The sequence below is a fragment of the Burkholderia sp. BCC1972 genome, assembly GCF_905339605.1.
Classification (GTDB): domain Bacteria; phylum Pseudomonadota; class Gammaproteobacteria; order Burkholderiales; family Burkholderiaceae; genus Burkholderia.
Genome location: NZ_CAJPGH010000002.1, coordinates 114,473 through 228,223 on the forward strand (window position 1 = coordinate 114,473; position 113,751 = coordinate 228,223).

At 68.1% G+C, this 113,751-nt stretch carries 101 protein-coding genes (2 of these 101 only partly in view); 61 read left to right on the forward strand and 40 right to left on the reverse strand.

What is annotated here, in order from left to right; all coding sequences use genetic code 11:
- The 3 genes from U5798_RS04015 to U5798_RS04025 form a co-directional block, all read left to right on the forward strand.
- Positions 1–798: the 3' portion of an FAD-binding oxidoreductase gene (locus tag U5798_RS04015; RefSeq protein ID WP_322081273.1), read on the forward strand. It extends 492 nt beyond the left edge of the window; the window shows 798 of its 1,290 coding nt (coding positions 493–1,290); its start codon lies off the left edge, out of view; the stop codon is at positions 796–798.
- A gap of 16 nt (positions 799–814) precedes the next feature.
- On the forward strand, positions 815–1,372 hold the full coding sequence (locus U5798_RS04020) for an XRE family transcriptional regulator (protein ID WP_322081274.1): 558 nt from the start codon (positions 815–817) through the stop codon (positions 1,370–1,372).
- Between the two features lie 153 nt (positions 1,373–1,525).
- Positions 1,526–2,872, forward strand: a complete 1,347-nt coding sequence (locus U5798_RS04025; protein ID WP_322081275.1) for a glutamine synthetase family protein — start codon at positions 1,526–1,528, stop codon at positions 2,870–2,872.
- Between the two features lie 25 nt (positions 2,873–2,897).
- On the opposite strand, the gene U5798_RS04030 is transcribed toward U5798_RS04025, so the two are convergent.
- The 6 genes from U5798_RS04030 to U5798_RS04055 all read right to left on the reverse strand — a co-directional run bounded on the left by U5798_RS04030 (position 2,898) and on the right by U5798_RS04055 (position 8,586).
- Positions 2,898–3,425 (reverse strand): GNAT family N-acetyltransferase, encoded by a 528-nt coding sequence (locus U5798_RS04030; protein WP_124449577.1) that lies wholly within the window; start codon positions 3,423–3,425, stop codon positions 2,898–2,900.
- Positions 3,426–3,475: 50 nt separating this feature from the next.
- Positions 3,476–4,054, reverse strand: coding sequence for a hypothetical protein (locus tag U5798_RS04035; protein WP_322081276.1), 579 nt, complete (start codon positions 4,052–4,054; stop codon positions 3,476–3,478).
- Positions 4,055–4,116: 62 nt separating this feature from the next.
- Entirely contained in the window at positions 4,117–4,506 is a 390-nt protein-coding gene (locus tag U5798_RS04040; RefSeq protein ID WP_124449581.1) for a lysozyme inhibitor LprI family protein, read from the reverse strand.
- A gap of 54 nt (positions 4,507–4,560) precedes the next feature.
- Positions 4,561–5,331 (reverse strand): N-acetylmuramoyl-L-alanine amidase family protein, encoded by a 771-nt coding sequence (locus tag U5798_RS04045; RefSeq protein ID WP_124449583.1) that lies wholly within the window; start codon positions 5,329–5,331, stop codon positions 4,561–4,563.
- 121 nt (positions 5,332–5,452) lie between these two features.
- Complete coding sequence (locus U5798_RS04050; protein WP_322081277.1) at positions 5,453–7,072, reverse strand: FAD-dependent oxidoreductase; 1,620 nt, start codon at positions 7,070–7,072, stop codon at positions 5,453–5,455.
- Positions 7,072–8,586, reverse strand: coding sequence for a polyamine aminopropyltransferase (locus U5798_RS04055; RefSeq protein ID WP_322081278.1), 1,515 nt, complete (start codon positions 8,584–8,586; stop codon positions 7,072–7,074). Before U5798_RS04055 ends, U5798_RS04050 begins: the two co-directional genes overlap by 1 nt.
- A 121-nt stretch (positions 8,587–8,707) precedes the next feature.
- On the opposite strand from U5798_RS04055, the gene U5798_RS04060 reads away from it, so the two are divergent.
- The 5 genes from U5798_RS04060 to speD are packed head-to-tail and all read left to right on the forward strand — an operon-like array spanning position 8,708 to position 12,200.
- The gene (locus U5798_RS04060) at positions 8,708–9,094 is read left to right on the forward strand and encodes a DUF350 domain-containing protein (protein ID WP_059239663.1); all 387 of its coding nucleotides are present in this window, start codon (positions 8,708–8,710) and stop codon (positions 9,092–9,094) included.
- 27 nt (positions 9,095–9,121) lie between these two features.
- Positions 9,122–10,162 carry an SPFH domain-containing protein gene (locus U5798_RS04065; RefSeq protein ID WP_322081279.1) on the forward strand — a complete coding sequence of 347 codons (1,041 nt, stop codon included), beginning with the start codon at positions 9,122–9,124 and terminating at the stop codon, positions 10,160–10,162.
- Between the two features lie 9 nt (positions 10,163–10,171).
- Entirely contained in the window at positions 10,172–11,674 is a 1,503-nt protein-coding gene (locus U5798_RS04070; RefSeq protein ID WP_322081280.1) for a DUF4178 domain-containing protein, read from the forward strand.
- The gene (locus U5798_RS04075) at positions 11,671–11,820 is read left to right on the forward strand and encodes a hypothetical protein (RefSeq protein ID WP_185658142.1); all 150 of its coding nucleotides are present in this window, start codon (positions 11,671–11,673) and stop codon (positions 11,818–11,820) included. Before U5798_RS04070 ends, U5798_RS04075 begins: the two co-directional genes overlap by 4 nt.
- Complete coding sequence (gene speD / locus U5798_RS04080) at positions 11,817–12,200, forward strand: adenosylmethionine decarboxylase (RefSeq protein WP_322081281.1); 384 nt, start codon at positions 11,817–11,819, stop codon at positions 12,198–12,200. Before U5798_RS04075 ends, speD begins: the two co-directional genes overlap by 4 nt.
- A 78-nt stretch (positions 12,201–12,278) precedes the next feature.
- Here speD and U5798_RS04085 read toward each other — a convergent pair whose 3' ends face one another.
- The 3 genes from U5798_RS04085 to U5798_RS04095 all read right to left on the reverse strand — a co-directional run bounded on the left by U5798_RS04085 (position 12,279) and on the right by U5798_RS04095 (position 14,665).
- Complete coding sequence (locus tag U5798_RS04085) at positions 12,279–13,067, reverse strand: lysozyme inhibitor LprI family protein (protein WP_322081282.1); 789 nt, start codon at positions 13,065–13,067, stop codon at positions 12,279–12,281.
- 110 nt (positions 13,068–13,177) lie between these two features.
- The gene (locus U5798_RS04090) at positions 13,178–14,065 is read right to left on the reverse strand and encodes a DUF4261 domain-containing protein (RefSeq protein ID WP_322081283.1); all 888 of its coding nucleotides are present in this window, start codon (positions 14,063–14,065) and stop codon (positions 13,178–13,180) included.
- Between the two features lie 147 nt (positions 14,066–14,212).
- A complete protein-coding gene (locus U5798_RS04095) occupies positions 14,213–14,665 on the reverse strand; it encodes an SRPBCC family protein (protein WP_322081284.1) in 453 nt (150 codons plus the stop codon).
- Between the two features lie 189 nt (positions 14,666–14,854).
- Here U5798_RS04095 and U5798_RS04100 point away from each other — a divergent pair, with 189 nt between their 5' ends.
- Together U5798_RS04100 and U5798_RS04105 are read left to right on the forward strand one after the other, a co-directional pair.
- Positions 14,855–15,895, forward strand: coding sequence for a bifunctional nicotinamide-nucleotide adenylyltransferase/Nudix hydroxylase (locus tag U5798_RS04100; protein WP_124449599.1), 1,041 nt, complete (start codon positions 14,855–14,857; stop codon positions 15,893–15,895).
- 73 nt (positions 15,896–15,968) lie between these two features.
- Complete coding sequence (locus tag U5798_RS04105; RefSeq protein ID WP_322081285.1) at positions 15,969–17,402, forward strand: nicotinate phosphoribosyltransferase; 1,434 nt, start codon at positions 15,969–15,971, stop codon at positions 17,400–17,402.
- Between the two features lie 68 nt (positions 17,403–17,470).
- Here the strand turns inward: U5798_RS04105 and U5798_RS04110 are convergent, their stop codons facing one another.
- Positions 17,471–18,931 carry a PLP-dependent aminotransferase family protein gene (locus tag U5798_RS04110; protein WP_322081286.1) on the reverse strand — a complete coding sequence of 487 codons (1,461 nt, stop codon included), beginning with the start codon at positions 18,929–18,931 and terminating at the stop codon, positions 17,471–17,473.
- A gap of 123 nt (positions 18,932–19,054) precedes the next feature.
- On the opposite strand from U5798_RS04110, the gene U5798_RS04115 reads away from it, so the two are divergent.
- On the forward strand, positions 19,055–19,942 hold the full coding sequence (locus U5798_RS04115; RefSeq protein ID WP_322081287.1) for a DMT family transporter: 888 nt from the start codon (positions 19,055–19,057) through the stop codon (positions 19,940–19,942).
- A gap of 26 nt (positions 19,943–19,968) precedes the next feature.
- On the opposite strand, the gene lysA is transcribed toward U5798_RS04115, so the two are convergent.
- Positions 19,969–21,207: a diaminopimelate decarboxylase gene (lysA, locus tag U5798_RS04120; protein WP_322081288.1), complete on the reverse strand. Its 1,239-nt coding sequence runs from the start codon at positions 21,205–21,207 to the stop codon at positions 19,969–19,971.
- Between the two features lie 109 nt (positions 21,208–21,316).
- Between lysA and U5798_RS04125 the strand changes: the two genes are divergently transcribed.
- Both U5798_RS04125 and U5798_RS04130 read left to right on the forward strand, forming a co-directional pair.
- On the forward strand, positions 21,317–22,231 hold the full coding sequence (locus U5798_RS04125; protein WP_322081289.1) for a LysR family transcriptional regulator: 915 nt from the start codon (positions 21,317–21,319) through the stop codon (positions 22,229–22,231).
- Positions 22,232–22,287: 56 nt separating this feature from the next.
- Complete coding sequence (locus U5798_RS04130; protein WP_322081290.1) at positions 22,288–22,887, forward strand: GNAT family protein; 600 nt, start codon at positions 22,288–22,290, stop codon at positions 22,885–22,887.
- 93 nt (positions 22,888–22,980) lie between these two features.
- Here the strand turns inward: U5798_RS04130 and U5798_RS04135 are convergent, their stop codons facing one another.
- Together U5798_RS04135 and U5798_RS04140 are read right to left on the reverse strand one after the other, a co-directional pair.
- Complete coding sequence (locus tag U5798_RS04135) at positions 22,981–23,556, reverse strand: DUF4142 domain-containing protein (RefSeq protein ID WP_124449613.1); 576 nt, start codon at positions 23,554–23,556, stop codon at positions 22,981–22,983.
- 399 nt (positions 23,557–23,955) lie between these two features.
- The gene (locus U5798_RS04140; RefSeq protein WP_124449615.1) at positions 23,956–24,579 is read right to left on the reverse strand and encodes an HAD hydrolase-like protein; all 624 of its coding nucleotides are present in this window, start codon (positions 24,577–24,579) and stop codon (positions 23,956–23,958) included.
- On the opposite strand from U5798_RS04140, the gene U5798_RS04145 reads away from it, so the two are divergent.
- The 3 genes from U5798_RS04145 to U5798_RS04155 all read left to right on the forward strand — a co-directional run bounded on the left by U5798_RS04145 (position 24,578) and on the right by U5798_RS04155 (position 26,156).
- Positions 24,578–25,252, forward strand: coding sequence for a DUF4087 domain-containing protein (locus tag U5798_RS04145; protein WP_322081291.1), 675 nt, complete (start codon positions 24,578–24,580; stop codon positions 25,250–25,252). The two genes, U5798_RS04140 and U5798_RS04145, sit on opposite strands and share 2 nt — an antisense overlap.
- 184 nt (positions 25,253–25,436) lie before the next feature.
- The gene (locus U5798_RS04150; protein WP_322081292.1) at positions 25,437–25,880 is read left to right on the forward strand and encodes a GNAT family N-acetyltransferase; all 444 of its coding nucleotides are present in this window, start codon (positions 25,437–25,439) and stop codon (positions 25,878–25,880) included.
- Positions 25,881–25,937: 57 nt separating this feature from the next.
- Positions 25,938–26,156 carry a DUF1653 domain-containing protein gene (locus tag U5798_RS04155; protein WP_006480837.1) on the forward strand — a complete coding sequence of 73 codons (219 nt, stop codon included), beginning with the start codon at positions 25,938–25,940 and terminating at the stop codon, positions 26,154–26,156.
- A gap of 57 nt (positions 26,157–26,213) precedes the next feature.
- On the opposite strand, the gene U5798_RS04160 is transcribed toward U5798_RS04155, so the two are convergent.
- Positions 26,214–27,425: a winged helix-turn-helix domain-containing protein gene (locus U5798_RS04160; RefSeq protein ID WP_124449621.1), complete on the reverse strand. Its 1,212-nt coding sequence runs from the start codon at positions 27,423–27,425 to the stop codon at positions 26,214–26,216.
- Between the two features lie 361 nt (positions 27,426–27,786).
- Positions 27,787–29,175, reverse strand: coding sequence for an MFS transporter (locus U5798_RS04165; RefSeq protein WP_124449623.1), 1,389 nt, complete (start codon positions 29,173–29,175; stop codon positions 27,787–27,789).
- 451 nt (positions 29,176–29,626) lie between these two features.
- Between U5798_RS04165 and U5798_RS04170 the strand changes: the two genes are divergently transcribed.
- The gene (locus U5798_RS04170; protein WP_322081293.1) at positions 29,627–30,256 is read left to right on the forward strand and encodes a TetR/AcrR family transcriptional regulator; all 630 of its coding nucleotides are present in this window, start codon (positions 29,627–29,629) and stop codon (positions 30,254–30,256) included.
- A gap of 136 nt (positions 30,257–30,392) precedes the next feature.
- Positions 30,393–32,120: an alpha,alpha-trehalase TreA gene (gene treA / locus U5798_RS04175; RefSeq protein ID WP_322081294.1), complete on the forward strand. Its 1,728-nt coding sequence runs from the start codon at positions 30,393–30,395 to the stop codon at positions 32,118–32,120.
- A 96-nt stretch (positions 32,121–32,216) separates the two neighbouring features.
- Here the strand turns inward: treA and U5798_RS04180 are convergent, their stop codons facing one another.
- Together U5798_RS04180 and U5798_RS04185 are read right to left on the reverse strand one after the other, a co-directional pair.
- The gene (locus U5798_RS04180; RefSeq protein WP_322081295.1) at positions 32,217–33,704 is read right to left on the reverse strand and encodes a carbohydrate porin; all 1,488 of its coding nucleotides are present in this window, start codon (positions 33,702–33,704) and stop codon (positions 32,217–32,219) included.
- Between the two features lie 120 nt (positions 33,705–33,824).
- Entirely contained in the window at positions 33,825–34,094 is a 270-nt protein-coding gene (locus U5798_RS04185; RefSeq protein WP_124449631.1) for a hypothetical protein, read from the reverse strand.
- 1,081 nt (positions 34,095–35,175) lie between these two features.
- On the opposite strand from U5798_RS04185, the gene U5798_RS04190 reads away from it, so the two are divergent.
- Both U5798_RS04190 and U5798_RS04195 read left to right on the forward strand, forming a co-directional pair.
- Positions 35,176–35,313: a hypothetical protein gene (locus U5798_RS04190; RefSeq protein WP_165765561.1), complete on the forward strand. Its 138-nt coding sequence runs from the start codon at positions 35,176–35,178 to the stop codon at positions 35,311–35,313.
- A 121-nt stretch (positions 35,314–35,434) separates the two neighbouring features.
- On the forward strand, positions 35,435–37,081 hold the full coding sequence (locus U5798_RS04195; RefSeq protein WP_322081296.1) for an Nramp family divalent metal transporter: 1,647 nt from the start codon (positions 35,435–35,437) through the stop codon (positions 37,079–37,081).
- Positions 37,082–37,204: 123 nt separating this feature from the next.
- On the opposite strand, the gene U5798_RS04200 is transcribed toward U5798_RS04195, so the two are convergent.
- Positions 37,205–38,110: a helix-turn-helix transcriptional regulator gene (locus U5798_RS04200; RefSeq protein WP_124449635.1), complete on the reverse strand. Its 906-nt coding sequence runs from the start codon at positions 38,108–38,110 to the stop codon at positions 37,205–37,207.
- Between the two features lie 284 nt (positions 38,111–38,394).
- Between U5798_RS04200 and U5798_RS04205 the strand changes: the two genes are divergently transcribed.
- The 15 genes from U5798_RS04205 to asnB all read left to right on the forward strand — a co-directional run bounded on the left by U5798_RS04205 (position 38,395) and on the right by asnB (position 54,705).
- Complete coding sequence (locus tag U5798_RS04205) at positions 38,395–39,222, forward strand: helix-turn-helix transcriptional regulator (RefSeq protein ID WP_124449637.1); 828 nt, start codon at positions 38,395–38,397, stop codon at positions 39,220–39,222.
- Between the two features lie 258 nt (positions 39,223–39,480).
- Complete coding sequence (gene sctV, locus U5798_RS04210; protein WP_124449639.1) at positions 39,481–41,679, forward strand: type III secretion system export apparatus subunit SctV; 2,199 nt, start codon at positions 39,481–39,483, stop codon at positions 41,677–41,679.
- The gene (gene sctS / locus U5798_RS04215; RefSeq protein ID WP_124449641.1) at positions 41,676–41,954 is read left to right on the forward strand and encodes a type III secretion system export apparatus subunit SctS; all 279 of its coding nucleotides are present in this window, start codon (positions 41,676–41,678) and stop codon (positions 41,952–41,954) included. The genes sctV and sctS overlap by 4 nt, the downstream gene beginning before the upstream one ends.
- Complete coding sequence (gene sctC, locus U5798_RS04220; RefSeq protein WP_322081297.1) at positions 41,954–43,990, forward strand: type III secretion system outer membrane ring subunit SctC; 2,037 nt, start codon at positions 41,954–41,956, stop codon at positions 43,988–43,990. Before sctS ends, sctC begins: the two co-directional genes overlap by 1 nt.
- Entirely contained in the window at positions 43,971–45,314 is a 1,344-nt protein-coding gene (gene sctD, locus U5798_RS04225; RefSeq protein WP_322081298.1) for a type III secretion system inner membrane ring subunit SctD, read from the forward strand. Before sctC ends, sctD begins: the two co-directional genes overlap by 20 nt.
- A gap of 141 nt (positions 45,315–45,455) precedes the next feature.
- Complete coding sequence (locus U5798_RS04230; RefSeq protein WP_034180511.1) at positions 45,456–45,668, forward strand: hypothetical protein; 213 nt, start codon at positions 45,456–45,458, stop codon at positions 45,666–45,668.
- Positions 45,669–45,816: 148 nt separating this feature from the next.
- Positions 45,817–46,296 carry a hypothetical protein gene (locus U5798_RS04235; protein WP_322081299.1) on the forward strand — a complete coding sequence of 160 codons (480 nt, stop codon included), beginning with the start codon at positions 45,817–45,819 and terminating at the stop codon, positions 46,294–46,296.
- Positions 46,297–46,348: 52 nt separating this feature from the next.
- Positions 46,349–47,230, forward strand: a complete 882-nt coding sequence (gene sctJ / locus U5798_RS04240; RefSeq protein ID WP_322081300.1) for a type III secretion system inner membrane ring lipoprotein SctJ — start codon at positions 46,349–46,351, stop codon at positions 47,228–47,230.
- Complete coding sequence (locus U5798_RS04245) at positions 47,227–47,976, forward strand: SctK family type III secretion system sorting platform protein (RefSeq protein WP_322081301.1); 750 nt, start codon at positions 47,227–47,229, stop codon at positions 47,974–47,976. The genes sctJ and U5798_RS04245 overlap by 4 nt, the downstream gene beginning before the upstream one ends.
- Positions 47,958–48,587: a type III secretion system stator protein SctL gene (gene sctL, locus U5798_RS04250; RefSeq protein WP_322081302.1), complete on the forward strand. Its 630-nt coding sequence runs from the start codon at positions 47,958–47,960 to the stop codon at positions 48,585–48,587. Before U5798_RS04245 ends, sctL begins: the two co-directional genes overlap by 19 nt.
- Positions 48,584–49,960: a type III secretion system ATPase SctN gene (sctN, locus tag U5798_RS04255; RefSeq protein ID WP_124449657.1), complete on the forward strand. Its 1,377-nt coding sequence runs from the start codon at positions 48,584–48,586 to the stop codon at positions 49,958–49,960. Before sctL ends, sctN begins: the two co-directional genes overlap by 4 nt.
- Positions 49,953–50,609, forward strand: a complete 657-nt coding sequence (locus U5798_RS04260; protein ID WP_322081303.1) for a hypothetical protein — start codon at positions 49,953–49,955, stop codon at positions 50,607–50,609. Before sctN ends, U5798_RS04260 begins: the two co-directional genes overlap by 8 nt.
- Positions 50,603–51,412: a type III secretion system export apparatus subunit SctT gene (gene sctT, locus U5798_RS04265; protein WP_124449661.1), complete on the forward strand. Its 810-nt coding sequence runs from the start codon at positions 50,603–50,605 to the stop codon at positions 51,410–51,412. Before U5798_RS04260 ends, sctT begins: the two co-directional genes overlap by 7 nt.
- Before the next feature lie 16 nt (positions 51,413–51,428).
- The gene (locus tag U5798_RS04270; protein WP_322081304.1) at positions 51,429–52,460 is read left to right on the forward strand and encodes an EscU/YscU/HrcU family type III secretion system export apparatus switch protein; all 1,032 of its coding nucleotides are present in this window, start codon (positions 51,429–51,431) and stop codon (positions 52,458–52,460) included.
- Positions 52,461–52,737: 277 nt separating this feature from the next.
- A complete protein-coding gene (asnB, locus tag U5798_RS04275; RefSeq protein ID WP_322081305.1) occupies positions 52,738–54,705 on the forward strand; it encodes an asparagine synthase (glutamine-hydrolyzing) in 1,968 nt (655 codons plus the stop codon).
- Positions 54,706–54,744: 39 nt separating this feature from the next.
- On the opposite strand, the gene U5798_RS04280 is transcribed toward asnB, so the two are convergent.
- The 7 genes from U5798_RS04280 to U5798_RS04310 form a co-directional block, all read right to left on the reverse strand.
- Positions 54,745–66,588 (reverse strand): LWXIA domain-containing protein, encoded by an 11,844-nt coding sequence (locus U5798_RS04280; RefSeq protein ID WP_322081306.1) that lies wholly within the window; start codon positions 66,586–66,588, stop codon positions 54,745–54,747.
- 196 nt (positions 66,589–66,784) lie between these two features.
- A complete protein-coding gene (locus tag U5798_RS04285) occupies positions 66,785–67,573 on the reverse strand; it encodes a lytic transglycosylase domain-containing protein (protein ID WP_322081307.1) in 789 nt (262 codons plus the stop codon).
- Entirely contained in the window at positions 67,570–68,244 is a 675-nt protein-coding gene (gene sctR / locus U5798_RS04290) for a type III secretion system export apparatus subunit SctR (RefSeq protein WP_124449673.1), read from the reverse strand. The genes U5798_RS04285 and sctR overlap by 4 nt, the downstream gene beginning before the upstream one ends.
- Positions 68,245–68,247: 3 nt before the next feature.
- Positions 68,248–69,402 carry a type III secretion system cytoplasmic ring protein SctQ gene (sctQ, locus tag U5798_RS04295; protein WP_322081308.1) on the reverse strand — a complete coding sequence of 385 codons (1,155 nt, stop codon included), beginning with the start codon at positions 69,400–69,402 and terminating at the stop codon, positions 68,248–68,250.
- A gap of 372 nt (positions 69,403–69,774) precedes the next feature.
- Positions 69,775–70,173 (reverse strand): winged helix-turn-helix domain-containing protein, encoded by a 399-nt coding sequence (locus U5798_RS04300; RefSeq protein ID WP_124449677.1) that lies wholly within the window; start codon positions 70,171–70,173, stop codon positions 69,775–69,777.
- Between the two features lie 446 nt (positions 70,174–70,619).
- The gene (locus U5798_RS04305; RefSeq protein ID WP_322081309.1) at positions 70,620–72,830 is read right to left on the reverse strand and encodes a xanthine dehydrogenase family protein molybdopterin-binding subunit; all 2,211 of its coding nucleotides are present in this window, start codon (positions 72,828–72,830) and stop codon (positions 70,620–70,622) included.
- 2 nt (positions 72,831–72,832) lie between these two features.
- The gene (locus U5798_RS04310; RefSeq protein WP_069252121.1) at positions 72,833–73,294 is read right to left on the reverse strand and encodes a (2Fe-2S)-binding protein; all 462 of its coding nucleotides are present in this window, start codon (positions 73,292–73,294) and stop codon (positions 72,833–72,835) included.
- 180 nt (positions 73,295–73,474) lie between these two features.
- On the opposite strand from U5798_RS04310, the gene U5798_RS04315 reads away from it, so the two are divergent.
- From U5798_RS04315 to U5798_RS04350, 8 genes are all read left to right on the forward strand, one after another.
- Positions 73,475–74,398 carry an AraC family transcriptional regulator gene (locus U5798_RS04315; RefSeq protein ID WP_124449681.1) on the forward strand — a complete coding sequence of 308 codons (924 nt, stop codon included), beginning with the start codon at positions 73,475–73,477 and terminating at the stop codon, positions 74,396–74,398.
- A 1,926-nt stretch (positions 74,399–76,324) separates the two neighbouring features.
- On the forward strand, positions 76,325–76,648 hold the full coding sequence (locus tag U5798_RS04320) for a hypothetical protein (RefSeq protein ID WP_322081310.1): 324 nt from the start codon (positions 76,325–76,327) through the stop codon (positions 76,646–76,648).
- Between the two features lie 111 nt (positions 76,649–76,759).
- Positions 76,760–77,353, forward strand: a complete 594-nt coding sequence (locus U5798_RS04325) for a hypothetical protein (RefSeq protein WP_322081311.1) — start codon at positions 76,760–76,762, stop codon at positions 77,351–77,353.
- 75 nt (positions 77,354–77,428) lie between these two features.
- Positions 77,429–77,710 carry a hypothetical protein gene (locus U5798_RS04330; protein ID WP_322081312.1) on the forward strand — a complete coding sequence of 94 codons (282 nt, stop codon included), beginning with the start codon at positions 77,429–77,431 and terminating at the stop codon, positions 77,708–77,710.
- 44 nt (positions 77,711–77,754) lie between these two features.
- Entirely contained in the window at positions 77,755–79,371 is a 1,617-nt protein-coding gene (locus tag U5798_RS04335; RefSeq protein ID WP_322081313.1) for a chemotaxis protein CheA, read from the forward strand.
- 155 nt (positions 79,372–79,526) lie between these two features.
- Positions 79,527–80,111 carry a hypothetical protein gene (locus tag U5798_RS04340; protein ID WP_124449691.1) on the forward strand — a complete coding sequence of 195 codons (585 nt, stop codon included), beginning with the start codon at positions 79,527–79,529 and terminating at the stop codon, positions 80,109–80,111.
- A 175-nt stretch (positions 80,112–80,286) separates the two neighbouring features.
- Positions 80,287–81,645, forward strand: a complete 1,359-nt coding sequence (locus U5798_RS04345; RefSeq protein ID WP_415859488.1) for a sigma 54-interacting transcriptional regulator — start codon at positions 80,287–80,289, stop codon at positions 81,643–81,645.
- Between the two features lie 132 nt (positions 81,646–81,777).
- A complete protein-coding gene (locus U5798_RS04350) occupies positions 81,778–82,284 on the forward strand; it encodes a hypothetical protein (protein WP_124449695.1) in 507 nt (168 codons plus the stop codon).
- A 27-nt stretch (positions 82,285–82,311) separates the two neighbouring features.
- On the opposite strand, the gene U5798_RS04355 is transcribed toward U5798_RS04350, so the two are convergent.
- Positions 82,312–82,803, reverse strand: coding sequence for a hypothetical protein (locus tag U5798_RS04355; protein ID WP_124449697.1), 492 nt, complete (start codon positions 82,801–82,803; stop codon positions 82,312–82,314).
- A 377-nt stretch (positions 82,804–83,180) separates the two neighbouring features.
- Here U5798_RS04355 and U5798_RS04360 point away from each other — a divergent pair, with 377 nt between their 5' ends.
- A complete protein-coding gene (locus tag U5798_RS04360; protein WP_322081315.1) occupies positions 83,181–83,858 on the forward strand; it encodes a LuxR C-terminal-related transcriptional regulator in 678 nt (225 codons plus the stop codon).
- Between the two features lie 25 nt (positions 83,859–83,883).
- On the opposite strand, the gene U5798_RS04365 is transcribed toward U5798_RS04360, so the two are convergent.
- A complete protein-coding gene (locus U5798_RS04365; RefSeq protein ID WP_322081316.1) occupies positions 83,884–85,437 on the reverse strand; it encodes a methyl-accepting chemotaxis protein in 1,554 nt (517 codons plus the stop codon).
- Between the two features lie 246 nt (positions 85,438–85,683).
- Here U5798_RS04365 and panE point away from each other — a divergent pair, with 246 nt between their 5' ends.
- The 8 genes from panE (at position 85,684) to U5798_RS04405 (ending at position 94,952) form a co-directional block, all read left to right on the forward strand.
- A complete protein-coding gene (panE, locus tag U5798_RS04370; protein WP_322081317.1) occupies positions 85,684–86,631 on the forward strand; it encodes a 2-dehydropantoate 2-reductase in 948 nt (315 codons plus the stop codon).
- Between the two features lie 246 nt (positions 86,632–86,877).
- Complete coding sequence (locus U5798_RS04375) at positions 86,878–87,837, forward strand: AraC family transcriptional regulator (protein WP_124449705.1); 960 nt, start codon at positions 86,878–86,880, stop codon at positions 87,835–87,837.
- 120 nt (positions 87,838–87,957) lie between these two features.
- Entirely contained in the window at positions 87,958–88,899 is a 942-nt protein-coding gene (locus U5798_RS04380) for a substrate-binding domain-containing protein (RefSeq protein ID WP_124449707.1), read from the forward strand.
- Between the two features lie 62 nt (positions 88,900–88,961).
- Positions 88,962–90,482 (forward strand): sugar ABC transporter ATP-binding protein, encoded by a 1,521-nt coding sequence (locus U5798_RS04385; protein WP_322081318.1) that lies wholly within the window; start codon positions 88,962–88,964, stop codon positions 90,480–90,482.
- Entirely contained in the window at positions 90,469–91,482 is a 1,014-nt protein-coding gene (locus U5798_RS04390; RefSeq protein WP_124449711.1) for an ABC transporter permease, read from the forward strand. The genes U5798_RS04385 and U5798_RS04390 overlap by 14 nt, the downstream gene beginning before the upstream one ends.
- Before the next feature lie 47 nt (positions 91,483–91,529).
- The gene (locus tag U5798_RS04395) at positions 91,530–92,618 is read left to right on the forward strand and encodes an alcohol dehydrogenase catalytic domain-containing protein (protein ID WP_322081319.1); all 1,089 of its coding nucleotides are present in this window, start codon (positions 91,530–91,532) and stop codon (positions 92,616–92,618) included.
- A gap of 31 nt (positions 92,619–92,649) precedes the next feature.
- A complete protein-coding gene (locus U5798_RS04400) occupies positions 92,650–94,197 on the forward strand; it encodes an FGGY-family carbohydrate kinase (RefSeq protein WP_322081320.1) in 1,548 nt (515 codons plus the stop codon).
- A complete protein-coding gene (locus tag U5798_RS04405; RefSeq protein WP_322081321.1) occupies positions 94,194–94,952 on the forward strand; it encodes an SDR family oxidoreductase in 759 nt (252 codons plus the stop codon). The genes U5798_RS04400 and U5798_RS04405 overlap by 4 nt, the downstream gene beginning before the upstream one ends.
- A gap of 67 nt (positions 94,953–95,019) precedes the next feature.
- Here U5798_RS04405 and U5798_RS04410 read toward each other — a convergent pair whose 3' ends face one another.
- The 8 genes from U5798_RS04410 to U5798_RS04445 all read right to left on the reverse strand — a co-directional run bounded on the left by U5798_RS04410 (position 95,020) and on the right by U5798_RS04445 (position 101,287).
- Complete coding sequence (locus U5798_RS04410) at positions 95,020–95,160, reverse strand: hypothetical protein (RefSeq protein ID WP_174972170.1); 141 nt, start codon at positions 95,158–95,160, stop codon at positions 95,020–95,022.
- 180 nt (positions 95,161–95,340) lie between these two features.
- A complete protein-coding gene (locus tag U5798_RS04415) occupies positions 95,341–95,925 on the reverse strand; it encodes a nucleotidyltransferase family protein (protein ID WP_322081322.1) in 585 nt (194 codons plus the stop codon).
- 105 nt (positions 95,926–96,030) lie between these two features.
- Positions 96,031–96,708 (reverse strand): M15 family metallopeptidase, encoded by a 678-nt coding sequence (locus U5798_RS04420; protein WP_322081323.1) that lies wholly within the window; start codon positions 96,706–96,708, stop codon positions 96,031–96,033.
- A 144-nt stretch (positions 96,709–96,852) separates the two neighbouring features.
- Positions 96,853–97,248, reverse strand: a complete 396-nt coding sequence (locus U5798_RS04425; protein WP_124449723.1) for a type II toxin-antitoxin system VapC family toxin — start codon at positions 97,246–97,248, stop codon at positions 96,853–96,855.
- On the reverse strand, positions 97,245–97,484 hold the full coding sequence (locus tag U5798_RS04430; RefSeq protein ID WP_011659184.1) for a type II toxin-antitoxin system Phd/YefM family antitoxin: 240 nt from the start codon (positions 97,482–97,484) through the stop codon (positions 97,245–97,247). Before U5798_RS04430 ends, U5798_RS04425 begins: the two co-directional genes overlap by 4 nt.
- Positions 97,485–97,604: 120 nt before the next feature.
- Complete coding sequence (locus tag U5798_RS04435) at positions 97,605–98,288, reverse strand: Fe2+-dependent dioxygenase (RefSeq protein WP_124449725.1); 684 nt, start codon at positions 98,286–98,288, stop codon at positions 97,605–97,607.
- Positions 98,285–99,040, reverse strand: a complete 756-nt coding sequence (locus U5798_RS04440) for a tetratricopeptide repeat protein (RefSeq protein ID WP_322081324.1) — start codon at positions 99,038–99,040, stop codon at positions 98,285–98,287. Before U5798_RS04440 ends, U5798_RS04435 begins: the two co-directional genes overlap by 4 nt.
- A gap of 3 nt (positions 99,041–99,043) precedes the next feature.
- Positions 99,044–101,287: a TonB-dependent siderophore receptor gene (locus U5798_RS04445; RefSeq protein ID WP_322081325.1), complete on the reverse strand. Its 2,244-nt coding sequence runs from the start codon at positions 101,285–101,287 to the stop codon at positions 99,044–99,046.
- Positions 101,288–101,609: 322 nt separating this feature from the next.
- Here U5798_RS04445 and U5798_RS04450 point away from each other — a divergent pair, with 322 nt between their 5' ends.
- Together U5798_RS04450 and U5798_RS04455 are read left to right on the forward strand one after the other, a co-directional pair.
- Positions 101,610–101,849 carry a FitA-like ribbon-helix-helix domain-containing protein gene (locus tag U5798_RS04450; protein WP_124450175.1) on the forward strand — a complete coding sequence of 80 codons (240 nt, stop codon included), beginning with the start codon at positions 101,610–101,612 and terminating at the stop codon, positions 101,847–101,849.
- Entirely contained in the window at positions 101,846–102,265 is a 420-nt protein-coding gene (locus U5798_RS04455) for a type II toxin-antitoxin system VapC family toxin (protein WP_322081326.1), read from the forward strand. The genes U5798_RS04450 and U5798_RS04455 overlap by 4 nt, the downstream gene beginning before the upstream one ends.
- A 140-nt stretch (positions 102,266–102,405) precedes the next feature.
- On the opposite strand, the gene U5798_RS04460 is transcribed toward U5798_RS04455, so the two are convergent.
- Entirely contained in the window at positions 102,406–103,701 is a 1,296-nt protein-coding gene (locus U5798_RS04460; protein WP_124449733.1) for an aspartate carbamoyltransferase, read from the reverse strand.
- Positions 103,702–103,934: 233 nt separating this feature from the next.
- Between U5798_RS04460 and U5798_RS04465 the strand changes: the two genes are divergently transcribed.
- Positions 103,935–104,069, forward strand: a complete 135-nt coding sequence (locus tag U5798_RS04465; protein ID WP_034204471.1) for an entericidin A/B family lipoprotein — start codon at positions 103,935–103,937, stop codon at positions 104,067–104,069.
- A 93-nt stretch (positions 104,070–104,162) separates the two neighbouring features.
- Here the strand turns inward: U5798_RS04465 and U5798_RS04470 are convergent, their stop codons facing one another.
- The 3 genes from U5798_RS04470 to U5798_RS04480 form a co-directional block, all read right to left on the reverse strand.
- Positions 104,163–104,711: a permease gene (locus U5798_RS04470; protein ID WP_124449735.1), complete on the reverse strand. Its 549-nt coding sequence runs from the start codon at positions 104,709–104,711 to the stop codon at positions 104,163–104,165.
- Positions 104,712–104,898: 187 nt separating this feature from the next.
- On the reverse strand, positions 104,899–105,852 hold the full coding sequence (locus tag U5798_RS04475) for a DMT family transporter (RefSeq protein ID WP_322081327.1): 954 nt from the start codon (positions 105,850–105,852) through the stop codon (positions 104,899–104,901).
- A gap of 176 nt (positions 105,853–106,028) precedes the next feature.
- Positions 106,029–106,823, reverse strand: coding sequence for an AraC family transcriptional regulator (locus tag U5798_RS04480; RefSeq protein ID WP_124449739.1), 795 nt, complete (start codon positions 106,821–106,823; stop codon positions 106,029–106,031).
- Between the two features lie 170 nt (positions 106,824–106,993).
- On the opposite strand from U5798_RS04480, the gene U5798_RS04485 reads away from it, so the two are divergent.
- Positions 106,994–107,827 (forward strand): molybdenum cofactor biosynthesis F family protein, encoded by an 834-nt coding sequence (locus U5798_RS04485; protein ID WP_322081328.1) that lies wholly within the window; start codon positions 106,994–106,996, stop codon positions 107,825–107,827.
- Positions 107,824–108,633 carry an SDR family oxidoreductase gene (locus U5798_RS04490; protein WP_322081329.1) on the forward strand — a complete coding sequence of 270 codons (810 nt, stop codon included), beginning with the start codon at positions 107,824–107,826 and terminating at the stop codon, positions 108,631–108,633. Before U5798_RS04485 ends, U5798_RS04490 begins: the two co-directional genes overlap by 4 nt.
- A gap of 96 nt (positions 108,634–108,729) precedes the next feature.
- Here the strand turns inward: U5798_RS04490 and U5798_RS04495 are convergent, their stop codons facing one another.
- Positions 108,730–109,422, reverse strand: a complete 693-nt coding sequence (locus U5798_RS04495; RefSeq protein WP_322081330.1) for a dihydrodipicolinate reductase — start codon at positions 109,420–109,422, stop codon at positions 108,730–108,732.
- Positions 109,423–109,836: 414 nt separating this feature from the next.
- On the opposite strand from U5798_RS04495, the gene U5798_RS04500 reads away from it, so the two are divergent.
- The 4 genes from U5798_RS04500 to creD form a co-directional block, all read left to right on the forward strand.
- A complete protein-coding gene (locus tag U5798_RS04500; RefSeq protein ID WP_322081331.1) occupies positions 109,837–110,550 on the forward strand; it encodes an SDR family NAD(P)-dependent oxidoreductase in 714 nt (237 codons plus the stop codon).
- Between the two features lie 76 nt (positions 110,551–110,626).
- Positions 110,627–111,343 carry a two-component system response regulator CreB gene (creB, locus tag U5798_RS04505; protein ID WP_322081332.1) on the forward strand — a complete coding sequence of 239 codons (717 nt, stop codon included), beginning with the start codon at positions 110,627–110,629 and terminating at the stop codon, positions 111,341–111,343.
- 15 nt (positions 111,344–111,358) lie between these two features.
- Positions 111,359–112,810 carry a two-component system sensor histidine kinase CreC gene (gene creC, locus U5798_RS04510; protein ID WP_322081333.1) on the forward strand — a complete coding sequence of 484 codons (1,452 nt, stop codon included), beginning with the start codon at positions 111,359–111,361 and terminating at the stop codon, positions 112,808–112,810.
- 103 nt (positions 112,811–112,913) lie between these two features.
- Positions 112,914–113,751 carry the 5' portion of a cell envelope integrity protein CreD gene (creD, locus tag U5798_RS04515; protein ID WP_322081334.1) on the forward strand. 551 nt of this gene lie beyond the right edge of the window, so only the first 838 of its 1,389 coding nucleotides appear in the window; its start codon is at positions 112,914–112,916; its stop codon lies off the right edge, out of view.

Below are 113,751 nucleotides of genomic sequence, written 5' to 3' on the forward strand. Positions count from 1 at the left end.
GAGATGCCCGAATGGATCGGCGGCACGCGCTATCTCGCGGCGCTCCACGATCCGGAGGCCGGCCACCTGAATCCGCTGAAGCTCGCGCTCGGCCTTGCGCAGACGATCGAGCGCGCGGGCGGCCGCATCTACGAACAGAGCCGCGTGCTCGACTGCCGCGAGACGGCCGGCGGCCACGTCGCGCGTACGGCGCACGGCGAAGTGCGTGCGGACGTGCTCGTGCTGGCGTGCAACGCATACGTCGACCGGCTCGATCGCGATCTCGCGCGCCGGCTGCTGCCGGTCGGCACGTACCAGGTCGCGACCGCACCGCTTGCGCCGGACGTCGCGCGGGCGCTGCTGCCGCAGAACAGTTGCGTGATCGACAACCAGTTCGTGCCCGACTACTTCCGCCTGAGCCCCGACAACCGGCTGCTGTTCGGCGGCGGCTGCACGTACCTCGGCGGCATTCCCGCCGATATCGCGGCGGCGACGCGACCGCATCTCGAACGCGTGTTCCCGCAGCTGGCCGGCGTGCCGCTCGACTACGCGTGGGGCGGCCATATCGACATCAGCATGCGGCGCACGCCGGATATCGGCCGCCACGGGCAGCGCTTCTGGCTGCAGGGCTTCTCGGGGCACGGCGTGCTCCCGACGCTCGCCGGCGCGCGCGCGGTGGCCGACGCCGTGCTCGGCGACGAACGCCTGCTCGCGCAGTACCAGCGCATCCGCAATCCGCGCTTCCCTGGCGGCGACCGGCTCGCCGCGCCGCTGGAAGCGATCGGCAAGGCCTGGTACCGTCTGCGCGATACCGTCTGATCCACCGGAACCCGTCATGAACGAACAGGAAGAGATAGAAAGTCTGGCGATCCTGATCCGCGACCTGCGCAAGCATCGCAAGGTCACGCTCAACGATCTGGCCGAACGGATCGGCCGCTCGGTCGGCTTTCTGTCGCAGGTCGAGCGCGGGCTGTCGCGCCCGACGGTCGCGGATCTCACCGCGATCGGCGAGGCGCTCGGCGTGCCGACCACGTATTTCTACAGCCTGAGCAAGCCGCGCAGCGTGCCGTGGGTCACGCGGCCCGACGAGCGGCGCACCGTGTATTACGCGGCCGGCATTACCGACATGCTCGTGTCGCCGAACATGCGTTCGCGCTTCTCGATCCTCGAAAGCCATCTCGCGCCGGGCGCGAGCAGCGGCGAGCGGCCGGTCGACGACAGCGACGAGCAGGGCGGCTTCGTGCTCGAAGGCGAACTGACGATCTGGGTCGACGGTGACGACACGCCCGTCACGCTCGGGCCGAACGATGCATTCCAGCTTCCCGCGCACAAGCGCTTCCGTTACGCCAACCTGACCGAAGCGCCGACGCGCGTGATCTGGGTATTCACCTGAGTTGTCCGCGGGGCGCGCAGTGTTGCAAGCGGTCGCGCCACGCAGCCTGTTTGCAGTACTGATTGAAATGCGGCTCACAGGGTCACGTGTGCCGCATGAATCCGGTTCGCCGCGTCGCGGCACCGCCATACCAAGACATGGAAAGGATGAGACATGGCTGACGTCGTTCCCGCGCTGGTCGATGAAGTCCGCGCATTCCGGCAGGCGCACCCTGAAATTCGATATGTCGACCTGATCTGCCTCGACCTGCCCGGACACTTCTACGGCAAGCGCTATCCGATCGATGCGCTGGAAAAGGTCGCGGCCGGTTCGCTGCTGAAACTGCCGCAGAACTGTATCCTGCTCGGCACGCAGGGCGGGCTCTACAAGATCGGCGATTACTGTTTCAACGACGGCGACCCGGACGCCGTGCGTCGGCTGATCCCCGGCACGCTGAAGCCGGTGACCTGGGAGAAGCAGCCGCTCGGCCAGATGCTGATCACGACCGACGGCACCGATTCGCCGGTCGAGTTCGAGCCGCGCGAGGTGCTCGCACGCGTGCTGAAGCGGTTCGCACGGCGCGGCATCCGGCCGGTCGTCGCGTTCGAGCTCGAGTTCTACCTGTTCGACGCGCAGCTCGCGGAAGGGATGCCGCAGTATCCGCGCGACCGTTTGAGCGACGATCGCGACGATCAGCCGAACATGCATATCGAGCGGCTGTCGCGCTTCTCCGACGTGCTGCACGAGATGGTCGACGTCGCGTGCGAGCAGGGGGTGGACGCGACGGTGATCACCGCCGAGCTCGGGCCCGGCCAGTTCGAGATCAATTTCGGCCACACCGACGATGCGCTGCGCGCGGCCGACTGGTCGGCGATGTTCTGCCGCAGCACGCGCGGCGTCGCGTTGCGGCACGGCTATCGCGCGAGTTTCATGGGCAAGCCGTACCTGCATGCGCCGGGCAGCGGGATGCACGTGCACGTGAGCCTGTACGACGACGCGGGCCGCAACCTGCTCGCGGCGGACGGGCAGCGTCCATTGCGGCACGCGGTGGCCGGCTGCCTTGCGCTGCTGCCGCACTGCATGCCGGTGTTCGCGCCGAATCACAACGCGTTCCGGCGCTATGGGTCGATGGTGAACGCGGCAAGCCGTGCGAGCTGGGGCTTCGAGGATCGCGACGCGTGCATCCGGATTCCGGAGTCGGATGCACGCAACCTGCGCATCGAGCACCGGCTCGCGAGCGCGGATGCGAATCCGTATCTGGTGCTCGCGGCGATCCTGTCGGGGATGGAGCACGGGCTCGATGCGAAGCGCGAGCCGATTGCGCCGCTCAACGAGGATCGCGGCAGCGGCATCGACTTCCCGAAGGAAATGCTGTCGTCGGTTGCCGCGATGCAGGATCATCCGGCCGTGCGCGAAGGGCTCGGCAGCGAGTTCGTGATGGTGTATTGCGAGAACAAGCGGCAGGAGGAACTGGATTTCCGCAACGAGATCGGCGCGCGGGAGTATCGGTGGTTCCTTTGATGGCCGCGCCGGTCGATGAAGCCGATCAGGGAAGTGCGCGCCAGTAGCGCACTTCTTCGATCGGCGTCCCGTCGATTTCGAACGTCTTGATGTCGTCCTCGGCGACGAAGCCTTCTCGTTCGTAGAACGCCCTGGCGCGTCGATTCTTGATCAGGACCCAGAGCGATACCCATGCATGGCCGGCATCATGCAACGACCGGCATGCGTGATCGACCAGCGCCGCGCCGATGCCCCGGCCGCAATGCGAAGGATGCAGATAGATCGCTTCGATTTCTCCCCATGCGCGATCCTTGTCGGTGTCGCGCGTCGGACCGTAGGCGATCCAGCCGGCAGGCAGGTCGTTCGTCATCGCGAGCGCGACGCGCGGCCGTCCGGCGTCGAGCGCGTAACGCCACGCGGCCGTGCGCTTTTCGACCGACAGGCCGGCGAGGAACGCGGCCGGCATGATGTCCGTGTAGGTGGCTTGCCACGACGCAACGTGAATATCGGCGATGGCCGGTGCGTCGGCGGAGGTGGCGGCGCGGATGTCGATCGTCGTGGTGTTCGGTGCCATGCGTGCCTCGCCTGACCGGTTGCCATGCGCCGCGTTGCAGCGCGCGGGTTTCAATCCGCCGGATCCAGACTGGCGGCGATTGCGAAACTGTAGCCGAGATCCAGTTGCGATGCGTCGGCGGGCATCTCGGTTTTCTTCAGCACGAACTCGAACGCGGGCTCGAACCAGCCGTTGCGCGGTGCTTCGCCGCCGAGGATTTCGACGTCGTACCAGCCGTTGTCGAGTTCGATCACGGGCCCGCCGGGTTCGCGATAACGCGTGAGCAATGCGTTCACCGTGTCGTCGGTGAGGCGTTCGAGAATGCGCCACGTGTAAAGCATCACCGAACGATGCTCGACGCGCAGTACGTATCCGCCGCGGCGATGCTGCAGGCGGCTGCCGGCCTTCAGCAATTCGGGTGTGTCGTTATCCAGCGTGAAGATGATCGTGTACGGATGATTCTCGATGCCGGCCAGCGGAATGACGATACCTTCGACCACGGCATGGTCGCCGCTGTCGCCGGTCGTGAACTCGGACGCGACGTTGTCCGACAGCCGATGGGTTTCCTTGTAGCGCTTCAGCAGCAGAAGATCGCCGACGAGGAAACAGTCGATCAGGTCGTTGAGGACTTCGGAGAATTCATGCCGCATCGTCGTTCCTTTCGAGCGTGCCATGCCGCGAAGCGCATCGCGGCACGGCATGTGCGACGACCTTACTCGCCGAGCTTCGACGTCACGCACCCGGTGCTCGAGCATTCGCGCTCACGCTCGCGCAGGAACGACAGCCGCGACTGCGTCATGTCGTTCGCGCACTGGATATCCACGAGATAGCTGCTGCCGCGCGTCTCGCTGCACTGCGCGTCGCGTTGCTTCAGCCACGCGAGCTGGCCGGCCTTCAGCGTCGCCTGCTGGTCGCCGCTCAGCTGCTTGCGCAGGCGGCCGTATTCGTCATTCAGATCGCGGTCGGATTGCGAGAACTGCGTACTGGTGCAGTACACCTGGTCGAACGCGCTGCGCGGCTTCCCGCAGCCGGCCGCGTGAGCGGCGAACGGAACGGTGAGCGCGAGCAGCGCGCAGGATGCGAACAGATTCTTCTTTTTCATTGTGATGCTCCTGACTGGGTGAAAACCGTTGAGACCGACGGGCGATATCGTCATTCATTGCGGCGTCGTGCATGCGTCGATCCCGCCCGCTATCGCGGTGGACAGGCGCTGGATCGTCTCGCGCCGCGCGAGTCGTGCTTCTTCGTCCGGATTGACGATCACGCCGGCTTCGACGAGCACGGCCGGAATCGGCGCGGTGCGCAGCACGACGAGATCGTCGAAGCGGTGGATGCCGAGTTGCGGGTCGATCAGCGGGCGGTTCTCGCCGCGGATCGGCTGCGCGTGATACAGCGACGGCCGTTCGCCAGCCGCGACCAGCCGCTCGGCGATGGCCTTCGCGCAGCGCAGGCTTTCCGCATAGTGCGGATTGCGCTCCGACACGAACACCGAAAAGCCGCGGAATTCGCGTTGCCGGCCCGCGTCGATGAACTGCTGCTGCATCGAGTCGTGATGGATCGACACGAACAGGTTTGCGTCGGGCGCCTGCGTCGAGCGTTGATCGAGCTTGATCTCGCGGCCGTCGGCCGACGTGCGCAGCACGCGGTCGCCGTGCGAGGCGAGCTTTTCGGCGACCGCGCCGGACAGGTCGAGGTTGTACAGGTATTCGACGCGGCCGCTCGCACCGGTGGAACCGGGGTGCGCCGGCGTATGGCCGGTGTCGACGACGATGTAACGGCCGGCGGCCGGCTCAATGCCGGAGGCGGCGGTGCTGGCCGTGTCGGCCGCATGCAGCGCCGGCGGCGCGCCGAGCAGCGGGGCGCATGCGAGCACGCGCGCGGCGGCGCGCACGAGCGGGTGAAGGCGTCGAAGGGTACGGTTCGTCATTGTTGTTGTCGCGGAGGGCATGCGGCGCGTCGCACGGTGCGGCGCCGTCGGCCTGCTCGATGCAGTCGGAATGTCGCGCGATTATAGCGGGTGGCGGCGCCGCAATGACGAACGTCGGCCGTCAGGCGAGCACGCGCCGGGCCGCGAGCGTGCCCCAGTACGACGCTTCCTCGAACAGCGACAGCCCGGACAGGTCGGCGTGCGCGAACACGACGGGGCCGTCGGCATCACGTAGCGCGAGCAGGCCGGGCCGGCTCAGGAAGCCGACGTCGGGCGTCGCCATCGCGTGGCCGCGCACGGTGATCTCGAGTGCCGTCGCGTGTTTCCACAGTTCGCGCCCGTAGACGGCCTGCAGGTCGATCGCCGCCTGCTCGCGCAACGCGTCGGGCTGCGCCTGCGCGAGCCAGCGGCGCGTATCGTCAGGCGTCTGAGTACTCAACGCCTGATACGCGGAGAAGACCGAGCGCGTCGGTGGCGACATCCGGATCAACTGGTGTGTGGACACCACATAGCCGAGCGCCGCGCCGTCGTAGACGACGTTGTCCCATGCGAGCGGCACGCCTGCTGCTTCGGCCGGCATCCCTTCGAGCAGGAAATTGGACACGAGCCACGGCGCGCGCGGCGGCAGGTCGCGCGCAGGTTCGAAGCCATACGCGGCAAGCTGCGGAAACACGCGCGCCGCGACGAACAGCGGCATCGCGCTCACGACTCGACGCGCCTTCAGCGTGAACGTCGACAGCGTGCCGTCGTCGCCGATGCGTGCGCACAGCACGTCGACGCCGCCTGCGCGTTCGGTCGCGCGCACCGCGAAGCCGTCCCGCGACCACGCGTTCGAGCCGGTGCGCGCGGTGATCGAATCGCCCAGCTTCGTCACCATCGTGTGCAGCCCGTCGGGCCAGGTCAGCACCGCGCCGTCGCTCGCATCGCCTGCATGGCCGCCGCGCGAAGAGAAATAGTGCAGGCCGGCCCAGGCGGAGACGTGCTCGTAGCCCGCGCCGTAGTCGTCGCGGCAGCAGTAGTTCAGGTACCAGTGCAGCGCCTTCGCGGTGTAGCCCTCGTCGAGCAGCCACTGGCGGAACGAGCGCCGGTCGAGCGCGCGCCATTGCGGGTCGCGCGACGATTCGGCGATCGGGATGCAGAACACCTTGCGGCCGTCGGTGCCGCGCGCGGCGCGCAGTCCGTCCGTGTACGCGAAGAACTTCGCCTGCTGCGCGAGCTCGTCGGCGCCGAGGCCGGCGGTCGGCACGATGCCGTCCTGCCACTGGCCGGCGATGAAGAGCCGTTCGTCGGGCGCGTGCACGAGCGCGCGCTCGTCGTACACGGGGCGCATGGAGAACGGCGCGGATTCGATCACGCCGAGATCGGCGAGCATGTCGCGCAGATGCGCGGATTCGAGCGAAGGCAGCGGCAGGTAGTGCGCGCCTTTCGGATAGCCGAGCTCGCCGAAGCGCCCGCCGGCCGCATTGCCGCCGAATTCGGGGCCCGCGAGCACGGTGAAGCGCTTGTGGCCTGCGCGCGCGAGCTGCCAGGCGCACGACAGTCCGGCCGCGCCGGCGCCGAGGATCGCGACATCCGTCTCGATCGTGCCCGACGGCGGCGGCAGCCTGGCATGGTCGCGCAGCGCGTGGCCTTCGCGCATGCCGGGGTAGCCGACGCGCGGCGTCGTCTCGATCCAGCCGGTGCGGCCGCATGCGGCGAGCGACGCGGCCGCGGACGCGACGAGGAACGTGCGGCGGTCCATCAGCGCAGCACGTGTTTCCAGTCGTCGTCGAAGCGGCGCACGAGCGGCTGGTCGTTGAGTTCGTTCGGCGACATCGGCAGCGCCGGCATGTCGGCCGGGAAGTGGAACATCTCGGCGGCCGTCTGCGCATCGAGCCAGCGCGTCGGCACCGAGTAGTGCGTCGGCACCGTGAAGTCGCGGCGCTTGCCGGCGATCACGAAGCCCCAGTCGCCGAACGACGGCACGTAGCAGTGATACGGCCAGGTGTTGAGCCCGGCTTCGTGCAGCGTCGCGATGATGGTCCAGTACGCGTGCGGCGCGAAGTACGGCGACGTCGACTGGATCACCACATAACCGTTCTCCGACAGGTGGCGCGCGAGCAGCCGGAACACCGGCACCGAATACAGCCGGCCGAGCCCGAAGTTGGTCGGATCGGGGAAGTCGACGACGATCGCGTCGTACACGTCGGCATTCGATTCGAGCCAGCGTACGGCGTCATCGTTGATCACGTGCACGCGCGGGTCCTTCAGCGACCCCTGGTTCAGCTTGACGAGCGGCACGGACGTCGAGAACAGCTTCGTCATCGCGGGATCGAGGTCCACGAGCGTGATCTGTTCGAGATTGCGGTGCTTGAGCAGTTCGCGCACCGCCAGGCCGTCGCCGCCGCCGAGCACGAGCACGCGCTTCGCCCACGGCAGCGCCCCGATCGCCGGATGGATCAGCGCCTCGTGATAGCGATGCTCGTCGCGCGACGAGAACTGCAGGTTGCCGTTCAGGTACAGCCGCATGTCGTCGTGCCACTGCGTGAGCACGATGCGCTGGTACGGCGTCGTTTCCGAATAGATCGTCTCGTCGCCATACACGCCGTGCTCGGCCCAGTGCGTGATGCGGTCCGCCAGCGCGAACCCGGCGACCAGCAGCCCGATCACGAGCGCCGCGCGCATCAGCTTGCCGCGTACGTTGCGGATCTCGTCGCGGAACAGGTGCGTCGTCCACAGTGCGACGAACGCGTTCAGGAGACCGAACAGGAAGCTCGTGCGCAGCAGGCCGAGACGCGGCGCGAGCACGAGCGGGAAGATCAGCGACACGGCGAGCGAGCCGAGATAGTCGAAGGTCAGCACTTCGCTGACGGTGTGGCGGAAGGCCTGGCGCCGTTGCTGGAACGCGCGCATCACGAGCGGGATCTCCATCCCGATCAGCAGGCCGAGCGCGAGCACGAGCGCGTAGAGCGCCGCGCGGAACGGCGCCGCGAGCCATGCGAACACCGCGAACAGCAGCGCGGCCGACACGCCGCCGAGCAGGCCGACGAGCAGCTCGATGTCGACGAAGCGGTCGAGCACGTCGTCGTCCTCGACGAACTTCGCGAGCCACGAGCCGATCCCCATCGCGAACAGGTAGGTGCCGATCACCGACGAGAACTGCAGGATCGAATCGCCGAGCAGGTAGCTCGACAGCGCGCTGCTGATCAGTTCGTAGCCGAGCCCGCACGACGCGAGCACGAGAATCGACAGGACGAGCGCACGCCTATGCAGCATGGCGCATCCGTTGTGCAGTGTTCGGCAATGTGGATATACTGGCGCGGATTTTTGTCAGCTGGGCCCGTGCGGGCCGGCCGGCGACGGGGCGGCGAACCGAGCACAAAATCCGAGGAAAAGAATGAATAGTGCCTATCTTTATGCGGTTCATTTACTGTCGGCGTTCGTGCTGCTTCTTGTGTTCGCGGCAGTGTACCTGAAGGTCACCCCGTTCGACGAACTGGCGCTGATCCGCGACGGCAACGCGGCCGCGACGCTGTCGTTCGGCGGCGCGCTGATCGGTTTCTGCCTGACGCTCGCGTCCAGCATCGCGCACAACTCGACGCTCGGCGAAGTCGTGATCTGGGCCGTCGGCGCGATGATCGTGCAACTGATCACCTATGCGGCGCTGACGCGCCTGATGCCCGGCATGAATCATGCAATCGAGGATCGCAACGTCGCGATGGGCGGCCTGATGGGCACCGCGTCGCTCGTCGTCGGCATCATCAATGCCGCCTGCCTGACCTGACGCGCCACGCGTTTCGAGGAGACCGACATGAGTCTGGGTTCATTCATCCGCAAGCAGTTCATCGACGTCCTGCAATGGACGGAAGACACCGACGGCGTGCTGGCCTGGCGCTATCCGATGGAAGACCAGGAGATCCAGTACGGCGGCAAGCTGACCGTGCGCGAAACCCAGGTCGCGATCTTCGTCAACGAAGGCAAGGTGGCCGACGTGTTCCAGCCGGGGCTGTACACGCTGGAAACGAATACGCTGCCGGTACTCACGTACCTGAAGAACTGGGATAAATTCTTTCAATCACCTTTCAAGTCGGACGTCTACTTCTTCAGCACGCGGCTGCAGCTCGGCCGGCGCTGGGGCACCGCGCAGCCGGTGACGATCCGCGATCGTGAATTCGGCTTCGTGCAGGTGCGCGCGTTCGGCATCTACTCGTACCGGATCGTCGATGCGGCCGCGTTCCACCGCGAGGTCAGCGGCACGCGCGCGGCGTACACGGTCGACGATCTCGAGCAGCAGTTGCGCAACCTGGTCGTCACCGCGATGAGCACGACGTTCGGCTCGGCCGACGTACCGTTCGTCGACATGGCCGCGAACCAGTCGCTGCTGTCGCAGCGCGTCGCCGAGGCGCTGGTGCCGGTATTCACGCGCTACGGGCTCGCGCTCGACGCGTTCGCGGTTGAAAGCGTGTCGCTGCCGGCCGAGTTGCAGAAGGCGCTCGACCTGCGGATCGGCGCGGGGATGGCCGGCGATCTCGCACGCGCCACGCAATACCAGACTGCGCAGGCGATTCCGCTCGCCGCGCAGAACCCGGGCGGCATCGCCGGGGTCGGCGCGGGGCTCGCAGCCGGTGCGGCGATCGGGCAGGCGATGGCCGGCCAGATCGCGGGCGCCGCGCAACCGGCGCCGCCCGCACCGCCCGCGCCCGCCGCGGCGCCCGTCGCTGCCGCGCCGGCCGAGGGCACCGATTACGTGCAGCGGCTCGAACAGCTGAAGGCGCTGTTCGACAAGGGGCTCGTGACCGAAGACGAATATTCGCGCGCGAAGGCCGAGATCCTCGCGAAGCTCACCCGGTAAACGTCGCGCATGTTCAGCACCTCGTGCCCCCAGTGCGGCGCGCCGGTCGAGTTTCGCTCGGCGGCGGCCGTGATGGCCGTCTGCGCGTTCTGCCGCAGCACGCTGCTCAAGCGCGGCGCCGACGTCGAACGGATCGGCGAGCTGGCCACGGTGCTCGACGATGCGTCGCCGATCCAGATCGGCACGGCTGGCCGCTACGGCAAGCGCGCGTTCACGGTGCTCGGGCGCATCCAGATGACCTACGACGCCGGCGCGTGGAGCGAGTGGTACGTCGTGTTCGACGACGGCGCGTTCGGCTGGCTGTCGGATGCGTCGGGCCAGTACGCGGTCACGGTGCGCGAGCCCGACGATGCGTCCGGCGGCGCATGGCCCGCGTTCGGCACGCTCGAGCCGGGCATGCGGATCGACCACGGCGGCCGCGCGTATCTCGTGTCCGACGTGCGTACCGCGCGGTGCACGGGCGGCGACGGCGAGTTGCCGTTCCGCGTCGATACGGGTTGGGAGGCGCGTGTCGTCGACCTGCGGACCGGCAACGCATTCGCGACCTACGATTATTCCGACGCCGACTCGAACGGCGGCAGCCCGGCCGTCTACACAGGTGAGGCACTGGAGTTCGACGCGCTCGCGTTCACCGGGCTGCGCGACACCGAACACGACACGCGCGAGAAGCGCGGCTCGGAGATGGTGCCGTTCGCGTGCCCGAGCTGCGGCGCGCCGCTGTCGTATCTGCCGAACGTGGCCGACTACGTCGTATGCGGAAGCTGCCACGCGGGCGTGCAGTGCACGGCCGAGCAGCAGACCGTGTTCGCGGCGCAGCGCAAGCTCGACGCGGTGAAGGGTGCGCTGGAACTCGGTGCGATCGGCACGTTCGACGGCGTGAAGTACACGGTGATCGGGATGATGCGCTGCCGCGTGCCGGGCGACGACGAGACCTGGGACGAATACCTGCTGCTGAACCCGAAGCGCGGCTTCCTGTGGCTGGTGCAGAGCGAGGGGCGCTGGGAGCGCGTGAAGGTGCTCGACCAATGGCCGACGATCGGCAGCGATTCCGACGTGACCGACGGTGGCAAGACCTACCGGCTGCGCGAGGAATATGACTCGGAGGTCGTCTACGTGGTCGGTGCGTTCAACTGGCGCGTGCAGGTGGGCGATCGCACGTCGATCGTCGATTACGGCTGGCAGAAGGACAAGCTGACGCGCGAGCGCAGCGATGCGGAAATCGTCTGGTCGCGCGCCCGGCCGCTGTCGGGCAGCGCGCTTGCCGAACGTTTCAGCGCGCCGGCGCTTGCTGCTGCTTCGGGGGCGGCAGCGTCGACGGGCCTGTTCGGGGGGAAAAGTCCGCACAGTTTCGCGCCGCTGCCGTGGGTGTTCAGCGCGTTGCTCGTGATCTTCAACATGGGAACGCTGTTCTCGTTCAGCGGCCGCACCGTCTACGTGCTGGTCGGCCTGCTGGTGCTGTGGCTGCCGGAATGGCTGTGGAAGGGCTTTGCGTCGGACGGGGGCAAGTCGTGATCCGGTACATCCTCTACGGCCTCTACGGCCTGTTCGTCGTCACGCTGTTCAGCTGCGCGTCGATCGGCGGCAGCGGTTCGGGCGGCAGCGGCTGGGGCAGTTCGTCGGCCCGCAGCGGCTACTCGTCGTACGGGTCGCACAAATGACCGCACGCGATGGGATCGAGCCGCCACGCGCGACGCTCGGCTCGCACGTGCTGGCCGATCTGGCCGGCATCGATGCGGCGCTGTTGCGCGACGCCGCGCGGCTGGAAGCGATCCTCACCGGCGCCGCGCGACAGGCCGGCGCGCGCGTGATCGGCGCGCACTTCCATCACTTCGGCGGCGAGCACGGCGTAACGGGTGTCGTGCTGCTCGCCGAGTCGCACATCACGATCCACACGTGGCCCGAGCATTGCTTCGCGGCCGTCGACGCATTCATGTGCGGCGCGGCGCGCGCGGCCGAAGCGGTCGATGCGATTGCCGCCGCGCTCGGCACGCACGCGCAGGTTCGGCAGCAGGTGGCGCGTGGCGGCGTGTCGGCTTGAACACGCATTTCGCACCTTGTTCGCCATCACGGAAGCGATGTTGCGCCGCGAATCGGGCGCGGATACGTTCGTGACGCGCTAGCGTTCGAACCGGAACGTCGACACGCTGTGCAGCGTCGCATCGTCGGTGCCGACGATGCCTTGCGTGCCCGCGACGGCCGAGCGCTTGCCGTTGCTCAGCACGGCCCAGTAGCATTCGCCGCCGGCAGCATGGAAGCCGGTTTCCGGATCGCTGATACCGCACGTGATCGTCGCGCGCATGCCGCGCCAGCCGGGGCCCGAGAAGCGCTCGACTTCCTGCGGAATGCCGGGGCCGTACGACGTCACCCACTTGCCGTCGTCGTCCTTCACGAAGCCCGCTTCTTTCTCCGCGACCGGTTCCAGCGCGCCGTCGACGATCTCGAACGAGATGAAGCTGCTGCTGTAGGTCATGTTCCGGCCGACGATCGCGACGCAATGGTCGCTGCCGCCTTCCGGGCACGGCTTTTTCACCTGCCGGTTCGCGAGGTATTCGAACGAAATGCCGAGCGCGGGATCGCGGTAGGTTTTCCAGCCCGCGTGTTTCACCTGCTTCAGCGCAGCCGTGCGGTCGCGGTACGCGGTGGCGATGCACGCGGCGTCGGCGCACGCATCGCGCTGCGCGAGCCATGCACGTTGCGACCGGACGACGGCCTGCTGGTCGGCCGCGATGCCGATCGCATCGTAGTACGCGTTCGACAGGGTGGTGTCTGCCGAGACGAGCGCCTTGTCGCCGCAGATCAGGCGATCGGTGCGTGTCTTCGCACGCGAGCAGTCGATGCTGTCTGCATGGGCCGACAACGAAAGGCCGATCGCGGCCAGCGTGAGAGCGACGCGAATGCCGAACACGGACATCTCCTCATCGGGTGGACGACTGTCACGCAGCCGTCATTTGGCGTGGCGGCGCGCGGTTCGTTTCGAGAACGTTCGCCCCCGCGCGCCGCGCATCGACGTGCGTTTCAGCGATTGATTTCGTCGGCCGAGATCAGTTCGGCCACCAGCACCTGCGCAGGACCCCGCAGGTAATACTCGTGTTCGAGCGGTTCGCGCAGCTTCATGTACGTTTCCGAGCCGATCTGCATCGTCTCGCCCGCGTGCATCCGTGCGCCGCTGTCCAGCAGGTAGTGCATCACGTTGTTGAAGATGCCCGAATAGCGTTCGCCTTCGTGATGGCCAGCCGCGAGCGCGGCGAAATCGGGGAGGCCGAACACGTCGGCGCCATAGGTGCGCATCCACACGCCTTCGACGCCTTCGACCTCGTATTTCACGAAGCCGCAGAAGAACAGGTTCAGCGGGATGTCGCGCAGCACCTCGAGGCTTTCTTCGCCGAGTTCCTTCGCGTTGAAGACGCCGGCGGGCAACGACGTGTGCGCATGCTCGTTCGGCACCGCGACGCCGTTCTGCTCGGCCAGCGCGCCGGCGACCGCCGCCAGCGCGACATACTGGTCGAGCGGATTCGCTTCGTGCCCGGCGTAGTAGAGGATCACGTGGCTGCGGCTCGCGCGTACCTGCTGCTTCAGGTCCTGCCCGTAGTGGGCGGGTGCGACGCACGTCTCCAGCGCGTCGGACGGATAGGGCGCATCGAATCCGACCAGCCGGACGACATGGTCGCCCCAGCCGGCGAGCCCGAATACCTGCTCCAGCGTCGGCTCGGTTTCGACGCGCGCCTGTTTCATGCTCGGGTGATAGGCACGCAGCGCGGCCGTCAGCGCGGCAATGTCGACCTGCAGCGGGCCGTCGAAGACGACCGCCACGCTCAATGGATTCTCGACGTCGGGGGCCGCGACCAGCGCGACGGGGTTTTCGGGCGCTTCCTTGCGGCCAAAGAATCGGGATATCAGGCTCATCGGATTGTGTTTGTGTCGATGCCGTTACAGGGAGCGCGCCCTGTTCTCTCGGGCAGGGCATGCCGTCGGGATGACGGTGGCCCGTAGTTTCCCCGGGTTCGGCGAATCTGGCAAATGTCCGATGGCGCGGCCGGCGGCGCGCACCGGTCAGTGCGGCAGCGCTTCGGCCTCGGCCCAGCGCTTGAACGAATCGAGACGCCGGCGCGTCTGGACGAGATAGAACGCGCCGATCAGCGGTTCGAGCAGCCAGCGCAGCCAGGACGGCTGGGCGCGGAAGTTGTACGTGAACTTCACCTCGGTCGACCCGGGCGTGTGTTCGGTGAAATTCCAGCTGCCGCTGAAGCGTTCGAGCACCTTGGGCCCTTCGACCATTTCGACGGCGGCGACCTGCGGCGGCCGGTACGAGATGTAGCGCGACACCATCGTCGCGCCCGACTGGCTGCGGCAGAACGCGTCGACGCCGACGTCGGGCGTCGTTCCGTCGAGCAGATAGGCGTCGGTGAGGAAACTGTCCCACACGAGCCGCCGCGCGTAATCCTGCGACCACGTGAAGAGGCGCCTGCGATCGACGCCGACGGTCCGGCTGACTGAGATCCTCATGATGGCGGGCAAGGGCGCGGATTAGGATGAAATCGAGTGTAACCCGCCAAAAACGCGCGTTTCGTCAGACTTCGTCAAGTCGAGCGTGTGCTCGAACGGGCGCGATTGACGCACCTCGGGATTTCACCTAGGATTCGATACAACCCTTCGGGACAGACCCGGAGCGTTTCAATCTCTTGAGGGAGCCTCATGAGTACGCAACAGAACCGGCGCTTCGACGCGCTCGTTTTCATTGGTCGTTTCCAGCCTCCGCATCGTGGTCACCTGAACGTGCTGAAGTCGGCACTGAGCCGGGCCGAGCGCGTGTGCGTGCTGATCGGATCGACCGACAAGCCCCGCACCATCAAGGATCCGTTCTCGTTCGACGAGCGCCGCCAGATGCTGGCTTCGCTGCTCGACGCGTCCGAGCGCGACCGCGTGACGATCGCGCCGCTGCAGGATTCGACGTACAACGACGGCGACTGGGTGCGCTGGGTGCAGGACGCCGTCGCATCCACGCTCGGCGACATCGCACAGCGCAAGGTCGGGCTGATCGGCCACGAGAAGGACGCCACGTCGTATTACCTGCGGATGTTCCCGCAATGGGAGCTCGTCGACGTCGACGCGACGGAAGACATTTCCGCCACCGAGATCCGCGACCAGTATTTCGCCGAACGCACCAACAGTTTCGTGCAGTGGGCCGTACCGGAACCCGTGTTCGGCTGGCTCGAGCGTTTTCGCACGCAGCCGGAATTCGCGCAGCTGAAGTCGGAGGCCGAATTCATTGCCGCGTATCGCAAGGCGTGGGCGGCCGCACCGTATCCCGTCACGTTCGTGACGGTCGACGCGGTGGTCGTGCACTCGGGCCACATCCTGCTCGTGCGTCGCCGCAGCGAGCCGGGCCGCGGCCTGTGGGCACTGCCGGGCGGGTTCGTGAACCAGGACGAGCGGCTCGATGCGGCCTGCATCCGCGAACTGCGCGAGGAAACCGGCCTCAAGCTGCCGGAGCCCGTGCTGCGCGGCTCGATCAAGGATCGCCAGGTGTTCGATCACCCGACGCGTTCGCTGCGCGGCCGCACGATCACGCACGCGTGCCTGTTCAACTTCCCGACCGGCGAGCTGCCGCGCGTGAAGGGCAGCGACGACGCCGACAAGGCGCGCTGGGTGCCGCTCAACGAATTCGCGCAGATGCGCAACGTGATGTTCGAGGATCACTTCGACATCGCGTATCACTTCCTGGGGAAGCTGTGATCCGCTGATTCCCCGCATTCCGTCCGCCGCGACAGACGCGGCGGCACTTCAACGGCCTAGAGGAGCTCTAGCCATGCAAAACGATCTCGGCGGCCTTGCCGCGGTTCTCGCCAATCCGATCCTCAATACGGATTCCTACAAGGCTTCGCACTTCCTGCAATATCCGCCCGACGCGTCGGCGATGTTCTCGTATGTCGAATCGCGCGGCGGCCGCTACGACCGCACGGTGTTCTTCGGCCTGCAGATGTTGCTGAAGGAATATCTGTGCAAGCCGGTCACGCACGCGATGATCGACGACGCACGCGATTTCTTCGCGGTGCACGGCGTGCCGTTCAACGAAGCGGGATGGCGCTACATCGTCGAACGCTACGACGGCTACCTGCCGGTGAAGATCCGCGCGGTGCCCGAGGGTTCGGTCGTGCCGGTGCACAACGTGCTGATGACTGTCGAATGCGACGATCCGCAGGTGTTCTGGCTCGCGTCGTATCTCGAGACGATGCTGCTGCGCATCTGGTATCCGGTGACGGTCGCGACCCGCAGCTGGCATCTGCGGCAGACGATCCGCCGCTTCCTCGAAAAGACCGACGACGATCTCGCGCAACTGCCGTTCAAGCTGCACGACTTCGGCGCGCGCGGCGTGTCGAGCGCGGAGTCGGCCGCGATCGGCGGCGCCGCGCACCTCGTGAACTTCATGGGCTCGGACACGGTGCTCGGCGTGCTGGCCGCGAACCGTTTCTATCGCGAGCCGATGGCCGCGTACTCGGTGCCGGCGGCCGAGCACAGCACGATCACGTCGTGGGGCCGCGAAGGCGAGGCCGATGCGTACCGGAACATGATCAATCGATTCGGCTTGCCGGGTGCGATCGTATCGGTCGTATCGGACTCCTACGATCTGTTCGCCGCACTCGATCTGTGGGGCGGCGAGCTTCGGCAGGCCGTGCTCGAATCGGGTGCGACGCTCGTCGTGCGTCCCGATTCGGGCGACCCCGTGACGATCGTGCTGCAGACCGTGCGTGCGCTCGATGCATCGTTCGGTTCGACCGTCAATGGAAAAGGGCGGCGGGTGCTGAACCGTGTGCGCGTGATCCAGGGCGACGGTGTCGACGAGGCGTCGATCGAAGCGATTCTCTCCGCGCTCGACGAGGCGGGCTACGCGGCCGGCAACCTCGTGTTCGGCATGGGCGGTGCGCTGTTGCAGCGGGTCAACCGCGATACGCAGCGTTTCGCGATGAAGTGCTCGGCGATCCGGCGCGGCGGCGCGTGGCACGACGTCCGCAAGGATCCGGTCACCGATCAGGGCAAGCGTTCGAAGAAGGGGCGGCTCACGTTGCTGCGCAATCGCCGCACCGGCGAATATCGGACTGTGACGCTGCCCGTTGCGTGGGACGACCGTGCACTGGAAGGCGAATGGGACGACGCGCTCGAGACCGTGTTCGATACCGGGCGCTTGCTCGTCGATACGTCGTTTGCCGAGGTGCGGGCGAGGGCGCACGCGGGGGAGGTGTGAGGCTGGTGGGGGAGGTGTGAGGCGGGTGGGGGAGGTATGAAACCTCCCCCGATGCCAGCTTCGGGCATTTACCTTCCGCCTGCCCCCAGCGGCACGCCGCTGCGATCACCCGCCCGCACCGCATCCATCGCCCGCGCGAGCGCATCGAACACCGCGGGCCCCTTGCAGCGCGAAACGTTGAAGCGCATGTACGACGTCGCGCCATGCGACGGACTGAACACATTGCCGGGCGCCAGCACGACGTCATGATCCAGCGCATGTCGCGCGACGCGCGCGGCATCGAGCCCGTCGGGCAATTCCGCCCACACGAACAGGCCGCCGCGCGGCTCCGTCCAGATGCCGAGCCCGGCGCGCGTCAGGCGCCGGATCGTTTCGCCCATCGCGTCCGCAAGACGTGCGTGCAGGCTGTCGAGATGGCGCCGGTACGTGCCGTCGATCAACAGCCGGTGCACGACGTTCGCGCCGATCTGCGCGTTGCCGAACGACGTCGCGAGCTTCAGGTCGACGAGCGCGTCGATCCATTCCGGGCGCGCGGCGACGAAGCCGCAGCGGATCGCGGCCGACAGTGTCTTCGAGAAGCTGCCGATCGACACGACGCGCGACAGCCCGTCGAAGGCCGCGAGGCGCGGCGCGGGAGCGTTCTCGAAATCCGCGAAGATGTCGTCCTCGACGATCAGCAGCCCGTGCTCGGCCGCAAGCGTCAGCAGCCGGTGCGCGACGGGCGGCGCAAGCGTCGCGCCGGTCGGGTTGTGCAGCGCCGCGTTGGTGATGTACAGGCGCGGCCGGTGCTCGGCGAGCACCTGCTCGAAGCGCACGAGATCGGGACCGTTCGGCGTGTACGGAACGCTGACGATCCGTGCACGGTGGGCGCGCAGCAACGCCTGGAAGTTGAAGTAGCACGGATCGTCGAGCACGACCGTGTCGCCGGGCTCCAGCAGCAGGCGGCACACGAGATCGAGCGCATGCGTGCCGCCGTCGGTCAGCATGATCTGCGCGGGTTCCGCATGGACGCCGTGCTGCGCGAGCCGCCAGGCGAGCTGCTGGCGCAACGCGGGCAGGCCGAGCGGCGTCGCGTAGTCGGTCAGCGCGTCGGCGTCGTCGCGCGACACGGCGCGCAGCGCGCGGCGCAGGCTCTCGTCCGGCAACCACGACGACGGCAGCCAGCCGCAACCGGGCTTCACCGACGTCGGCGCTGCTTCGAGCGCCTGGCGCGACAGCCACAGCGGATCGAGCTCGCGATCGAGGCGCGGGCCGAGATCGGCGAGCGCGAGCGGCGGCGCGTGGCCCGACACGTAAAAGCCCGAGCCGCGCCGTGCGACCAGCACGCCTTCGCTCGCCAGCCGTTCGTACGCGTCGACGACCGTCGATTTCGATACGCCCAGGCTGTCGGCCATCATCCGGATCGACGGCACGCGCGCGCCAGGCATCAGCGCGCGGCTCGCAATGCGCGCGCGCAAGGTGTCCATCACGGTTTCGACGCGCGTGCGCGACGCTGCAGGCGGGACGGGAGGCGGGGCGGTTCGGCGCATGGTGAGTGAACTGTACGGCCGGTTGTCCAGTACAGTTTGCCTGAATTGTATCGGGCTGTAGCTTACGCGCTTTTCGCGGGCGGCGGATCATCGGTCATCCACTTTCCCCGTTCAGGATTTCCCGTGCAAAAGACGACCGATGGATGGCTCAGCGGCCTGCTGGGCGTGATCATCTTCAGTGGCTCGCTGCCGGCGACGCGTGTCGCGGTGCAGGGGCTCGACCCGTTGTTCCTGACCTTTGCACGCGCGACGATCGCAGGTGCGCTCGGCCTGCTGTTGCTCGTCGTGCTGAAGCAGCGGCGGCCGACGCGGGTCGAGGCTGTGTCGCTGGCCATCGTCGCGCTTGGCGTCGTGGTCGGCTTTCCGCTGCTGACGGCGCTGGCGCTCAAGCACGTGACGTCCGCGCACGCGATCGTGTTCGTCGGGCTGCTGCCGCTGGCAACCGCACTGTTCGGCGTATGGCGCGGCGGCGAGCGGCCGCGGCTGCCGTTCTGGATCTTCTCGATCGTCGGCAGCGGGGCGGTGGCTGCATTTGCGCTGCGCAACGGCGGGCAGGCGTCGGTCGTCGGCGATGCGCTGATGCTGGCCGCGATCGTCGCGTGCGGACTCGGCTACGCGGAAGGCGCGCGCCTGTCGCGCCAGCTCGGCGGCTGGCAGGTGATCTCGTGGGCGCTCGTGCTGTCGCTGCCGCTGATGATGCCGCTCGCGTGGCTCACTTGGCCCGCGTCGTTCGACGCCGTCGATGCCGCTGCATTGTGGGGGCTCGCGTACGTGTCGCTGTTCAGCATGCTGATCGGCTTCGTGTTCTGGTATCGCGGGCTCGCGCTCGGCGGGATCGCGGGCGTCGGCCAGCTGCAGTTGCTGCAGCCGTTCTTCGGCTTCCTGCTGGCGGCAGGCCTGCTGCACGAGACGGTGCCGCCGTCGATGGTCGCCGTGACGCTCGTCGTGGTCGGCTGCGTGGCGGGCGCGAAGTATTTCTCGAAGATGGCGCCGGTGCAGCGCGCGGGGTGACGCGCGCCGCGTTCCTCGACGTGGCTTTACTCGAACGTTTCGAGCGCGAGCAGTTCCTCGATCGTCTGCCGGCGGCGGATCAGCCGCGGCGTGCCGCGATCGACGAGCACTTCCGGCGCGAGCGGCCGGCTGTTGTAGTTCGACGACATCGACGCGCCGTACGCGCCCGCATCGTGCAGGAACAGCAGGTCGCCAATCTGCGGCTGCGGCAGTTTGCGGTGCGTGACCACGCCGCCCGCGTCCTGCGTGAACACGTCGCCCGATTCGCACAGCGGCCCCGCGATCGCGAGATCGACGGCCGGCCGGCCGGCCGGCAGCGTGCCGTCGTGCCCGTGCACGGACACCGCGTGGTAGCTGCCGTACATCGACGGCCGCATCAGGTCGTTGAAGCCCGCGTCGATCAGCACGAAATCATGCTTCGGCCGGCGATTGACCGCCTGCACTTCGGTAACGAGCGTGCCGGCTTCCGCCACGAGGAAGCGGCCCGGTTCGATCTCGATGCGTACCGGGTGGCCGAGGTGCCGCTCGATCCGCTTGCGTGCGGCGTCCCATTGGCTGAAGTAGTGGCCGACGTCGACGCGCGGCTCGCCGTCGCGATACGGGATCGACAGGCCGCCGCCGGCGGAGATCGCGTCGATGTCATGGCCGAGCGACGTGACGAGATCGACCATCGCATCGCACACCTGCGACAGGTGGCCGTAGTCGACGCCCGAGCCGATATGCATGTGGATGCCGACGAGCTTCAGCCCATGCTGGCGCACGATCTCGATCGCACGCGGCACGTCGTCGATCCAGATGCCGTGCTTGCTCTGCGGGCCGCCGGTGTTGGTCTTGTTGCTGTGGCCGTGGCCGAAGCCGGGGTTCACGCGCAGCCACACGCGGTGGCCCGGCGCGTGCTCGCCGATGCGCGCGAGCATGTCGAGCGAACCGGCGTTGACCGTCACGCCATGCTTCAGCACGGCCGCGAGCGTCGGGCGGTCGATCAGGTCGGCCGTGAACACGACGCCTTCCGGCTCGCCTGCCGAACTGAACCCCGCAGCGAGGCTGCGCTCGATCTCGCCGAGCGACACGGCGTCGACGCATGCGCCTTCTTCGCGCATCAGCTTCAGGATATGGACGTTCGAGTTGGCCTTCTGCGCATAGCGGATGACGTCGAACTGGCGCAGTTGGGCGATGCGGTCGCGGATGACGTCGGCGTCGTACACCCACAGCGGGGTGCCGTATTGCTGGGCGAGCGTCGCGAGCTGGCGGGAATCGAGGGACATGGCGGATGAATCGGATCGAATGAACGGATAGCGTCGATGATGCATCGGATCGGCTATACAGTAAAATGCCGGTTTGTCGTGATTCGATACATTTCTGATATAGGCGACCATGCTTACGCACCGTCATATCGAGGTTTTCCGCGCGCTGATGGTGACCGGCAGCACGACGCGCGCGGCCGAGATGCTGTACACGTCGCAGCCGACGATCAGCCGCGAGCTCGCGCGGATGGAGCAGGTCGTCGGCTTCGCGCTGTTCGAGCGCACGCACGGCCGGCTGCGGCCGACGATGGCCGCGCTCACGCTGTTCGACGACGTGCGGCTCGCCTATGTGGGGCTCGAACGCGTCGCCGCAACGGCCGCGCGCCTGCGCGAATTTCGCGACGGCCAGCTGTCGGTGATCGCGCTGCCGGCGTTTTCGCATGCGATCCTGCCCGGCGCGTGCCGCCGCTTTCACGAGGCTCACGCGGGCGCCAGCGTGTCGGTCGCGACGCAGGAATCGCCGGTGCTCGAGGAATGGCTCACCGCGCAGCGTTATGACCTCGGCCTGACCGAGCGCGACGTCGCGCCGGCCGGCACGGTGCTCACGCCGCTGCTCGAGGTCGACGAAGTGTGCGTGCTGCCCGCCGGCCATCCGCTGCTCGCCCAGGACGCGATCGATCTGCTCGATCTCGCCGATCGTCCGTTCGTGAGCCTGTCGCTGAACGATCCGTACCGCATCCTGATCGACGAGGCGTTCGCGCAACTCGGCGTCGCGCCGCGCTCGGTGATCGACACGCCGTCGGCCGTGTCGGTGTGTGCGTTCGTGCGGCAGGGGCTCGGTGCCGCGATCGTCAATCCGCTGACCGCGCTCGATTTCGTCGGGCGCGACCTGCACGTGCGTCCGCTCACGCGGTCGTTTCCGTACCGCGTCAGCGTGGTCGTGCCCGAGCACCGGCCGAAGAGCCTGCTCGTCGATGCGTTCGCCGACGCGCTGCGCGGCGAGGCGAAGGCGATCCGCCGCCGGCTGGCCGCGCACCTCGGCTAGCGGCGCCGTATCATGGGCGTTTCGCCGCCAACGTCTTCACTTTCCGGAATCCCGTCATGACCGACGCTTCATCTTCCGTCGAACCACCGACCCTCTACGGCGAACGCGTCGTCCTGCGGCCGCTCGACGCGTCCGACCGGCAGGCGCTGCTGGATGCCGCCGCCGACGGCGAGTTGTGGAACCTGAAGGTCACGGTCGTGCCGGGCGCGGAGACGGTCGATGCCTATATCGAGACCGCATTGCAGGGGCGCGCGGTCGGCACCGTGATGCCGTTCGCGATCGTCGATCGCGCATCGGGCCGCGTGATCGGCAGCACGCGCTTCTGGAAGATCGACCGCAAGAATCGCAAGCTCGAGATCGGCCATACGTGGCTGAGCGAGTCGGCGCAGCGCACGCGTGCGAATACCGAAGCGAAATGGCTGCTGCTCGCGTACGCGTTCGACACGCTGCAATGCGTGCGGGTGCAGTTCACCACCGACGAGCTGAACGAGAAATCGCGCGCGGCGATCCTGCGGCTCGGTGCGAAGCAGGAAGGGATCGTGCGTCACGAGCGGATCATGCCGGACGGCCGCAAGCGCAACTCGGTGCGTTTCAGCATCATCGACGACGAATGGCCGGAGGTGAGTGCGCGGCTGGCGGCGAAGCTTGCGACGTAAGGTGTGACGTGCGTCGCGCCGACGGCAGGGGAGGCGGCAGCGCGACGAAGGGGGAAGCGGTGCGCCGCGCGCGAGGCGCGGCGCTGCATCGCGTTACTGCGCCGATGCGAGGTGGTGGCGCTGTGCGAGTTTCTGCGCGTCTGCGTAGTGCGCTTGCAGGATCGGCAGCGACTGGCGTGCGACTTCCTTCAGCTTCGTGTCGCGGCCCGATGCGATTTCGGCCTGGAATGCCGAGATCGTCTTCTGCTGGCCGGCAAGTGCGACCTGTTCGATATACGCCTTGTCGAACTCGGCGCCGCGCAGGGTCTTGATGCTGTTCAGCACGGCCGTGTCGGGATCGTTGGCCGGCACGTCGACACCGCGCGGGCTCGCCGCACGCATCGCCTGGATGATCTTTTCGTCGTCGGTCGACACGCGTTGCGCGAAGGCCTTGACCTGGCTGTCCGACGTGCGCGAATCGGCGATGCGTGCCGCGTCGTGCTGCGTCGATACAGTCTTCGTGCCGTCCGTGATGAACGCCTGGTCGGCTTCGTGGATGCGCGTCGCGGCGGCGGCCGGCGCAGCAGGCGCGGGTGCCGGTTGGGCGGTTTGCGCGGTCGCCGTCACGGCGACGAGAAGCAGGCCAGCGGCAGACAATGCAAGGCGCGAGATGTGGGGAAAGCGGTTCATGGGACCTCCTTTCGATCGGGGCTCTGGTTTAAAAAACGGATGACGTGATCCGTAGCTGTGCGAGAGACCGGGCGCGCCCGGGCCGGATTCGACCGCCGCTCTGCCGCGGCGCCGGTCGAAGTGTTTCCCGGCCCGACTGATTCTAGGAGAGCGGTCGGGTAGCAGGTGCAACCGTGCTGTGGTTTGTGTAACGGTTGGTAAGACGAAACGAGGCGTACGTGCGCGAACAGGTATTGCGTACCTGATGCGCGTGCGGTGGCGGCAATTTTTGCGCGCACGTGGCGCATGCAACGCATGAGATGCATGCGCGTGTCATCTGCCGTTCATCGTCTTGCTGTCGTGTCGTGTCATGCACGCCGAGCGATGTGTCGGCGCGCGCATGCGATGTGCGAGAAGGCGTCACACGCGATCGAGCAATGCATCGAGGCGCGTCAGCAACGGCGTCGCGCAATGTGCCTGCAATGCGTCGGGTGCGGTGTAGCCCCACGCTACGCCCTGGAATGCAATGTGTGCGCGTCGCGCCGCGTCGGCATCGCGGATTTCATCGCCGACGTATAGCACTTCGCCCGCACGTACACCGGCCTCGCGAACGAGCGCGCGCAGGCGACGCGCCTTGCCGAACAGCGGAATGCCGCACGCGAAGGTGTCGACGTGAGCACTGGCGCGCGGGCCGAGCCGGTCGCGCACGATGTCCTCGGTGTTGGACGTGGCGATCGCGATGCGGATGCCGCGTGCGGCGAGCGCATCGAACGTCGCGTCGACGCCGGGGAACAGTCTCACCTGCGCGACGCGCGGCTGCATCAGGCGGCGCATGTCGATCGTCACGCGCGGCACTTTCCACATCGGCACGTCGAGCGCGCGAATGATGTCGCGTGCCGACATTCCGCGCAGCGCGGGGCGCAGTTCGGGCGTGGCGTCGCGAAAGCCGTGCAGGCGCGACGCTTCCGACAGCGCCGCGAGAAAGCTGTCGAGCGAATCGGCGAGCGTGCCGTCGAAGTCGAATGCGATGAGGCGGAAGGTCATGAAGCGACGTGACAGGGTTATTGGACAGGCGACATTGTCACCGAATCGAGCGCCGGTGCCTGCACTGTCGCTTGCGCCTGAGCCTGCGGCGATGCGAGAGCGTCGCGCAACGGCTTCGCGTCTTCCGGATGCTCGGCTTCGACCGGAAGCCGCCCGCGAAGCGCGCGACCGGCTGCACCGATTCGGGTGCCTTGCGTCGGCTGGCGCGCGCCGCAGGAAGGAAAGCCCGGTATGCTGTCCGGCGTCCGCGCTGGCGGCTTACCGATGCTTCTTCCTGGCTGAATTCGATCAAATGAAAATCGCTCGTGCCCGTTGTGCGATGTGGGTTCTCGGCGCGGCCCTCGCGTTGACTACTGCTGCGGAAGCGGCTGCCGCGCCGGTAAAACGTTGCGGATGGCTCGAGAATCCGACGCCGGCCAACTGGTGGCTGGTCGACAAGGACGGCAGCTGGACGTTGTCGACCATGGGCAACGAGCCGGTACCGGGCCTCGACGAGATGCCCGACATGTCGACGCAAGGCTGGGTCGTCACCAACGCGGGAGAGCACGGCTACGGCTGCGCATGCCTCGACCTGGAAATCGATCCGCACTCGCGTGAGGTGACGAGGATCGTCGCTGCGAAGCCGCTTCCGCTGAAGCGTTGCAAGGCCGACAAGACGTTGCCGGCGCCGTGACGAAGGTAGATGGAGGTCGCGCTACTCGTACAGGTGCAATGGTGCCCGGCGTAGTCGCCCATCACCATCCGGCAAGACGCCGCACCTGTGTTCAGCTGCAGCGGATTGGCGGTGTCCCTTGTCCGCCGCCCCGCAGCGCGGTATCGTCGATGCTCCGCCTTCCGACCCCGACCGGAGAACCGCCGTGCCCGCAGCCGCACCCGCCACGCTGAGATTTTCCACCGACAAGCGCGAACTCGACATCGACGCGATCTACGACTTTCTGCATCGCGACGCGTACTGGTCGCAGGGCATTCCGCGCGATGTGGTCGAGAAGGCGATCGAGGGCTCGCTGTGCTTCGGCGCGTATGTCGGCGACCGGCTCGTCGGGTTCGCGCGGCTCGTCACCGATCACGCGACGTTCGCGTACCTGTGCGACGTGTTCGTGTTGCCGGCCGAACGCGGCAACGGCTACGGCCGCGCGCTGATCGACTATGTGTTCGCGCAGCAGATGGTGCAGCGGCTGCGCCGCATCATGCTCGTGACGACCGATGCGCACGAGCTGTACCGCCCGGTCGGCTTCGGGCCGTCCGCGAACCCCGAACGGTTGATGGAGATCCGCCGCCCGGACATCTACGCGAAACGCTGACGCGCGGCGCAGCGCATACAATACGCGCTTTCCGTTTTTGCCGAAGAGAAGCCCATCATGACCGAACAGGAAGCCGAACAACTCGCGACGCACCGTCACTACAAGGGCGGGCTGTACCGCTACATCGGCGTTGCGCGCCATTCCGAAACCGAGGAATCGGTGGTCGTGTACGAGCACCTGTGGCCGCACGCGCGCGGGCTGTGGGTGCGCCCGGAAGCGATGTTCAACGGAAACCTCGAGGACGGAACGCCGCGTTTTCGCAAGCTGCGCGACTGATCCGCAACCGGCGGCGCGTGTGCCGCCGAGACGGCCGGGTGCGTGAGCGTGACGCCGTCACGCGCCGGCCAGCGCCTTCAGCAGTTCGGGCGGCGCATGCCCGACCGTCACCTCGGGCGTACCGTGCCATGCCGCGAGTTTCTTCACGGCCTTCGCAACGTCGGCCGCGAGCCCCGTGCCGAAGCGCACACCCGGCTCGACATGCACCGCCTTCAGCTCGAACGTACCCAGCGTGCGATGCGCTTTCGCATCGACGCGGCCGACCAGCCGGCCGCGATGCAGCACGGGCAGGCAGAAATAGCCGTAGCGCCGCTTGTGCTGTGGCGTATAGCACTCGATCGTGTAGTCGAAGCCGAACAGCGTCGATGCGCGGCGCCGGTCCCAGACGACCGGATCGAACGGCGACAGCAGCGTCGTGACCGTCGAGCGCAACGTGTCGGCCTCGGCGGCCGGCAGCCAGGCCTCGAGCGAGCGATGCACGTACGCGGGTTCCTTCCAGTCGTCGATCTGCACCGGAATCAGGTCGCCGGCTTCCGCGAGTCGCTCCAGTTCCTCGCGGTACGAGCGTCGCGGCAGCCGGTAGTAGTCGGCGACCCAGTCCGCACGCACGACGCCGAGTGCGCGGCACGTGTAGTCGAGCAGTGCCGGCAGCACCGCATCGCGCGGCGGCAGGTCGCGTGAGTCGTCCCAGTCGGGCAGCACGCGTTCGCGCACGTCGTACACGCGCTGGAAATTGCGGCGTTCCGACACCATCAGGTCGCCGGTCGTGAACAGCACCTCCAGGTGCCGTTTCTCCGGCTTGCGATCCCACCATCCGTTGCCCTTTGCGCCATCCTCGCGCGTGAAATCGGCCGACCGCACCGGGCCCTCGTCGCGAATCCGCGCGAGCAGCCGTTCGATGTCCGGACGATTCTGCTCGTGCCATTCGGCCGCGTATTTCCAGCCCATCCCCGACGGATCGAGCATCTTGTAGCGCATCAGCCCGAACTGCTCGACCGGCAGGAAACACGCTTCGTGCGACCAGTACTCGAACAGGCGTGCCTCGGCGAGATGTTCGTCGAGCCACTGCGGCGCGAAATCGCCGAGGCGACTGAACAGCACGAGATACGGGCTGCGCGCGACGACGTGGATGGTATCGATCTGCAACTGCGCCATCCGGCGGATCGAGTCGAGCACGTCGGCCTTGGTCGCCTTGCGGCGGGGCGGCGTCAGCAGGCCCTGCGCGGCGAGATGCAGCGCGCGGGCGGCGGCGGGCGAGAGCGTAAGCATGGGAAGGGCGGTCGAAGGTGGCGATCGGGGACCACTTTAGCGCGAAAGCGGCGCACGTGTGCGCCGCGCCGCTGCAACGCGTCTGACAATGGTTGACAGACGGGTTTCGCAAGTTTCCCTATAGTGCAGTTCATGGCGCGACGAAAAGTGCGCGCAACGATTCCGCTTCCGACGCACATATGTCCATGGCACGCAGGAAGCGAATCCTGGATTCTCAACCCCCATCGGGAATTCAGGAGCCCTGAGCGGACATCCATGCGGCTGTGCACCGGCCCCGAGTGGATGTCCGCTGATTTTTTTGTATTTCCTGTTTCTACTTCCCCACCACGCGATTCCGCCGCACCGGCCAGCCTGCGGCTGGCTATTGCCGCTTGCCGCGCGCGACTTCGTCGCCGGCGCCGGGCGGCAGCCGCCGCGTGATCGGAATCGACGCGAACGAGCACAGCCCGACGACCAGGAACGCGGGCCAGAAATCCGACCACATCATCTTCTGATGGCCCTGCAGCCAGTGCGACACGTGCAGCACGAGGCCGGCCACCGTCACGCCGAGGCCGAGCGACATCTGCTGCACGACGCTGCCGAGGCTCGTCGCGCGGCCGGCGTCGCGCGGTGAAATATCCGCGTAGATCATCGAGTTCAGGCTCGTGAACTGCAGCGCGGGGAAGATGCCGCCGACGAGCACGATCAGCCAGATCGCCCAGGTCGCCATGCCGGGATGGAACACGCCGTACGCGGCGATCGCGAGGCCCGCGAAGGCCGCGTTGTAGATCAGCACCGTGCGAAAGCCGAAGCGCCGCAATGTATGCGTGGCCGTCGAGCGGCTCACCGCGCCGCCGAGCGCGGACGCGCACGTGATGAGCCCCGAATGGAACGCGGTCATGCCGAGCCCTTCCTGCAGCGCGAGCGGCAGCAGGAACGGCACCGCGCCGAGGCCGATGCGGAACAGCGACCCGCCGACGACGCTCGCGTGATATGTCGGGATCTTCAGGAAACTGAGGTCGAGCACCGGCCGCTCCTTGCGGCGCGCGTACGGCACGTACAGCGCGAGCATCGCGGTGCCGGCCGCGCACATGAGGAGCGCGTTCGAGCGCGACGTGAGCGCGCCGTCGATCAGCGTGAGGCCCATCAGCAGCAGCGCGGCGCCGCTGGCCGACAGCAGGAAGCCGAACCAGTCGAGCGGGCCGGGATCGGGCTCGTGGGTGTTCGCGATGTGCTTGCTCGCGAGATAGATCCCGTAGATACCGATCGGCACGTTGATGAAGAAGATCATCCGCCAGTGCAGGTAGGTCGTGATGAAGCCGCCGACGAGCGGCCCGACCGTGGGCCCGAACAGCGCGGGAATCGCGAGGTAGTTCATCGCGCGCACGAGATCGGAGCGCGGCACTGCGCGGAAGATGATGATGCGGCCGACCGGGACCATCATCGCGCCGCCGACGCCCTGGATGAAGCGCGCGAACGTGAGCACGCCGAGGGAGTTGGAGGCCGCGCACATCAGCGAGCCGACGACGAAGATGCCGATCGCGGTGCGGAACACGGAGCGTGCGCTGAAGCGGTCGGCGAGCCAGCCGCAGATCGGAATGAACACGCCGAGGCCGACCACGTAGGCCGTGATCGCTATGTTCAGTGTGACGGGGTTGTGCCCGAAGTCCCTCGCCATCGCGGGCAGTGCGGTGACGATGATGTTCGCGTCGACGCTTTCCATGAACAACGCACAGGCAACGATGAGCGGTGCTAGAAAGACGGGCGACATGGGCTGGGCGCGCGGTAAAGACGCCATTATGCCCACAATGTGACCGCTGAGTCACGCGTGACAACAGTTGTTCCGCATGTTGCAACAGTCGTCCTTTCCGGCGAACCGTATGGAAAGAACGACTGCGCACGCATGGCGCAACGATCGTGTCGGTGTGCGACACGGAACCGGCCGGCGGGCCGCGCGGCCTCGTCGTCGATCGACGCATGTGATGCGTTTTCGACGCACGACAGGATCCCGACGTTGTCGACGCAACGATCCCGGAACGGCTCGACGTAGTTGGCGCTGCAGCAGGGGGTGTTCGGGAACAGCGGCCCGACGCGCATCTTCACGGCATGGTTGCGGTGCGTACGATCGAAGTTGGCCGGATCATGGTGATTCCCTTTGACGGCGTGGAAAGGCGTTTCTAGAATATGAGCGTTTGCTCATATTGGAAACGCGCATTCCCTCCATGTCCGAATCGCCTTCGCCTTTCCCGCTTTCGCCCCGCAAGGCGCCGCGCCAGCGCCGCTCGGTGGCGACCGTCGACGCGATCGTCGAGGCCGCTGCTCGCATTCTGGAGCGCGACGGCTTCGACGGATACACGACGAACGCCGTTGCGGCGCTGGCCGGTGTGAGCATCGGCTCGCTCTATCAATACTTCCCGAACCGCGATGCGCTGACGGCCGCGCTCGTCGAGCGCGAGAGTGCGCATCTGCTCGACGACGTCGACCGGGCAGCCGCGCTGGCGTCGTGCGACGACGTGCTGCGCATGCTGGTGCGCGGGGCCGTCGCGCACCAGATGCGCCGGCCGGTGCTCGCGCGGCTGATCGATTTCGAGGAAGCGCGACTGCCGCTCGGTGCGCGCACCGCGCGCGTCGCAGACCGCATCCACGCGACGCTGCTGCATGCGCTCGGGCAGCGCGATGCGCCGCGTGTCGCCGCACCCGGCGTCGTCGCACACGACCTGCTCGCGATCGTGAAAGGGATCGTCGACGCGGCGGGCGCGCGCGGCGAGACCGATGCGGCGGCGCTCGAAGCACGCGTGTGGCGGGCGGTACGCGGTTACCTGCGCGAGTCGCGCGAATCGAAACTTGCTTGATGTGCACGTTTTGTGCGACAGTCGGACCCATTCGCACCACAACATGACGCGTATCGATCGAGGGCCATCGAGACGAACGCGCGCGCGAACGAGACCTCGTGCCGATCCACTCACCATCGAAAGGAGGGGACACGCCATGACGTCACGTCGTGCCGCATCGATTGCTTCTCGCTTCCCGGTTCATCACGCTTCACGTGTTGCGCCACCCGCGCCGCGTCTGCGCTGGGCTGCCGCGCTGGCCGTCGCCTATCTCGCTGTCGCGGGCTGCGCCGCGCAGGCCGACAACGCGAACCAGGCCGCTGCGCAGGCGGCCAGCCAGTCCACGGTCGCGACCACTGCCGCTGCGGCGGCTCCCGCGTCGCGCACGCTGCTGCTACCGCCGAGCCAGCTCTACGGCGACCTGTTCGTCGCGGTGCAGACCGCCCAGATCTATCCCGACCAGAAAACCTTCGTCGACGCGACGCCCGATACCGATCCCGCGACGATCGTGCAGTTGTATCAGCAACAGAAATCGCAGCCGGGCTTTTCGCTGAAGACGTTCGTCGGCCAGCATTTCACGCCGCCCCCGGAAAGCGGCGTGACGCCGCCGCCGAACCAGACGCTGCGCCAGCATATCGACTGGCTGTGGCCGCAGCTCACGCGCACGAGCGTCACGGTGCCGCAGTACGGTTCGCTGATCGCGATGCCGAAACCGTATGTCGTGCCGGGCGGCCGCTTCCGCGAAGGCTACTACTGGGATACCTATTTCACGATGCTCGGGCTGCAGGTGTCGGGACGCGAGGATCTCGTCGACGACATGCTCGACAACTTCGCACATCTGATCGATACGATCGGGCACATCCCGAACGGCAACCGCACGTATTACGCGAGCCGCTCGCAGCCGCCGTTCTTCGCGTACATGGTCACGCTCGCCGCACAGGCGGAAGGCGACAAGGTCTACCAGAAATACCTGCCGGAACTGCGCAAGGAGCACGCGTACTGGATGCAGGGCGAAACCACGACGCCGCGCGGGCAGGCCGCGCGCCACGTGGTCGTGCTGCCCGACGGCACGGTACTGAACCGGTACTGGGATGCGAGCGACACGCCGCGCGACGAGTCGTATCTCGAGGACGTGACGACCGCGAAATCCGTGCCTTCCCGTCCGGCGAACGAGGTGTACCGCGACCTGCGCGCGGGCGCCGAAAGCGGCTGGGACTACAGCTCGCGCTGGTTCGGCGACGGCAAGACGCTCGCGACGATCCGCACCACGTCGATCGTGCCGGTCGACCTGAACAGCCTGATGTTCCATCTCGAGACGACGATCGTGAAGGGCTGCACGGTCACCCGTGACATCGCATGCGTGACCGACTTCTCCGGGCGCGCGGCGCGGCGTGCAGCGGCAATCAACCGCTATCTGTGGAATCGTCGCGGCTATTACGGCGACTATGACTGGCAGTTGCGCAAGTCGCGCGACGGCGTGACGGCGGCCACGCTGTATCCGCTGTTCGCGGGCGTCGCATGGCCCGAGCGCGCGAAGGCGACCGCGCGCGAAGTGCGCAAGACGTTGCTGCAGCCGGGCGGGCTCGCGACGACGACCGAGAACACGGGCCAGCAGTGGGACGCGCCGAACGGCTGGGCGCCGCTGCAGTGGATCGCGATCGACGGGCTGCGCCGCTATGGCGAGCCGGCGCTCGCGAAGGAGATCGGCACGCGCTTCCTGTCGGACGTGAAGCATGTGTATGCGACCGAAGGCAAGCTCGTCGAGAAATACGTGGTCGAAGGCGCCGGCACGGGTGGCGGCGGAGGCGGCGAATATCCGCTGCAGGACGGGTTCGGCTGGACCAACGGCGTCACGCTGAAACTGCTCGGGCTGTACGGCGAGTAATACGCGGCGCGGGCCATGTGCCCGCACGGTGCGCAAGCACACGGGCCGGACTGTCGCGCAAGCGGCCGTCCGGCCCGTGTCTTCATGCGGCTCGCGTCAGAACGTGATCGTCGTGCGTACGCCGACCACCGTCTCGTCGCCGATGCGTGCACCGGCCGCGTTCGGGTTCGGGATGCCGCCGCCCGGGCGGAAGAAGTGCTGCAGGTCGGCTTGCAACTGCCACCATGGCGTGACCTGGTACTGGTAGGTCGCTTCGACGACCGTCTCCGCGCGGCGCACCGGATAGCCGGGCGTCGTGTACACGCCGGTGTCGCCGTCGAGGCCGCGCGCATGCGAGCCGATCTTCGCGTAGCCGACCGCGATGCCGGCGACGTCGTTGTCGCGTCCGGCGAACGGCGCCTTCACTGTCACGCCCGCGTTGGCGGCGAAGTCGACGATATTGCGATCGCCCGGCGAGCCCATCACGCGCGCGAACACGCCGACCGAGCGCGGGCTGTCGGCCGACGGCCGCCACACCATCTGGTCCGCGACCGCATAGAACCCGAAGTTGCCGCGATGCGTGGCGGGCGTGCCGTTGCTCGCCGGATCCGCGAGCGACAGGCCGTCGGTGCCGTAGCGCGGATCGTTCGCGTGCTGCGACTGATACCAGAAGCCGAGCTTGTACGTGCCGGGCAGGCCGGCCGGTTGCGGTGCCTTCGGATCGGCGGGCGGCGCGTTCAGCGCGTACTGCACTTCGCCGATCACGAACGCGCCGCTGCGCAGGTTGAAGTTGGTGCCGTGTGCGTTCAGCACCTGCGCGTCGCCGTCGGTGCGGCCGGCCGGGTTGCCGTCGAACACGCCGATCATCGCGGTCCATGCATCGGCCGGCTTCACGCGCAGCCGCACGCCGAGCGACGACAGCGGATAGGCGGGGCCGCCGGCCGGCAGGTCGGTGGACGGCAGCACGGGCCAGCCGAACGTCGCGTTCATGAACGTCGCCGCGTTCTGGCTCACCATGAATTCCTGGTCGACGCTCTGCTGACCGACCTTCACGTCGACCTTGCCGTCGAGCAGCGACTGCTGGTACCAGAGCTCCCACAGGCGCGTGGTCGAGGTCGCCTCGATGCCGGTCGCGGTCTGCAGCGTCTGCAGGTAGCGCTGCGTGAGGCTTGTGCCGTGGATCTGCAGCGCCGACACGTTGAACGTGCCGCCCGGCAGGCCGATCGCCTTGCCGGTATCGACGTTGAAGCCGAATTGCGTGAGCCCCTGGTACGCGCCGCCGCGACCCGTGCCGCCGGACGTGTTGTACAGGTACTCGCTGGTTTCCTGCAGGCTCAGCGTGACGCCGTGATCGCCGAGCAGGTCGCGCAGGCCGCCCATGTTGCCGAGCAGGTTCGACCGCTCCCAGAAACCGGTGGGGGCGGGCGCGGCAGCATCGGCGGCCTGTTGTGCGGGCGCGGCGGCGTCGCTGGTGCCGGCCGTCGGTCCGGTTGCCGCCGGCGACGACGCCTGCGCGAACGCGGGCGTGGCGGCGAGCGACAGCAGCAGCGTGGCGAGTGCGTTGACGCGAAGCTTGCGCGGGACAGGAGAGAGAGGGTTCTTCATGCGGGCTCCGTCGATAATTTGATTAGTTAGACTGAAGAAACGAAAACGTGATGCGGGAAACGCGGCGAGACGATCGCGCGGCGGCCCAGGGCGAGTGGATCACGCCGCGCGGCGATGGGGTTACGGCAGCCAGCCGCCGACGCGCCACACCTGCGCGAAGCCGAGGCGCGACGCGGCCGCGCACAGCAGCGCGGCGAGCGCGACCGCGGCTGCCATCACGGCGACCAGTACGCAGTCGAGCGGGCGCGGCGTCGCCGGCACGTGGGTGAGCGCCATGCCGCGCCAGTTGCTGAACGCGTGGGCGAGCGGCGAGAGGCCGGAAACGAACGAGCGGTCGCACGCGACGTGCACGATGCGCTTGAGCTTGAGCGCGAACGATTGAAAGAACATGACGCTACCTCCGTCCGGTCCGGCAAACGCCGGACGACGTGTTCGAGCGCGGGCGCACGATGCGGCCTGCGATCGGAGGGTGGAACGTAACGGAGCGTGCGACTGGCGAGGCGGCGATGACCGGCCCGGGAGGAAGCGCGCTAACCCGACGAATGCGAGCTAGCGGCGAAAGACATGCGTCTGGCTGCTATCTCGCGATGGCTTGGCCGGCCTGGACCGGCATCGAACTGCAACTAGAGCATGTGTCCACGGAGGGACTCCCTTGATGAATTGGGGCGGATTGTAGTCGCGACTTTTGCTGCGGTGCAAGTAAAAAACGCACAAAAGATGACGTCTGTGGCGTGCGCGTCGCAACGGACCGCCGCGGCGCGACGGCGTCTGGGCAGGGACGGGAGGCGCGCGCAGTGGGGTACCGCGCCGTTGTTCGCACGCATCGCGTGCCTGACCGCGCCGTGACGCGCTGAAAGGTTCCGGTACGCCGTTTCAAGGGCAAATCTTTCAGTGGCGGAAAGGGGGAAATTTATTTCGAGAAATGGGGTTTGGAGGGGTTGACTTCACTTTCGGGCCGTCCATAGAATCCGCCATCTTCACTCTTGGGGCCGCCGCCTTGGACGCCTGCAGTAGTCGATCTTCGAACGAAATTTCCGCCTGAGCGACCGACGTCCGTGCCTCATCGAAGCCGCCGTTTGTCTCCCAGGCAAACGGTGCGCGCAGCGGTATTCCGCAGCAAATTCCTACGTGCACCCTGATTCGCGCCGGTTAGCGTGATGCGTTCTCGCATGCGTTGCCCGGTTTCACCGCCGCCCGGCAGGCGGCCGCGTTCGCGCATGCTTGTTCCATGCTCGCGAATGGCGGCCCGCAGGCCTGACGGCGGTCAACCGTGTTTTCCGGAACACCGCACAGGAGCCGCCATGAACGACAGTGACAGTTGTCCCTTATGCCCGTTGCATGCACCGACCCTTTTGAACCCGGGTCGCAGGGACACTCCGGCCGACTAGCCTGACTCGTCGTTCAGGCCCCGGACTGGCCCCGCACCCACCACGCGGCCGGCACGCCTGCCGTCGCCGCACGGAGCCAGACCATGAACTTCGGCCTTCTGCTGTCGAACCTTCCGCACGTCACGGAATCGCGCAACCACTACGACGCGATGCTGACGCTCGACGCCCGTCCGCGGGTGTTCTCCCGCCTGCTGAACCAGCTGAAATCGTTGATCCGCTGAAAGAAGTGCCGAGCGCGACTCGGCATGCGCACGCGTATCCGCCTTCGAGCGGTTGCCTCGTGCGCATTCCAAGGTCACACGCTTATCGAGTCGAATAACCCTTAGCCGTACGGAACACATCATGTCCACGCCATCCAACGTCTCTCCACCGATCGCCGTCGAACGCAGCGCCGTGCTCGACGAAGCCCACCTGGGCGACATCCGCGGTGCACTCGGCACGATCGAGCGCCACGACACCGGTGCGCGCGGCTCGTGGTGGGCGCGCCTGCGCACGTTGCTCGCGATCATCGGCCCCGGCCTGATCGTGATGGTCGGCGACAACGACGCCGGCGCATTCGGCACCTACACGCAGGCCGGCCAGAACTACGGCACGACGTTGCTGTGGACGCTGCTGCTGCTCGTGCCGGTGCTGTACGTGAACCAGGAAATGGTGCTGCGCCTCGGCGCGGTGACGGGCGTCGGTCATGCGCGCCTGATCTTCGAACGCTTCGGCAAGTTCTGGGGTGCGTTCAGCGTGATCGACCTGTTCCTGCTCAATGCGCTGACCATCGTCACCGAGTTCATCGGCATCACGTTCGTGCTCGACTTCTTCGGATTGCCGAAGGTAGCCGGCGTGTGCGTGGCCGCCGCGCTGACGATGGCCGCGGTGAGTACCGGCGATTTCAGGCGCTTCGAGCGATTCGCGATCGGGCTTTGCGTGCTGAGCCTGCTGCTCGTGCCGGTGCTCGTGTCGATCCACCCGCCCGTCGCGCAGATGACGCGCGATTTCTTCGTGCCGAACTGGCCCGCGCACGCGAAGCTGTCGGACGTGATGCTGCTCGTGATTGGGATCGTCGGCACGACGGTGGCGCCGTGGCAGTTGTTCTTCCAGCAGAGCTACGTGATCGACAAGCGCATCACCCCGCGCTTCATGAAGTACGAGAAGGCCGACCTGTGGATCGGCATCGCATTCGTGCTGGTCGGTGCGGTGGCCATGATCGGCTTCAGCGCCGCGCTGTTCAACGGCCATCCGGAAGCCGGCAACTTCACCGACGCGGGCGGCATCATCGCGGGCCTCGAGAAGTATGCAGGCCGCACGAGCGCGACGCTGTTCGCGGTCGCGCTGCTCGATGCCTGCATCATCGGTGCGGCGGCCGTGTCGTTGTCGACCGCCTATGCGATCGGCGACGTGTTCAAGATCCGTCACTCGCTGCATCGCGGCGTGACCGACGCGAAGGGCTTCTATCTCGTCTATTTCGGCATCGTCGCGGCCGCGGCCACGCTCGTGCTGATCCCGGGCAGCCCGCTCGGCCTGCTGACCGAAGCCGTGCAGACGCTGGCCGGCGTGCTGCTGCCGAGCGCGACCGTGTTCCTGCTCGTGCTGTGCAACGACCGCCAGGTGCTTGGGCCCTGGGTCAACTCGACGAAGCTCAACGTGTTCACGGGCGCGGTGATCTGGGTGCTCGTGCTGTTGTCGATCATCCTGACCGCATCGGTGATGTATCCGGATATCAGCGGCGAAGCGATCGTCGACGTGCTGGTGGGCGGCACCGTGCTCGCGATCACCGGCTATCTCGCGACGGTCCTGATTCGCCGCAACAAGCGCGTGGTCGAGCCGGCGCTCGATCGCTCGCTGCGCGATACGTGGCGCATGCCGCCGCTCGAAACGCTCGAGCCGCAGAACATGACGGTCGCGACGCGGATCTGGATGGCCGTGCTGCGCGGCTATCTCGTGATCGCGGTCGGCCTCGTGATCGTGAAGGTCGTGCAGATGACGCTACTGAAGTAACGCAGGACGTCTGCCAGGAAGCGGCGCCGGACCCGGCACCGCGCCGCAACCCGCACATGCCGGCCCGCGAGGCCGGCATGTGCGTTTACGCGTTCGATTTCATGAAACGCCGTTGCGGCGCGCTCAGATCAGCTCGAGCTTCGACGTCAGGTACGTGAGCTGGATCCGGTTCGCGACGCCGAAGCGCTTGCGCAACTTGCGCAGGTGATAGTCGACGTTGTGCGCGCTGGTGTCGAGGCGCCGGCCGATCTCCTTGTCGGATGCGCCTTCGGCAATACCGAGCAGCAGTTCCTGTTCGAACGGCGTGAGCCCGTTCACCGCGCGCTCGCGCGACGTCGAGATCAGTTGAGGCGACGCGAACTTGTGCACCGACAGCCCGATCGACAGCGCCTGCTCGATGGTCGCCGGCGTGATCCATTCGCGCGTGCGGCGCGGCGCGGTGAAGCTCATGAACGCATGCAGCCGCGTGCCGGGCACGGCCATCGAATACATGATGCCGCTGCACATGCCGTCGTCCTGCATCGTCTGCAGGAAGCCGTCGAGCGCGGCGGGGCTCGCGTACGGGCTGTCCTCGCGCTCGCGGTGATCGCGCCGCAGCTGCTGCAGGTCCCACACGATCGGCATGTTGCACACGCGCGCGCCGAGCGTGCGCGGATCGACATCGTGGTGGTTGTGGCGCACATAGTCGCCGCGATAGGTGGGCGGCGTGAACGCTTCGTGCAGGTAGAGGCTTTCGACACGGTCGCGCGCGAATTCGAGCGCGAAGTACGCGAACGTCGAGAAGCCTGTCAGATGCAGCAGGCTCGTGACGATCCGGTTGCGCTCGGCCGTGCTCTGCGCGTGCGCGAGCGTATCGGCGACGCCGAGCTTCGGCGCGTGCGGCTGCGCGACGTCGCCGCGCTTCACGTCGTCGCACCAGACGACCTGCACGGCGCGCTCCCGCAGCGCATCCGCGCAGGCGCCCGACCCGCGCGACGGGCGTGCAAAGGTTGGGGCGACCGCTTCTTCATGCAATGCAATATCGGACATGAGCCATCCCTCGGAATCGACGCGCATCGCCTGGCGGCGGCCGTATCGTGAACGGCATTCGCGGCGGTGCGATCGAGCATCGTTTTGATATGCGCCGATCGTCATCCCTGACGAAACGCGGGGGCATTGTACAAAAATGCCTGTGTATGCGTAATATGCCGTAATACTAATTGCGGCGAAAGGTTCATGTTCGCGCGCATATATTGATTACCAGAAAATCATAAAGAAAAGACCAGATCGTGACGGGGCGCAGTTTCATATATTGGGAAAGGGGCGGGCTCCTCATGACACATGCTGACGGCGCACCACGCGTCGAATGGTTCTCACAGGCCGATATAGCGACCGCTGCCGCTTATTCGAACGAATATCAGGCAATCGAGCGCGACTTTTTTACCGGCATTCAAATCGGATCCGGTAAAACCGACCTTGCGCAAATCGATTTCGCGCAATGCCATGCGCGATTGCGGCAAATCGGATTCAGCACGCTCGGTTACGGCGCCTACGAAATGATCGGGCGGCGCATTCTGTGCGCGCATCTGCTGCGCGACCTCGCGCCGGCGACGTTCATGCAGCCGTTCATCGAGGGAATGCTCTACGAGAGCGACCCGCGTTTCGCGCAGGTGCGGCAGAGCGGCTTTCCGGTCGCATGGCGGCTCGACGAGATCGAGGCGGCCGCGCAGGGCAGCGGCGACCGCAAGGTGCTGGCGCTCGCCGGCCATTTGCGTGCGCACGCAATGAACAGCGGCGTGATCTTCAGCCTGTCGGCGCCGCGTCTCGACCTGCGCGTCGCGGTGAACGTGACGTCGGAGACGCACGGCACCGAATGGATCGACGATCGGGTGATCGGCGGCGCGCTGTCGGTCAGCCTCGCCGTGCATCGCGTCGCGCTGCCGTTCCTCGAGGCGCGCATCGCCCGCATGCGTGGCTTCGCGCTCGGCGACGAGCAGCAACAGGTGCTCGACCGGCTCGTGCACGGGCTGTCCGACCAGGAGATCGCGAGCGCGCTGCGCACGTCGCTGCACAAGGTCGGCCATCACATCCGTTCGCTCGAGAAACTCTTCAACGTGCAGAACCGCGCGCAACTCGCGTATCTCGCCGCGCGGCGCCTGTAATCGTCGCCTGACGCACCGCCGACGTGCGCGCGCCGGCGGTTCGCACGCAATGGAAGCGGTTCCGGCGGCGCGCTCCCGGGCGTGCCGCCGGGTTTCGTAGTCCGATTCGATCGTCGCCGGAAAACGCGCTTTCACGCTACGAGGCGCGTCCCTTTTTCCACCGTTTCCCGTCGCTACACTCGTCCCATTCAACGGTCCGCGCGGCAGGGGGCAGGATTGCCCGTGCCGGCCCGGCGATAACGACAGGACACCGGCACGATGGCAGAACCGAAGGCGCTCTCCCGCGACTGGCAGCGGTTGTTTTCCGCTGGCCGTGGCGTGTCCGGACGGCGTCTCGGGGGCGCGTCGCCGCGCGCCGACCTGTTCATCGCGGCGTTCATCATCGCGGTCGTCGCGCTGTTCATCCTGCCGCTGCCGCAGGCCGCGCTCGACGGGATGATCTCGCTGAACCTGGCCGCGAGCGTCGTGCTGCTGACGGTCTCGACCTACGTGCCGTCGGCCGTCAGCTTCTCGTCGTTTCCTGCGTTGCTGCTGTTCACGACGCTGTTCCGGCTCGCGCTGAACATCGCGTCGTGCAAGCTAATCCTGCTGCACGCGAACGCGGGCCACGTGATCGACGCGTTCGGGCGGCTCGTGGTCGGCAACAACGTCGTGGTGGGCGGCGTGGTGTTCCTCGTGATCGCCGTCGTGCAGTTCATCGTGATCGCGAAAGGGTCGGAGCGGGTGGCGGAAGTCGGCGCGCGCTTCTCGCTCGACGCGATGCCCGGCAAGCAGATGAGCATCGACGCGGACTTGCGCGCGGGCATCATCAGCGCGGACGAAGCGCGCGAGCGCCGCGAGAAGCTCGAGCAGGAATCGCAGATGCACGGCGCGATGGACGGCGCGATGAAGTTCGTGAAGGGCGACGCGATCGCGGGCCTCGTGATCGCGTTCATCAACATCGTCGCGGGGATCGCGGTCGGCACGCTGATGCACGGGATGGATATCGGCCAGGCGCTGCAACGTTACGCGATCCTGACGGTCGGCGACGGGATGGCATCGCAGATTCCGTCGCTGCTCGTGTCGATCGCGGCCGGCATCGTGACGACCCGCGTCGCGACGCGCGATGCGCGGCAGCGCCAGCTCGGCGAACAGCTCGGCGAGCAGCTGGGTGCGCATCCGCGTGCGCTGCTGATCGCGGCGGTCGTGCTGACCGGCTTTCTCGTCGTGCCCGGTTTCCCGAAATGGTCGTTCGCGCTGATCGCCATCGGCCTCGGCGTGTTCGCGTTCTCGCAGCTCAAGCGCAAGACGGCCGCGCCCAGTTTCAACCTGATCCAGATCGCGGGGCGTGTCGGCGCGGCCGACGACGGCCAGCCGGCGAAGGTGTCGCATGCGGCGGGCGTCACGTCGCTGATCGCGGTGTCGCTGTCCGACGACCTGCGCACGAGCCTGAACCTCGCGCAGTTGCAGGCCGCGCTGTCGAGCGCGAAGGCGCGCGTCGATGCGGACATCGGCACGGTGTTCCCGCGCATCACGCTGAACGATGACGAAGGTGCGGCGGCCGGCACGTACCGGATCTATCTGCAGGACGTGCTCGCCGCGCACGGCGCGCTGAAGCCGGGCTGGCTGCTGTGGGACGGCGTCGCGCCGCTGCCCGAGCGCGCGGAGCGCCAGCCGGCCGAAGCATTCGGCCCGTTCGCGACCGCGCTGTGGATCAAGCCTGACGGCCCCGCGCCGGACGGCAAGTGGCTGTCGAGCGAAAGCGCGCTCGCCGCGCACGTCGAGCAGATCGTGCGCCAGCATGCGGACGAACTGCTCGGGATCCAGGAAACGCAGGCGCTCGTGCATCTGGTGCGCCGCGAGCACCCGGAACTCGTGGGCGAGCTGACGCGGCTCGTGCCGCTGCAGCGCGTGACCGAGGTGCTGCGCAGGCTGCTCGCCGAGCAGGTGCCGATCCGCAATTTGCGCGTGATCTTCGAAAGCCTGATCACGTGGGCGCCGAACGAACCGGACGACGTGATCGCGCTGGTCGAGCTCGTGCGCGTCGACCTGCGCCGGATGATCACCGACCGCCATGCGGGCACGACGCGCCAGCTGCGGGTCGTGCTGTTCGAGCAGAACCTGCAGGAGCGGATCGAGAGTGCGGTGATGCGCACGAAGCAGGGCAATTTCCTCGCGTTGTCGAGCGCGGTCAAGCAGGACATCGGCGAGCAGGTGCGCGCGATCGTGCAGGCCGCGCAGGCGGGCGGCCACGGCACCGCGCAGGGCGCCGCGCGGCTCGCGGTGATGGTCGCGCTCGGTGCGCGCCGCTACGTGAAGACGATCCTGCAGCCCGTGCTGCCCGACCTCGCGGTGCTGTCGTACCAGGAAGTCGAGGAAGACGTGCAGCTGCATACGGTCGGCTGGGTCAAGAACCCGCCGGATGACGGCACGGTCGGCGCGGGCGCCGACGTGCGTGTACCGGGAGCCGCGCAATGACGAGCTCGACGATCCTCGACCTGACGCGCCAGGCGCTGATGCTCGTGCTGCTGCTGTCGTTGCCGATCGTGCTGATCGCCACCGTCACGGGCCTCGTCGTCGCGATCCTGCAGGCCGTCACGCAGGTGCAGGACGCCAACATCGGCATCGCGGTGCGGCTGATCGCCGTGATGGTCGCACTCGTGCTGCTGTCGGCCTGGCTCGGCGGCGAAGTGCTGCGCTTCGCGCAGCAGGCGCTGGAACGCATGTTCGTTTCTTCCACAGGAGTCCTTTGATGCGTCGACGCGTCGCCTCGATCCCGTTTCAATCGCGCAGCCTGCAACGGGCCGCGCTCGCCATGTGCGCGACCGCGCTGCTCACGGCGTCGCTGTGCATGGCGCCCGCGCAGCATGCGCGGGCCGCGGACCTGCGCTGGCGCAACAAGCCGTTCACGATCGTCGCGAACGGCAAGAAGATCGGCGACTTCATCCGCGAACTCGCGTCGTCGCAGGGCGTGACGGCGGTGGTCGACCCGAAGGTCGACGGCGTGATCAGCGGCCGCTTCTCGGGCACGCCGCAACAGACGCTCGAGACGATCTGCTCGACCTACGGGCTCACGTGGTACTACGACGGCTCGTTCCTGTACGTCGATCCGGCCGACCAGTCGCAGACGCAGATGATCCCGATCCCGCCGAATGCCTCCGGTGAAATCGGCCGCGCGCTGCAGGCGATGCAGATTCCCGACAAGCGCTACACGCTGGTGATCAACGATCGCGCGAACAGCGTGTACGTGGCCGGCCCGCGCCGCTACGTCGAGCTCGTGCGGCAGGCGGTGGGCTCGGTCGGCGATCCGGCGGCGAACGGTGCGCATGCGGATATCCGCGCGTTCCGGCTCAAGTACGGTTGGGCATCGGATTTCACGATCAACCGCTCGGGCAAGGAAGTGACGGTGCCCGGTGTCGCGACGATCCTGCGGCGGCTGTTCGGCAAGGCCGGCGACACGGCGGCGGCACCGACGAACCCGTCGCTCGGCCAGGCTGCGCGCCAAGTGAAGCTCGGCTCGGGGCTGACGATCGCGGTGCCGCGCCTCGATTTCCCCGACATCTCCGGCGGCCCGCGTTCGGGCGGCTATTCCGGCGACGGCGGCGCGAGCGGCGGCTTCTCGCCGTTCTCGAGCAGCGGCGGCGAAACGCTGCCGCAGATCGTCGCCGACCCGGCGATCAACGCGGTGATCGTCCGCGACCTGCCGGAGAACATGTACCGCTACCAGTCGCTGATCGGCCAGCTCGACGAGCGTCCGCGCATCGTCGAGATCAACGTGACGATCATCGACATCAACGAGGATTCGCTCGACAGCCTCGGGATCGACTGGCGCCTGCACACGACGCACGGCGACGTGCAGATCGGCAACGGGCAAAACCCGCTGAACGGCAACACGCAGTACAACGGCGTCGGCAATCCGCCGCTGACGTTCGGCATCGGCACGTCGGAAACCGGGCAGACGGGCGCGTTCATGCCGACCGGCATCGCGCTGACCGCGTCGATCGGCGGGTCGCTGCGCAATTACCTGCTCACGCGTATCAACGCGCTCGCGCAGAAGGGCCAGGCGCAGATGCGATCGAAGCCGAAGGTGCTCGCGCTCGACAACACCGAGGCGATCCTCGAGAACCTTACGCAGTTCTACGTACAGGTGCCGGGCTACCAGGATTCGTCGCTGTACAGCGTGACGACCGGCACGAGCATCAAGGTGACGCCGATGATCGTCGACGAGGCGATCCGCAACGCGGCGGCCGTGTCGGGCAATCCGCAGAGCGTGATGATGTCGATCGACATCCAGGACGGCAACATCGTGCCGGGGCAGGCCGTGTCGAACGTGCCGGTGATCCAGCAGCGCAACATCGTCACCAAGACGATGATCGACGAAGGCAAGAGCCTGCTGATCGCCGGTTTCAACGACGACGAGGTGAGGTTGAACAAGAGCGGCGTGCCCTGGCTGTCCGATATTCCGCTGATCGGCAACCTGTTCAAGTACACCGACAAGTCGGGCAATCACATGGAGCGGTTCTACCTGCTGACGCCGCGCGTGGTGACGACCGCGTCGATGTATGCGCCGGACGGATCGCCCGTGAATCCGGGCGCCGACGGGCCGGCGAGCCAGGAAGGGATGTCGATGTACCGGCCGCCGGACAACGACGTCGCGGTGCCGCTGACGCCGAAGCCGCTGCCGGGCACGAAATTCGGTCCGCCCGCGCTGCCGCCGCCGAAGGATGCGGCGTCGCAGCCGGCGGCGACGACCGCAGGAGCCACCACCCATGTCGACGACCATCATTGACCCGCACGGCGACGGCGCATTGCCCGGCGGCGCGGGAGGCGCGGGGGCCGGTTCGGCCGCGCTCGCGTCGCCGTGGAACCTGTGCTTCCTGAGCGGGCCGATGTACGGCCGCACGATGTCGCTCGCGCGCGGCGCGAACTGGGTCGGCACGGCGGCCGATTGCGAAGTGATCCTGCCCGATCGCGAGATCGGCGCGAAGCAGGTGTGCCTGCAGGTCGGCGCGCTCGCGGTGACGGTGCAGAACCACGGCGGCGAGACCGGCGCGGCGGTGCTGTTCAACGACGAACCGCTCGGCGCGGGCCGCCGCTCGCTGACGCCGCATGACGTCGTGACGGTCGGCTCGATCCGGCTCGGCATCGCGCGGCATGCGCAGGCGAGCGTCGCGGTGCCGGACGAAGCCGATGCGCCGGACGCCGCGCGCGAGGCCGCGTGGCTCGGCTGGCTCACGGGCGGGCTGCGCCGCCTCGGCAGCCGGCGGCTCGTGATCGCGCTGGTCGCGCTGTGGATCGGCGTGCTGCTCGGCGCGCTGGGCTACGGTTTCGTCACGTGGTCGGGGCGCCTGCCGTGGCAGCACGAATCGGTGCTCGCGCGCACGCACCGGCTGCAGCAACTGCTGCATGCGTATCCGGAGCTGGCCGTCGCGCCGCGCGACGACGGCGTGATCGTGTCCGGCTACGTCAGCGACCCGGCCGCGCGCGAACGCGTCGCGCAGATCGTCGCGGGCGTCGACAACGCGGCGCTCGGCAACATCTACGTGGTCAGCGACCTGGTCGCGACCGCGCAGACCTACTTCAGCGATACGGCGCTGACGGTCACGTATCTCGGCCGCGGCCGGATCGAGCTGACGGGTGCGGCCGCGCGCGCGCAGATCGAGCCGCGCATCCGCAACTACATGAAGGACGCGCGTCCGGCGCTCGAAGTGGTCGATCACGTGCGCGATGCCGATCCGGCCGCGCCGCGCACGGCGACGACGCTCGGCGGCATGGCGGGCATTCCGGAGATCACGACGGTGTTCGCCGGCGACGGCGACCAGCGCTACATCGAGACGGCCGACGGCAGCCGCTATTTCGAAGGTGCGCGGCTGAAGGAGGGCGCGACCGTCGTGTCGATCGGCCCGGACGCGGTCGTGTTCGAACGCGGCGGCCAGCGCATCACGATGCCGCTCGGCGGCCCGTCGGCGAGTGCGCCCGAGCAGGCGCCGGCGCCGCCCGTGGCGCCGCTCGCGAGCGGCGCGGCCGCCGGGGTCGCGCAGCCGGTGCCGGGGCCGACGCTGTTGCCGGAGGCGGCGGCCACCGCCGGCGCATCGAAGGAGGCGGCGCACTAGCGCCGCGACAGGTCATGCGCATCGCGCGGCGCGCGGTGCGTGCAATACGCGGGGCGTCGCATGGGCGCGGCGCCCCACGTCGCGGGCGGGGCATGGGGCCGCCGCCGGAAGGTGGATGACGTTCACGTAAAGGAGCGCAACATGGGTACGCAGGCAGCAGGTGGTGCAACCAACACGAACCAGGTCCAGCAGCAGGCCGACGACCTGACCAAGACGCAGCTCGAACTGACGAAGATCAACTTCCAGGTCCAGCAGTCGACGGCCACGTTCGAAACCAGCAACGCAGTGACCGCGCAAGAGGGGACGGCGAACGCCCAGGTTGCGCAACACCTGAGCTCGGCCGGCCGCGCATGACGCCGGCCGCCGGCCGTGCCGCGCGTGACCGCGCGCCGGGTCTGCCCGACGAGGGCATCCTGCGGCGGAGGCGCGTGTGCCGGCCGGCCCGTTCCGGGCTGGCCCGACCGATCCGGTCCGGTGTCGGCCATTCAAGGAGGGCATGGACATGTCAGTGACAGGCGTAGGCGCGGCGCCGCCGGGCGCGGCCGCGCTCGCGAGTGCCGCGCAGCAGCAGGCGGGAGCGGCGTCCGATCCGGCGCAGGTGCGCCAGTTCGATGCGCTGATGCAACCGGGCGCATCGTCGGCCGCTCCGCCGTCCGCATCGGGCGTCGCGATGTCGCGCGCGCCGGCGGATGCGGCGCCGGCCGTGCAGATGACGCCCGCGCAGGCGAACCAGTCGTCGCTCGTCGAGCGGTTGCGCACCTACGGCAACGATCTCGATTCGCGGTACGCGAACATCGACAAGCATCGCAGCGAGATGCTGACGTCGATGGCGGACAACCGCAGCGACCCGCTGATGACGATGGTGAAGGCGATGGACTTCCAGTGGACGGCGACCACCACGATTTCGGAATACCAGTTGAGCCTGTCGGTCGCGCAGGCGGCGAACGGCTTCACGCACACCGTGCTGAAGACGCAGGAGTGAAAGCGTGCGTGCGGGCCGTCGATGGCCTCACGCACCCTGAAGCGGACAAACGATGACGACGATCGATTCGACGCCACGCGTGCATGCGTGGCGCAGCCGGGCGGCGCGCGTGCTGCTCGCGGGGCTGCTCGTGCTGCTGGCCGGGTGCCAGAAGGAGCTGTACTCGGGCCTGTCGGAGCGCGACGCGAACCAGATGATCGCGGTGCTCGGCGACGCGGGCATCAGCGCGTCGAAGGACAACGATGCGCGCGACACGTCGGACCGCAACGCATGGCTCGTGAGCGTCGCCGACGGCGACATGCAGCCGGCGCTCACGGTGCTGCACGCGAACGGGCTGCCGAAGCCGAGCTACGCGAGCCTCGGCGAGCTGTTCCAGAAGCAGGGCCTCGTGTCGACGCCGGCCGAGGAACGCGTGCGCTACCTGTACGGCGTGTCGCAGGACCTGTCGCGCACGCTGCAGGACATCGAGGGCGTGGTCGTCGCGCGCGTGCAGGTCGTGATTCCGGAGAACGATCCGCTCGCGGACAAGATCAAGCCGTCGTCGGCGGCCGTGTACATCCGCTACCGGCCGGGCGTCGACCTGCGCGCGATGGCGCCGATGGTCAAGGATCTCGTCGCGCACAGCATCGAAGGGCTGCAATACGACAACGTGTCGCTGTTCCTGCAGCCGGCCGCCGCGCGCGCGACGCGCGTGGACGGCATCGGCAGCGCGGTATCGGACGTCCTGCGGCTGCGCTCGCCGCTGGGCTGGCTCGTGTTCGCGCTGATCCTGCTGACCTGCGCGGTGATTGCGCTGTCGGCCGCACGGCGCGGAATGTTCGGCGCGCGGCTCGCGGGCCTGCTCGGCGCGCCGCGCGGCGCGAACGGCACCGGCGGTGCGTCGCAGTCGGGCGGTGGCCTGCGCACGCCGGACGGTGCGCGCGACGGCGCATGAGCGATCCGCACGCGCCGTTGCCAGGCGCCGGGCCCGACCCGGCCGACGCCGTGCCGCTGCCGTGGCTGCATCCGCTCGCGCCGCCGCCGGCTGCGCGCCGCGGCGCGTTTCACGCGCTCGTGTGCGACTTCAACCTGCGGCCCGACCGCTACCTGCACGTGACGCGCGTGCCGGCCGACTGGCCTGCGCGCTATCGTTCGCCGGACGCATTCGGCGCAGCCGGCCGCAGGCTGCTCGCGCGGCACCTGCTCGCTGCGAACGGGGTAGCCGACCGGCACGACTTCGACGTCGCGAACCCGTGCGCGCGGCTCGCGCTGCTGCCGGGCGCGGCGCTCGAGCAACTGGCCGCGTATGCGGGGCTGCTGCTGCATCGCACCTGGCTGCGCGACGCGCTGGCCGGGCGCCGCATCCGCGCGGAAGTCGCGGCGCGGCTCGGCGGCGACGCGCTGGAACTGACGCTCGAACGCGCGCCGGAATTCGGCGCGCTCGCCGAGACGCTCGAGCCATGGCGAGCCGATCCCGCCGCGCTGCCGGTCGTGATCCGCGCGCGCGGTGCTCGCCTGCTCGCGGATTTCATCGGCGTGGCCGGCGATGCCGTCGCGCGGCGCGTGCGCCTGAAATTCAACCGCGCGATCGACGATGAAGCGCCTTACTGGCTGAACCGCGCGCAGCGCGACCAGTTCGGCGAACTGATGTTCCTGTTTCTGATTCCCGAGAGGCTTGCGTCATGGGACTGGCTTTTCTGATCACGAGCGACAACCTGCAGCTGCTGTCGGAGCGCAAGGTGCTCAAGGAGCGCGAATACGCGGCGCTGCTCGATGCGTCCGCGGTGATCGCGACCGCGCATGAAGAGGCCGCGCGCATCGTCGCCGATGCCCAGCGCGAATTCGACAAGCGCCAGGCCGCCGGCTACGACGAAGGCATGCGCCGCGCGCAGCGCGAGCAGGCCGCGCAGGCGTACACGCAGGCGCTGGCCGCCACGCGCACGATGGAGACGATGAAGGACGCGATGGCCGATATCGTCGTGAAGGCCGTGCGCGCGATCGTCGGCGAGATGAGCACGCAGAAGCTGTACGAGGCCGCGCTCGCGCGGATCGCGCCGCTGGTGCGCGACGAGGCGTTTCTGGTCGTGCATGTCGCGCCCGGCCGCAAGGACGAGATGCGCGATGCGCTCGACGGCGCGTTCGCCGGGCAGTCGAACCGGCAGAAGATCCGCATCGTCGAGGATGCGCAGCTCGAACGCCACGCGTGCACGGTCGAGACGCCGTCGGGGCGCATCGACGCGAGCCTCGACCTGCAGATCGATGCGCTGCGCCAGGCGATCCGCCGCGATGCGCTGAAGGGTACCGCGCGATGAACGCGCCGCTCGACGATCCGCAACCGTTCGGCGACGACGACGGCGCACCGTTCGATCGCGGCCGCCTCGTCGGCGAACTCGATGCGGGGCTCGCGTTCTTCTCGCCGGTGTCGGTGCAGGGGCGCGTCAACCACGCGGTCGGGCAGATCCTGAACGCGACGGGCATCCGGGCGCGGCTCGGCGAGATCTGCGAGCTGCGCACGCCGAACCAGCCGACGCTGCTCGCGGAGGTGGTCGGCTTCTCGCGGCAGACGACCTTGCTTACGCCGCTCGGCGACGTGGCCGGGCTGTCGCCGGAGACGACCGTCGTGCCGTCCGGGCGCGAGCACGTGTTTCCGGTGGGCGAAGGGCTGTTCGGCCGCGTGCTCGACGGGCTCGGCCGGCCGCTCGACGATCGCGGCCCCGTGACGGGCGCCGCGTGGGTATCGACGCAGCAGGATCCGCCGAATCCGCTCGCGCGCAAGATGATCGACACGCCGTTTCCGACCGGCGTGCGCGTGATCGACGGCCTGATGACGCTCGGCATCGGGCAGCGCGTCGGTATCTTCGCGCCGTCCGGCGTCGGCAAGAGCACGCTGCTCGGGATGATCGCGCGCGGCGCGCAGGCCGACGTGAACGTGATCGCACTGGTCGGCGAACGCGGCCGCGAGGTGCGCGAATTCATCGAGCACAGCCTGTCGCCGGAGGTGCGCGCACGGTCGATCGTCGTCGTGTCGACGTCCGATCGCCCCGCGATGGAGCGCGTGAAATCCGCGCTGGTCGCCACCGCGATCGCCGAGCATTTCCGCGATGCGGGCAAGCGCGTGCTGCTGCTGGTCGATTCGCTGACGCGCTTTGCCCGTGCGCAACGCGAGGTCGGCCTCGCGAGCGGCGAGCCGCCGACGCGGCGCAGCTTCCCGCCGTCGACGTTCGCGGTGCTGCCGCGCCTGCTCGAACGCGCGGGGCAGGGCGCGCACGGGTCGATCACCGCGCTCTACACGGTGCTCGTCGAAGGCGACGAGGAGTCGGACCCGATCGCCGAGGAAGTGCGCTCGATCCTCGACGGCCATATCGTGCTGTCGCGCAAGATCGCGCTCGCGAACCGCTATCCGGCGATCGACGTGCTCGCGAGCCTGTCGCGCGTGATGCCGCTCGTCGCGAGCCGCGCGCACCAGCATGCCGCCGCGCGCGTGCGCGAGCTGATCGCGAAGTACCAGGAGATCGAGTTGCTCGTGCAGATCGGCGAATATCGCGAAGGCAGCGACCGCCTCGGCGATCTCGCGCTGCGTGCGCGCGACGCGATCGGCGCGTTCTGCGCGCAGGCGTCGGACGAGGACGTGCGTTTCGACGCGCAGCTCGCGAAGCTGATGAAGCTGGCGAACGATCATGTCTGAAGCCGACGACCGCCTCGTGCTCGCGACGCTCGCGCGCCTGAAGCGCGTGCGCGAGATGCGCAGCCAGATCGCCCGCGTCGCGGCCGCGCGCCAGCAGGGCATCGCCGCGCAAAGCCGCCGCGCGCTCGAGGCCGCGCACGCGCAGCTCGCGCAGCAGGTTGCCGCGAAGGCCGCGATCCAGGCGCGGCTCGCCGACGATTTGCGCGAGGCGCGCGCGCTGCAGGATGCCGCGGCCGACACCCGCACGTTCGACCGCCACATCGGCACCGCGAACGCATCGGTGCACGAGGCCGCGCACGTGCATCGCGGCCACGAGGCGACGCTGGCCGACCTGCAGCGCGCCGCGCGCAAGGCGAAGGCCGCCGAGGACAAGCTCGAGAAGGCCGGCGAGAAGGCGCTGCATGCGCGCGCCGCGCGCGTCGAGCGCGACGCCGACGAAGTGGCGGACGGCTACGCGGTGCGGCGTTTCTCGACGGCCGGCGCGTGGGCGGCCGGCGCGGGCGATGCGTCCGGTCATGCGTCCGCGCAGCCTGAAGCGGCCGCCGCGTTCGATGCGGAGATGACCGACGCTGAAGCCGGCATCGAACCGGGCGCATCCGCCGGGGCCGACGAGACCGCTTCGCCTGCCGCCGCGGAGCGCCGATGCTAGACCAGGCCGCGGGTTTCAACGACGTCGCGGGCACGCTGCGACCGCTGCTCTACGTGATGCCGCGCCTGTTGCCGATCATGTTCGTCGTGCCCGTGTTCAACGAGCAGATCATCACGGGTCTCGTGCGCAACGGCATCGCCGTCGTGATCGCCGCGTTCGTCGCGCCCGCGATCGATGCCGCGCAGGTGGCCGCGCTGCCGTTCCTGATGTGGTGCCTGCTCGTCGCGAAGGAGGCGGTGGTCGGCATGCTGCTCGCGGGCGCGTTCAGCGCGGTGCTGTTCGCGATCCAGGGCGTCGGCTACCTGATCGACTTCCAGACCGGCAGCGGCAGCGCCGCGTTCTTCGATCCGATGGGCGGTCACGAAGGCGGCCCGACGTCGGGATTCCTGAATTTCGTCGCGATCGCGCTGTTCGTCACGGCGGGCGGCCTGCAGGTGCTCGTGCAGCTGTTCGCGCAGTCGTACGCGTGGTGGCCGATCGGCTCGCTCGGCCCCGATTTCTCGTCGATGCTGCAGACCTTCATCGTGCGGCAGACCGACACGATCTTCGAATGGATGGTGAAGCTCGCCGCACCGGTGACGATCGTGCTGGTCCTCGTCGAGCTCGGGATCGGCCTCGTCGGGCGTGCGGTGCCGCAGCTGAACATCTTCGTCTTCTCGCAGCCGCTGAAGAGCGCGCTCGCGTTGCTGATGATGATGCTGTTCCTGCCGGTGGTGTATGCGTCGCTGCATTCGCTGCTGAGCCCCGACAGCGGGCTGATGGCGCTGCTGCGCGCGCTGTTCGCCGCGCACGGCGGCGGCTGAGCGGGCCGGAGCCGAGATGGCCGAAAAGGACCAGAAGCCGACCGCGAAGCGCCTGCGCGAGGCGCGCGAAAAAGGCGATGTGCCGAAGAGCGCGGAAACGATTTCGTCGGCGTTCTTCGTCGGCGTGTGCGTGGCGCTCGCGGTGGGTATCGGTTCGTTGTTCGCGCGGCTGCAGGCGCTGTTCCGGCTCGTGTTCGATGCGGCAGGCGCCGCCGACCCGTCCGCGCGGATCGCGGTGCTGATCGACGGCGCCGCGCGCGACTGGGCGACCTTGTCCGCGCAGATCGTCGCGGCCGGGCTGCTTGCCGGCCTGCTCGCGGGCTTCGTGCAGGTGGGCGGCGTGATGGCGTGGAGCCGCCTCGTGCCGCAGCTGTCGCGGCTCAATCCGGCCGAGGGGATGAAGAACCTGTGGTCGCTGCGCAACCTCGTCAATCTCGCGAAGATGCTGCTGAAGACGGCGCTGCTGGTTGCGACGCTCGGCTGGCTGATCGTCGAGTCGCTCGATCCGGCGGTGCAGTCGGGCTTCACGCGGCCGGTCTCGATCCTCGCGCTGATCGTGAAGCTGCTGATGCTGCTGTTCGGCTGGGCCGCGCTGATCTACATCGTGATGGCGCTGATCGACATCGTGCACCAGCGGCACGAGTTCAACCAGAAGATGAAGATGTCGATCGACGAAGTGCGGCGCGAGCACAAGGAGGACGAAGGCGATCCGCACATCGAGGCCAAGCGCCGGCAGCTCGCGCGCGAAGCGCAGTTCGCGTCGCTGCCCGACCGCATCGGCTATGCGTCGGTGGTCGTGTATTCGCCGCGCGTCGCGGTCGCGCTCTACTACGGCGGGATCGGCACGCTGCCGTGGGTGCTCGCGCGCGGCGAGGGCGACGCGGCCGAGCGGATCGTGCGGCTCGCCCGCGATGAGTTGCGGCCGACGCTCGCGAACGTCGGGCTCGCGCAGGCGCTCTACGAGACGACACCCGAGAACGGCACGATCCAGCCGCAGCATTTCCGCGAGGTCGCGCAGTTGCTGAAATGGGCGACCGGCGCGGGGTGACGCGCTTGGCGAAGGCCGCTGCGGGCTTCTTTGAATACCGCCCCTTTTTTCGTTCTGCGATGTGCAGTGGCCATTCGCTCCGATTTGATATGGCCCCTTGACGTTGCTATCAGCGCAGGGCGCTTGACGCCATTTTTTTTCCGGTTTTATCCGGCATTCACTGGTGAATTATTGCTGATTTATTTCTTCGTAATATGGCCCGACCATCATGCCGGACGGCGGGCAGCGAGGTTGCGCCGCACGTGACGGAACAGGTCAACAGGGGCAGACATATCAAATGTGCGGAATCGACGGCTTTCTGAATAGCGTCGCCTTCGATGAGGAGACAGCGCGCGGCACGCTCGCGCGAATGACGGCGAGCCTCGCGCATCGCGGGCCGGATGGGCAGGGGATCTGGGTCGACCCGGAAGCCGGCATCGCGCTCGGCCACCGGCGGCTGGCGATCGTCGACCTGTCGGTACACGGCCGGCAGCCGATGGCATCCGCATGCGGCCGCTACGTCCTCGTCTTCAATGGCGAAATCTACAACCACCGCGAACTGCGCGCAGAACTCGAGCGCGCGGGTCGCGCACCGGCGTGGCGCGGCCACTCCGACAGCGAGGTGCTGATCGCGGCGATCGTCGCGTGGGGTGTCGAGGCAACGTTGCGCCGCGCGACCGGCATGTTCGCGTTCGCGCTGTGGAATCGCGCGTCGCGCGTGCTGACGCTCGCACGCGACCGGATCGGCGAGAAGCCGCTCTACTACGGCCGGATCGGCGACGCGCTCGTGTTCGCGTCCGAGCTGAAGGCGCTGCGCGGCTATCCGGGCTTCGACGGCGCGATCGATCGCGACGCGCTGTGCCTGTACCTGCGCCAGTCGAGCGTGCCGGCGCCTTACACGATCTATCGCGGCATCCACAAGCTGCCGCCCGGCACCTTCATCCAGTTCGAACATGCGCGCGACACGCCGCGCGTGCGGACGTACTGGACGCTCGAACAGGCGATCGAGAACGGCCGTGCGCAACCGTTCGAGGGCAGCGCCGACGAGGCCGTCGGCCAGCTCGACACGATCCTGCGCCAGGCCGTCGCGCGGCAGATGGAAGCGGACGTGCCGCTCGGCGCGTTCCTGTCGGGCGGCATCGATTCGTCGGCGATCGTCGCGCTGATGCAGGCGCAATCGTCGACGCCGGTCGACACGTTTACGATCGGCTTCCACGAGGCCGGCTACGACGAAGCCGGCTACGCGAAGGCCGTCGCGCGCCACCTGGGCACGCGTCATACCGAGCTCTACGTGACGGCCGACCATGCGCTCGGCGTCGTGCCGAAGCTGCCGTCGATCTACGACGAGCCGTTCTCCGATGCGTCGCAGATCCCGACCTTCCTCGTGTCGGAGCTGACGCGCCGGCACGTGAAGGTGAGCCTGTCCGGCGACGGCGGCGACGAGCTGTTCGGCGGCTATACGCGCTATTTCCTGACGCCGCGCCTGTGGCGCAAGCTGCATCGCGTGCCGGCGGCCGTGCGCGCGCGGATCGCGGCCGCGCTGCATGCGCTGCGGCCCGATCATGCGGACCAGCTCGCGGCCGTCGCGCAGGGCGCGTGGGGCGGCGTGGAGGCGCGCGACTCGGCGACGCGCATCGGCGATCGCCTGCACAAGCTCGGCCACGTGATGACGGCCGAGAGCCGCATCGGGCTATACCGGCTGCTGATGTCGTCGGTGCATCATCCCGAGCGCATCGCGCTGTCGGGGCAGGAGCCGCCGACGCCGCTGGACACGGTATCCGCGTGGCCCGCGCACCTGAGCTTCGCCGAGCAGGCGATGGCGATCGATACGCTCACGTATCTGCCGACCGACATCCTCGCGAAAGTCGATCGTGCCGCGATGGCCGTCAGCCTCGAGACGCGCATGCCGTTCCTCGACCATCACGTCGTCGAATTCGCGTGGCGCGTGCCGGCGGTCGTGCGCTTGCCGGAAGGGCAGTCGAAGGCGCTGCTGCGCCGACTGCTCGACCGGTACGTGCCGTCCGCGCTGATCGACCGGCCGAAGCAGGGCTTCTGCGCGCCCGTCGACCACTGGCTGCGCGGCGCGCTGCGCGACTGGGCCGAGGCGTTGCTGCAGCCGTCGCGACTGCGCGAGGAGGGCTTCTTCGACGCGACCGCGGTCGAGCGTCTGTGGCGGCAGCACCAGACCGGCCGGATGAACTGGCAGCACCAGTTGTGGGCGGTGCTGATGTTCCAGGCTTGGCTGGAACATCAGCGCGCGGGGTGACGCGGCGCCGCGGCCGGCCGACGCGCGGCCGGGCCGCGGTCAGCCGACGTTCAGCGGCGTGCCGATCGCCAGGTGGGCCGGATCGGCGGCTACCGCCGGATTGAGCTGCAGGATCTCCCGGAGTGCCGCCGCGTCCTGCTCTGCGCGCGACATCGCAGGCCGGTCCGCGGGCGGGACGTGGGCGGCGTCGAGCAGCGAATCGCGATGCTGGTCGGCGATCACCCACAGCGAATCCCCGTCGACGACGAAGTAGCGCGGCGGCTGCGTTGACGGGCTGGCGGGCGGCGTCGACGTGGCCGTCGCGGACGGCCCGGGTGTCGGCTGCACGCTCGCGGACGGCGTGGCCGACGGCGACGGGGCGGGCGACGACGCGCTCGGTGATGGCGACGCGCCGGCGCCCGGCGGCGCGACGTTCGACTTCGGCGCCGGCTTGCCCTTGTCGTCGAAGAACGTGTAGATCCAGTTGCCGACGTAGATCGCGATCGGCACGAGCACGATCGCGGTGGGAATCCGGCCGGTGATCGCCTTGGTCGCGTTCGGGAAATGCGTGTCGATGCGCGCGAGCGCGAGCAGCGTCGCGGAGGTTGCGCCCGACAGCGCGAGCGGGACGTTCGAGTGGATCGTCGCGTGCGCGCCGATGAACGCACCCGTATAGCCGGCCGCGACCGACACGACATCCGACGTCGCATCGATCGCGCGCACCAGCCGGCTGCGGCGGTCGAGCGACAGGTTGCGCGTCGCGCCGAGATGGATGGCGGCCGTATAGCCGAGACCGAGCAGCGCGCCGACGCCGCCGAGCACCGGCACGATCGACGGATCCGTGAACAGGTTGTGGATCGCGGTCTCGCCGAGGCCGACGTAGCCGGCCAGCGCCGCCGAGCGCCCGAGCTTGCCGAAGAAGCGGCGCGGGTTGCCGTGGTGCATCTGCTGGATCGACGTGCCGCCGAGCACGCCTTGCATCTGCGCGATCATGTCGTTCGCGATCATCTTCGTATAGGTGACCACCTCGTCCGCCGGCACTTTCTGCTTTTCGTGCAGCGCGATCAGCTGGTTCACCTTGGCGCGCGCCTCGTTGGCCAGCAGCCTGAGCGACGCGCCGCGCGTGTCGCGGTCCATCTCGTGTGCGGCGAGCTGGCTGTCGAGCCCGCGCACGAAGCGATCGAGCACGCGCCGGAACAGCCGCGGATCGCCATCCTGCAGCGCCCGCACGGAATCCTGGTGCAGGGCCTGCACGAGACGGCCGGTGCGCGCGCCGACGAACATCGCATTGCTCGTCTGCTTGAACTCGGGCGACGCGAGGCCGAACTGGTGCGCGCCGAAGCCGACGCCGAAGCCCACGCCGACGCCGGCCAGCATCGACAGCACGTTTTCCCGCGTGAACCACGACCGCAGCCGGCCCGCCTGCTGCAGCCGCAGCGCGTTCAGTTCCGCATGCGCGGCCTGCTCGGGCGTCAGCGGCGGTTCGGTTTGCGCGGCCGGGTCGGGCCGGTTCGACTGGCTGCTGACGAGGCGGCTGTCGCTGAGCGGCTTCGCGTCGTCGACCAGCAATTCGGGGCGTTGCACGACCGCGCGCCAGTCGGGTGGGTTCGAGAACGGGCGTCTCCCGATGGTCTGACTCTGCTGCGGCTTGTCGAGCTTGCTGCCGATGTCGCGCTGCCAGTCTTCGGTAAAGCGCCGCACCTTCGAGTTCGGCTTCGGCGCGTTGTTCGGGTCCGCTTGCCATGCCCGCGTCGCGTAGTCGGCGACCGCGTAGCGCGCGCGATTCAGCAGCTTCGTCGTGTTGCCTTCGTATAGCCGGCTGACGAGCGAGCCGATCTCGTCGGGCGTCATCCCGCTGTCGCGACCGATCCGGTCGATTTCGGCGAGCAGCATCTGATGCTGCTCGACCAGCGTGCCGGCATCGACGCGCTCGAAGACGCGGGTCAGTGCGTCGCCGCCGTGAATCCGCTCGAACGCGGCGTGGTTGCGTCTGCCTGCGTGCGGACCCGCACGCTCGACGAGCATCTTCGCGAGCGCGCTCGTCAGGTCCGGGTTCGCAATGAAGTCGGCGCCGTGCGTCGCGTACGACAGCCCGACGTGGACCCAGTTCAGCGCCGGCCGGTCGAGCAGCGCGTTCACGAGTTCGACGTGACCGGCGCCCGGCACCGGTTCCGGCACGGCATCCCAGCCGTGGAACGTCACCATCACGTGCGGCGCGGTTTCGCGCGGGTGCTGGTTCGCCCACTTCTCGAGCAGCGATGCGAGCCGCACGTAGTCGTGATACTGGTCGTTGGTGCCGGCCTGGTAGCGCTCGTCGGTACGCGACACCAGCGCACGGCCCGACGCGGTTTCGAGCCGCAGCAGGAAGCCGCCTTCGGCCGCGGCGTCGAGCCACGCGTGCAGGCTTTTCTCGGTCAGCTCGTCGAGATGCACGACGTGGCCGTTCTCGCCGGTGATCGTCGCATCGGTGTAGTCCAGCTTCGCGCGCGTCTGGTCACCGAGCCGCTTCACGTCGTCGACGAAATCCTGGTCGTGCTTCTTGCCCTGGGCCGCCGCGAGCGTATGCGGATCGACAACGAGCGTGACGACCGCGCCCGCCGCGCCGTTGCGGCGCAACCACGCGAGAAACGCCTGCGGATCGTCGGACAGCCGGTAGGCGCGGCTCATCGGCGCGACGCGATATTGCACGTCGCGGCTCGACCGGAAAAACGCACGCATGATCTGCCGGTCGATGGCGGCGGCCGCGCTCAGCTTGCGCTGCATGTCCTTCCAGCGCGGCACCGGCGCATAACGCGCGCCACCCGTCGCATAGTCGCGTGCGACGCCGAGCCATTTGCCGAGCCCGGTCCATCCCTTCGCGTCGGCCATCATCACCGGCGGCGCGCTGTCGCCTGGCGTGTCCTCGAATTCGAGCGGTCCGGCGCGCGTGTTGCCTTCGCGCTCGATGAACGCCTTGAGCCGCGCGATATGCGCGAGCGGGTCGGGCATGCCGCCGTCGCCGTAGCGCCGCTTCCATTCGATCTGCGTCGAGCTGACGAGCGCCGGCTGGTATGGCTTGATTTCGAGCACCGGATGCTCGGGCGGCGGCGCGTTGCGCTTGCGTGCGGCCTTGATTTCGCGATCGATGCGCTGCTGCGTGGCGTTGCGTTCGCGCACGGCCGCGGCCTTTTCCTGCCTGGCCCATTTGCGCAGCGTATCGACCAGGTTGCGGCTCGACGCGCCCTGCAGCTTCGTGAGGCGTGCGATCTGCTTGTTCAGCGCGTCCACGCGCGTGCCGGCCGCATAGGTGTCGACGCCGTCCGGCTTGAGCTCGGTGAGCAGCAGATGGACGTCGGCGCCGTAGGGGCCGCGGCCGATCGGCGACGCGTCGAGCGGCACGCCGGCCCCGCTCGTGTCGCGCCAGTCGTCGTGCCAGAGCAGGTTGCCGTCGGCGTCGGGCACGAGCACGCCGTCGGGTGCGTCGAGCTGGTGCGCGATCGTCTGGCCGTTGCGGTACACGTAGACGCGGTGCGTGTCGGGGGCCAGCATGCCATGCTCGGCGAGGGTCAGCAGATGCACGGCGTTCGGGCCGCTGAAGTCGAGCGCGTGGTTCGCGTCGACGGGCAGCATGTGCGCTTCGACCAGCGCGTCGTGCAGCGTCGGGCGGGATGGGGCGCGGGCGCCTGCCGGCGTGGCCGGGACGGGCTGCGCATGGGGCGCCGCCGACCCCGACGGCAGGGCGCCCGGCATCGCCTGCCGCTTCAGCAGTGCGGTGGCGCGGGCGCGCGTCAGCAGCGCGACGCGGTGGCTCGCGTTGAGGGTCCACGCGATCGAGGTCTGGCTGACATAGCGCGGGCGCAGGCGCGACGGCAGGCGGTCGGCCTTTTCCTTCGGCGCCTTGACCGGATCGAAGCGGCCGATGCGCGCCATCATGTCGGCGCCGATCTCCGTCGCGATGAACGAGACGCCGCGCTGGCGTGCGCGCGACAGCGGAATCCGGTGGCGCGGGCCGCCCGGCAGCATCCGCGCCTTCACGCGGCGCTGGAACGCGTCGTCGAGCGTGCGCGGGGTGACGCGGGTGCCGTCGAGCGGCGCTTTTGCCTCGTAGTACCACACCCCGCTGTTCGGATCGCGCGTCGCATGGCCGACGATCTCGCCGGTTTTCCGGTCGACCGCATAGATCGTATCGGCGTTGCGCGCATTCGCGATCGCCTTGTTGGCGTTCGAATAGTGCCTGACCGAGCCGAGTGCATCGATCGCGGCCGCGAGCGCGTCGTCGACCTGGCCCGCATGGGCGAGCTCGATCGTGTCGCCATCGTGCGCCGGCTCGATCTTCGACGGGCCGCCCAGGCGCTTCAATTCGGCGAGCGGCACCTTCGATACGTAGAAATCGAAGTCGAGTCGTGCTGCCGCGGCCGCGTTGCGATTCCGTGCATCGAGCGCAAGCGACAGCGCGTCGTCGAGTGTATTCCGGCCCGCGCGTTTGAGCGACCGGTCGGTAAAAGTGATCTCGATCGCGCCGTTCGCATCGACCTGCGCCTCGGCGACGAACTTCGGCGGCGATCCGGCACTCGGCGTGCCGGCACGCGCGATCAGCACGTAGGTGCTGCGCCCGGTTTCCCGGACGAGGTTGCGCAGTTCCGGCAGGCTGTTGCCTGCGACGTGCGTCAACGTACGCAACCCGCGTTCGTCGAGCCATGCGCGTGCGCGCTTCATCCGTGCGCTTTCGCGTGCGCGCCCGCCGCCGGAGGCGCCTGATGCACCCGCTGCGCCGTTGCCGGACCCCGGCGCGGCGAGCTTCGGCAGTCGCGCGTCGCCGGTCAGCGCGCGCGCCTGCTCGGCGTACAGCACGCGATAGGTCGGATTGCCGGGCAGCGACGTGCGCGTGTCGCCGAACTGGTCCGCGAGAGCCTGCAATGCGGCCGGATCGCCGCTCTCGTACGCCCGGCGCGCGGCGCGCGCGAGCGCGTCCGGCAGCTGCACGTGGGCCGCGATGTCGCCGCCGCCCGCCGCGAGGATCTCGTCGCGAACGCGGTACGCATTAACCTGCGCGCGAGCTTCCGCGAGCAGCAGGCTGCGCACGTATGCATCGTGGCTCGTGTGATCGAGACCGAGCGCACCGGTCGAGATGTCGACGCTATGCTGCGCTTCGTGCGCGAGCGCGAACACCAGCGTGCCGGCGTGACGCGTGTTGCCGTCGAGGACGATCACGCGCCGTTCGGGGTCGACGGACTGGCCTTCGCCGCGCGCGCCGAGCTTCACCTTCCAGCCGTCCTGCTTCGCGAGCCGCATCTGCGCCATCAGCGTCGGCGAACGCGACGCGAGCGCGTGCGCGCGCATGCGCAGCACGACGCCGCGGAAGGTCGTGACGACGCGCTCGATGACGCCGCGCCGCGGCGCGTAGGCGCCGTGCTCGGCCATCTCGGGGTGCGCGAGGCGGATGCGCCCGGTTTGAAGTCCATGGTGAATTCGTGCGGCGACGTCGTCGATCCGTTCGAGTACGCTGCCGTCCGGGTCGGCCTCGTGCATGACCTCGCCGGGGTCGTGCAGCATGACTTCGCCGCGGCGGCCGAACAGCACCTGGAAGTCGTACAGCAAATGGTGCTGCGCGGTGACGCGGCGAATCTTGCCGAGATCGGCCAGGCCGTCGTGCGATACCACGCCCGGCAGGCCGACGTCGAATTCGACGTCGACGCTGCTCAGCTGCGCGGACGGCTTCAGCACGACGCCGATGCGATTGGCGACCGTGAACGGCCCGTCGGTCGTGCTGGTCGGCAGCTTGTAGGTCTCCTTGAGCTCGCGCAGCCCGGCCTGTTCGAGGGCGACCGCTTCGTACGCGTTGACGAGGCCCCTGGGCGTGCCGTTGCGATAGATGCCGATGGCCTGTCCGGCACCGCCGTCGAACACGGTCTTGTCCGCGCCGGAGCCGAGCACCGGGCCGAGGTAATCCGCCGGGTCGACGACGCGCGACGGGTCGCCGGTGACATGCAGGCGATCGCGCGCCGTGTCGACCGACAGTTCGCCGAGCGACGGCTGGCGATAGGCGGCCGGCGTGTAACGGTTCAGGCCGGACAGGTCGGTCAGCGCGCCGGCGTCGCCGACGGCATCCGGATGCGCCGCGTAGATCGTGCGTTGCCACAGGTTCGCGAGTTGCGCGGCCGCGCCTTCGTTCGCGTGGCGGGCCGACAGGATTGTCGTGTACTCCGGATCGGGCGGCGGCGGGTTGAGCAGCGTGAACGTGTGCGGATCGACCGGCTGCCCGTCGGGGCCGAGCAGTGTGCCGCCACGCATCGATTCGGCCGGCACGATCGCGATCCGGTTGCGCGGATCGAGCCGGATGTGCTCGTCGCTGCGCAGGAACGACAGCGTGTCGAGCGCGGGCGGCCCGCCCGCGCCGAACGGCGATGCATTGCGCTCCACGTGGTCGTTCGTCCACGCGACGCGCTGCGCCTGGATCTCGCGCATCGAACGCGGCGCGTCGCCGGCCGCCTGTGCGTCCTGCGGTGCCGGCATCGTGCGGGCCGCCTGCGCCGCGCCGCGATCGAACGCGTCGCCGTAGAACGCTTCGTAGTGCTGCCCGTGCGTGCCCGACACCGGCGAACGCGCGAATGCATCGGCCAGCGTCGCGACGGTGCCCGCGTAGTCGTGCGACGGCTGCCATGCGTCGGCGACTTCCTGGATCGCGTCGGGCAGCTTGACGTGCGCGGCGATGTCGACGCCGCTCTTCATCTGGATTTCGTAGCGCGCCTCGAACGCATTGAGCTGCGCGCGCGCCTCCGCTTCGAGCGCCTTGCGCGTGAAGCGGCGTCGGCCGCTGTAGTCGAGCCCGAGCGAGCCGTCGATCGCCTCGACCGCATGCTTGGCCTCGTGCGCGAGCGTGTAGGTCATCGATTCGGAGTGCGTGAGCGCGCCGTCGATCGTGACGCGCTTCTTGCCGGCATCGATCCGGCTGCCGCCGCCGCGCTTGCCGACCCGCACCCGCCAGCCGTTGTCGTCGAGCATGCGCAGTTGCTGCGCGAGCGTGCCCGACTGCTGCGCGAGCGCGCTGACCTCGTTCGGCAGCGGCGCGCCGCCGAAGCGCATCTGGAGCCGGGCGACGAGCCCGGGTTTGTCGCCGGACGGCGCGACCTCGGTGGTTTCCGGGTGCGCGAGCGTCACGTCGCCGCGTTCGACGCCGCGCTCGAGGAGCTGCAGCTGGTCGTCCACGCGATCGCGCGTGCCGCGGTAGCCGTCGTTGCCGGTCTCGATGCGGCCCGGGTCCGTCATCAGCAGGCGGCCGTCGTGATAAATGCCCTGGACGTCGAAGTACAGGCGGTTCTCCGCGATGAGCGACTTGAGCGCACGCAACTGGTCGAGCGTCTCGGCCTTCAGCGTCGGCGGCAGCACGCCGCGCTCGACGTCCTGCGTATGCAGCGCACCGCGCGGCTGGTACAACACCGCGACGCGGTTCGCATGCGAGAACGGGCCGTCCATCGACACGGTCGGCAGATCGAAGCGGCCGCGCAGCAGCGCAAGGCCGGCCTGCTCGGCGAGCGCCGCGTTGCGCTGCTCGGTGCGCGTGCTGGTCAGATCTTCGTACAGGCCGAGCACCGCGCCGCGGCCGAGCGCGAAGCCGCCTTTCTCGTTGCCGAACGCGATCAGCGCGCCGAGATGCTCGGCGAGATCGACCGGCTTGCCGGTATCGGCATGGAACACGGTCGTGCCGTCCGCGCGCAGCGGGCCGAGATCGACTTCGGGGTGCGGCGCCGGGTCGTAGCGCAGGTAGCCGCTCGTCGCGCGCAGCGTGCCGTCGGCCGCGAGCGCGTCGCGCGGCGCGACGAACACCGGCCGGTTCCACACGTTCGCGAGTTCGGGCGCGAGCTTCGCGTCCGCCTGCTCGGCGATCAGCACGATCGGTTCCGCCATGTCGGCCGGCGCGCGAAAGGCGTAGCGGGCATCGAGCGCGAGTTCGTGCCCGCCGACCGGTACGCCGTCGCGCGTCGCGAACGCGCCGCCGGCACGGTCGTTGCGCACGACGTACAGCGTGCGGCCGCCGTACTCGTGCTGCTCGACGAGCGGCCGGCGCGATGCCAGCGTCACGTCGGCGTCGCGCGCGACGAAGCCGGGCGACAGCGGCGACGTCGCGAGCGCGTTGAGGATCGTCCACGCGACCCGCTCGCGGAACGTCAGCGGCTTGAGTGCGCCGCCTGCTCCGGATTCGGCCGGATCGACGACGCGCCGGTAGTTGATCGTGCGTGCATCGCCGCTGCGGCGATCGGCATTGGACGTGATCCGGGCGTCCTGGTCGTTCTCGGCGGCGCGTTCGCGCACGTCGGACGACGCACGGCGTGTTTGCGCGGTCGCCCGCGAGGTCGCGGCTGCCGGCTCGTCTGCGGAGGCCGCCGGGCCGGCCGCGTCGGTCGCGCGTGCGGCGACCGGGGTCGTGCGGCTCGCCTGGTCTGGCGGCTGCGCGTCGCCCTGCGATGGCGCGGCCGGCGTCGTGGCCGCGCGGGGCGGGGCGAGGTCGTGCGCGTACTTGAGCTCGATGCCGTCGGACAGCGTGAGTCCGCCGTGTTCGTCGGCCGAGATGCGCGCATCCGTCTCGTACCGGTTGAAGCGCGTGAGCGTCAGGCCCTTCACGCGTTCGCCGAGCGTGATCGTGCCGTCCTGGTCGAGAAACGCGGTCGATTCGGTTCTGCCGCGTGCGCCGGTGTTGACGTCATTGCCGCGGTTCAGCACGCGGATCGGCACGCCTTCGTAGGTGAGGATCTTGTTGCCGACCATCAACGTGCCGTCTTTCGCGACGGTGATCGAGCGGCCGTCGAGCGTCGCCTGCTGGCGGCCGACACGCAGCGTATCGAGCGCCGCGTACTTGTCCTGGCCGACCGTCACGCGCTGGTCGCCGATCGACACGGCGTGGTTGCCGAGGTCGCGCGCGCCGAAGCTGCCGGTGCGACGCACGATGCCGGTCGACAGCGCCTTGATCCGCTGCGGGCCCGCCGCGAGCCCGGCGTTGAGCAGGAACGACGTCGCATCGCCGGACAGCCGGTCGGTGTGGCCGGTCGCGAGGTCGTAGCCGAACTGGCCGGCCGCGTCTACCGCGCCGCCGTACGCGGACGCTTTCGTTGCAAACTGCGTGCCGGTCTTCACGCGCGATGCGAATTGCGTCGCATCGCCGCCGAAGCGCTGCACGAGCTTTTCGGCGGTGGCGGTGCGGCTCGCGAACGACAACGCTTCGCCAAACTTGCCGACGCCGAGCGGCACGAGGTTCAGGTAGTCCGCGCGGGCGCCCGCATCGAGCGGGTTGATCGTGCGGTCGTGCTCCATCCGGTTGGCGAGGTCGTAGCCGGAGTTCACGACGGCCGCCGTCGCGGACGTATACATCAGCCCCGTGCCGACCGCGTTGAGCGCGATGCCGAGCGGCGCGCCGAACACGGTCGCATCGAGCAGGCCGCCGCCCACTTCGAGCGCGAGGCCGCCGATCAGCATGCCGAGGTTCACGTCGCCGGCGCCAAGCGTATGCATCACGCTTTCCCACCAGCTGTCGTCGTGCGCGCTGTTGTGGCGGTCGATCTGCGCGACGCCGTTCGCGTCGTAGCCGGTGGCGATGTCGAGCGTGCCGTTCGACGACAGCTCGTTGTCGTTGAGGAAATTGCCGATGTCCGAATACTTCGAGCCCTGGTCGTCGACGTAGTGCGTGTCGCCGTTCGCATTCGTGACCTTGAAGATCGCGCTCGTCATCAGGCCGGCGTCCTTCGACGCGTAGACGATCGGCATCACGTTCACACGCGTGCCCGCACCGCCGCCCACCTTCAGCAGCTCGTTGCGCACCTTGTCGATCGACTCGAGTTTCTTGCCGTCGGTGAACTGCGCGGCATGCGGATCGCTGGACGTGCTGTCCGGCGACAGCCCGATCGCGACGCCGACGAGGTTGCGCTGCTGCGTGTCGTCGAGCTTCCCGAAGTCGATCGTCGCGCCGTGCTGCGTCGCTTCGCCGGCCTTGTCGAGCAGCGATTGCGACAGCTCGCTGCGGTGTGCGCCGAAGAAGTCGGATAGCGCTTTCGCGTAGTCCTTCTGGTCGGATTCCGTCTTCGGGTTGCGCAGCCGCTCGTCGAGATGCGCGTCGAATTCGTTGAACAGCACCTGCTGATGCAGCGTTTCGCTGAGCATCTGGTCCTGCTGGACGTCGCGGTTCGCCTGGTCGAGGGTCGCGCGCGCATCCGTCAGCTGCTGCGCGTACGGATTCACGACGAACGGGACGGGCGCGGTCAACGGGATGTTTTTCGGCGTGCTGTCCGGTTTCGTCACCGCCAGCACGCTCGGCGCCTGGCCGATGCCGTGATCGCGGTTCCACTGGTCGTACAGGGCCTGCAACCCGTCGACCTTGATCTGCAGATCCGACTGCTTCGCCTGCGCGTCGGCTAGCGCCTGCTTCGTCGCGCGCTCGTTGACGGTCGCCGTCATCCGGTCGTCGGCCTGATGCAGTGCCGACGCGATCGTCTTCAGCCCCTTGATCTCGAGCGGCGTCGGATCGTTCACGAGGCACATCGTGCGGTGGTTGTACTGGTCCTGCACGCCGGCAGCGACGTCGTCATAGTGGATCGCGAGCGCGTTGCCGTATGCGGCGACGTAGCCGTCGTGCGCGAGGCTCGCGGCATCCTTCGCCTTCGACAGTTGCGCGGCCGCGTCGTCGACGCCGAGATCGGCTCGCGGATCCGCGAGTTTCACGCCTGGATGGTCGTGGCGCCATTGCGTCGCGCTCTTTTGCGTGGCGTCGTAATTCGCCTGTTGCTCGGTGACCTGGCGATTCGCATACAGCATCTGCAGATAGCCGCCGCTCACGCGCGCGCTCGCCTGTGCGTGGTTCAGCAGGTTCTGCTGCGCATCGACGGTCGTGCTCATCACGGTCGGGCCGTACTTGCCGGACACCGTGTTGTACGTGATCTGGACGTCGGCGAGATTCGCCGCGTCGGTCGCGGCGTTCAGGCAGGCGTTCGCATAGTTGGCGTCGTCGGCCGCGCCGGCCAGCGCCTTCTGCGCGTCGTCCGGATTCATCGCCGCCGGCGCGTCGATCATGCGGCCGAGCGGCGCGAGCTGGTCGTTGACGCGCGCGATGCCGGCATCCATTGCGTCCGAATAATCGCCGTTCGACGCATACGACTGCAATTGCGCGAGGGCGAGGTTCGAGTTCGCGATGTCGGCGTTGTGGCGCGCCTTCGCTTCGGACAGCTTCGCATCCGCGCGCTGCCACGTGTCGTAGGCCTGTTTCTGCTGCGGCGTCCATGTGTCCTGCGACGCCTTCGTCGGATCGTCGCCGATGCCGGGCACGGCGGCCTTCAGCTTGTCGAGCGCGTCATTCGCGTTCGCTTGCGCGGAGCCGGCCTGCTTCGGGTCGAGCGCGGCGTTGTCGTGATCGGCCTGTTGCGCATACGCGATCATGTAGCCGGCGTCGGTCGTGACGTCGAGCTCCTTCTCCGCCTTGGCGGTGGCGGTGTGCGCCTGGTCGTACGCAGTGCGGGCCTGGTCGATCGCGGCCGGCGACGACCGCGGATCGTTCTGCGCGGCTGTGAGCGCCGTCTGCTTGCCCTGTTCGTCCTTCAGCGCGTCGTCGAACTTCGTCTGCGCCCCCTGGATCGCGGTCTGCGCGGCCTTCGTGAGCGGATCGTCGACCGTGATGTCCGGTGCGGTTGGCCGGTATTGTTCGGCGAGGCTCTGGATCAGCGACGTTGCGGACGAGATTTCGGCGTTGGTCGGCTTCGACGGATCGCTGTCGGGCGTGACCTGCACGGTGAGCGGCGGGGCCGGCGGCGCGATGGCCTGCTGTTTCGACGGGTCGCTCGACTGCTGGGCGGCCTGGCTCGCCGCCTTCGCGCGTTCGGCTTCGAGCGTACGCTCGAGGAACGCCATCCAGTTGACGCCCATCCCGACGCCGTCGATGTCCAGCATGAAAGTCTCCTGTCAGGCCGCCGTGGCATGCGGGTGCACGCGACCCGGCGCCCGGCACTCGCCGCCGGTTCGAGTGTACGGAACGGGGTGCGCAGCGCGCGGCGCCAGTTTCGTAGCAGTGCGATGCGTGCGGCGCGCACGGGGCCCGACGGCTACGAAATGCGCATCGGCGGGGCCGGCGTGTTGCGCCGCACCGCTACTCGTCGAGACACTTCACGCACAGCCGCTTCGCCTGGCTGGCCGCGAGCCCGCGGCACATCATCACGACCGGGCGGGCGTGGCACGACGGCGCGTCGGCGGACGCGGCAGGCGACGGCAGCCGGCGTGCGCGCTCCGGCGGCGTGGTCGCGGCCGCGTCCATGCGCCGCTGGCGCGCGGGCGGCGGCGGGTCGCCGACGACGGGAATCGGTCCGACGCCGCCTTCGCGCGCGTTGCGCTGCGCGCTCGCGACGACGCGGCTCACGTAGCCGCTCGAGAAGCCGGTCGTGAAGTTGCCGCTGTAGTAGCACGACAGCGCCGCGCGCAACGCGGCCTGCGTGGCGCGGCCGGTGCCCGACGAGCGCGCGAAGCATTCGGTCAGGATCGCGCCGCCGGCCCGCAGGTTGCGGCACGGTTCGAACATCGTCGCTTCATCGAGCCCGTATTTCGCGAAATTGCGCTCGTTCACCTGCGCGAGGCCGACGCTGTAGCTGAAGCCGCGCGCCGCGAGATCGCGCGCGGTCGCGCGCGCTTCATCGAGCGACGCGGGCTGGCGCGTCAGATGGCCGCCGACCACGCCGATCGCATACGGATTGAAGCCCGACTCGGTACGCACGAGTGCGGCGAGCGTGTCCGGATCGACGTTCGGCGCGCAGGCGCGCGCGAGCGGCGCGAAGCCGGTACCGGCGCCTGCGGCCTGCGCACTGCGCAGCGGCAGGCATGCGCAGGCGAGCGCGACCACCGCGCACAGGCACGCGGCCGCGATTCGCAGGCCGCGCGCGCTCATCCCGCGCCCGCCACGCGGTACGACATCACCAGCCCGTGTACGAGCAGCGACCAGCCGTCGAGCGCGACGAACAGCAGCAGCTTGAACGGCACCGAGATCGTCGTCGGCGAGATCATCTGCATCCCGAGCGCGAGCAGGATGTTCGCGACCAGCAGGTCGACGACGATGAACACGATATAGATCACGAAGCCGATCTGGAACGCCTTCGTCAGCTCGGCGAGCGTGAAGCTCGGCACCAGCACGAGCAGGTCGTCGTCCTTGATGCCGTCCGCGCGGTTCTTCGGCCACACCGACGTCGCCGTCCGCACGAAGAACTCGCGATCGCGCTGGCGCGTGTGCGACACGAGGAAATCCTTGATCGGCGGCAGCGCGGCGTCGGCGAGCGCGCCGATATCGGCGGTCGACAACTGCGCCGACGCATCGAAGTGGCGCGCCTGCAGCGCATCGCGGATCGACATCCCGACGGGCGCCATGATGAACAGGGACAGGATCAGCGCGATGCCGTTCAGCACGAGGTTCGGCGGCACCTGCTGGATCCCGAGCGCGGAGCGCAGCAGGCCGAGCACGACCACGAGCTTCGTGTAGCTCGTCACCATCAGCGCCGCGAACGGCGCGATGCCGAGCGCGGCAATGACCGCGATCAGCGCGACCGGATTCGGCAGGCTGCCCATCGTTCAGCGCTCGCGCGGTGCGGGTTGCGTCAGCGTGACGACGCGCACGCCGAGTTTCTGGCCGACCGCGATCAGGTGGCCCGTGCCGATCAGCATCCCGTTCGCGACGAGATGGATCACGCTCTGGTTGATCCCTTGCTGCAGCTCGATCACGGCGCCCGGCTGCAGCGCGCTCAGCTCGCCGAGCGGCATCGACGTGGGCGGCAGCTCGAAGCGCAGGTCGACCGCGAGGCCGTCGAGCGTGCGCGGTGCATCGGCGGAGGGCGCGTCGTGTGTCGTGGCGGGCGCGTTGTCGGTGCGGGTCGGTTCCAAAGGCATCTCCCTGATTCGTTCGACGGTCAGCCGGTTGCCCGACGGCCGTCCGGTGATCTCCCATGCCGGCGCGGCCGGCAGCCGCGCGACGCACAGCAGGCTCTGCTCGTGCGCCTGCCAGCGTTCGATCGCGATGATGTCGCCGCCGACGACGTCGGCCAGCTCGGCCGTCGTCAGCTCGGTGCGGCCGATCTCGAACACGAGCGGCACGGGCAGGTTCGCGTAGGCCGCGCGGGTATCGGCGAGCGCGGCCGGCGCGGTCGCGAAGAACACGGCCAGCGCGTCCGGCACGTCGAACAGCAGCGCGCCATGGCAGCGCCACGCGCCATCGGTGCGCCGCAGCTCGAAGCGCAGCGCGTCCGGCGCCGCGCGCCAGGCCGGCACGCTGTCGGGCGGCGGCAGCAGTTCCACGCGCTGCCGCGTCGCGGCCTGCAGCACGGCCGCGAGCGGCGCGCACAGGTCGGCGAGCAACGCCGCGCGGATCACGGCCGGCACGGCCGGATCGGCTGCGTCGCCGAGCCATTCGGTTTCCGCGATCGGATCGATCCACAGCGTGCCCGTGGCCGGGCCGATGACGAAGCGGTAGGCGTGCGCATCGGTGGCCGGTTCCGCGTCGACGCGCCAGCGCACCTCGTACGCGTGCTCGCCGAGCGTGACCGGGGCGGCGCCGGTTGCGCAGTACGCGTGCGACAGCCCGCGCGCGGCGGCGGCGGACAGGCGCGGCAGGTAGGGCGACGCGTCGAGCGCGACCGCGGCCGGTGCAGCGGCGGGCGGCGCGGAAGCGGCGGGCATCGCCCGGCTGGCGGCGTCGCCGGCGTCGGCATTCGTCAGGAACAGCGCAGGCACGGCGGGATCGGGGCGGATTCGGCGTTGATTCGACGGGTTGTTCTGGGGCCGGCGGCGCGGAAGGGCGCGCGGCTGCTGCGTCGATTGTAGGGACGGCCATGGCCGCGTGCCGCGCCGGAATCCGTAGTCGCGTGCATTGCCCGGCGATCGCAGAAGCGGGGTGCTACGAAGCGTGAGGAAGCCGGGCAGGACGCGACCGGCGCCCAAAAGCAACCGCCGCCCGGAGGCGGCGGTCGGGTCGCGGCGGGATGGCGGGCCGGATGGCGTGCAGGCCGGGTCCGGCCGGCAGGCCGCGAAGCGCTGCGGCCAGGCGCAGCGCGGTAAGGGGAACGTGGCCGGCGCGCCGCGAGCAGGCGGCGCGCGGGCGAAGCGTCACGCGTAGTCGGCGGCCATCGCGGGTTGCGGCGCGGCTCGCAGGATCGGCGCGGCTTCGTGGCGCTCGACGTGCGTCATCGCCGCGCCGAACAGCACCAGGCGGTAGCCGACCGCGTAGATCGGAATGATCCGCAGGTTCTTGTCGTGGTCGAGCCGCAGCTTCGAACGGATACGCGAGATATGGGTGTCGAGCGTGCGCGACGACACGCCGAGCTCGCGGCCCCATACGGCCTCCTGGATTGCCTGCCGCGGCACGATCTTGTTCATGTTGTCGAGCAGGAATTCGACGACGTCGAATTCACGCGGCGTGACGTCGACGATCGTGTTGTCGATCTCGATCGTGCGGCGCACGAAGTTGATTTTTATGTTGTCGATGTACAGGTATTTGCAATCCATGGTGGCCCTCGCATGTCCGTAAAGGAGTGTTTGCGGGCTCTGTGCTGCAACTTCCGGGCCAGGGGGAGGATTGACGGTCGCCAGCTGACGGCCGTGCCGATGCGGGTGGCTCTACATATTTGAATTTAAAAGAATTTTTAACGTGAGGTGCGATGCGGGTTGTGAAGGGGGCAGAACAATGTTGAAGGATTGTTACGTAGCATCGCCGGGCGACGTTACGGGCGTTACGTCTGATGTAACGTGGGGGGAGAGGGAGGTTGGGGGGCTACACGAGGGTTTTCCGCTGGACGACGAACCCGACATCGACCCCTGCAGGTTTGAAGAATTGTGTATGTAAATCAACGCATTGCCGGAGATTTTTGCCGACATCGAACCCTGCATCGCGTCTCGCGCGAAAACACGCCGGCCGCGGAATATCTTCTTCCCGCAGCCGGCGTTCCGTCGCATCAGGCCTTCGTGCTATCCGCCGAATCGAACGGCAGCACGTAATGCCGCTTGCCCGTCGCCGCGAAGATCGCGTTCGCCACGGCCGGGCCGACCGGCGCGACGCCCGGCTCGCCGACACCGGTCGGCGCCTCGGCCGACGGCACGATGTGCACTTCGACCTTCGGCATCTCGGCCATCCGCAGCACGTGATAGCCGTCGAAGTTGCGCTGCTCGACCTGGCCGTCCTTCAGCGTGATCGCGCTGTGCATCGCCGCGCCGAGCCCGAAGCCGATGCCGCCTTCCATCTGCGCGGCGACGATGTCGGGATTGATCGCGATCCCGCAATCGACCGCGCACACCACGCGGTCGACCTTCACCTTGCCGTCCGCGTCGACCGACACCTCGGCCACCTGCGCGACATAGCTCTTGAACGCTTCGGCGACCGCGATCCCGCGCCCGCGCCCCTTCGGCAGCGGCTTGGCCGGATCCCAGCCGGCCTTCTGCGCGGCGAGGTCCAGCACCGCGCGCATCCGCGGTTCCTTCTCGAGCAGGTCGCGACGGAACGCGTAGGGATCCTTGCCGGCCGTGTGCGCGGCTTCGTCGATGAACGCCTCGACCGCGTAGGCCGTGTGCGAGCTGCCGACCACGCGCCACCACAGCACGGGCACGCCCGTCTTCGCGGTGGCGAGCTCGACCGACACGTTCGGCACCGCGTACGGCAGGTTCGCCGCACCCTCGACCGACGTCGCATCGACGCCGTTCTTGACCATGAACGCCTCGAACGGCGTGCCGGCGAGAATCGACTGGCCGACGATCCGGTGGCGCCAGCCGACCAGCTTGCCGTCCGCGGTCAGGCCCGCGTCGAGCTTGTGGAAGTACATCGGCCGGTAGAAGCCGCCCTGGATGTCGTCCTCGCGCGTCCACTGCAGCTTGACGGGCTTGCCGTCCGCGCCGAGCGCCTTCGCGATCGACACGGCCTCGACCACGTAGTCCGACCACGCGTTCGCGCGCCGGCCGAAGCTGCCGCCCGCATACAGCGTGTGGATCTGCACCTGCTCGGGCGTCAGCCCCGCCGTCCTGGCCGCGTTGGCCTGGTCGACGGTCTGGAACTGGTCGCCGGCCCAGATTTCGCAGCTGTTCGCCGTCAGCTTGACGACCGCGTCGAGCGGCTCCATCGGCGCGTGCGCGAGATACGGGAATTCGTACGTCGCGCTGATCTTGCGCGTCGCGCCCGCGATCGCCGCGTCGGCATCGCCGTCCTTGCGTGCGGACGTGCCCGGCTTGTCGGCGAGCTGCCGGTATTCGCGCATGATCTCGTCCGAGCCGCGCTTTTCCGCGTTCGTTTCGTCCCAATCGACCTTCAGCGCGTCGCGGCCCTGCTTCGCGGCCCAGAAGCCGTTCGCGACGACCGCGACGCCACCCGGCACCTGCACGACCGACACGACGCCCGGCACGGCCTTCGCGGCCGTCGCGTCGAACGATTTCACCTTCGCGCCGAAGCGCGGCGGGCGCTGCAGCAGCGCGACGCGCATGCCGGGGAACGTCGTGTCGAGCGTGAAGTGCGCGGTGCCGTTCGATTTCGCCGACGCATCGACGCGCGGGATCCGCTGACCGATCAGCTTGAAATCGGCCGGCTGCTTCAGCGTGACCTTGTCCGGCACGGGCAGCTTCGACGCATCGGCGACGAGCGTGCCGTACGGCGCGGTCTTGCCAGTCTTCGCGTGCGTGACGACGCCGTTGGCAGTCGTCAGCTCGCCGGCCGGCACCTTCCAGCGGGTCGCGGCGGCCGACACCAGCATCGCGCGCGCCTTGCCGCCGGCTTCGCGCAACTGCTGCCACGAGTTCGCCATCGCCGAGCTGCCGCCCGTGCCCTGCATCGTGCCGAACGCGAGGTTCGCGTAGCGTTTCGCATCGGCCGGCGCGCTTTCGACGCGCACGTGCGACCAGTTCGCGTCGAGCTCCTCGGCGACGATCGTCGCGATGCCCGTGTACGCTCCCTGGCCCATTTCGACGTGCTTCGCGATGACCGTGACGGTGCCGTCGGGCGTGATGCGCAGGAATGCGTTCGGCGCGAAACCGGCGGAGGGCGCGGTCGCGGCGAGCGCGCGGCGGCCGAAGCCGCTGAAGTCGAAGCCGATGGTCAGGCCGACCGCGGCCGCGGCGCCCGCGGCCTTCAGGAAGGTGCGGCGCGACGGGCGCACCGTATCGTTGTTGTCGAGTTCGATCGTCATGGTCAGGCTCCCAGCGTCGCTGCCGCGTCGTGGATCGCGGCCCGGATGCGGGCGTAGGTCGCACAGCGGCACAGGTTGCCGTTCATTGCGGCATCGATGTCCGCGTCGGTCGGCTTCGGGTTCTGTTCGAGCAGCGCGGTGGCCGACATGATCTGGCCGGACTGGCAGTAGCCGCATTGCGGCACCTGCAGCTTGACCCAGGCGGCCTGCACGGCATGCGCGGGCTTGCTTTGCAGACCCTCGATCGTCGTGACGTGCTTGCCCGCGATGCCGGCGAGCGGCAGCACGCACGAGCGGACGGCCTGGCCTTCGAGATGCACGGTGCACGCGCCGCACTGCGCCATGCCGCAGCCGAACTTCGTGCCGGTCAGTCCCGCATGTTCGCGAATCGCCCAGAGGACGGGCATCGACGGATCGGCGTCGAGCGTGACGTTCTTGCCGTTCAGGACAAACGAGGTAGGCATTTTTATGTCTCCATGGGGAAAACCCGCCATACGGGCAGGTTAGCCGGGAGTGTGCGCGAGCCGCCGCTTTTTGCGTCTACCCAATCCTGCAAATTTATTGAACAATCCTGCAAATCCCCGGCACGCGGCAGGCCGTTTCGCTATGCTCCCGCGACACGGGAAATCATTCGAGGATGCGTCATGGACATGACCGATATCGTGGCGTCGCGCGAATCCGGGCGGCGCGAGCTGGCATCGCTGATCGGCCGTTTCGCGCCGGCCGACGGCTCGCATTCGACGGCCGTGCCGGGCCTGATGCTGCATCGGCACACGCGTCCGGTCGATCTCGGCTGCGGCGTGTCGCGGGCTGCGCTCGTGATCGCCGCGCAGGGCGCGAAGCGCGTGATCGTGGCCGGCCAGGCTTACGAATACGACACGCACAATTGCCTGATTACGTCGATCGACTTGCCGATCCTCTCGCGCGTGACGCGCGCGTCGGCGGATGCGCCGTACCTGTGCCTGTCGCTCACGCTCGATCCGCAGCGCATCGTCGAGCTCGCGGCCGAGATGCGGCTGCCCGAGCCCGACGCGGGCCCGGAAGGCGAGGGGATCGCGCTCGCCGAGCTGACGCCGCCGCTGCTCGACGCCGCGTTGCGGCTGTTGCGCCTGCTCGATACGCCCGGCGACATTCCGGTCGTCGCGCCGCTGATCGAAAAGGAAGTGCTGTACCGGCTGATGACGAGCGGGCAGGGCACGCGGCTGCGGCACATGGCCATCGCGGGCAGCCAGACGCACCGGATCGCGCGCGCGATCGAATGGATCCGCGATCACTTCGCGGAGCCGATGCGCGTCGAGTCGCTCGCGCAGGCGGTCAACATGAGCGTGTCGTCGCTGCACCATCATTTCAAGCACGTGACGACGCTGAGCCCGCTGCAGTACCAGAAGCAGTTGCGGCTGCACGAAGCGCGGCGATTGCTGCTGCGGCAGGGCGGCGACGTCGGGTCGGTGGCGGCCGTCGTCGGCTACGAAAGCGCATCGCAGTTCAGCCGCGAATACAGCCGGCTGTTCGGTGCGCCGCCGATGCGCGACGTCGTGCATCTTCGCAAGAAGGAACTGCTCGGCTGACGTGCCGCCGCACGGCGGTTATTGCGCGGCGACCGTCACCGGCATGCGCTGGCCGGCGCGCGTTTCGTGCGCGCGCCTGTCATTCATCGCCTTCCCCCCGGCGCGCTGACTGGCGTGATGCGTGTGCCGTGGCGTGCCGCTCGGTGAGAGCCGGATATCAGGCAATCGGCATGCCATGGACGTGCAGCCCCGTCGGGCGCGGGCGTGCACGCGATCGCCGTTCGACAGGCGTGCGGATGTTTCACGCGTGAATCGTGGGGACAGGAAAAGAACCTGCGCGAGTGCCGGGACAATGCAATTCGATACGAATAAATGCCCGAAAAATCAGGACATTACGGACTTGCCAGCGTAAGGAAGATGTCGAGTCGATATGTTTCATCGATGAGAATTGCGGGAAAAATTTCTTGAAAATAGTTCTTCGATGCATCGCTTACCGAATGACTCACGGTGTGAAAGCTGCATCGAATGAAAATGCGAAGCCGGTGTCTCCGCTTCGATCTCAACTGCGCGTTGTCATTTTTTGATTATTACAACGATGACGCATCCGGATGCCGACATCCTCCTCGCGTGATCGTGTCGGTATTTTCACGGATGAATCAAATTCGTTTCGACAGTCTGGACGAGTGCGGGCGCGGACGTATCGCAGGCATGCTGCATGCGGCCCGGGGCCGAGCACGGTGCGAATCGATTCTCGTTCGTCTTCGCATCGGAGGACGTCCGCACGTGTCCCGCCATGCGATTTGCAAGCGGAAAGTGCGGTGCCGCCCGGCCGGCGCGGCAGCGCGCTTCTCAAGTTTGAAACAGTCGTTCACCCGGTCATTCGGCGAGGGTTCGCGGGCCGGATTCGTCCGTCTAATCCGGGGATTGCTTCGTGACGCTCAACGATCGCGGCGGGTGCCAAACCTTTGCCGCGATACATTCCTGAAACAAAAAATGTCGCTTCTGGAGAAATACCCCCATCTTGAGGCGGTCGGTCACGCGCAATGAACGACGGAACAACGTGTGGCACGCCGCTTGCGATATTCAACGCACCGGCGAGCGGTCGACACGATGCAACAACGATGTGGGGGCGGCCAACTCGTCAATAAGCAGTCGGGGAAACGGCGATGAAGACCAGAAGCAGTAGCTTGATCGGCGCGTACTTTGCGCACCACAGGGGTAGTCGGACAGACCGGGATGTTGCTCGCGACGCAGTGCCAGCTTCGCGGGTTGCCCGGTGTCGATTGCACGGCCGCCGTGCGCCTCGTTTGCTGGAGCGGCTGTCCCGCCGCGCGGCAACCGGGCGACAGCGGTGCTCACCTTCATTCAGTTCACCCGGATGGATCGGGCTGTTCGTGCCGGACAGCGTGACACCGGTTCGTCTTCAACCGTGCAGGGCGGTTTCGAGTGCGCCGGGCCAATGCCGGCGCCGGCCGGATTAGGTCGAACGCCCGCGGGCCGGATTATCCGGAAGCCATTTCGTCGCTCGTTCAGGGAGAAGACATGCCGCCTGGCTGCAATGCAGGCCCGTGGTCGCTCGGTTAGAAAGAGCATTTTGAACGGCGCTGCAGTTTGCGGTGGTTAATATATTTGCGCATTTTCGATTCCGGAAACGGATGCCGAATGCCGGTATCTCGTCCGGCGAGGTATCGAACGTCGCGAGCCGGAAATATGCGTTCGTGATTCCGGTCGATTGAGTCATGGCGTTTTTTGTAATTAACTCAATTTTCATGGAATTAATCGAAAACACCTATCCATGAATTTTGGAAAACCTAAAAACAAAAACTAGAATCGGGCTGGCCAAAATTGCAAAGAATAATTTCAAATTCAATAAACATGTACTGATTGAATAGTGATCCTTAATTTTTTGAGGATTGCTCAAGACAGGAGGATCGATGGCGTGCGGTCTCCCTGGCTCATTCCATCCACGCCGTTATGGAGTCGACCATGAAGAAGCTTCTGATTGCAGCAGCAGTTCTGGCGGTTTCGGGTGCAGCGTTCGCAGCGAGCGGCACGATTTCGAGCAGCAACTCGTCGAGCGGTGGCCAGACGATGGCCGGGGTCGCAGGGTTCGGCCACTTCACCGCGACCGATTCCGGCGCAGGACTCGGCGCAGCCGGCGCAACGGCCGGTGGCGGCAGCAGCGGCTCGATCTCGTACACGAGCCACACCCAAACGTCGACGGTCGGCGGCTTCGGCTTCGGCGGTGCCCAAGCGGGCGGCAGCAGCGGCGCGAACGCGGGTTCGACCGGCTGGACGTACCACTACTAAGCCGCGGCGCGTAGCGTTCGTCATTGGCTGGCGGCACGGGCGCCGGGCTGCACTGAAGCGGGGTGGGCCTGGCTCCGCGACCGCCGAACTTCCTCACAGCAAGGAATTGCTATGAAAGCCAAAGTCATATTAACGACAGCGCTCACCGCCCTATCGTCGGCCGTATTGGCGGCCGGTCCGTCGACGACCTTCAACCAGACGCAATCCGTTGCTGCGGGTGTCTCTGGTTCGGTCCTGGTCGGCACCGGCAGCTATACGAGCAATTCGAATTCGGTAGCGGGCGCCAATGCAGGAAGTACCGTGACACCCACGGGTTCCGCCGGAACGGCATCCGCCTATCACGACTCGACTTCGACGGCCAGCGGTTCCGGCACGAACGGGGGCGCATTCGCGGCAGGCGGCGGTATCGGTGCCGCAGGCTCTTTCGCCGGAAACAGCAACACGAATGTGAACGCAAATGCGCTGTCGGGAGGGGTAACCGCCACGATCGTACTCGGCGCGAACCACTACACCGCAACGGGCGCGAACGACGGGGGCATCGCCACCGGGGGAGCTGCTGCCGGTTCGGGTCCGGGCTGGTCCGGCACGATCGCGGGTTCGAATCACTACAACTCGTCGACCGTGTGGAGTACCGGTCCGGCCGGATCGCCGTCCGCATCGGGCGGCAGCCAGGGCAGTTCGGCCGGAACGGCAAGCAGTCCTTAGTCAGGTGTTTGGGGGGACCAGTTTCCCAGCGACGCTGGTCTCTTTTCCACCTTGTTGTCACCGTAAGGAGTTGGCATGAAGCAGAACCTGATTGCCGCCGCTCTGATGCTCGCGTCTCTGACGGCATATGGCGCTGACCGTGTTGCCGACGACGTGCAATCGAATATGCAGACGTCAAACAACCCTGCACGGACAACCAAACCGTCAGAACAACAATCGCTTTCGTCGGGCAATGCCATCGGCGGACCGAATGCCCAGCAGTGGCAGGGCATGTCGGCCGCGTCGTGGTCCCAACTGGGCAACGGCTGGAGACAGTTCGGGGAAGCAGGGAAAGCTGAAGGGATTCAGGGGAATTAGTACGGTTGCCTGGGTAGGAGGTCAATCCTCGTCCGGAGAGTGAAATGAACAGCAACAGGATCAAGGTGGCATGTGCGGCGATGTTCGCGATGACCACGATCGGTGCCCACGCGCAGACCGCCGATTCGACATCGAGCGCGCAGTCCTCGACGTCGTCGACGGCGATCAGCCAGGGCGGCGGCTCGAGCATGAACACGAACACCACGAGCTCGCGCGGCGGGAATGCCACCAGTTCCAGCGGGGTGCGCGGCAGCGGTAACTCGAACGTTCAGGTCAACCTGACGTTGCCGTCCAGCACGGCCGGCGGCAACGTGACGCCTCAGAGCACGAACTCGCTCGCGGCCGGCGCGCCCGGCACCAGCCCGTACAACACCCAGACTTCCGAAAACGTCAATTACTCGGGTACGCAGACGATCAAGACCAACCCGTCGATCCAGGCACCGGGCCTCACGACCACGCTGTCCGATACCTGCATGGGATCGGTGAGCGTCGGCGTGTCGTTCCCGGGGTTCGGCGCGACGGGCGGCACGACACTGGTCGACCAGGCGTGCGTCCGGCGTCTCGATGCGCGTGAATTTCGCGCGATGGGGCTGACCGACGTGGCGCTCGCGCTGCTGTGCCAGAGCGATGCGAACCGGCGCGCGGTGGAAGCGACCGGCCACCTGTGCCCGGGCACGACCGCCCCGCTCGCGCGTTCGAACGTGGCGCCGAGCGTCGAAGCGACCGTCGCCGACGACGTGAAGTATCGCGATCCGATCGTGCGCGACCGCATGGGCCTGCCGCCGCTCGGTTCGGCCGCGCCGGCGCCGGCTCCCGCGCCGACGCGCCCGATCCAGACGACGTCGGTGCAGGCCGCGCCTGTTCCGGTGCCGGCGATGGCGCCGCTTGCCGCCGCGCCGGCAGTGGCGGCGCCGGCAGTCGCCGCAGCCGCGCCTGCCGTTGCGGCTGCTGCACCGGCACTCGCTGCAGCGCCTGCGTTTGCTGCGGCACCCGCTGTCGCCGCCGCGCCTGCCGTCGCGGTCGTACCGGCGGCAGCGATGGCAGCCGTGCCGGCTGCGGCCATCGTTGCTGCGCCGGCAGTTGCCGAAAAGGCATCACGAGAGCCTGCCGCACTGGTTGCCGACACGAAGGCCCCCGAGCCTGCGCAACCCGTCGCCGACACGAAGGCACCCGAGCCTGCGAAGCCGGTAGCCGACACGAAGGCACCTGAACCTGCACAGCCCATCGCCGACACGAAAGCCCCCGAGCCCGCACAGCCTGTCGCCGACAAGGCGCCGGAGCCGATGCCGGCCGCGACCGACAACGCAGCGCAGGCCGCCGGCGAACCGGTTGCCGAACCGATGCCGGCTGCTGCCGTCGTCGCGGCGCCGGCAGCCGATGCAAAGGCTGCCGAGCCGGCGTCGCAAGCGGCTGTCGAAGCGCCCGCTCCGGAAGCCGCGCAGCCTGCTGCCGCAGCAGCGCCGGCCGACATGCCTGCCGCCGACGCGAAGGTGTCCGAAGCGGTCGAATCCGCTGCCGCACCGGCTGCGCCGTCCGCCGACATGCCGGCATTGTCCGACCCGGCCCGGGCGTTGCCGCCGGCTGCGGTCGACCAGCAGGCCGCACCGGCAGCACCGGTCGCGCCGGCACCGGCAGTCATCTCGACGAGCACGTCGTCGTAAGCACGCGGGGCCGTCTGCCATGTGGCCGGCATGCCGGTCGCACGGCAGACGGCCGGCGCCGATGCACGACGATCGTTCCGGTTGGACGGGTGTTGCTCCCATCCCCGAGGTCAACACCTCTTTTTGCCTGACGAGGATGCAAGGAGGCCTCAATCATGAGGATCTTTTTGGTCGCTTTGCTGCTGGTCGGCGTGCAAGCCGCTGCGCAGTCGGTTTTCCAGAATCCCGCGGTCTTCGTCATCCTGAACGAGCAGACCCTCGCGAACGCCGCAAGCGTCCAGCAGGCGCTCTCGACGCTCAACCGTCCCGACAACACGGCGTGCGCACCGATGATGATGATCGGCGACCCGCAGATGATTTACATGATGCCCGAGGAAGGGCACGCGCCGTCGTGGCAATCGCCGGTGTACGGTCGCGGCGCGCCGTTCCAGGCGCAGAACGGGCCGGTGCCGACGGGCAAGACGGTCGGCGCGCTGCAGCGCACGGAAGACATGCGGACGCTGCCGTGGAGCGATGGCAGCGCGATCACGCAGAAGATCGCCGGCGAGTCGAGCGTGGCGGCGGCGGACCGCGTGAGCGAGTGGCAGCTCAACGGGCTCGACAAGATCGAGACGGCTCGCGCGGAAGACGTGACGGTGAACGGCAAGACCTACCGCACTTACCGCGACGGTCTCAACGGAGCGGCGAAGCCGTTCGTCGAACCGCAGATCTACACGCAGCGCGTCGTGTTCTGCCGATAACGAAACATCGATTCGAGGACGGGGCGGCGCCGCGCCGCGGGACCACGAGGCCCCGCCATATGCGATCCGGCAACGGCCGCCCCGATAACCAACCCTACGCGGCGAGGCCATCGTGAACTCTTGCTGTCAGCTCAGCGTGCCAGGCCCGCAGGATGTCGAGCGGGAAGCCGGCGCGATGCCGTTCGTCGCCATCCGGCGCGATCAGGTGGTGCCGTCGCGGCCGCTCGTCTATCTGTCGCAGCGGCACGATGCCGCGCTCGTCGATTGCCTGGCGTCGCGCGGCTGGGACGTGTGGCGCGCGAAAACCGTTGCGGACGCACTGAATCTCGTCAAGGCGAATCGCCCGCATGCGGGTATCGTCGATTTCGGCAGCTTCGCATCGCTCGACATCGCGTCGTTCGAAGCGCTGCTGCGCGACCGGCGCGTCGGCTGGGTCGCGCTCACCGACGGCGAGCGGCTGCGCGACATTTCAGTCGCGCGCCTGATCCGCCATTGCTGTTTCGACTACGTGCGTAACGCGACGGCCTACACGACGATCGGCTATCTCGTCGGCCACGCGTACGGGATGCTGAAGCTCGCGGACGGCGACCCGGCGGCGGAGGCTGCGCCGCCCGGCGGCACGATGATCGGTTCGTGCGACGCGATGCGCCGGTTGTTCGCGACGATCCGCAAGGTCGCGAACACGGACGCCACCGTGTTCATCGCCGGCGAATCCGGTACCGGCAAGGAGCTGACCGCCGCGGCGATCCATCAGCAGTCGATGCGGGCCGACGCACCGTTCGTCGCCGTGAACTGCGCGGCCATTCCGTCGTCGCTGCTGCAGGCCGAACTGTTCGGTCACGAGCGTGGCGCATTCACGGGTGCGCACCAGCGCAAGATCGGCCGCATCGAGGCCGCGCACGGCGGCACGCTGTTTCTCGACGAGATCGGCGACATGCCGGTCGAGAGCCAGGCGAGCCTGCTGCGTTTCCTGCAGGAGGGCAAGATCGAGCGGCTCGGCGGGCATGCGTCGCTGCCGGTCGATGTGCGGATCGTGTCGGCGACCCACGTCGATCTCGAGGCCGCGATGCAGGCGGGGCGGTTCCGCGCCGACCTGTATTACCGGTTGTGCGTGCTGCGCATCGACGAGCCGCCGCTGCGCGTGCGCGGGCGCGACATCATGCTGCTCGCCGACTATGTGCTGCGGCGTTATCGCGGCGACAGTTCGCACCGGATTCGCGGCTTCATGCCCTGCGCGGTCGAGGCGATCCACAACTATCCGTGGCCCGGCAACGTGCGCGAGCTGATCAACCGGATCCGGTTCGCGGTCGTGATGACGAACGGTCCGCTGATCTCGGCGGCCGATCTCGAACTGCGCGCGTACACGTCGCGCCAGCCGCCGACGCTGGCGGAAACGCGCCGGCAGGCCGAGCGGCGCGCGATCGAGGAAACGCTGATGCGCAACCGCCACCAGCATGCGGATGCCGCCGCCGAACTGGGTATTTCGCGCGCGACGCTGTACCGCCTGATGATCGCGCTCGGGCTGCACGGCTGAGGCGCGCCGGCGCGCGCCGCTCAAGACTGCGCGGCAGCGGCCGTTAAAACAGGAAATGACCCGTGCGGACGGCCGGCGCATCGATGCGCGCGCGGCCGGCACGCGGCGCATCACGCTTATCCGAGGTTTATCGTGACAGAGTGCAGTCACTGCGGCAGGACGTTCCTGGTCGGCGGCCGGTCGATCGACGGGCGCCGCTATTGCAGCCGGGCGTGCGCACGCGCGCATCCGATCATCGTCGAGGCCGAACGGGTGCCCGACGCGAAGGTCCGGCAGTATGTCGACGACTGGCGCTACGGGCCGTGCCCGATCTGCCTGCGCGAAGGGCAGCCGGTCGACGTGCATGCGTCGCATCGCGTCGTATCGCTGCTGTTCGTCACGCGCTGGACGACGCGGCGCCACGTGTGTTGCCGCCGTTGCGGGCGCAGGAAGCAGGCGGTCGCGCTGCTCGCATCGGCCACGCTCGGCTGGTGGGGGCTGCCGTGGGGCATCGTGCTGACGCCGATCCAGCTCGTGCGCAACGCGCTCGGGCTGGCCGCGCGCGACCCGGAGGTCGCGACGCAGCAGTTCGAGGAGTTCGTGCGGCGCAAGCTGGCCGCGCGCCGGCTCGAGCGTGCGGAGCAGGGCGCCGGCACCTGATCGTGCGCTCGCGCGCGCCGCGCCCGCTCAGGCCGGCCGCTCGAAGCCCGATGCGACCCAGCGTTCGGCGCTGGCCTTGTTGAGCTTGAACCCGGCCGACACCTTTGCTTCGGCCAGCAGCTCGCCGTACGGATCGAATGCCTTCAGTTGCGCATACGGCTCGAACTCGTCCGGCACGATATCGAGCGTCACCGATACATCCTGCCCGTCGTCGCCCTGGACCGTCACCTCCTTGTGCAGCATCGCGCGCCGTTGCTGCTCGTGCCGCATCAGCACTTCGGTCGCGGTCTTCACGAGCGTGCGGAATGCGTTCGCGTCCATCGGTTTCGGGTTCTTCTTGTCGCGACCCATCGTCCACGGCCCGACGAGCGCGGGCTCGGACTCGCCGTCCTTGATCATCTCGACGGCCCAGCCGTCGTCGTCCTCGTTCTTGATGATGCGGGCCGTCCAGCCGTTGTCGCGCCAGAGGCCGTCTTCGTGGAGGGTGGTGTCGTCGGATTGCAGGTCGGATTCGGTCATGAGGAAAGCGCGAGTGCGGGCAGCCGGCAAAAGGGGCGGGGGCGCGCGGCCGGCATCGGCGCATCGCTCGCCGCCGGGAGCCCGGGGTAGCATGCAAAGGCGCAATTTTACCTGCTGGCCGGCCGCATCGCGCAGGACGCCTGCCATTGGGCCGATGCTGCGCCGGTTGGCCGCCGGCTGCCGTGCGCTCGAACCCGTGCAAATATCAAACTCGTATTACGTCCCCGGCGCCCGATCCATGTGTTGTCCGATATCCCGCCCGCGCCTGGCTGCCTAGAATCGGGTTTCAGGCTAAAAATAGCCTGAATGCCCTTTCAACGCTCAACCGGCCGCCCGCGTTTCGCGCCGCGCGGCCGGCGAACCACCGGGAACTACGCATGAGGAAATTCACTGTTCGCGTCGTCGTCGCGTACGACTGGCCGTTGACCCTGGCCGGTATCGAGCAGGTCGCCGGCAGCGCCTGCGCGATCGAGCTCGTCGCGGTCTACCGGAGCACGGCCGAACTGGTCGCGTCGCTCGGCGCGGTCGATTGCGACGTCGTGCTGGTCGATTATGCGATTCGCGGCGACGCGCAGATGGACGGCCTCGCGCTGTTCGGCTGGCTGCGCCGCACGCGGCCGAAAGTCGGGATCGTCGCGCTGGTCGCGAACGAGAACCCGCTGATCTTCCGGTCCATTCTCGCGATCGACGGCGTGAGCGTCGTCAGCAAGTTCGACGAGGTCGGCCACATCGTCACGGCGATCCATTCGAGCTACAGCGGCGGCGCGTACCAGTCGCCGGTCGTCAGGCGCGCTGTCGACACGCTCGGCGCGTGCGGCGAGGCGCCCGTGAAGCTGTCGGCAAGGGAGATCGAGGTGATTCGCCTGTATCTGGCGGGCGTGCCGATCAAGACGATCGCGCAACGCCTCAGCAAGGGCAAGCAGACGGTCAGCGCGCAGAAGATCAGCGCGATGAAGAAGCTCGGTGCGAACAACGACGTCGAGCTGATCCAGCGGGCGGCCGGGCTGGGGCTCGGCAGCGGGGCGGGCGCGCCGCGGGCCGGCGGCGCGGGGTGAGCACGCCCGCGCCGGCCGGGCGCCTTCAAGCCGGCAACGCGAACCGCGTGACGGCGTCGCGCAGCGCTTCGGCCTGATCGCGCAGCGAATGCGCGGCCGCCGCGGCCTCTTCGACGAGCGCCGCGTTCTGCTGCGTGACCTGGTCCATCTCGCCCACCGCGCGATTGACCTGCTCGATCCCGGCGCTCTGCTCACGCGACGCATGGCTGATCTCGTCGAGGATCTCGTTCACGCGCCGCACCGACTGCACGAGCTCGGCCATCGTCTCGCCCGCATTCGAAACGAGCGCGGCGCCGTGTTCGACCGTCTCGTTCGACGACACGATCAGCGACTTGATTTCCTTCGCCGCCGTCGCCGAGCGTTGCGCGAGCGAGCGCACTTCGGCCGCGACCACCGCGAAGCCGCGGCCCTGCTCGCCCGCGCGCGCGGCCTCGACGGCCGCGTTCAGCGCGAGGATGTTGGTCTGGAACGCGATCCCGTCGATCACGCCGATGATGTCGCCGATCTTGTGCGAGCGGTCGGTGATCTCGTTCATCGTGCGCACGACGTCGTCGACCACCGCGCTGCCGCGCGTCGCAACCTGCGCGGCCTGGCCGGCGAGCGACGCGGCCTGCGCGGCGCTGTCCGCGTTCTGCTTCACGTTCGCGGTCATCTGGTCCATGCTCGACGCGGTCTGCACGAGCGCCGCCGCCTGTTCCTCGGTGCGCTGCGACAGGTCCGTGTTGCCGGACGCGATCTCGCTTGCGCCGACGTTGATGTTCTCGGTGCCCATCCGCACGCGCGACACCATGTCGATCAGCCCGCCCTGCATCGTGTGCAGCGCATGCAGCAGGCTGCCGCGATCGTCCTGCTTCACGGTCATGCGCGCGGTCAGGTCGCCCCGCGCGATGCGTTGCGCGGCGTCGAGTGCGTCCTCGAGCTCGCCGCCGAGATTCGCACGCACGCTTTTCAGCACGAGCACCATCACGGCGGTCGCGAGCGCACCGAGCACGGCCGTCATCGCGAGCCAGCGGCCGATGCTCGCGAGCACGGCCGAGCGCACGTCGTTCATGTACATGCCCGTGACGAGATACCAGTCCCACGGCGCGAAGCGCTGCACGGCGCTGGTTTTCTCCTGCGGCTTGTCGGCGCCCGGTTTCGGCCACAGATATTCGACGAAGCCCTTGCCGCCTTCCAGGTTGCCTGCCTTCACGATCTCGACGAACAGGTGCTTGCCGTTCGGGTCGGTGAAATTCGACACGTCCTTGCCGTTGAGCTCGGCCTTGATCGGATGCATCACGATCACCGGCTTCGAATCGTTGATGGAGATATAGCCGTCGGCACCGTGGCGCATCGCGGCGATCGCCTCGATCGCCTTCTGCTTCGCATCGGCTTCAGGCAGCACGTTCTGCTGCGACAGCTTGTAGTAATGGTCGGTCACGCTCGCGGCCTGCGCGACCAGCGACGCGAGCTGGTCGCGGCGGTCCGCGATCATCGAGGCGCGCGTCTGCCATGCGCCGAGCCCGGCGATCACGAGCAGGCCGAGCCACAGGATGACGATCATCGAAGCGAGTTTCTGATTCAGGGAAAGGTTGCGCATGGTGTGTGGTCGGTCAGTCGAGGATGCTCGCCGGGGCGGCGTGACGGGATAAGTGTCTTGACGGCGTTTGATGCGCGTCGCCGTAGACGGGTTATCCCTAGGAACCGATGCCGTCGCCCATGCCTTCGATGCCGACAGGGGTATCTATGCATATGCATAACGGGCATCGCTATACTGTCGGGCAATTGCGTCGCGCCGCGCGCCCGCGTCGGCGCCGGCACTGAACGAAACCCAAAGGAGGCAACGATGCGAATTCTGGTGGTAGGGGCCGGTGCGGTCGGCGGATACTTCGGCGGCCGGCTGGCCGCGGCGGGGCGCGACGTGACGTTCCTGGTGCGCGACGGACGCGCCGCTGCGCTGGCACGCGACGGGCTGCTGATCCGCAGCCCGCTCGGCGACCTGACGCTCGCGAACGTGCAGACCGTGCGCGCGGCCGATGCGGATGCCGGCGTCGCGCCGTTCGATCTCGTGCTGCTGAGCTGCAAGGCATACAGCCTCGACGACGCGATTGCCTCGTTCGCACCGTTCGTCGGCCCGCAGACGCTGATCCTGCCGATGCTCAACGGGATGCGCCACCTCGACGTGCTGCGCGAGCGCTTCGGCGCCGCGCAGGTGCTCGGCGGGCTGTGCGTGATCGCGGCCACGCTCGATCGCGAACAGCGCATCGTGCACCTGAACGACACGCACGGCGTGTCGTTCGGCGAACTCGCCGGCGGCGAATCGCCGCGCGTGCGGGCAGTCGCCGACGTGCTCGGCGGCGCGGGCTTCGACGCGACGCTCAGCGACGACATCGCCGCACGGATGTGGGAGAAGTGGGTGTTCCTCGCCACGCTCGCCGCGAGCACGTCGCTGTTTCGCGGCTCGGTCGGCGACATTCTGGCCGCGCCGGACGGCCGCCGCCTGCTCGAGACGATGCTCGCCGAATGCAGCGCGATCGCGGAATACAACGGCCACCGGCCCGATCCGGGCGCCGTCGAACGGATGCAGCGGATGGTGCTGACGCCGTCGCCGCTGACGGCGTCGATGCTGCGCGACGTCGAGAACCATGCACGCGTCGAAGCCGATCACGTGATCGGCGACCTGCTCGCGCGCCGTGACCCGCAGGCGGCCGATACGCTGTCGCTGCTGCGGATCGCATACAACCACCTGAAGGCGTACGAGGTGCGCACCGCGCGCGAACACGCGGCGGCGTAAGCCGGCGGGGCAGTCGGCGCGGCCGGCCGCGCCGTTCCGCGCTGCAACAAATTTGCCATCCGGCGCCATTTCAGCCCGAGGGCGGCAAAAAAGTATCGAAAATCAGGCGTAAAGTTGGTGGAGCCGCGCGCTCGATCGACCTACATTGCTTCCCATGCGACCGGTCGCGTCGCCGCGCGAGACACGCGGCGATGTGCGCCCAGCCGAACAGGCCGGCCAGCGATACATGGGAATGGAGACGCCAACATGATGCACCCCGATCTCGAAGTGGTCGACGTGCGACGCGACGAGTCGTTCAAGGTCTGGTCGCACGGCTATCCGTATCGCACGATCCGCTGGCATTTCCATCCCGAATTCGAGCTGCACCTGATCGTCGCGACGCGCGGCAAGTATTTCGTCGGCGACCACATCGGCTCGTTCGGCCCCGGCCATCTCGTGCTGCTCGGCCCGAACCTGCCGCACAACTGGGTCAGCGACATGGCCGAAGGCGAGACCGTCGAGCGCCGCAATCTCGTGATCCAGTTCGACCCGGCGTTCGTGCGCCGCTGCATGGACGCGTTTCCCGAATGTCGCGACGCACATGCGCTGCTCGACGATGCGCGGCGCGGGGTCGGCTTCGACGCCGCGACGAGCGCCGCGATCGCGCCGCTGTTCGACGAACTGCTGACCGCGCGCGGCATGCGCCGCATCGCGCTGTTCATGACGATCCTCGAGCGCCTGTGCGGCGCGGCCGAGCGCACGCTGCTCGCGAGTCCCGCATACGACCAGGCCGATGTCACGCCCACGCGGCTCAGCCACGCGCTGTCGTATATCGGCAAGAACCTCGCGTCCGAGCTGCGCGAATCCGATCTCGCCCAGCTGACCGGGCAGAGCGTCAGCGCGTTCTCGCGTGCATTCCATCGCCAGACGGGCATGCCGTTCGTCCAGTACGTGAATCGCCTGCGGATCGAATCCGCGTGCCAGATGCTGCTCGCCGACGACGCGAGCATCACCGACATCTGCTTCCAGGCCGGCTTCAACAACGTGTCGAACTTCAACCGCCAGTTCCGCGCGGTGAAGGGGATGGCGCCGTCCGAATTCCGTGCACTGCAGCGCCTGAACGCGCGCAGCCGCGACCTGGCGCTGCATGCGGCGCCTACCGGCAACCCGATGCCGCCGCGCGTGCTCACGCCCGGCGCACCCGAGCTCGCGCCGCAGCCCGGATGATCGCCGGGCCGCTGCCCGCCCGAGCTTTTCCCGCCGTCTTACCCAGCCGATCGCGCCGCTTGCGTCGCGAGGGGCGCATTCACCCACGAAAAAGCTGCACACAATTCCGGAGACACCGTCATGACGCACGCATCGCCCGTTTCATCCCCCCGTCGCGCCGCCCGCCTGGCGGCCGTTGCCGCGCTCGCCGTCGCGGCCTTGCTGCCCGCCGCCGCGCAGGCCGCGCCGTTGCGCATCGGCATGACGTTCCAGGAGCTGAACAACCCGTATTTCGTGACGATGCAGAAGGCGCTGAACGATGCGGCCGCATCGATCGGCGCGCAGGTCGTCGTCACCGATGCGCATCACGACGTCAGCAAGCAGGTGAGCGACGTCGAGGACATGCTGCAGAAGAAGATCGACATCCTGCTCGTGAACCCGACCGATTCGACCGGCATCCAGTCGGCGATCACGCAGGCGAAGAAGGCCGGCGCGGTGGTCGTGGCCGTCGATGCGAACGCGAACGGCCCGGTCGATTCGTTCGTCGGCTCGAAGAATTACGACGCGGGCGTGATGTCGTGCGAATACCTCGCGAAGGCGATCGGCGGCAGCGGCGAAGTCGCGATCCTCGACGGGATTCCGGTCGTGCCGATCCTCGAACGCGTACGCGGCTGCAAGGCCGGGCTCGCGAAATTCCCGAACGTGAAGCTCGTCGACACGCAGAACGGCAAGCAGGAGCGCGCGACCGCGCTGTCGGTCACCGAAAACATGATCTCCGCGCATCCGAACCTGAAGGGCCTCTTCAGCGTGAACGACGGCGGCTCGATGGGCGCGCTCGCCGCGATCGAGGGTTCCGGCAAGGACATCAAGCTGACGAGCGTCGACGGCGCACCCGAGGCGATCGCCGCGATCCAGAAACCGAACTCGAAGTTCATCGAGACGACCGCGCAGTTCCCGGCCGACCAGGTGCGCATCGCGCTCGGCATCGCGATCGCGCGCAAGTGGGGCGCGACGGTGCCGAAGGCGATCCCCGTCGACGTGAAGGTCGTCGATCGCGGCAACGCGAAGGGCTTCAGCTGGTGAACGACGTGCGACGCGACGTGAAGGGCGGCGGTGCGGCCGGCGCCCTTCGTACGGAGAAGCCGATGGACACGATACTCAGGCTCAGCCACATCACGAAAAGCTTTCCCGGCGTGAAGGCGCTGTCCGACATTCATCTGGAGATTGCCCGCGGCGAGATCCATGCGCTGCTCGGCGAGAACGGCGCGGGCAAGTCGACGCTGATGAAGATCCTGTGCGGCATCTATCAGCCGGATGCCGGCGCGATCGAGATCGACGGCACGGCGCGCCATTTCGCGGACTATCACGACGCGGTCGCGGCCGGCGTCGGCATCGTGTTCCAGGAATTCAGCCTGATTCCGCACCTCGATGCCGTCGACAACCTGTTCCTCGGCCGCGAGTTGCGCAATCGCTGGGGCGTGCGGGACCGCAAGCGGATGCGTGCGGCGGCGGCGAGCATCTTCGCGCGGCTCGGCGTGGCGATCGATCTCGATGCGCCGATCCGCACGCTGTCGGTCGCGCAGCAGCAGTTCGTCGAGATCGGCAAGGCGTTGTCGCTCGACGCGCGCATCCTGATTCTCGACGAGCCGACCGCCACGCTCACGCCCGCCGAGGCCGAGCACCTGTTCGCGATCATGCGCGAGCTGAAGCGGCAGGGCGTCGCGATGATCTTCATCTCGCATCACCTCGACGAAATCTTCACGGTATGCGACCGCATCACGGTGCTGCGCGACGGCCAGTACGTCGCGACGACCGACGTCGCGCACACCGACGTCGAGCAACTGGTGCGGATGATGGTCGGCCGCCGGATCGAAAGCAGCTTTCCGCCGAAGCCCGTGCTGCGGGCCGACGCACCGGCCGTGCTCGAAGTCGATGCGCTGCAGATCGAGCGCGACGGCCCGGTGAACCGCTTTGCGTTGCATGAAGGCGAGATCCTGGGTTTCGCGGGTCTCGTCGGCTCGGGCCGCACGGAAACCGCGCTCGCGGTGATCGGCGCGACGCGTGCGCACCGCAAGGACGTGCGCGTGCGCGGTGCGGCGGCAAAGCTCGCCGATCCGGCCGATGCGCTGCGCGCGGGCATCGGCATTCTGCCGGAAAGCCGCAAGACGGAAGGGCTCGTCACGTCGTTCTCGATCCGCGACAACATCTCGCTGAACAACCTCGGCAAGTACCGGTCGATGCGCTGGCTGATCGACCGCGGCAGCGAGGCGCGCACGACGCACGACGTGATGCGGCGCGTCGGCGTGAAGGCGCCGTCGATCCACGCCGAGGTCGCGACGCTGTCCGGCGGCAACCAGCAGAAGGTCGTGATCGCGCGCTGGCTGAACCATCACACGTCGGTGCTGATCTTCGACGAGCCGACGCGCGGCATCGATGTCGGTGCGAAAGCCGAAATCTACGGGCTGATGCGCGAACTCACCGCGCGCGGCTACGCCATCATCATGATCTCGTCCGAGCTGCCGGAAATCGTCGGCATGTGCGATCGCGTCGCCGTATTCCGGCAAGGACGCATCGAGGCGACGCTCGCCGGCGACGAGATCGATCCCGACGCGGTCATGACCTATGCCACGGCCGGCACGCGAGGAGCGACCCATGAACCTGCCTGAATCTTCTTCCACGCCTTCGACGACGCTCGCGGCCACGGCCGGAAACGGCGATGCGCCGCCGCCTCGCGCGATGTGGGCGCAACTGCGCCGCTCGACGCTGTTCTATCCGCTCGTCGGCCTGATCGTCGTGTGCATCGCGATGATGATCGCGAGCCCGAGCTTCCTGTCTGCCGCGAACCTCGAGAACGTGCTGCGCCAGGTGTCCATCAACGCGATCATCGCGGTCGGCATGACCTGCGTGATCCTGACCGGCGGGATCGACCTGTCGGTCGGTTCGGTGATGGCGCTGTCGGGCACGCTCGCGGCCGGGCTGATGGTCGCGGGCGTCAATGCGGTCGCCGCGCTCGCGATCGGCATCGCGGTGGGGCTCGGCTTCGGCTTCCTGAACGGCGTGTTCGTCGCATTCGCGGGGATGCCGCCGATCATCGTCACGCTGGCAACGATGGGCATCGCGCGCGGCCTCGCGCTGATCTACACGGGCGGCTACCCGATCGACGGCCTGCCCGACTGGGTCGCGTTCTTCGGCAGCGGCAAGGTGCTCGGCATCCAGGCGCCCGTGCTGATCATGCTGGTGGTCTATGCGATCGCCTGGCTGCTGCTCGACCGCATGCCGTTCGGCCGCTACGTGTATGCGATCGGCGGCAACGAGCAGGCGACGCGGCTCACCGGCGTGCGCGTCGCGCGCGTGAAGCTGATCGTCTACACGCTGGCCGGCGTCACGTCGGCGCTGGCCGCGATCGTGCTGACGGGCCGGCTGATGAGCGGGCAGCCGAACGCGGGTGTCGGCTTCGAGCTCGACGCGATCGCGGCCGTCGTGATGGGCGGCACGTCGATTTCCGGCGGGCGCGGCGCGATCCTCGGCACGCTGGTCGGTGCGCTGCTGCTCGGCGTGCTCAACAACGGGCTGAACATGATCGGCGTGAACCCGTATGTGCAGAACGTGATCAAGGGCGGAATCATCCTGCTCGCGATCTACATCAGCCGCGAACGGTCGCGGTAACGATCCAGTCGATCAGCTATCCCTATCATCAACGAAAGAGACAACTCATGACGACACCCGAAGCCCAGCCGCGCATGACCGCGGTCGTCTGCCACGGCCCCGAGGATTACCGCGTCGAGCAGGTCGCGAAGCCGCGCCCCGGCGCGAACGAGCTCGTGATCCGCATCGCCGCATGCGGGATCTGCGCGAGCGACTGCAAGTGCTATACGGGCGCGAAGATGTTCTGGGGCGGCCCGAGCCCGTGGGTGAAGGCGCCCGTGATTCCCGGCCATGAATTCTTCGGTTACGTCGAAGCGCTCGGCGACGGCGCGGCCGAGCATTTCGGCGTGGCGATCGGCGATCGCGTGATCGCCGAGCAGATCGTGCCGTGCGGCAAGTGCCGCTATTGCAAGTCGGGCCAGTACTGGATGTGCGAGGTACACAACATCTTCGGTTTCCAGCGCGAAGTCGCCGACGGCGGGATGGCCGAGTACATGCGCATTCCGCCGACTGCGATCGTTCACCGGATCCCGCTCGGCGTATCGCTCGAGGATGCGGCGATCATCGAGCCGCTGTCGTGCGCGATCCATACGGTGAATCGCGGCGACGTGCAGCTCGACGACGTCGTCGTGATTGCGGGCGCGGGCCCGCTCGGCCTGATGATGACGCAGGTCGCGCACCTGAAGACGCCGAAGAAGCTCGTCGTGATCGACCTGATCGACGAGCGGCTCGAACTCGCGCGGCAGTATGGCGCCGACGTGACGATCAATCCGCAGCGCGACGACGCGCGCGAGATCGTCCGCGCGCTGACCGACGGCTACGGCTGCGACGTGTACATCGAGACGACCGGCGCGCCCGTCGGCGTGAACCAGGGGCTCGACCTGATCCGCAAGCTCGGCCGCTTCGTCGAATTCAGCGTATTCGGCGAGGATACGACCGCCGACTGGTCGATCATCGGCGACCGCAAGGAGCTCGACGTGCGCGGCGCGCACCTCGGGCCATACTGCTATCCGGTCGCGATCGACCTGCTCGCGCGCGGGCTCGTTACGTCGAAAGGCATCGTCACGCACGATTTCGCGCTCGAGGACTGGGACGACGCGATCCGCGTCGCGAAATCGCCCGAATCGATCAAGGTGCTGCTGAAGCCGGCCCGCTGATGCGGCGGCCATGCGCCTCACCGGAGACATCATGGAATACGTGATTGGCGTCGACATCGGCACGCAGAGCACCAAGGCGCTGCTGGTCGACCGGCATGGCACGATCGTCGCGCGGCACGCGGCCGGCTACCAGCCCGATACGCCGCGCCCGCTGTGGGCCGAGCAGTGGCCGCAGGTATGGTTCGACGCGGTGCTCGCATGCATCGCGGGCTGCGTGCGCGACGCGCGTGCGCAGGGCGTGCCGGCCGACGCGATTCGCGCGGTGTGCGTGAGCAGCCTGTACGGCGGCTCGGGCATTCCGGTCGACATCGACATGCGGCCGCTGCATCCGTGCCTGATCTGGATGGACCGGCGCGCGACCGCGGAAGTCGACTGGGTCAACGAGCATGTGAACGTCGAGCGGCTGCGCGTGATCACGGGCAACGGCGTCGACAGCTACTACGGCTTTACGAAGATGCTGTGGCTGCGCGACCAGCGGCCGGACGTGTGGGCGAACGTGCGCTATTTCCTGCCGCCGAACGCGTACGTGATCTACCTGCTGACCGGCGAAGTCGCGGTCGATCACAGTTCGGCCGGCAACATCGGTGGCGTGTACGACGTCGCGCGCCGCGAGTGGTCCGACGATGCGCTCGACATGCTCGGCATTCCGGCGACGATGATGCCCGAGCGGCTCGTCGATTCGTCGGAGATCGTCGGCGGATTGCTGTCGCAATGGACCGGGCAGCTCGGCCTGCCGGCCGGCACGCCCGTCGTCGCGGGCGGCGTCGACGCGGCGGTGGCGACCTTCGCGGCCGGCGCGACGCGTACCGGGCAGCACGTCGCGATGATCGGCACCAGCATGTGCTGGGGCTACGTGAACCGGCACGTCGATGCTCGGCACGGGCTCGTCAGCATGCCGCACGTGTTCAACGGGCAGCGCGACCTGTACGTGTTCGGCGGTGCGATCACGGCCGGCGCATCGGTCGCGTGGTTTCGCGACCAGTTCTGTCACGCGGAGATCGATGCGGCGCGCCTGCTGCCGCACGGCGATCCGCACGTGCTGCTCGAGGAGGCAGCCGAGAGCGTGCCGGCCGGCGCCGACGGCGTGCTGTTCCTGCCGTACCTGATGGGCGAGCGCAGCCCGGTGTGGGACGCGAAGGCAAGCGGCGCGTTCGTCGGGCTGAGTCTCGCGCATACGCGTGCGCACCTGTATCGCGCGGTGCTCGAGGGTGTCGCGTTCGCGCTGCGGCACAACATCGAGGCCGGACGTCGCGGGGCGGTCGCGCTGGACGACCGGTTGATCGTCGTCGGCGGTGCCACGCATTCGGCGCTGTGGATGCAGATCATCGCGGACGTGACGGGTTTTCCGGTGTGGACGATCGAGCAGGACGTCGAAGCCGCGATGGGCGCCGCGCTGCTCGCGGGTGTCGGGGCAGGGCTCGTGTCGCACGACGAGGCACAGGGCGGCTGGGTCAGGCTCGTCGAGCGTGCGCGTCCCGATGCCGATCGCGCGAAAGCGTACGACGCGCGTTTCGCGCTCTACACGGCGCTCTATCCGGCACTCAAGCCGATCATGCACAGGCTGGGCACATCTTCATGAACACACGATTCGATTTCAGCGGTGCGCGAGTGCTCGTCACGGGAGCATCGAGCGGGATCGGGCGCGCGTGTGCGGTTGCGCTCGCGAAGGCGGGGGCGCGGGTCGTCGCGGCAGGGCGCGACATGGCCGCGCTCGGCGCGCTCGCCGGCGAGACCGCGTGCGAGACGTTGCGTATCGACGTCGGCGGCGACGAGCATGCGATCGACGCGGCGCTCGCCGCGCACGATGCGTTCGACGGCCTCGTCAACTGTGCGGGGATCGCGTCGCTCGAACCGGCGCTCGATGTCGAAGCCGCGCATTTCGATCGCGTGATGGCCGTCAATGCACGCGGTGCGGCGCTCGTCGCGCGGGCCGTGGCGCGCAAGATGATCGAGCGCGACGGACGCGGTGCGGCGAACGCACGGGGCAGTATCGTCAACGTGTCGAGCCAGGCCGCACTCGTCGGCCTGCCCGCGCATCTGAGCTATTGCGCGTCGAAGGCGGCGATGGACGCGATCACGCGCGTGCTGTGCATCGAACTCGGGCCGCACGGTATTCGTGTGAACAGCGTGAACCCGACCGTCACGCTCACGCCGATGGCGCAGTTCGCGTGGAGCGAACCGGAGAAGCGTGCGCCGATGCTGGCCGCGATTCCGCTCGGGCGCTTTGCGGAGCCCGACGAGGTCGTCGAGCCGATCCTGTTTTTGCTGAGCGATGCGGCGTCGATGATCAGCGGCGTGTCGCTGCCGATCGACGGCGGGTATACGGCGCGCTAGGCCGCGTCACGCGGCGGTCGCGGGCGACGGGGCGTTGCGGTCAAGGCGCGGGGCGGCCGACGCGCGGCTAGACCGGGTCCTTGCTCGGCGGTCCGTCCGGTTGCTGCGGATTGTCGTGATGACCGGGCGGCGACGAGAACGGATCGTCTTCCGGATCGCGGTTCGGGTCGGCCGGTGGCTCGGGCGTCGGGGTCGTGTGATCGGTCATGGAGAACTCGCGCAGTGCGTGACGGCGGTGGCGCGGCGGGAGCGCCTCGTCTCCGTTATAGCCAATCGGGCGCACGTTTGCAGCGGGATTATCGCGGCCGGTTGGCGATCGTCGGCGAAATCCGCGCATGGGCGGTTTTCGTGTCGGATCGTGCCGGGAGCCGGCCGCTCGCGATCGCGGTCAGCGCAAATCCGCCGGCGTATCGACGTCGCGCAGGATGCCGGGATCGTCGACGTCGAGCAGCTTGACCGGCGCGCTGGCGAACAGCGCGCGGGCGCCCGTGTCGCCGTCGAGCGCGGCGAGTGCATCGAAGTGGTGCGCGGCGAAGCCGACCGGATGGCCGCGTAGGCCGCGATGCACGGGCGCGACGATCGACGCGTCGTCGGCTTCGAGCGCGCGTGTGACCGTCTCGTAGGTGGACGCCGCGATCCACGGCATGTCGCCGAGCGCGACGAGCCAGCCGTTCGCGTCGGGTGTCGTGCGGACGCCGGCCGCGAGGCTCGCGCCCATGCCGCGCAACGCGTCGGGCGCGTACACGACCTGACAGCCGGCTTCGTTCAGCAGAATCGCGAGTTTTTCGGCGCCGGGGCGCACGACGGCGATCACGTCGGACGTGGCCGCCGCGAGATGACGGGCGGCGGCGACCGCAACCGGCGTGCCGTCGGGAAGCAGCGCGAGCAGCTTGCTGTGCAGGCCGCTCGGGTCGAAGCGTTGACCAAGGCCGCCGGCGAGCAGGACGCCGGTGGCGAGTGACGCATAGGACATCGGCGCGGGGGGAGTGAGGCAGGTGCTGCGATTGTGCGGGAGCGGGCGGGGATCGGCAAGTGAGGATGTTACCGATTCGCGCCCGTCAGGCTGGAACGTCTGCCATCACGACACTTCGTCGAGCATGCTTTCCTCGACGGGACCGTAAATTGCGTGCAATTCGTTCTGGATGACGGCCCAATAGCGGTCGCCGAACGACCAGTGCCACCATTCGGACGGGTAATTCGTGAAGCCGGCGTGGGTCATTGCGGCGATCAGCACCTCGCGGTTGCGCGCGGCGGCGCGGCTGATGAACGCGTTGCGCGTGTAGCACGCGCCGGAGGATTCCCGGTCGGTGGCGTTCATGATGCAGCCCATGTCGATCTCGATGCCTTCCGCCGAGATCAGCGTCAGGTCGATGGCGGCGCCCGTCGGATGGGCGGCGACTTCCGGCGGTGCGACGTAGTGGCTCGTCAGTGCGATCAACGTGCCTTCGTCCGGCAGCGGATTCAGCGTCCGGCGCAGGTGCGCGAGATGCTCGGTGAAGTACTGGCGCTGCAGGGCCAGCGGGCGGTAGCCTTCCTTGACGTACAGGCGCAGGTCGCCGGGCAGCGCGTGCGCGGCGGCGATCAGCCGTTCCGCCACGCTGCGACGCACTTTCAGGAAATGCGGGCTCCTGCTCTCGATATCGCGGCGGTCGAGATCGACGGCGATGCGGTCATGGAAGCCTGAGAGATCGACGAACCCTTCGTGCGACTCCTGCAGGGCGATCGAGCGGACGGCGGGATCGGAAAGCGGTATCACGGTAGCGAGCAAGTGACGCGATGACGGTGGCGGGCCACAAGCCGAACAGGTGAGGCGGCCGTGGTCGTTTTGGTCAGACGAATCGGCAATATGCCAGAGTTGGGCTGAGCGCGTATGGCGGTTGGATACGCGGGCGGGTGGCGCTCACCAGAGCGTCTTGACGTGCGCGTACGCGTGGATTTTTTCGTCGCGGGTAATCAACTGCGCGCCGAGCCGCCGCGCGGTGGCAACGATCATGCGGTCTGCCGGATCCTTGTGGAACGTGCCGGGCAGGTCGGTGGACTTCGCGGCGATGTCGGCATCGACCGGCACGAAGCGCATGCCGTCGATCTGCGCGACGGTGGCGAGCCATGCGTCGACATCCATCGTCAGTGCGAGGCGATCGTTGCGCACCAGCATCGCGATCTCCCACGCGGAGATCGCGGATGCGGCGAGCGCACCCTCGCTGCGTGCGCGATCGATCGCGCTTCGCGCCTTCTTGCTGAGCGAAGGGTCGCCCGCCACCCACCACACCAATGCATGCGTATCCAGCACGATCACCGCGACGCCTCCCAATCATCTTCCGCAATCGGATCGAGAGGATTGTCGTAGCGCATGACCGAGCCGCGCAATATGTCCAACGGCTGAGCTTCGCGTGCGTGATACGGCCGGATCTCGAGCGTCGGCTTGCCGTGGTCGGTGACGATCAGACTTTCGCCCGATGCCTCGACGAGCCGGAAGTATTCGAGGGCGCGGGCCTTGAATTCGGATTTCGATACGGGAGCGTGCGGCATCATGATATGAGCATGGTCATTTGACGATGGTCATTTTAGGCTCGTATTTCGACGCGATGCAAGCGCCGGGTGTCACGCGTGCGCAACGCGTGACACCGGAAAGGGCGGCGTTACCGATTCACGCTACGCATCCGCCCACTTCCTCAACAGGTTGTGATAAACGCCCGTCAATGAAATGACCATCGCATCCTTCGCCCCTTTCTCCGCGGAAAGCGCCTGAATCTGCGTATCGAGCTGAAACAGCAGCGTGCGGTCGCCGTCATCCCGCACCATGCTCTGGATCCAGAAGAACGAAGCGACACGCTCGCCGCGTGTGACCGGCGTCACGTGATGCAGGCTCGATGCCGGATACAGCACGAGATCGCCAGCCGGTAGCTTCGCGCGATGCACGCCGTACGTATCCTCGACGCACAGCTCACCGCCGTCGTACGCATCGGGTTCTTCGAGAAACAGCGTCGCCGACAGGTCGCTGCGCACGCGGAAATCCGTACCGCGCAGCAACCGGATCGCGTTGTCGACGTGCGTGTCGAACGTCTCGCCGCCTGCATAGCGATTGAACAGCGGCGGAAAGACCTTCAACGGCAGCGCTGCCGAAAAGAACAGCGGATTGCGTGCGAGCGCATCCTGGATCGCGTCGCCAACGGTGCGCGAGACTGGCGAGCCTTCCGGCAACTGCCGGTTGCGTTTCGCGAGCGCCGACTGAGCACCGGACGTCGCGTTACCGTCAACCCATTCGGCCCCATCGAGCAGGTCGCGACATTGCACGACCTGCGCTTTGGTCAATACGCAGGGGATGTGAAGCATCATGAGGCGGATTCCATTGCGTGCGGCGCCAGTTGCAGCGCCGCCGAGCGAAAAGCGGCGACCGGCGACGACGCGAGATACGCGCGCATCTTCGCGATGAAGGCGGGCGTCGCGGTGGCCGGCACGCACGCGAGCCAGTCGAGCGCTTCGTCGATGTGCCCGCGCTCGGCGAGCAGCCGCGCATAGTTGAACTGGCCGCGGAAGTCGCCGGCCTCGGCCGCGCGGCGATAGTGGTCGAACGCGGCGTCGGTGTCGACCGCCACGACCCAGCCATCTTCGTAGAAACCGCCGATCAGGTTGATCGATTTCGCATGGCCGAGTGCGGCCGCGCGGCGGAACCAGTCGAGCGCGTCGGTGCGGTTCTCGTCGACGCCGTTGCCGAGCGCGAGCGCCGTCGCGTAGTTGTACATGCCCCAGTCGAGCCCCGCCTGCGCGGCGAGCCGGTACCAGTACACGGCCACCGGCGCGCACGCGGCCGTACCCCAGCCGAACTCGTAGCAGCGGCCGAGCATGTTCATCGCCATCGGATGACCGGCCCGCGCCGCGTGCCGGAACCAGTTGAACGCGGCCGCCGGATCGCGCGCGACGCCGTGCCCGTCGAGCAGGTACTGGCCGTAGACGGCCTGCGCATCGACGATGCCGTGGTCGGCGGCCGCCGCGACCCACGCGGCGGCACGCTCGGGCGGCCCGGCCAGGATGTCGGCGAACCCGCGCGGCGATACCGACGCGAGCGCCTTCAGCGACACGGCCTCCATCGATCAGTAGCGCGCGTTCAGCGTGACGAACGCCGAGCGGCCCGGCGCGATCGACGCATAGTGCGCCGGGTACGCCTGATCGAAGTACGTGCGGTTGAACAGGTTGTTCACGTTCAGCTGCAGGTCGAGCTTCTTGTTGATCCGGTACTGCGCCATCGCGTCGAAGCGCCAGTACGACGGCACGGCGCGCTGGTTCGCCGGATCGCCGAAGACTTCCGACATGTAGAACGCACCGCCGCCGACCGTGAACTTCGGCGTGACGTCGTAGTTCGACCACATCGTGAGGCTGTGCTTCGGCGTGTTCGGGAAGCGGTTGCCATTGTTCGCGGCGTCCTTGCCGTTGTCGCGCAGCTCGCTCTTCATGTACGTGTAGCCGCCGAACACCTGCCACTGCTTCGTGATCTGGCCTGCGAGGCCGAGTTCGAGACCCTGCACGCGCTTGTTGCCGACCATCGCGTACTGGTTGTTCGGCAGCGTCACACGCGCGTTCGTGGTGTCGATCTGGAACAGCGCGGCCGTCAGTGACAGCTTGTCGTTCAGCACGTTCCACTTCGTGCCGAGCTCGATGCTGCGGTTCTTCTCGGGCGCCATCTGATCGGCGTTCGGGCCGACGCCGCCGCGGCCCGGCGTGAGCGACTGCGTCTCGCTGCCTTCGCCGAGCAGCATGCCGGCCGGCGTCGACGACGTCGCATACGACGCGTAGATGCTGCCGTTCTGCGCGGGCTTGAACACGAGGCCGGCCTGCCAGTTGAACAGCGTGTCGTCGCGCGTGGTGGTCTTGCCGCCGTTGGCCTTGGTATCGGTGAAGCGGGTCGAGTAGTCGTCGACGCGCACGCCGGCGTTGACCTGCCAGCGCGGCGTGATCTCGATCGTGTCGAAGCCGTAGATCGACTTCGTCGTGGTGCGCGCATGCGCGTAGTCGTTGTTGCGCGTGATCGAACCGGCCCACGGGTCGTTCGGGTTCGGCGACCACAGGCTCGTGCAGTTGTAGCCCGACGCGGCGCCGATGCCTTTCTGGCAGATCTTGCCGGTGTCGGTCGCGACCGTGTACGAATCGCGCTTGCCCCATTCGCGCGACAGCTCGATGCCGGTCGTGAAGCTGTGCTTGAACGGGCCCGTGCGGAATTCCCCGAACAGCTCGGTCAGGTTCGCGAGGCTGTTGATCGAGCTGTCGCGGTTGTTGTTGCGGCGCCAGACCTTGCCGTTCACCACGTTGCCCTGGCTGTCGTCCGGCTGCGTCCAGATGTAGTCCTGCGTCGATTCCGTGTAGCGGGTGGTATTGCGGATCGTCAGCGAAGACGTGATGTCGTGCTCGATCTTGATCGTGCTGATGTCCGACGTGGTCTTGCGGAAGTCCCGATCGATCAGGCCGTAGAAGTTGTGGCGATCGACGGGCGCCGGATAGATCGTGTTGACGTTCGCGGGCTTGTTCGACGTCGTGTAGAAGTACGGGATGCCGCCGTCCGGCATGTCGTCCGTCTGCAGGTGGTAGTAGCTCGCGGTCACGCGCGTCGGCGTGCCGAGGCCGAACGCGATGGACGGTGCGACGCCCCAGCGCTCGTTGTTGACGGCGTCGCGGCCGGCGACGTCGTTGTTGTGGCTCATCAGGTTCAGGCGGAACGCGGCGTGATCGGCGAACTGCCAGTTGCCGTCGGCCGTGAAGCGGCGATAGCGGTCGGTGCCGAGGCCCGCGCTCGCGGCGGCCGTCGTGCCGAGGTGCGGCGCCTTCGTGATCAGGTTGATGCTGCCGCCGGCGCCGCCGCGGCCGCCGTACGCGCCGTCGGAGCCCTTGGTGATCTCGACGCGCTCGGTGTTGAAGATCTCGCGCGTGATCGCGCCCGTGTCGCGCATGCCGTCGACGAACATGCTGCCCTGCGTGTCGTAGCCGCGGATGAACGGACGGTCGCCGAGCGGGTTGCCGCCTTCGCCGGCGCCGAACGTGATGCCGGGCACGGTGCGCAGCGCTTCGGTCAGCGTCGACGCGCCGCTGCTCTGGATCAGCTCCTGCGGGATCACGGTGACGGACTTCGGCGTGTCGACGAGCGGCGCGGTGAATTTCGCGGAAGCGGAAAAGTCGGCTTTGTAGCTGTGCTCGGTCTTGCCCTTGATCTCGATCGGCGCGAGATGGCCTTCGGTGCTGGCGGGGGCCGCGGGCGGCGTGCCGTCGGCGAACGCGGGGCTCGCGGCGAGCACGCTGCACAGGGTGGTGAATTTACCGAGCTTCAGCTCGTCGGAACGGGACTTCATGATGCGTTCGACCTCGCGATGTGGCCCCGGAGACGGTGCGCTGCAGAAATGTGCATGCCGCCGGGAATTATTACGATTTGTTTTCAGGCGGCATTCTATGTAATTTCCTGTTGAATGAGAAGCGTTCGTGTTTATGTTTGTAAGGTGATTGTTGACGAATGTTGCGGAGGGGTTTTGAGGGTTGGCGGGGCGGGCGGGATGGCCGAATGGCCGAATGGGACGGGCGTGGCGGACGGCTTGCAGTGGTCGAATCTCCATTCGGCTCAAATGACAGCAAGATGTTAGTATGACTGCATTGCAAGCAAATGTAGTGAGGTGCATCATGCCCGTGATCACGGTTCGAAATTTGCCCGACGAAGTGCATCGCGCGCTTCGAATCCGGGCCGCGCAACATGGCCGCAGTACCGAGGCCGAGGTGAGAGACATTCTCGAGCAAGCCGTTCGGCCCGGCGGCCGGCCCAGGCTCGGGACGCTGCTGGCTGAAATCGGGCGAGAGGCGGGCGGCATCGATTTCGAAGTTCAGCGTGACAAATCGCCAACCGATCCGATGAGCTTCGAATGATCCTGGTCGATACCAACGTCATTTCCGAGTCGCTGCGGCGCGAGCCGAGCGCAGCCGTGATCGAGTGGCTCGACGCGCAGAACGTCGACACGTTGTTTCTAGCCGCAATCAGTCTGGCCGAGATTCGATTCGGCGTGGCCGCGTTGCCGGTGGGGCGCAGGCGGGACTGGCTCGAGCAAAGCATCGAGCAGCGGGTCGTGCCGTTGTTTCGCGGCCGGATCCTGCCGTTCGACGATGCGGCCAGTCAGGCGTATGCGAGCCTTCGTGCGAAGGCGCGTGCGGTCGGCAATGCGATGGCGTCGGCCGATGGCTTCATCGCTGCAACCGCCGCCGCGAACGGTTTGATCGTGGCCACGCGCGACGTCGCGCCCTTCGAGGCAGCGGGCCTGCGTGTGATCGACCCTTGGGCCAGCTGACGCCGGGTCGGCCGCCGCCACGCTACCGGCACCGAAAATGACAACGCGCCGTGCAAGCCGGCGCGCTGGGTGCGTTACGTCTGCGTGCGGCCCTTGAACCGAAGCAATCTCGCGTTCAGGCGCGCAACACCGGCCGCAGGTCAGTCGATCCCGTGAAACACCGCATCCTCGGGCCCGAGGTACGCAGGCGGGCGCCACGTCGCATCGCGCATCGAGTGCTGGACGAGATTCTCGACCCCGAGCAGGATCGCGAAGATCGCCATCCGCACCGGAATGCCGTTGTCGGTCTGGCGGAAGATGGCCAGGCGCGGGTCGCGGTTCAGGTCGACCGACAGGTCGTTCGCGCCCGGCCGGCTGTCGCGCGGCAGCGGGTGCATGATTAGCGTGTCGGGCTTGCACACCGAGTCGACGAGTGCCTGGTTGATCTGGAAATCCGGTGTGTAGCCTTCGAACGACTCGTCGGTGAAGCGCTCCTTCTGGATCCGCGTCGCATAGACGACGTCCGCGCCGCGCAGCCCGGCCGCGAGGTCGTTCGTCTGCTCGACTACATGGCCGTTCGTCGCGATCTGGTCGACGATGTATGCCGGCATCTCGAGCGTCGGCGGCGACACGAGCGTGAACTTCAGCCCGCGGTACAGCGCGAGCAGCTTGACGAGCGAGTGCACGGTGCGGCCGTATTTGAGGTCGCCGACCAGCGCGATGTGCGCGCCGTCGACGATCTTGCCGAGCCGCGAAAACTCGCGCTGGATCGTATAGAGATCGAGCAACGCCTGGCTCGGATGTTCGCCGGGGCCGTCGCCGCCGTTGATCACGGGCAGGTTGGTTGCGCGCGCGAACTCGGCCACCGAGCCTTTCTCCGGATGGCGGATCACGAGCGCGTCGACGTAACCGGCCATCACGCGGCTCGTGTCGTAGATCGATTCGCCCTTGGCCATCGACGAGAACGTGAAGCCCGTCGTGTCGCACACCGAGCCGCCGAGCCGGCAGAAGGCCGCGCCGAACGACACGCGGGTGCGCGTGCTGGCTTCGAAGAACAGGTTGCCGAGCACCGCGCCTTCCAGCACGCGCGAGATCTTGTGGCGTCGCGCGATCGGCTGCATCACGTCGGCCACGCGGAACAGCGCCTCGACCGATTCGCGCGAGAACTGGTCGACCGAGATCAATTGCGGCTTGCCTTCGAACAGGAACTGCTTCGAGAGCTCCTGTTTGTCTACGCTTTGCGTATAGTCTCCGCCGTCCGGCGCCGAGCGCTCGACGATTTCCGAAACAAAGCGCTCGACGATCTCGGGCATCCCGCGCGATTCCTGCGAATCGTCGGGCAGCAGCCACGTATCCAGTGCGCGCCGGCTGACGCCGATGCGATTGGCGAACGCTTCGCGGGTCATGTTGAGGCGGCGCATCGCGTCGCGGAGGAAGGCTTGCTGGGGAACGGTCATCGGCGGCTCCTGATGGAAAATATACGCGGTGCGTATATTAGTTCGTGGCGCAATGAAGTCAAGGAAAATCTGTGCGAACGGCAATGTGGCGCGTGTAACACGTGGCGGGTTCGTACTGGCGCGCCGCGGCCGTCTCCGTATAATCAGGTCAGGCCCCGTGCCCGGTATGGTGCCGGGCGCCATGCCGCTAACGATTCGCCCGGTCGGGCTTGTTGATTCGAAGGAGAATGAGAATGACGCGTACGATTGCTGCAATGCTGCTGGTGGTGACCGCCGCGCTCGCCGGTTGCAACACGGTCGCCGGCATGGGCCAGGACATTTCGAAGGGTGGCCAGGCGATCAGCGATTCGGCTGAAAAGGCCAAGTAAGCCGACCGGTTCCGGAATGCAGAAGGCGCCGGGCCGTCCCGCGATTGCGGGGCGGCCCGGCGTTTTTTTCGGCCGGTGCCGACGCCGGTGGCGTCAGGCGTGTTCGACGAACGCGTAGCGGCCTTCGACCTTGCGCGGCGTGAACCAGCCGTAGTCGGGGAACATCCGGTTGCGCACGTACCAGACGTAGCCCACCAGCAGGGCCGTGATCGCGAGGCTCGGCAGTGCGGTCGACGGATCGCGTCCGAGCTCGGCGATGGTCTTCGGCAACTGCAGCAGCGACAACGCGATGAACGCGTGATAGGCGCCGACGCGATGGGTCGCGAAGCCCCAGATGAACAGCAGCGACAGCGGCACGGTCAACACGAGGAACACGGCCACGAGGCCGGTTCCGGCGCCGCTCGCGAAGAAGTAATACGCGAGGATGAGGCTGATCGCCAGTTGGGCGATTCCGAGCGCGACCAGGATCCGGACGTGCACCTTGTTCCTGCGGCAGCGCTCGGGATCGGGCCGCGACGCGATCAGTTGCGCGAGCACGCGATCCTTGAGCCCTTGTCCCGACAGTTCGGCGAGCGCGTCGGCCTTACGCGTGCCTGCGGAGAGCAGCACCGCGATTCTTGTCTTGGCTTCCTTCCTGTTCATTGCGTGGCGGATTGTCGTTCGATGGTTGTCAAAGGTTCCGGCCACGCGAATATTGCATCTTGCGGAGTCGTGCGCAATCGGTTTGCAGCGCCCGGACACATTCCTACAGCCGCCGCGGCGCGCGGGTGACGGGCCATGTCACCGGAGAGCGTGGCCGCCGTTGCCGCGATCCCGCGCTGACCGCCGGTCAGTCCGCGGTGGTTTGCGCGGTGGCAGGCGCGAGGCTGGCCGGCCGGGCATCGTTTGCGTCGGCGAGCCGCTCGCGCCGCCGCGTCGCGCCGACGAGCATGCCCGCGACGACGAGCGCGATGCCGGCGACTCGCGTGCCGTTCAGCGTTTCACCGAACAACGCGACCGCGAACAGCACGGCCGAGACCGGTGCGACCGCCGTGAACAGCGCGGCCTCGGTGCCGCTCGTGCGCGCCGAACCGGCGTACCAGCACAGGTAGCCGAGCACGGTCGGCACCAGCGCGTAGTAGGCGATTGCCGATACTGCGCCGACGGTCCAGCCGTTTGCGACCGCGCGCCATTCGAATGCGGCCGGCACGAGCGCGAGCACGAAGCCGAGACCCGACATCGCGGTGGACAGCGCGAGCGGCGGCAGCGGCGCGGCAAGCCGCCGGTTGAGCAGGATGAACACGGCTTCGCACGCGACGGCGGCCAGCACCAGTGCATCGCCGGCAAGCGTCTGGAGCGACGGCATCGCGTGGCCGGGTGCGAACGTGACGAACAGCACGCCGGCCGTGGCGAGCGCGGCGGCCACCCAGTCGCGCGGCGTCTGCCGCTCGCGCAGCACGACGGCCGCGATCAGCGTCGACATGGCCGGCAGCGTGCCGAGCATCACGCCGGCGTCGAGCGGCGACGACAGCTTCGTGCCGCTGATCAGCAGCACCGTATAGCCGACGCCGCCCGCAGCGGCCTGGATGACGAGCAAGACGGCGTCGCGCGTGGAAACGCGCGGCCAGCGCATGCGCTGCGCGCGCATCAGCGCGAACAGCAGCGGCGTCGCGATCAGGAAGCGCAACGCGGTGGCCGCGAACGGCGGCAGGCCGCCGGCCGCGAGACGGCTCGCGATGACGGTGCTGCCGACGCCCGCCATCGCGGCGGCGAGATAGAGATAGCCAATCAGTCGTGTCTTCATGCGCCGCATCGTCGCGTACCGCGGCAACGTGCGTCTTGAACGAAATTGCAGCGGGGTGGGGGGGCGTTGAAGGCGGTGCGTGCGCTGGCGGTATGGGGAACGGTTGCGGTCGTAGCGGCACCCTCCGTCGACGGCGATGCGGCGCCCCGGATGCTTGTGCGCCGGCAGCAGGCGCGTCAAACCGCCTGCGTAAATCGCCCCGGCGTGATCCCGAACTGGCGCGCGAACGCGCGCGTCAGGTGGCTCTGGTCGGCAAAACCGGCTTCGGCCGCGGCGTCCGCGATCGGCATTCCGCTGGCGAGCAGCGCACGCGCCAGCCGGGTGCGCGACTGGATCAGGTACGCATGCGGCGTGATGCCGAGCTCGCGCGCAAAACCGCGCAGCAGCTGGAAGCGGCTCACGCCGCTCAGGCCGGCCAGCTCGGCGAGCGAAACGGGTGCGGCCGGCGCCGCGTCGAGCCGCTGCCGGGCGACACGGATCGCCGGTGCGACACCGGACGCCGGCAGCGTGCGGTTCGCATGCCGGGCGAGCAACCCGGCGACGAGCATCACGAGCGCCTCGTCGCGGGCGAGCGGCTGGGATTCTCCCGCGACGATGCGGGCATGCAGCCGGCCGACGGCGGCGGCAAGCCGTGCGTCGCGCACGGCCGGGTGCGCCAGCTCGACACCGGCAAGGCCTTCTTCCGCCGCGACGCCCGCGACCAGCGCGGGCGCGAGGTACAGCATCCGCCAGCGCCGGCCCGTGCCGGCATCGAGCGGCGAACCGTCGTGCATTTCGCCCGGGTTGACCATGATCGCGTCGCCGGCCAGCGCGTCGACCTGCCCGCGGCCGCTCCAGGACCGGTGCGCACCGCTGACGATCACGCCGACCCCGAATTCGTCGTGCGCGTGGCGCGGAAACGCGCGGTCGGATTCGAGGCTGATCGCCTCGATGCCTTCGCCGGTGCGTCGGTAGTGGGTGACACGGTGCATGTGCGCTCCTCGCGCCGGTTGCGGCGCGGATCACGTGCACTTTAGCGCGTTCCGTCGCCGCGCGCCCTTCATCCTTTTGGCGGATACCGCGCGGCGCGCGCAGCCCGCACCATGTGCACATCTGCAGCGTACACGGCCCGCCGGGCCTGAAGCTGCGCGGGAGACGGCAGGTGGAACGACAGGATCCGGTATTCATTCAGGTTGGCGCGCTGGCAGACGGCTTCGCGCCGGAAGCGAACATCCTCGCGTCGGTCGACGCACTGGCCGGGCGCACGCTGGCGCTCGGCGACGCATCGGGCGCATGGCGCGTCTATTCGTTCGAGGCGGGCGCGCTGCAGTGGCGCGATGCGGCGACCGACACGAGCGGCCGCGAGCCGTGCCGCGTAACGCGGCTGCGCGACGGGCTGTACTTCGTCGACTATATCGACACGGCTGCCCGCGCGACGTCGGTCAGTCTCGTGATCGATCTCGACCATGGCGTGTGGACGTCGGTCGTCGGCGTGCTGCCGACCGAAGCCGACACGCGCATCGACGCATTCACACGCGTCGCGCGCGGCTTGCCGCTGACGGCCGTCGATGCGGAATTCCGGCACGGCACGCTCGGCGGCCACTTGCAGCCGGGGCCGCTGCATGCGCCCACGCGCGAGCTGATCGGCAAGCGGACGCTGTACCGCTACAGCCCGACCGAATGCTACGAGCACATCTACCTGAACGAGAATTTCTACGCGTGGCAGTGCCTGCAGGGTGTCGAGGGCGGGCTGGCCGATGTCGACCGCTGTCATTACTTCAGGATCGCCGATGAACTGTATCTGTTCGTGTGGCGCGAAAAGGTGGTGCCGACGCTGGGCGTCGTCCTGATCGACCTTGCGCAGCGCAAGACCGACGGCAAGATCTTCGGCTACCAGGGCGGCGATTTCGGGGCGCTGTCGAACTTCCAGATCGGCGCCTACGCGCAGGTGTTGAACGAAACCGTGCATCCGCTCGGCGGCGAGGCGCAGCGATGAATGCCGTGCCGGGCAGCGGCCGCCTGCGTGCGGATTTCAGCGGGCGCGTCGTGCTCGTCACGGGTGCCGCGCAGGGGATCGGCGCGGCGATCGCGCGCCGTTTCGCGGAGTCCGATGCGTTCGTCGCCGTGGCCGACCTGAACGGCGACGCGGCCGCCGCGCAGGCCGATGCGCTGGCCAGTGCGGGCGGCACTGCGCGCGCGTACCGGGTCGACGCAGCCAGCCGCGACGACCTGGGCGCGCTCGTCGCGGCCGTCGAGCGTGACGGCGGCCGGCTCGACGTCGTCGTTCATAACGCCGCGTATTTTCCGCTGACGCCGTTCGCGCAGATCGACGAGCCGACGCTCGAGCGAACGCTGTCGGTCAACCTGTCGGCGCTGTTCTGGCTCGCGCAGGCCGCGTTGCCGGCATTCGAGCGCGCGGGGGCCGGGCGGCTGCTCGTCACGTCGTCGGTGACGGGGCCGCGCGTCGCCTATCCGGGGCTCGCGCATTACGCGGCGTCGAAGGCCGGCGTGAACGGCTTCATTCGCGCGGCGGCGCTGGAACTCGCGCGCCGCAACGTGACGGTGAACGGCGTCGAGCCGGGGATGATCCGTACGCCGGCGGCCGGCAATCTCGGCGGCGCGTCGGTCGCGGCGCAGATCGCGCGCGACATTCCGCTCGCGCGGATGGGCGAGCCGGAGGACATCGCAAACGCGATGCTGTTTCTCGCATCGGCCGACGCGGCGTACATCACGGGGCAGACGATCGTCGTCGACGGCGGCGCGACCTTGCCGGAGAGCGGGGCGGTGCTGGGAGACGCGTAACGGTGGACGCGAACCGGCACGAGCAGCCGCTGCGGCAACGGTGCGGCCGGCATGTCGTGGCGAGCTGTGCCGTCGCCGGCCCGCACGCCGCCTCGATTACAGCCAGCCGTTGCGGATGAATTCGACGATCGAATAGCGGCGGTTCTCGAGATCGTGCTGCCGGACGGCTTCGACGATGCGCGATATGCCATCCGCATAGGGCGCCGCGCCGACCACGCGCGATTCGAACTGCAGGCTGCATGCGCCGTCGTCGATGCGGATCCGGTGCACCGCATGGCGGCCGAGCTGATCGTCGGGGATGCCGAATTCGCTGCGCTGCACGTCCGGGTCGCGCACGGAGCGGATGTCCTCCGGCGGTACGCCGAGCGATTGGCCGATGCCGACGGCCGTGCCGGGGACGGACGTCTTGCCGGCCTGATGCGATTCCGCGAGGCTGATCTCGCAATCGCGGAACAGGTGGCCGCTCGTTTCCAGCATGCTCATGAACTTGAGCATCAGGATGTTGGTGTTCGGGCAGAGCACGACCGGGAAGTCATGCGATGCGGTTTCGAGGTCGGAGCCGGTGGACAACTCGACGAGCGGCGACGCGGTGGCCCGGCAGAACGCGATCGCGGCGGGGAGTTCGCGGCCGGAACCGGCGTGCACGACGATCGATCGGCCGTCGCTACGCGTTGCGTCGTCTTGCATGCTGTCCGACCAGGGCGTCACGCGACAGGTCGCCGGGTCGAGCTTGTGCGCATTGAGCAGTTCGTTGGCGAGCTTGCCGGTTCCTACGACGATTACTTGCATGAAATTGACGGGTCGGGATTCAGGATTCGAGTCGGAGTTGGCGCGGGCCGTCGGGTAGCCCGGTACGGCGGTCGCGGCGCGCGCCGCGCCGGACGGGCCTCGCGCATTATGCCCGGCCGCCCGCGTCCGCGCTTGCCGGGCGCTGCATGGCGCGGTCGTCACGCCGATGCGTTCGCGCAACCCATCGTCGCGCTCCAGCGCCGGGCGAGCCTGGCTCGCGACGTCGCGGCAGCCCGTGACGGGTGGGCCGCGATCCGTTTCGTGATGCCGCTGCCGGGCCGGCGGCCGCGCAACCGGGGCGAAACGACGGACGATTTGCGCCGACGCAGCCTCGCCGCCGTGCGCACGGATGCGTGAACGGCGCTACGCTGTCGCAACTTCGTCAAATCATCCTCGATCCAGGAGAACTCATCGATGGAACACGATCTGAAAGGCAAGGCAGTCGCGATCACCGGCGGATTCGGCCATCTGGGCGTCGCGACGGCCGCATGGCTCGGCGAGCGCGGCGCACGCGTCGCGCTGATCGGCCGCGGCGCGGTGCCCGCTGCACAGGCGCTGCCCGGCGTGCCGGCCGACGCGCTGCGCGTCGGCGGCATCGATCTCGTCGACCCGCAGGCCGCGGTGCAGGCGCTCGACACGGTCAACCGCGCGTTCGGCCGGGTCGACGCACTGCTGAACATCGCCGGCGCATTCGTGTGGCAGACGATCGCCGACGGCGATGCGGCCACGTGGGACCGCATGTACGACCTGAACGTGAAGACCGCGCTGAACGCGTCGAAGGCCGCGCTGCCGTACCTGCTGGCGAGCCCGGCCGGCCGCGTCGTCAATATCGGCGCGGGCGCGGCGTTCAAGGCCGGCGCGGGCATGGGCGCGTATGCGGCCGCGAAGGCCGGCGTCGCGCGGCTCACCGAGGCGCTGGCGGCCGAGCTGCTCGACCGCGGCGTGACGGTGAACGCGATCCTGCCGAGCATCATCGACACGCCGCCGAACCGCGCGGACATGCCCGATGCCGATTTCACGCGCTGGGTGCGGCCGGAACAGATCGCGGCGACGATCGGGTTCCTGCTGTCGGCCGACGCGCAGGCGATCACCGGCGCGTCGATTCCGGTGAACGGCCGCGTCGCGTAACGCGCCGGGGAGGGGCTGGCCGGGTCCGGCCGTGCGTACAATGTCGCACCGGATTGTGCGACCCGAACCCGAGACCATGAATCAGCCCAATATCCTGATCGTCGAAGATGAAATGGCGATCGCGGACACGATCGTCTACGCCCTCGGCACCGACGGCATGCAGACCGTCCACTGTACGCTCGGGCAGGCGGCGCTCGACCTCCTGCGCGACACGCGTTTCGATCTCGTGGTGCTCGACGTCGGCCTGCCGGACCTCAGCGGCTTCGAGGTGTGCCGGCGGCTGCGCACGTTCACCGACGTTCCGGTGATCTTCCTGACCGCGCGGCACGACGAGATCGACCGGATCGTCGGGCTCGAAATCGGCGCCGACGACTACGTGGTCAAGCCGTTCTCGCCGCGCGAGCTGGCGGCGCGGGTGCGTGTGATCCTGCGCCGCTTCTACCGCACGGCCGCGCCGGGATCGGCGCCAGTGCCTGCATCGGCAACGCTGCCGGCCGAAACGATCGCACCGGGTTTCACGCTCGACACGGACGGCGCGCGCGTATCGTGGCACGGCCACGCGCTGGACCTCACGCGCTACGAATTCGGCCTGCTGGCGCTGCTGGTCCGGCATCCGGGGCGCATCTATTCGCGCGAACAGCTGATGGACCTCGTGTGGCACGAGGCATTCGATTCGGCCGACCGCACGGTCGACACGCACGTCAAGACACTGCGCGCCAAGCTGCGCGCGATCGATCCCGAGCGCGACCCGATCCGCACGCATCGCGGAATGGGTTATTCGCTGCAACCGTAACGACCGGCACCGCCCATGCATATCGGCCTGCGCATCTTCTTCGGTTTCTTCCTGATCGTCGGTCTCGCTGCGCTGATCACGCTGCGCGTATTCGTGCAGGAGGTGAAGCCCGGCGTGCGCAAGGCGATGGAGGACACGCTCGTCGATACCGCGCAGGTGCTCGCGACGCTGGCCGCCGACGACATGGCGCACGGGCATATCGCCGACGGCGCGTTCGCACGTCAGCTCGGGAAACTGCGCGAGCGTCCGGTCAGCGCGAACGTGTGGGGCATCCAGAAGAACGCGATCGGCTACCGCCTCTACATCACCGACGCGCACGGCATCGTGCGCTACGACTCGTCCGGCAGCGCGGTCGGCCAGGACTATTCACGCTGGAACGACGTGTACCGGACGCTGCGCGGCGAATACGGCGCGCGCAGCACGCGCAGCGATCCGAACGACGACAGCAGCACCGTGATGCACGTCGCGGCGCCGATCCGGCGCGGCAACGAGATCATCGGCGTGCTGACGATCGCGAAGCCGAACCAGACGGTCGCGCCGTTCATCGCGCGCAGCCAGCGCAAGATCATGCTGTACGGCGCGTTGCTGATGGGCGGCGCGATCCTGATCGGCGTGGCGTGCACATGGTGGCTGGTGCTCGGGCTGCGGCGCCTGCAGCGCTATGCGCGTGCGATCGCGGCCGGCGAGCGCGCGGCGATGCCGCTGCAGGGCGCGAACGAACTGGCCGAGCTCGGGCGCGCGGTGGAGAGCATGCATCAGCGGCTGGAGGACCGGCAGTACGTCGAAACCTACATCCACACGCTCACGCACGAGATGAAGAGCCCGCTGGCCGCGATCAGCGGCGCGGCCGAACTGCTTCAGGAAGACATGCCGGTCGCGAACCGCCGGCGCTTCACCGAGAACATCCGCCGCCAGGCCGGCCGCCTCGAACAGATGATCCGCAAGCTGCTCGCGCTGGCCGAGGTCGAGCAGAAGCAGCGCCTGTCGGTGCACGAAACGGTCGCGTTGCGGCCGGTGCTCGAACAGCTCGTCGACGATCTCGAGCCGCGTGCGCGGCAGCGCGGCGTGAGCCTGCGGATCGACGCGAACGACGCGGTCGATCCTGCCGTCGTCGAAGGCGATCCGTTCCTGCTGCGCCAGGCGCTCGGCAACCTGCTCGACAATGCACTGGATTTCGCGCCGCGGGGCAGCACGATCCGGATCGCGCTCGAACGGCAGCCGGCGGGCAGGGCGCACGTCGCGGTCGTGCGCGTCGACGACGACGGCCCCGGCGTGCCCGACTACGCGCTGTCGCGCGTGTTCGAGCGCTTCTATTCGCTGCCGCGTCCCGACGGGCAGGATCGCAGCACGGGCCTCGGGCTGTGCTTCGTCCGCGAAGTCGCGATGCTGCACCGCGGCCAGGTCGCGCTCGCGAACCGCGACGAAGGCGGCGCGTGCGCGACGCTCACGCTGCCGGCGGCCGGCTGAGCGCGCTTCACGTTCGCCACACATTCGCTTCACGCCGGCTTCAATCGCCCTTCACCGGGGCCGCTCATGCTGACCGCACCTTCCACTTCGGTATCCGTCAGCAATGAATCGAGTCCTGTTGTTCAAGTCCGTGATCACCGCGTTTCTCGCGCTGGCGATCCTGATCCCGCTGCAGATGGTCCAGAGCATCGTGCGGGAACGCGCCGACTATCGGCAGAGTGCGCTGCAGAGCATCTGGGCGAGCTACGCGGGCCCGCAGACGGTGACGGGGCCCGTGCTCGTCGTGCACTACACGGAAGTCACGCGCGTGCGCGACGACTCGCCGGCCGGCGGCAAGGCGAAGACGAGCCTGAGGAGCGAGACGAAACGCCTGCTCGTGTTTCCGAAGACGCTGAGCGTCGACGGCACGCTGTCGGTCAGCGTGCGCTATCGCGGCATCCACAAGGCGCTGGTGTACGGGCTCGACAGCCGGATGACGGGCACGCTGCCGCTGCCTGACCTGAAGAAGCTGCCGCAGGCCGACGGCCACGTGAGCTTCAAGATCGACGGCGCGTATGTCGCGCTCGGCATCGGCGATCTTCGCGGGTTGAAGGCGCAACCCGACCTGCGCATCGGCGGCAAGCCGCTCGACGTGGAGCAGGGCACGCGGCTCGACAGCCTGCGCCAGGGCGTGCACGCGAACATCGATCTCGCGGCGCTGGCGGACGCGAGCGCAGGGGCGGCGGTCGTGCCGTTCAGCATTGGCCTGCCGCTGGCGGGTGCGGAATCCGTCGCGTTTGCACCGGTGGGCGACCAGAACGACTTCTCGTTGAAGTCGACGTGGCCGCACCCGAGCTTCGGCGGCGAGTTCCTGCCGGCCGAGCGCACGATCGATGCGCGCGGCTTCACGAGCAACTGGCACGTGACGTCGTTCAACACGAAGGCGCGCGAGCAGGTGGCGT

Coding starts and splice junctions, on each gene's coding strand:
- U5798_RS04430 (WP_011659184.1), bottom strand. CDS start 97,484: ATGATGCCGCACGCTCCCGTATCGAAATCCGAATTCAAGGCCCGCGCC.
- U5798_RS04455 (WP_322081326.1), top strand. CDS start 101,846: ATGATCCTGGTCGATACCAACGTCATTTCCGAGTCGCTGCGGCGCGAG.
- U5798_RS04170 (WP_322081293.1), top strand. CDS start 29,627: ATGTCCGAATCGCCTTCGCCTTTCCCGCTTTCGCCCCGCAAGGCGCCG.
- U5798_RS04030 (WP_124449577.1), bottom strand. CDS start 3,425: ATGGCACCGAACACCACGACGATCGACATCCGCGCCGCCACCTCCGCC.
- U5798_RS04500 (WP_322081331.1), top strand. CDS start 109,837: ATGGAACACGATCTGAAAGGCAAGGCAGTCGCGATCACCGGCGGATTC.
- U5798_RS04385 (WP_322081318.1), top strand. CDS start 88,962: ATGGACACGATACTCAGGCTCAGCCACATCACGAAAAGCTTTCCCGGC.
- U5798_RS04335 (WP_322081313.1), top strand. CDS start 77,755: ATGAACAGCAACAGGATCAAGGTGGCATGTGCGGCGATGTTCGCGATG.
- U5798_RS04065 (WP_322081279.1), top strand. CDS start 9,122: ATGAGTCTGGGTTCATTCATCCGCAAGCAGTTCATCGACGTCCTGCAA.
- sctR (WP_124449673.1), bottom strand. CDS start 68,244: ATGGGCAGCCTGCCGAATCCGGTCGCGCTGATCGCGGTCATTGCCGCG.
- U5798_RS04045 (WP_124449583.1), bottom strand. CDS start 5,331: ATGACGAACCGTACCCTTCGACGCCTTCACCCGCTCGTGCGCGCCGCC.
- U5798_RS04415 (WP_322081322.1), bottom strand. CDS start 95,925: ATGTCCTATGCGTCACTCGCCACCGGCGTCCTGCTCGCCGGCGGCCTT.
- U5798_RS04025 (WP_322081275.1), top strand. CDS start 1,526: ATGGCTGACGTCGTTCCCGCGCTGGTCGATGAAGTCCGCGCATTCCGG.
- U5798_RS04360 (WP_322081315.1), top strand. CDS start 83,181: ATGAGGAAATTCACTGTTCGCGTCGTCGTCGCGTACGACTGGCCGTTG.
- U5798_RS04145 (WP_322081291.1), top strand. CDS start 24,578: ATGAAGCGACGTGACAGGGTTATTGGACAGGCGACATTGTCACCGAAT.
- U5798_RS04465 (WP_034204471.1), top strand. CDS start 103,935: ATGACGCGTACGATTGCTGCAATGCTGCTGGTGGTGACCGCCGCGCTC.
- U5798_RS04280 (WP_322081306.1), bottom strand. CDS start 66,588: ATGCTGGACATCGACGGCGTCGGGATGGGCGTCAACTGGATGGCGTTC.
- U5798_RS04140 (WP_124449615.1), bottom strand. CDS start 24,579: ATGACCTTCCGCCTCATCGCATTCGACTTCGACGGCACGCTCGCCGAT.
- U5798_RS04245 (WP_322081301.1), top strand. CDS start 47,227: ATGAGCGATCCGCACGCGCCGTTGCCAGGCGCCGGGCCCGACCCGGCC.
- U5798_RS04375 (WP_124449705.1), top strand. CDS start 86,878: ATGATGCACCCCGATCTCGAAGTGGTCGACGTGCGACGCGACGAGTCG.
- U5798_RS04345 (WP_415859488.1), top strand. CDS start 80,287: ATGCCGTTCGTCGCCATCCGGCGCGATCAGGTGGTGCCGTCGCGGCCG.
- U5798_RS04260 (WP_322081303.1), top strand. CDS start 49,953: ATGTCTGAAGCCGACGACCGCCTCGTGCTCGCGACGCTCGCGCGCCTG.
- creC (WP_322081333.1), top strand. CDS start 111,359: ATGCATATCGGCCTGCGCATCTTCTTCGGTTTCTTCCTGATCGTCGGT.
- U5798_RS04185 (WP_124449631.1), bottom strand. CDS start 34,094: ATGTTCTTTCAATCGTTCGCGCTCAAGCTCAAGCGCATCGTGCACGTC.
- U5798_RS04135 (WP_124449613.1), bottom strand. CDS start 23,556: ATGAACCGCTTTCCCCACATCTCGCGCCTTGCATTGTCTGCCGCTGGC.
- U5798_RS04105 (WP_322081285.1), top strand. CDS start 15,969: ATGCAAAACGATCTCGGCGGCCTTGCCGCGGTTCTCGCCAATCCGATC.
- U5798_RS04495 (WP_322081330.1), bottom strand. CDS start 109,422: ATGCAAGTAATCGTCGTAGGAACCGGCAAGCTCGCCAACGAACTGCTC.
- creB (WP_322081332.1), top strand. CDS start 110,627: ATGAATCAGCCCAATATCCTGATCGTCGAAGATGAAATGGCGATCGCG.
- U5798_RS04380 (WP_124449707.1), top strand. CDS start 87,958: ATGACGCACGCATCGCCCGTTTCATCCCCCCGTCGCGCCGCCCGCCTG.
- U5798_RS04355 (WP_124449697.1), bottom strand. CDS start 82,803: ATGACCGAATCCGACCTGCAATCCGACGACACCACCCTCCACGAAGAC.
- U5798_RS04235 (WP_322081299.1), top strand. CDS start 45,817: ATGTCAGTGACAGGCGTAGGCGCGGCGCCGCCGGGCGCGGCCGCGCTC.
- sctT (WP_124449661.1), top strand. CDS start 50,603: ATGCTAGACCAGGCCGCGGGTTTCAACGACGTCGCGGGCACGCTGCGA.
- U5798_RS04035 (WP_322081276.1), bottom strand. CDS start 4,054: ATGCGGCATGAATTCTCCGAAGTCCTCAACGACCTGATCGACTGTTTC.
- U5798_RS04090 (WP_322081283.1), bottom strand. CDS start 14,065: ATGAGCCTGATATCCCGATTCTTTGGCCGCAAGGAAGCGCCCGAAAAC.
- U5798_RS04330 (WP_322081312.1), top strand. CDS start 77,429: ATGAAGCAGAACCTGATTGCCGCCGCTCTGATGCTCGCGTCTCTGACG.
- U5798_RS04400 (WP_322081320.1), top strand. CDS start 92,650: ATGGAATACGTGATTGGCGTCGACATCGGCACGCAGAGCACCAAGGCG.
- U5798_RS04230 (WP_034180511.1), top strand. CDS start 45,456: ATGGGTACGCAGGCAGCAGGTGGTGCAACCAACACGAACCAGGTCCAG.
- U5798_RS04440 (WP_322081324.1), bottom strand. CDS start 99,040: ATGGAGGCCGTGTCGCTGAAGGCGCTCGCGTCGGTATCGCCGCGCGGG.
- U5798_RS04410 (WP_174972170.1), bottom strand. CDS start 95,160: ATGACCGATCACACGACCCCGACGCCCGAGCCACCGGCCGACCCGAAC.
- U5798_RS04050 (WP_322081277.1), bottom strand. CDS start 7,072: ATGGACCGCCGCACGTTCCTCGTCGCGTCCGCGGCCGCGTCGCTCGCC.
- U5798_RS04190 (WP_165765561.1), top strand. CDS start 35,176: ATGAACTTCGGCCTTCTGCTGTCGAACCTTCCGCACGTCACGGAATCG.
- sctJ (WP_322081300.1), top strand. CDS start 46,349: ATGACGACGATCGATTCGACGCCACGCGTGCATGCGTGGCGCAGCCGG.
- U5798_RS04305 (WP_322081309.1), bottom strand. CDS start 72,830: ATGACGATCGAACTCGACAACAACGATACGGTGCGCCCGTCGCGCCGC.
- U5798_RS04480 (WP_124449739.1), bottom strand. CDS start 106,823: ATGCACCGTGTCACCCACTACCGACGCACCGGCGAAGGCATCGAGGCG.
- U5798_RS04125 (WP_322081289.1), top strand. CDS start 21,317: ATGCTTACGCACCGTCATATCGAGGTTTTCCGCGCGCTGATGGTGACC.
- U5798_RS04390 (WP_124449711.1), top strand. CDS start 90,469: ATGAACCTGCCTGAATCTTCTTCCACGCCTTCGACGACGCTCGCGGCC.
- U5798_RS04070 (WP_322081280.1), top strand. CDS start 10,172: ATGTTCAGCACCTCGTGCCCCCAGTGCGGCGCGCCGGTCGAGTTTCGC.
- U5798_RS04130 (WP_322081290.1), top strand. CDS start 22,288: ATGACCGACGCTTCATCTTCCGTCGAACCACCGACCCTCTACGGCGAA.
- U5798_RS04445 (WP_322081325.1), bottom strand. CDS start 101,287: ATGAAGTCCCGTTCCGACGAGCTGAAGCTCGGTAAATTCACCACCCTG.
- speD (WP_322081281.1), top strand. CDS start 11,817: ATGACCGCACGCGATGGGATCGAGCCGCCACGCGCGACGCTCGGCTCG.
- U5798_RS04020 (WP_322081274.1), top strand. CDS start 815: ATGAACGAACAGGAAGAGATAGAAAGTCTGGCGATCCTGATCCGCGAC.
- sctS (WP_124449641.1), top strand. CDS start 41,676: ATGACGAGCTCGACGATCCTCGACCTGACGCGCCAGGCGCTGATGCTC.
- U5798_RS04155 (WP_006480837.1), top strand. CDS start 25,938: ATGACCGAACAGGAAGCCGAACAACTCGCGACGCACCGTCACTACAAG.
- asnB (WP_322081305.1), top strand. CDS start 52,738: ATGTGCGGAATCGACGGCTTTCTGAATAGCGTCGCCTTCGATGAGGAG.
- U5798_RS04435 (WP_124449725.1), bottom strand. CDS start 98,288: ATGATGCTTCACATCCCCTGCGTATTGACCAAAGCGCAGGTCGTGCAA.
- lysA (WP_322081288.1), bottom strand. CDS start 21,207: ATGTCCCTCGATTCCCGCCAGCTCGCGACGCTCGCCCAGCAATACGGC.
- U5798_RS04055 (WP_322081278.1), bottom strand. CDS start 8,586: ATGCTGCATAGGCGTGCGCTCGTCCTGTCGATTCTCGTGCTCGCGTCG.
- U5798_RS04200 (WP_124449635.1), bottom strand. CDS start 38,110: ATGTCCGATATTGCATTGCATGAAGAAGCGGTCGCCCCAACCTTTGCA.
- U5798_RS04095 (WP_322081284.1), bottom strand. CDS start 14,665: ATGAGGATCTCAGTCAGCCGGACCGTCGGCGTCGATCGCAGGCGCCTC.
- sctC (WP_322081297.1), top strand. CDS start 41,954: ATGCGTCGACGCGTCGCCTCGATCCCGTTTCAATCGCGCAGCCTGCAA.
- U5798_RS04320 (WP_322081310.1), top strand. CDS start 76,325: ATGAAGAAGCTTCTGATTGCAGCAGCAGTTCTGGCGGTTTCGGGTGCA.
- U5798_RS04475 (WP_322081327.1), bottom strand. CDS start 105,852: ATGAAGACACGACTGATTGGCTATCTCTATCTCGCCGCCGCGATGGCG.
- U5798_RS04395 (WP_322081319.1), top strand. CDS start 91,530: ATGACGACACCCGAAGCCCAGCCGCGCATGACCGCGGTCGTCTGCCAC.
- U5798_RS04270 (WP_322081304.1), top strand. CDS start 51,429: ATGGCCGAAAAGGACCAGAAGCCGACCGCGAAGCGCCTGCGCGAGGCG.
- U5798_RS04315 (WP_124449681.1), top strand. CDS start 73,475: ATGGACATGACCGATATCGTGGCGTCGCGCGAATCCGGGCGGCGCGAG.
- treA (WP_322081294.1), top strand. CDS start 30,393: ATGACGTCACGTCGTGCCGCATCGATTGCTTCTCGCTTCCCGGTTCAT.
- U5798_RS04470 (WP_124449735.1), bottom strand. CDS start 104,711: ATGAACAGGAAGGAAGCCAAGACAAGAATCGCGGTGCTGCTCTCCGCA.
- sctL (WP_322081302.1), top strand. CDS start 47,958: ATGGGACTGGCTTTTCTGATCACGAGCGACAACCTGCAGCTGCTGTCG.
- panE (WP_322081317.1), top strand. CDS start 85,684: ATGCGAATTCTGGTGGTAGGGGCCGGTGCGGTCGGCGGATACTTCGGC.
- U5798_RS04060 (WP_059239663.1), top strand. CDS start 8,708: ATGAATAGTGCCTATCTTTATGCGGTTCATTTACTGTCGGCGTTCGTG.
- U5798_RS04205 (WP_124449637.1), top strand. CDS start 38,395: ATGACACATGCTGACGGCGCACCACGCGTCGAATGGTTCTCACAGGCC.
- U5798_RS04110 (WP_322081286.1), bottom strand. CDS start 18,931: ATGCGCCGAACCGCCCCGCCTCCCGTCCCGCCTGCAGCGTCGCGCACG.
- U5798_RS04490 (WP_322081329.1), top strand. CDS start 107,824: ATGAATGCCGTGCCGGGCAGCGGCCGCCTGCGTGCGGATTTCAGCGGG.
- U5798_RS04460 (WP_124449733.1), bottom strand. CDS start 103,701: ATGACCGTTCCCCAGCAAGCCTTCCTCCGCGACGCGATGCGCCGCCTC.
- U5798_RS04195 (WP_322081296.1), top strand. CDS start 35,435: ATGTCCACGCCATCCAACGTCTCTCCACCGATCGCCGTCGAACGCAGC.
- U5798_RS04165 (WP_124449623.1), bottom strand. CDS start 29,175: ATGTCGCCCGTCTTTCTAGCACCGCTCATCGTTGCCTGTGCGTTGTTC.
- sctV (WP_124449639.1), top strand. CDS start 39,481: ATGGCAGAACCGAAGGCGCTCTCCCGCGACTGGCAGCGGTTGTTTTCC.
- U5798_RS04405 (WP_322081321.1), top strand. CDS start 94,194: ATGAACACACGATTCGATTTCAGCGGTGCGCGAGTGCTCGTCACGGGA.
- U5798_RS04285 (WP_322081307.1), bottom strand. CDS start 67,573: ATGAGCGCGCGCGGCCTGCGAATCGCGGCCGCGTGCCTGTGCGCGGTG.
- U5798_RS04180 (WP_322081295.1), bottom strand. CDS start 33,704: ATGAAGAACCCTCTCTCTCCTGTCCCGCGCAAGCTTCGCGTCAACGCA.
- U5798_RS04310 (WP_069252121.1), bottom strand. CDS start 73,294: ATGCCTACCTCGTTTGTCCTGAACGGCAAGAACGTCACGCTCGACGCC.
- U5798_RS04040 (WP_124449581.1), bottom strand. CDS start 4,506: ATGAAAAAGAAGAATCTGTTCGCATCCTGCGCGCTGCTCGCGCTCACC.
- sctN (WP_124449657.1), top strand. CDS start 48,584: ATGAACGCGCCGCTCGACGATCCGCAACCGTTCGGCGACGACGACGGC.
- U5798_RS04100 (WP_124449599.1), top strand. CDS start 14,855: ATGAGTACGCAACAGAACCGGCGCTTCGACGCGCTCGTTTTCATTGGT.
- sctD (WP_322081298.1), top strand. CDS start 43,971: ATGTCGACGACCATCATTGACCCGCACGGCGACGGCGCATTGCCCGGC.
- U5798_RS04160 (WP_124449621.1), bottom strand. CDS start 27,425: ATGCTTACGCTCTCGCCCGCCGCCGCCCGCGCGCTGCATCTCGCCGCG.
- U5798_RS04300 (WP_124449677.1), bottom strand. CDS start 70,173: ATGGATTGCAAATACCTGTACATCGACAACATAAAAATCAACTTCGTG.
- U5798_RS04325 (WP_322081311.1), top strand. CDS start 76,760: ATGAAAGCCAAAGTCATATTAACGACAGCGCTCACCGCCCTATCGTCG.
- U5798_RS04340 (WP_124449691.1), top strand. CDS start 79,527: ATGAGGATCTTTTTGGTCGCTTTGCTGCTGGTCGGCGTGCAAGCCGCT.
- U5798_RS04450 (WP_124450175.1), top strand. CDS start 101,610: ATGCCCGTGATCACGGTTCGAAATTTGCCCGACGAAGTGCATCGCGCG.
- U5798_RS04365 (WP_322081316.1), bottom strand. CDS start 85,437: ATGCGCAACCTTTCCCTGAATCAGAAACTCGCTTCGATGATCGTCATC.